The following is a 110,406-nucleotide window of genomic DNA, read 5'->3' as shown; positions in this document are numbered from 1 at the left end:
GATCGGACAGACCTGCATCGCGCAGCGGTTGCAGATCCTGCGGGCCAAAGCTGCCCGGCGCACGCGTCAGTGTCAGCGAAGCCTGGATGATGGCGCGCTCGCGGGCATTGGTGCCGGCGGTCTCGGGCTCGTCAAACAGCTGGGCCATCACATCGTTGCGCTTGGCCAGCTGCTCGAAGCGCTGAGCGTGCACCGATGCGCAGTACACGCAGCCGTTGGAGCGCGAGACGGCAGTGGCCGCCACTTCACGCTCGGCGCGGGAAAGGCCGCCGGGTGCATACATGATGGCGTTGAAGGCCTGGGAGCGCTCCAGCAGCACCTGGGGCTGACGCGCCAGCAGCAGATAGAAGTCCATGCTCTTGGCCTTGGGGTGGCTGACCTCCAGCACCTGCTGCTGCTCGGGCGTGGCGGTGTCGGGGTCCAGCACCTGCAGCCAGGCCTTCCAGTCCAGCGTCTCGCTGGTAAAGCCGTTGCGGCGCAGAGGCTCGCCGGGTGGTGGCAGATTGGCGGGGTGGACAAAGGGCGCGGCATCGGCAGGCTGGGGGGCCGGCGCTTCGGTCGCGCCGCCCAGCTCTCCCATGGCCTTCACACCCGCCAGCAGGCGGGCCTGATACGAGACAAAGCCGATCAGCTGGGCCAGCAGCACGGTGTCGTTGAGCGACAGGCCGGCGGCCGGAATGGCCAGCAGCGCGGCCTGATCGCTCTGGGCCGGGTTCAGGGCCAGCGTGCGCACAAAGTGCAGCATGGCGTCCAGGCGCGCATTGCCGGTCTGGGCACCGGGCTGATCGAGGATGGCGCGAAGCTCGGGCGTGATGGCTTGGCCCAAGGCCTCGGCGCGCGCACGGTATTCGGCTTCCAGCATGCTCACGCCGCTGACACGGGCCTGCTCGGCAGCCAGCACCAGGCGCTCGGCCTGGGTCAGATCGCTGTCCAGCTGATTGCCCAGCAGCAGGTCTTCGCAGGCCTGGGTGGCCAGAGCGACTTTTTCGCGCTCGTGGCGAGTGGTGAATGTGGGGCTGCCCTGTTCGAGGCCGGCCAGTCGGTCTATGGTGTCTGTCATGCGAAGTCTCTTGATTTAGGGTTGCAGCTGGCGGATGCGCGCAGCGCTGTCGGCTGCGGTCCATTCCGTGCCGTCCAGTTCGGGCTCGGCATAGGCCTTGAGCTTGTCGAAGTGCTGCTCGATATCGTCCAGATAGAACAGCGAGGCCAGGCCCTGGGCCAGCTTGCGCGCCCCGTCGCTGATGGCGGGAATATCGCCCGACACCGTGCCGTGCGAGAGCGCAGCGGGGTAGCAGAAGCAGTGAATCCGGTCGAGACCGGGAAGGTCGCCCTGGAACTCGAACAGCGGGCCCAGATCTGGCGATGCCGACAGCTCGGCATCCTCATCGCCGGTCTCGGGCGTGAAGCGGCTGTTCCACAGCTTTACATGGGCAGCGATGTCCGCAAATTCGGGACGCAGGCTCCAGTCGATGGCAAAGCCTGTGGAGACGATGAGAAAGTCCAGCACGAACACGCCGGCCGAGGTCTGCACCTGCAGCTTGTTGCCTGCTTTTTCCACGCTCTGCACAGCGCAGCCCAGGTTGAAGAAGGCGTTGTCATGGCGCGAGACACGCAGCGTGCTGCCGTGCGGCGGCGGCACTTGCTGGGCGTTGATGTAGTGGCGGATGCGCCATTTCCATGCATCGGGCAGCAGATACTGACCGTGGGTCAGACCGGGCACGCCCGAGCCCTTGGACTTGTTGATCAGCGGCAACTGCTGGCGGCGGATCAGCATGTCCACGCTGGCCGCGCCGTTTTCGAGAGCCGTCGCGGCGCTGTCCATGGCCGAAGCCCCGGCGCCGACCACGCCCACATGCTTGCCCGCCAGCGTGGCGTAGTCCATGGCGTCGGAGGAATGGGCCCAGAACTTCCTGTCCACGCCCCGCATGAAGGCGGGAACCGTGGCGCCGCCCAGGCCGTCGCGGCCTGTGGCCAGCACCAGGCGGCGGGTTTGCCAGGTGGCGGTCACGCCATTGGCCTTGACATCGACTTCCACCACGCCATCGGCCTGCGGGCGCACGGCAATGACTTCATGGCCGTTGCGCACATCGGCGTTGGTCACGCGGCGGTACCAGCGCAGATAGTCCATCCACTGCAGGCGCGGGATCTTGTCCAGCGCTGTCCAGGCATCCAGGCCGAACTGGGCGATGAACCAGGCGCGAAAGGACAGAGCTGCAACCCCCATGGCAGGGCCGGTCAGCTCCTTGGGCGAGCGCAGGGTTTCCATGCGCGCCGTGGTGGCCCATGGGCCTTCGAAGTCTGGCGCGGACTTGTCCAGCAGCACAGGCTTGATGCCGACCTGCTGCAGCGCCATGCTGAGCGCGAGACCGGCCTGGCCGGCGCCGATGACGAGCACGTCATGCACCGGCAGTCCCTTGCGCGTGGAGGGAGGAATCCAGGCCTTGGCAGGCCAGCCCAGAGTGACGAAGTCGTCACGCAGGCGCTCTTCCAGCACTGCAAGCCCCGTGGCGGCGCCTGCCGTAGAAGTTGAATAAGACATAGCTAAAACCCAAAAGCGCCTGAGGCTTGAGCCGCAGACGCATCAAACAAACACCGATAACTTAACACTGCTTGAACCGAAGCAGGACCAAGTGAGAGACACCGAGGAAGGGGCCCCCGCACCGAGGGTGTCGTTCCTCTCCCTTGGCGCGCAGCGCGTAGAGAGAGGGGGGGACGCGGCAGGGCCGCTCAGGGGGTGTTAGTCAATACTTATCTTGGCATCCTTGACCACCTTGGCCCATTTGATGCGATCTTCATGCACGGTCTTCTTGAACTGCTCGGGTGTCTCTTCGCGGATGGTGTTGCCCTGGGAGACAAAGCGCTCGCGCACCTCGGGCTGCTTGAGCACGTCGTTGACGGCCAGGTTGAGCTTTTTGACGATGACCGGGTCCGTGCCCTTGGGCGCGAAGATGCCGAACCAGATGGAGCTGTTGAAGCCCTTGGTGCCCGGCAGGCCGCTGGCGGCAATGGTGGGTACTTCCTTGACGGCTTCCACGGGCTTGGCCGTGGTCACGCCCAGCAGGCGCACCTTGCCGGCCTTGTAGTGGCTCAGAACGGTCTGCACCTGGTTCATGATGCAGCAGGTCTCGCCGCGCAGCACCGAGGTGATGGCTTCGGGGCCGCCCTTGTAGGGCACATGCACCATGTCCAGGCCCAGACGCGAGTTGAACTCGGCAAACGCCATATGGGTGCCTGCGCCATTGCCGGTCGAGGCGTAGTTGTACTTGCCGGGATGGGCCTTGACCTCGTCAACGAACTCCTTGAGGTTCTTGACGTTGATCACATTGGGATTGATGGTCAGCACATTGGCCACGTCCACCAGCGGTGCGACGGGCACAAAGTCGGCCTCCACGTCGAAGGGCAGTTTCTTGTACAGCGCGGCATTGCTACCGTGGGTGGCGGCGGTGCCGAAGTAGATGGTGTAGCCATCGGGCTTGGCGCGGGCCACGAACTCGCTGCCGATATTGCCGGCGGCGCCGCTCTTGTAGTCAATGATGACAGGCTGGCCCAGAATCTTGCCCAGCGGCTCCTGCGCCACACGGCCGATCACGTCCACACCCGAGCCTGCGTTGAAGCCCATGATCATGGTGATGGGCTGATGCGGATAGCTGGCGGCGCCGGGGTCGGCCGCCTGGCTGGACAGGGGAAGCAGGGCGGCGGCCGCCGTTGTGGCAACAAGACCGGAGATGAAACGGGGCAGCAAACGCATGATGGGACTTGTCCAGAGGAACCTTGAATGCTGTGAATTGTGTCCGTAATTTAATGATTTGCTTCTATATGCTTATGCAGCATTAAGCTTGTGGGGTTAATGCAAAAAAAGCCCAGATCTCTTGCGAGATATGGGCTGAAATCCGCTGGAAAGTGATGACTCGGAGGGCCAGCGGAGGGAGCGATCAGGGCTTAAAGCTTCAACAGGCTTTTAGCGGCGATAGGGGTTGTGGGGGTTGCGGTCATGGCGGTTGGGCACGCCGTCGCCATCCCTGTCCCAGCGGCTGGCGCGGTAGTCCCAGCGGTTGCCGTGCTGCACCCAGACGGGCTGGCGGTACACATAGCCGGGGCGGTTCTGCACCCAGTGGCCGGCGCGCCAGACATGGCGGTGGCCGCGCGGCTCCCAGTAACCAGGAGCCCAGACATAGCCACGGCGCGGAGCGGGCACGGCTTCATAGCGGACCGGGGGCGGTGCGTTGAACTGCACGTTCACATAGGCACCCTGGCTGGCACCCGCCCAGTAAGCGCTTTGGGCCTGTGCACTACCGGCAAAGCCCAGCAAGGCGAGTGCGCCTGCGGCAGCGACGGTGTGGATGGTGTTGCGGATTGTCAGCATATACGCCTCCTTCATGGGTAGCGGGCTGTCTGTGGGTCCAGGCATCCCTTGGGCTCCATGTTGGAAGGTCAGCGTCAACCGTGGGTTGCCGCTGTGCGAAGTCTTGCAATCTTGTGTGTCTGTTTGGTGAAGAATGTATAAAACAGCCGGCTGATGCAGATACAGCAAGCGCATTTAGCTACATATTTGGGAGTGAAGGTCTACCGGCGCAAGGCCGCAAAGGCGGGCAGCTCCCATTTGCGCATGCCCAGCACCAGGGTGTAGCCCTCGATCTTGTTGGGGCCCAGGCGCTGATCCTGCAGATGCTGCTGTGAAAAGTCCTGACCGATGCGCTGAATGCGCTCCACGAAGCTGGGCGCCAGGCTGGGGGCGATGGAGCCATGCACCAGCAGCATGGTCTCGTCCTCGCCGGCAAAAGTGCCGCCAAAATAGTCCAGCACGGCGTTCTCACGGAAGAAGTCCATCACCGGGCCGTTGGTCTGCCAGCGGAAGGTCTTGGCCAGGCGCAGCTTGTAGCGGTTGCCAGGACGCAGCTCGATGATGCCGATGCGGTCCAGCTGCGCCAGATAGCCTATGCCCTCGGGCTCGCTGATGCGGTAGGTGGCGACGATCTGCTCCAGCGTCCACTGGCTGAGCACGCAGATCGCCGTGAGCAGCAGCTTGCGGTCGGCAACCACGGCAATCTCCTGCTCGCGCGTGATCTGCTGCAGCAGCGGCCGGCTGTCGGCCACATTGCGCGCCAGATCGGCAAAGTCCAGGTGCAGGGCGCGGCAGATCTCGTCGATGCGCGACAGCGGCATGTCGCCCTTGGCCAGCATGCGCTTGACGCTGGATTCGGCCATGCCTATGGCCTGGGCCAGGTCGGCATAGGTCATCTGCGCGGCCTTGAGTTCTTTCTTGATGGCGGTGACGAGATCGGCAGTCGTGCTCATGGTATCGATTGGTAGTACTGGCAGTGCAGCGATATGGCGCAAGTTTAGAAGATTGATGCCGCTGCTTCGGCGGATTTCCATACTGCGCGGCATTCACACAAGGAAGCGCCATGCAACTGCATACCTCATCGATCACGACCGTGGAAATGACGAACCCCGAGACCTCGGGCACGCTGGAGCAGCGCTTTGCCTTGTTCGGGAGCATGGCCTTGCTGTTCACGCTGGCGCTGCTGATGCCTGGCATGGCTCAGCCCGAGCACTACCACGCCTTTGCCGACCGGCGCGGCTGGCTGGGCTTGCCGCATGCGGCCGATGTGTTGAGCAATCTGGGGTTTGTGCTGGCGGGACTGGCGGGCTGGGTCGCACTGGCCCGTGCCGACTACCAGAAGCTCAATGGCACGGCGCGTGCCCTGTGCGCCCTGTTCTTCACGGGCCTGCTGTGCTCGGGGGCAGGGTCTGCGTACTATCACTGGGCACCGCAGGATTCGAGCCTGGTCTGGGATCGGCTGGGCATGGGCCTGGCTTTCGCCGGCTTGCTGGGCCTGGCGGTACAGACGCGCATTGACGACATCAGCGCCCGCATCACTGCCGGAGTATTGCTGGTGGCCGCACCTGCCAGCGTGGCGGTCTGGGTGCAGACCAGCAATGTGCTGCCCTGGGTGCTGGTGCAAGGCGGCGGCATGCTGACTCTCCTGTGGCTGGCCTTTGTGGCGCCGCGTCGTCACGCGCTGCCCGTGGAGCTGGGCTGGGTGATCGGTCTGTACCTCGTTGCCAAGCTGCTGGAGCGGTCGGACGGCGATGTGTTCGATGTGACCACGCAGGCAGTCTCCGGCCACAGCCTCAAGCACTGGATGGCCGCGGCCGCCGCGTGGCCTGTGCTGCGTGCCTTGAAGCAGTGGCGTGAGTCGTAATATTCATAGCGGCGGGCGCATGTTCATCAAGCATCAGCGGCATAAAACCTACAAAAAGATCCGGGCAAGTTGGCACAATGCCTGCAGCGCCACAGGGAGAGATCCATGAATTCCACGCCGACCGTGCATACGGCCGCCGCTGCACCGCAGCATGCCCACCCCAACCAGTTCGCCCTGCTGGGCCAGCGCCGCTTTGCGCCGTTTTTCTGGACGCAGTTTGCCGGTGCGGGCAATGACAATCTCTTCAAGTTCGCCTTCACGGTGATGGTCACTTATCAGCTCAGCGTCTCCTGGCTGCCGCCTTCCATGGCCGGCCTGGTGATCGGTGCGCTGTTCACCCTGCCTTATCTGCTGTTTTCGGCCACTTCGGGTCAGCTGACCGACAAGTGGGACAAGACCCGCATGTTCCGTCTGGTCAAGAACCTCGAGATCGCCATCATGCTGATTGCGGCCTGGGGCTTTGTCCAGGCCAATGTGCCGGTGCTGCTGCTGTGCGTGTTCCTCATGGGGCTGCACTCCACGCTGTTCGGCCCCGTCAAGTTCGCCTATCTGCCCCAAGTGCTCAACGACCGCGAACTCACGGGCGGCAACGGCATGGTGGAGATGGGCACTTTTGTCGCCATCCTGCTCGGTCAGGTCGCTGGCGGCCTGCTGATCGCCGTGCCCGAGGTCGGTCATATGCAGGTCGCCATGGCCTGCGTGGCCGTCGCGGTCGTGGGCCGCATCTGCGCGCAGTTCATTCCTCACGCGCCCGCGACCGATCCGGGCCTGGTCATCAACTGGAACCCGTTCACCGAAACCTGGCGCAACCTCCAGCTGGCACGCCAGCAGCCCGTGGTGTTCCGCTCGCTGCTGGGCATCAGCTGGATGTGGTTCTTCGGCGCGGTGTTTCTCTCGCAGTTCCCCAGTTTTGCCAAGGAGGTGCTGCATGGCGACGAGCATGTGGCATCGCTGCTGCTGGTGATCTTCTCGGTGGGCATAGGTATCGGCTCGCTGCTGTGCGAAGTGTTCAGCCGTCGCCAGGTGGAGATCGGCCTGGTGCCGCTGGGCGCGATTGGCATGAGCGTGTTTGCGATTGATCTGTTCTTTGCCACGCGCGCGCTGCCGCCCTCCGAGCTGATGGGTGTGAGCGCCTTTTTTGGCGAGGCCAAACACTGGCGCGTGATGCTGGATCTGGGCCTGCTGGCGCTGTCGGCGGGCATCTACAGCGTGCCCATGTATGCGCTGATCCAGATGCGCAGCCAGCCCACGCACCGCGCGCGCATCATCGCGGCCAACAATATCCTCAACGCGCTGTTCATGATCGCCTCGGCCGTGCTGGCCGGTGCCTTGCTGGCCGCAGGTTGCAGCATTCCCCAGGTGTTTCTGATCACCGGCATTGCCAACGCCATCGTGGCGCTCTATGTGTTCCTGCTGGTGCCCGAATATCTGCTGCGCTTTGTGGCCTGGGTCATCACCCACTTTGTCTACCGCTTCAAGGTGCGTGGCGACGAGCATATTCCGCGCGATGGCGCGGCCGTGCTGGTCTGCAACCATGTGAGCTTTGTCGACGCCATCTTGCTCATGGCGGCCAGCCCACGCCCCATTCACTTCGTGATGGATCACCGCATCTTCCAGACGCCGGTGCTGGGCTGGCTGTTCAAGCTGGCCAAGGCGATCCCGATCGCGCCGCACAAGGAGGACCCGGCAACCTATGAAGCCGCGTTCGCGCGGGCCGCGGAGGTGCTGCGCGAGGGCGACCTGCTGGCCATCTTCCCCGAGGGCGGCATCACCTCTGACGGCCAGCTGCAGCCGTTCAAGGGCGGCATCATGAAGATTCTCGACCACGCGCGAGACGACGGCCTGCAGGTTCCCGTCATTCCCATGGCGCTGACCAATCTCTGGGGCTCCTACTTCAGCCGCATCGAGTCGCGCGGCGGCAGGAATGTGGCCATGGTCAAGCCGCTGCGCCGCGGCCTGTTCAATCGTGTGGGGCTGGAAGTGGGCGAGCCCGTGGCGGCTGCCTCTGTCACGCCGGCCCTGCTGCAGCAGAACGTGGCGGATTTGCTCCGGCGTTGAGGCTGGATGATCAGGGCAGGAGCCGGATATCACCCATGTAGGCCAGTCCTTCGCCATGGGTGTTGTCCGAGTCCGCCGAGACGGTGACGCCGATGATGGTGGGCATGGCCTGGGACTCGTCGCCAAAGGCTTGCAGATAGTCGGACATCAGATTGCGCTGTTCCGTTACCCACTGGCCTTTGTGCGTGCTGCCGCTTTGCAGCACGATATAGCGCATGCGATGCGTGAACGCATTGTGCAGAACCGAGCCCACGGGCTGCTTGTTGTCCCAGACATAGCACAGCGTCTCGGCCGGAATATCCTCTCCGGTGCTGATTCTGCCCAGGCGCAGCTTGGCCCGTTCACCAAAGCTCAGCTGCGATTTGTCAAAGTCGAATGATATGCAGAGCTTGAGCGCAGCATCGTCGCCGGCCCTGGTTTTGATGTCGGCCTTGTCGATCAGCTGATCCACGCGCCAGCGCCACTGCAGTTGCAGATCGGGCGAAGCAGTCAGGTGCAGCGTGTGAACCATATTGCCGTAGGCGTCCTGTGTGCTCACGCGCAACACATGCCCGCCATCCTGGTCCACCACATTGAATGCCGTCGGGTTCTTGTTGGGCAGGGTGGCAAAGTGCCAGGGCCCTCCCAGAGGGCCCTGCGGCATCTGCGAAAAAGCGGGAATGCTGCTGCCCTGCGCCAGTGCAGAGACTGCTAGCGTGGACATGGCCGTGGCGAGCGCTGCAGCAAGCCGGCTTTGCCGGCGTGAAGGTTTGTGCAGGGCGAAGGTCTGAGAGTGAAGCCGCATGGATTGCCTGATGATTTTTGAAAGTTGTGGGCGCGGGAGTGGGGGCAAGATGTGCAAGCTGCAACTGGTTTGAGCGCTGGCAGCGGGCGGGGAGTATCACTTTGCGATACTGCGAGACCTGCCGCTTGCTGATTTTGACAAAACACAGGGCCGAAGTTTCGGGCGCATGGATGATTCGTTCGTCGCCGCATGCAAATCGCGGCCCATTTCAACAACCACTGGGAGCCATTTGTGATCAACGTCCTGACCTTTATCCGTCCTCTTCGCAACAGCCTGTGCGCCCTGGGCGCGGCCTTTGCATTGCTGGGCGGCAGTGCGGTCCACGCCCAGAGCGAAGCCTCTCTGGTGTTGTCGGCCCTGCCTGTGGCATCGGTGGTTGCAGCGGCATCGGGTGGCGCTTCGGAGGAAGTCGTGGCAATACCCCTGTTTCTGTCGGCGGCAGGTGCATCCGTGATCGTTGAGGCCGTGGAAAGCAGTGCCACAGGCGTGACCTATGTGCTCAAGAATGTGGCCGACGGCACTTCGGCCGTGGTCAAGGTCTCTGGCCAGGCTGCAGGAGCCCTGTCGGTCGGCGTGGGCACGGTGGTGCAGACCAGCGCCACGGCGGCCGGCGTGATTCTGTCCACGGCAGGCAAGGTGCTGGCCTTCATCCCCAACGAAATCGGCAAGGCGCTGATGCACAACGAGCGTCTGTAATTCAAGAAACTGGAGGCTCGCATGATCAAGGACGCGACAAGCGTTGTACAAGCCATGGCGCCCGCTCGACGCGCCGGCATGCCCATCCCCGGCCCTGTGGCGCTGGCGCTGGGCGCTGCGTTGATTGCCTGGGCAGGCTCGGCAGAGGCTGGCCGCAGCTGTGAAAACCGTCCGCTGACCGCCGATGTGATGGCCAAGGGGCTGAATCTGGCCGCGCGCACCGCCAAGGCGCTGGATGCCGAGTTTCAGAAGAACGGTACCCAGGTCGTGCTGCTGGCTCGGCAAGGGCAGGACTTGAGCAAATACGATCTCAAGTACTCGCACTATGGCTGGGCCTACAGAACGCCCGCCGGCCCCTGGCGCGTGGCCCACAAGCTCAACGAGTGCGGCACTGCCTCCGGCCATATCTATCGCCAGGGCCTGGGCGAGTTCTTTCTTGACGATATGTGGCGTTACGAAGCCGCCATCCAGATCCCGACACCAGCGGTGCAGCAGGCCCTGCTCAAGTTCTTGAGCGCTCCCACGGTGCTGCGCCTGCAAAACGAGCCCTACAGCATGGTCAGCTATGTCTGGAGCAGCAAATACCAGCAGTCGAACCAATGGGCGACCGAGACGCTGGCAGCCGCCATGGAGCCGGCGGCGATTCAGAACCGCGCACAGGCTCAGGCCTGGTTGCAGTCCAAGGGCTATGAGCCCAGCGCGCTCATCATCCGGGCGTTCTCGCGACTGGGCGGGCGCATGACGGCTGCCAATATCGCGTTTGACGATCATCCGAATGAAAAGCGCTTTGCCAGCCGCATCGAGACGGTGACGGTGGACTCCGTGACCCAGTGGTTGCAGCGCACGCAACTGGCATCGGCCGTGCGTACCGTGCAGTGAGTTTGAGCCTTTTTGGCTTCAAGGCCTTGCTGAGTATGCGCATGGCGCTACGTTTTTGGAGTAATTGAAAATGAGCAAGTCTCTGCGTTTGCCCGAGAAATGGTTTCGCCGCGGCCTCTGGCTGGTGGCGCTGGTGTTTGCCTTCTTCCTGATCGGTCTGGGTGGGCTGGTGGTGGGCAATCTGCCGCAGCCTGATCGCTCGCTGGAGGTGGAGTCCTTTATTCCGCAGGCCGATGCACAACGTGTGCGGGCCGAAATCGACAAGGCCCAGAAGACGGCCGGCATGACCCAGAAGGCACTGGACAGGGCTCAGCTCAAGTTCGACGCCGAGCGTGCGCGCTACCAGTCGGCGCGCGACACCTTTGACAACTGGGTGGCGACCCGCCGTGCGACAGAGCGCCCCGAGCAGGACGCCGAGCTGGTCGCACGCAGCAAGGCGCTGGACGAGCTCAAGCAGGCTGAGGACAAGGCCCGCCAGGAGCGCGAGAAAGAGGCCCAGACCCATCTGGAGGCCAATCAGGCAGTCTCCAACGCCGAGGCGGAGATGAGCAATCTGCGCGAGCAGGCCTATCCTCAGTACGAAGCCGCCATGCGAGCCAGCGAGCTGCGCGTGTTTCTGTTCCGCCTGGCCATCACCTTGCCCCTGCTGGGCGTGGCGGGCTGGCTGTTCGCCAAGAAGCGCAAGAGCACCTGGTGGCCATTTGTCTGGGGTTTTATCTTTTTTGCGCTGTTCGCCTTCTTTGTCGAGCTGGTGCCTTATCTGCCCGACTACGGCGGCTATGTGCGCTATATCGTAGGCATTTTGGTGACGGTATTGCTGGGGCGCTATGCCATTCTGGCGCTCAACCGCTATCTGGAAAAACAGAAGCTGCAGGAGTCCTTGCCCGAAGAGCAGCGCCGTGAGGAGCTGAGCTATGACGTGGCGCTGGAGCGTCTGTCCAAGAATGTGTGCCCGGGCTGCGAGCGCCCAGTGGATCTCAAGAACACCGAGATCGACTTCTGCCCCCATTGCGGTATCGGTCTGTTCGACCATTGCGGCAGCTGCAATACCCGCAAGAGCGCGTTCTCACGCTTTTGTCATAGCTGCGGCACTGCGGCCGGCAAGATGCTGCCGCGTCCCGATGCGGCGGAGGCAGCACCGCTCGCCTCCGGGTCCGGCGAGCCCGGATGACCTTGGGCCGGGCTATCGGCGTGTCGCGCTCAGCAAAGCTGTGAACTGACGCGATCGCGCCCGGCGGCCTTGGCCTCATACAAAGCCTGGTCTGCCTGCTGCAGCAGCAGGTCCAGGCTTTGATGCGCTTGCAGGCTTGCGGTATGGACCAGGCCAATGCTGACCGTGGCACTCATCGTCTTGTCATTCATGGGCACGCGCAGCTCCCGGATGGCGCGGTTGATGCGCTTGGCGATCTCCTGCGCAGCGGTTGCGTCCACCTTGGGCAGGGCCACGGCGAATTCCTCGCCTCCCATACGGCCCACGATGTCCTGAGCGCGCAGCACCTGGCTCAGGGTCTGGCTGAAGCTGCGCAGCAATTGGTCGCCTCCCGCATGGCCGAAGCTGTCGTTGATCTGTTTGAAGTGGTCGAGATCCAGCATCAGAATGGCGAAGGGCTGGCCATCCTGGCGGCAACGCTCCAGTATTCTTTGCCCCTGCTTCATGAAGGCACCGCGTGCCAGCATATCGGTCAGAAAGTCGTGGTTGACGGCATGACTGAGCTTTTGCATCAGCTCGTTGCGAGCCATATGCGATCCGGCCACCGCCAGCGGGCCCAGCACCAGCATGCATAGCCCCACGCGAAATGACAGCGTTTCGAGAAAATGAGCGGGTGTGAATTCAAGCGTGCCAAGCGAAATGAAGATGATGCTGCTCAGGCAAAGTGCTGCCGTGATCAGCGTCAGACTGAAGATGCGATAGCTCAGCGCGCACCATATGAGAGCCGGCAGCGAGAACGCCAGCGAGCCGGGACCTTTGATCCAGTAGCTGATGGCCTCCAGCGCAATGACAGACAGCAAAGGCAGGACGCGGCGCATGGGGGAGGGCTCGGTCCAGTTCGGTGCAGGCTGCTTGCGTGTCGGCCAGGCCAGAACAATGGGTAAAAATGTCATGTAGTTCAGCCACTCGCTGCTCAACCACATGGAGAAAGCCTGCCAGTGCGGTGTTCCGAACACGGCAGTCACCACCGGCCCGCCCAGTATTGCTGCTGCCAGTGCGCCCATGCCGCTGCCGACAAAGAGCAGCAAGGCGGAAGACTGGCGTTGCATGAACAAGGTGGCGCGGCTTTGCCTGTGCATCAGCGCCCAGGCCATTCCGACGCCCGCCATATTGGCCATGCTCAGCAGGATCGCCACATCGAGCCGGCTGCCTGTCAGCAGATCCGCAGCGATATAGCCTGCCGAGACCGCCAGGATCGAGCCAGGACGCAGCCAGCCAGGCTTGTGCAGAAGCACCCCCAACAAGAGCGCGTTGGCTGGCCAGATCGCCGAGAAAAACCCCAAAGGACGTCCCAGGATACCGAGTAAGGCTGCCACGAACACCATGCATCCCAGGGCGAGCGCGACCGTCCATGCCTGGGTGGCGGTGGTCTGTAGCGAAGGCGTTTGCTTGGGTGAGGAAGCTTCGGTCATGGAGGGGGATGCCGCGAGCGTTTCGTGTCGTGCTGTTCAGTGGCTGTTGGTGGATTTCGATGCCAATCGCCAAAGATGCCGGTTGTTGTCGCCCAATGTGCTGATGTTTTAACAAAAACATACAGAAAATCGGCCTCTTACGCTGCATTGCAGTGGGCAATTGACGAAATTTTTCAATTGAAGGTTTCAATGGTGAAATCTGAAAGCAAAAAAGCCAGAGACTGGCTCTGGCTTTTTTGTGTTCTGCTGCAGCAGATGGAGTCGAAGGCTTAGACCCCGCGTGCGCGATCGGCCTTGAACTGGGTGCGAAACTGGGCAAAGCTGCCTGCGTCCAGCGCGTTGCGGATTTCCTGCATCAGGTTCAGGTAATAGTGCAGATTGTGGATGGTGGTGAGCATGGGGCCCAGCATCTCGCCGCAGCGGTCCAGATGGTGCAGATAGGCGCGGCTGAAGCCTTCGCGGCCGCCATCGTCCCAGCTCACGCCGCTCTTGCCCGCGCAGGCATGGCAGGTGCAGGTGGTGTCTATGGGCTGGTGATCCACCTTGTGACGAGCGTTGCGGATCTTCAGATCGCCGTAGCGCGTGAAGATGGTGCCGTTGCGTGCATTGCGGGTAGGCATCACGCAGTCAAACATGTCCACGCCATCGGCCACGCCTTGCACCAGGTCTTCGGGTGTGCCAACGCCCATCAGGTAGCGCGGCTTGTTGGCGGGCAGCAGATGCGGCGTGTGGGCCATGATCTCCAGCATTTCGTCCTTGGGCTCGCCCACGGAGACACCACCCACGGCATAGCCGGGGAAATCGATTTCCAGCAGACCCTGCAGCGATTCCTCGCGCAGATTGGTGTACATGCCGCCCTGCACGATGCCGAACAAGGCATTGGGGTTTTCCAGGCGCTGGAACTCCTCCTTGGAGCGCTTGGCCCAGCGACGGCTCATCTCCATGGACTTGCGCGCTTCGGCTTCGGTGGTCTTCTTGCCGTTGGTTTCGTAGGGCGTGCACTCGTCGAGCTGCATGACGATGTCCGAATTCAGAATCGTCTGGATCTGCATGCTGACCTCGGGCGACATGAACAGCTTGTCTCCGTTCACGGGGCTCTGGAAATGCACGCCTTCTTCGGTGATCTTGCGCATAGCACCCAGCGACCAGACCTGGAAGCCCCCCGAGTCGGTCAGTATGGGCTTGTCCCACTTCTCGAAGTCGTGCAGACCGCCGAAGGACTTCATGATGTCCAGGCCTGGACGCATCCACAGATGGAAGGTGTTGCCCAGGATGATCTGTGCGCCCATTTCTTCGAGGCTGCGCGGCATCACGCCCTTGACGGTGCCATAGGTGCCCACGGGCATGAAGATGGGGGTCTGGACCTTGCCGTGATTAAGCGTCAAGGTGCCACGGCGCGCGTGGCTGGTCGGGTCGGTCTTGAGAAGGTCAAACTGCAGCATAGCCTGCTATTTTCCCAGATGCCCGCAAGCACTGCTGCAATAGCCGGTGCTTGCCCCAGATTCGCAACCCGTCTTTGCAGCCTGGGCCTACACTGGTGCGCAAGACGAACAGGAGGTTGCCATGCTCAAGATCATGATTGCGGTGGATGGATCGGATGTCGCACTTGAGGCCGTACGCCACGGCATCAAGCTTTTGCAGAGCGGACTGGATGCTCACTTTGTGATAGCTCATGTGCAGAAGGAAGCCACGCTGCTGGAGCTTGCAACCACAGATTCAGATCTGATCGCCAACGCCAGCATCGAAGCCGGCATGGATCTGGTGGCACCTGCACAGGATCTTCTCAAGGAGGCCGGGGCCTCCTATGAAGTGGAGATCAGCCTGGGCGAAGAGGCCAATACCCTGATCGATATTGCCGAGAGCAATGAATGCGATCAGATCATCATCGGTGCCACGGGCCAGAGCGGCCTGGGCAGCATTCTGATCGGCTCGGTCTCACGCGAGGTGGCCAGGCACAGTCGGCTGCCGGTGACGATTGTGAAAATGCCCGAAGTGGCCGAGGCGGATGACAATTCCGCTGAAGATGCTGATTCCTGATTTGATAGCGCTATGTGATTGATCAATAAGCGCTGGAAGGAAGTTTGACTGGAGGTCAGGCCGCACGGCGCTGCTGGCCGGATTCACGTCTTTGCCAGCTGCTGCGGCTGCCTGCACGATGGGCTGCAAATTTGCCATGCGGCATGCTGGCCAGACGCATCAGCATCCAGCGGCAATAGCCTTGCACGCTCAGGCATTTGTTGATTTCTTCTTCGGGCAGCGGCCCGGAGACCACGACCAGCCGGTTTGCGCCTTCCCAGTCTCCTGCCATGCGCAGACGGCGTTGCGTGCCAATGGCCCAGGAGTGAATGCGGGTGGGGTGACCATGTTGGTGCACGCGGCCTGTGATTCGGTCAAACGCGATGGCGACCAGCTCGGTCTTGAGGCGATAGGGGCGCTCTCCCGTGATGGCGTTGGGCGCATCACGCATGTCGTAGAGATAGTAGAACCCGGACTTGAGCCGATATCGCAGATGCAGTAAATCCATGAACCATGCCCCCAAGCCTGTGTCACGCAGGACTGCGTGCAGGACATTTTCCATGAAATTGTCACAAAACGGTGTTTTTTCGGGCTCAGGCACTTTCTGGCGAGCTCAGCACCTGTCTGAGCTTGCCCAGTTGTTCATACAGATCGCTGGCGTTTTTGCTGCCCAGTGGAGTCAGCAACTGCTCAAGCCATAGCTCATGCGCGGCAGCCATGGCCTTGAACTGCTTTTTGCCCGAGCGGGTCAGGCGCACGATCATGGAGCGGCGGTCTTCCTCGTCAGCCACGCGTTCCACCCAGCCTTCGGCCACCAGTTGATCGGTCAGTCCGGTCACATTGCCGCCGGTCACCATCAGATATTCCGACAGGGTCTTCATGCGCAGACCTTTGGGAAAGCGGCTGAGTTGTGCCAGGTAGTCAAAACGAGGCAAGGTCGTGCCGAACTCTGTGCGTAGCTGGCTGCGAATGACTTGCTCGATCTGTGTGCTGCAGGTCAGCAGGCGAAGCCACAGGCGCACGGCCTGATGGTCGGAGTGGGACAGGCCAGCCTCGCGTCCCGGGGCTTCGGGCATGTCGATGGAGAAATCCGGATTGTGTTGGGCCATGGTTGGCATGGTGCGCAAACTAACGTGCTTTGGGTTCAGGGTTTGGCCGGATTCTAGTGAAAATTTCATGCATTAATAATTTAGATATAAAGTAATTTTTCAAAAGCCAGGAACGGATCACTGTCATGAAAATTGTCTGCATAGGTGGTGGCCCCGCCGGCTTGTACTTCGCTTTGCTGATGAAGCAGATGAGCCCTGAGCATGAGGTGACGGTGGTGGAGCGCAACAAGCCCTACGACACCTTTGGCTGGGGCGTGGTTTTCTCCGATGCCACCATGGACAATATGCGCGACTGGGACCCGGTGACAGCCGCGCAGATCGAGCAGGCTTTCAACCATTGGGACGATATCGAGTTGCTGTTCAAAGGGCGCAAGATTCGCTCCGGAGGACATGGTTTTGTGGGGATTGGCCGCAAGCATCTGCTCAATATCCTGCAAGCACGATGCGAACAGCTGGGTGTGAACCTGGTGTTCGAGACCGATGTGCAAAGCGACGAGGACTATCCGGATGCCGACCTTGTGATTGCCTGCGATGGTGTGAACTCGCGCATCCGCAGCAAGTACGCCGACATCTTCAAGCCCGATATCGTCACCCGCCCCAATCGCTATATCTGGCTGGGGACGAACAAGGTCTACGAGGCATTCACCTTTGATTTCGTGCGCACGCCACATGGCTGGTTTCAGGCGCATATCTACAAGTTCGACGACAAGACCTCGACCTTCATCGTGGAGACCACGGAGGAATGCTGGAAAGCCAGCGGTCTCGACACCGCCGATCAAGAGCAGTCCATTGCCTTCTGTGAAAAGTTGTTCGCGGACAATCTTCAGGGCGAGAAACTGATGACCAATGCCCGCCATCTGCGCGGTTCGGCCTGGATCAACTTTCAGCGCGTGGTCTGCGATCAGTGGTGGTTGAAAAACCGCAAGGGCAGCCATGTGGTGCTGATGGGCGATGCCGTGCATACGGCACATTTCGCCATTGGCTCAGGAACCAAGCTGGCGATCGAGGATGCGATCGAGCTGGCACGCCAGTTCAAGCAGCGGGGTGATGCGGCTGCGCATATTCCCGAGGTGCTGGCGGCCTATCAGGAAGCGCGTCGCGTTGAGACGCTGCGCATTCAGAATGCGGCCTGGAATGCGATGGAGTGGTTCGAGGTCTGCGGCCAGCGCTATTGCGACCAGCTGGAGCCCGAGCAGTTCATGTATTCCATGCTCACGCGCAGTCAGCGCATCAGCCATGAAAACCTGCGCCTGCGTGATGCGCAGTGGCTTGGTGGTTATGAGAAATGGCTGGCCGAAAGAAACGGTGTCGCGGTCGATGCCAAGGCGCCGCCGCCCATGTTCCTGCCCTATACCCTGCGCGGCATCACGCTGAAGAACCGTATCGTGGTCTCTCCCATGGCGCAGTACTCTGCGGTTGATGGCGTGCCTGGTGAGTTTCACCTCGTTCACCTGGGGGCGCGTGCGCTTGGTGGCGCCGGTCTGGTGTTTGCCGAGATGGCCTGTGTCAGCCCCGAGGGGCGCATCACGCCCGGCTGCCCAGGTACTTATAGCGCTGAGCAAAAGCAGGCCTGGAAACGCATCAGCGACTGGATTCACACCAACACCGATGCCAAGTTCGCCATGCAGATCGGCCATGCGGGTGCCAAGGCCTCGACGCGGCTGGCCTGGGAAGGTACGGATCTGCCGCTGGAGCAGGGCAACTGGCCCGTCATGGCAGCGTCGGAGCAGCAATATCTGCAGGGAGTGAGCCAGATCTCCAGGGCCATGACACGCGCCGACATGGATGAGGTGCTGCAGCAGTTTGTGCATGCTGCGCAAATGGCGGCCGACATAGGCGTGGACTGGCTGGAGCTGCACTGTGCGCACGGCTATCTGCTGTCGGGCTTTATCTCGCCGCTGACCAATCAGCGCAGCGATGAATATGGCGGCAGCCTGGAAAACCGCTTGCGCTACCCGCTGGAAGTGTTCAAGGCCATGCGCGCCGTTTGGCCGCAGGACAAGCCCATGTCCGTGCGTATCTCGGCTCATGACTGGGTGCCTGGCGGCATCACGCCCGAAGATGCGGTACAGATTGCCAAGGCCTTCAAGGCCGCAGGTGCCGATCTGATCGACTGCTCATCGGGGCAGGTCAGCAAGCTCGAAAAGCCGGTGTTCGGCCGCATGTATCAAACCCCGTTTGCAGACCGCATCCGACAAGAGGCCGGTATTGCGACCATGGCCGTGGGCGCGATCAGCGAGGCCGACCATGCCAACAGCATCATTGCTGCAGGACGTGCCGATCTGTGTGCGATTGCCAGACCGCATCTGGCCAATCCGGCCTGGACGCTGACCGAGGCCGCCAAGATAGGCTACACGCCTATCGTCTGGCCCAAACAATACTTCCAAGGCAAGCGCCAGATGGAAGCCCTGTTCGAGCGCGAAAAGGCCTTGAAATGAAGCGCCCCCTGAGTCGCTGCGCGCCTTCCCCCCACTCTCCACACGCTGCGCGCTATGGGAGGGGGCGACACCCGTGGCGTGGGGCGGCTCTTCCTTGGTGTCCGAGGGGCGGTTCGCGCCAGTTTCGTGAGCGATGGAGAACTCAATGACAGGCGATCGGAACGATCAACATCAACATGCGCTGGTGACGGGCGCGGGCCAAGGCATTGGCGAGGCGATTGCACGCCAGTTGCTGGCGCAGGGCGCTCGCGTCACGGTGCTGGGGCGTCGCGCTGAGCCGCTGCAAAAACTGGTGGAAGAACATCCCGGTCAATGCCGGATGGTGCTGGCCGATGTGGCGGATGAAGCACAGGTGAAAACGGCGTTTGAAAAGGCAGTGGCTGCGCAAGGTGCCATCAGTATCCTGATCAACAACGCAGGTCAGGCCGGCAGTGCACCGTTCATGAAGATGGATGCCGCGCATTGGCAGCAGATGCTGGCCGTCAACCTGAGTGGCACCATGCACTGCATCCAGCAAGTGCTGCCGGCCATGTCCGCTACGGGCTGGGGACGTATCGTCAATGTGGCCAGCACGGCTGGTTTGGTGGGCTATGCCTATGTCGCAGCCTATGTGGCGGCCAAGCATGGCGTGGTGGGCCTGACACGAGCCCTGGCGCTGGAGTACGCCAAGACCGGGATCACCGTCAACGCCGTCTGCCCCGGCTATACCGAAACAGAGATTGTCAAAACCAGCATTGACCGCGTCGTAGCCAAGACCGGTCGCACACCAGAGCAGGCAATGGCCGAGTTCGTCAAATCCAACCCCCAAGGCCGCCTGGTACAGCCGCACGAGGTGGCGGACGCCGTGCTGTGGCTATGTGGGCGAGGCGCATCAAGTATTACCGGGCAAGCCATAGCCGTCGCTGGTGGCGAAGTCATGTGAACCGGATTTTTGGAGACAGACATGAGCGAATATGCAATCGATCCAGCGCTGCAAGCTGGCAATCACAAGCAGCTGGCGGGCTATAGGGCCACGCATTTCCAGTGGCAGGTGCAGGCTGGCGTGGCAACCATCACTCTCAATCGTCCGGAGCGCAAGAATCCGCTGACGTTTGATTCCTACGCCGAACTGCGCGACCTGTTTCACCAGCTCAAGTGGGCGCAGGATGTAAAGGCCGTGGTGCTGGTCGGCGCGGGCGGCAACTTCTGCTCGGGCGGTGATGTGCACGAAATCATCGGTCCGCTGGTCGCGCTCAAGGCCCCCGAGCTTTTGATGTTCACCCGCATGACGGGTGAGCTGGTCAAGACCATGCGAGCCTGTCCGCAGCCCATCATTGCGGCAGTCGATGGCGTGTGCGCGGGGGCTGGGGCCATCATGGCCATGGCCTCGGACATGCGCCTTGGCACTGCGCGCAGCAAGACCGCGTTCCTGTTCAACCGCGTGGGGCTGGCGGGCTGCGATATGGGGGCCTGCGCCATGCTGCCGCGCATCATTGGTCAGGGCCGTGCGAGTGAGTTGCTCTATACGGGACGCAGCCTGGGCGGCGAGGAGGGTGAACGCTGGGGCTTCCTCAACCGTCTGTGTGAACCCGAGAGCTTGCTGGCCGATGCGCAGAAGCTGGCCGCCGATCTGGCCGCCGGGCCCAGCTTTGCCAACGGCATCACGAAGACCATGCTGCACCAGGAATGGGCCATGACGATTGAGCAGGCCATCGAAGCCGAAGCCCAGGCCCAGGCACTGTGCATGCTGACCGAGGATTTCTCGCGTGCCTATCACGCGTTTGTCGCCAAGCAAAAACCGGTATTTCAAGGAAACTGACATGGCAGACACCAGCTATCTGAAGTGGCCTTTTTTCGAGCCCCATCACGCACGTCTGACACAGTCGCTGGATGCCTGGGCAAGGCAGAACATTGCGCATGCGCATGGCCCCGATGTGGATGCCGAATGCCGCAAACTGGTCAAGGCCCTGGGCGAGGCCGGCTGGCTGCGTCATGCGGTTGCGGGTACGGCCTATGGCGGTGCGGGAGAGCAGATCGACACCAGAGCCATCTGCCTGATCCGGGAGACTCTGGCGCGTCATAGCGGGCTGGCCGACTTTGCGTTTGCCATGCAGGGTCTGGGCTCGGGGGCGATTTCTCTGGCGGGCAGCGAGGAGCAGAAAAAACGCTATCTGAGCCTGGTGGCCAGGGGCGATGCGATCTCAGCCTTTGCGCTGTCAGAGCCCGACGCCGGCTCGGACGTGGCGGCCATGGCCTGCGAGGCCAGGCTGGAAGGGGATCACTATGTCATCAACGGCGAGAAGACCTGGATTTCCAACGGGGGGATTGCCGACTTCTATGTCGTTTTTGTGCGTACAGGCGAGGCTGCGGGTTCGCGTGGTCTGTCGGCACTGATTGTGGAGGCCGGCACCCCGGGCTTTGAGATTGCCGAGCGCATCAACGTCATCGCGCCACACCCGCTGGCGCGTTTGAAGTTTTCGAACTGCCGCGTGCCTGCCGCCCAGCTCGTGGGCGCGGCCGGCGAGGGCTTCAAGGTGGCGATGCGCACGCTCGATGTGTTCCGCACCTCGGTGGCCGCCGCATCGTTGGGCTTTGCGCGTCGTGCCATGGATGAGGCATTGCAGCGCGCGACCAGCCGCAAGATGTTCGGTGGCGTGCTGGCTGATTTTCAGCTCACCCAGGCCAAACTGGCGCAGATGGCCACGCAGATCGACAGTGCGGCGCTGCTGACCTATCGCGCAGCCTGGTTGCGTGACCAGGGCGAGAACGTGACACGGGAGGCCGCCATGGCCAAGATGACGGCGACGGAAAATGCCCAGCAGGTGATCGATGCCGCCGTGCAGATCTGGGGCGGCCTGGGCGTGGTCAGCGAGCAGCCTGTGGAGCGCCTTTACCGGGAGATTCGCGCCCTGCGCATCTACGAAGGCGCGACCGAGGTGCAGCAGCTCATCATTGGGCGTGACCTTATCAAAAGTCATAGCTGATGGCGCTTTTGTATCAAGCGTTTGATCCTGTTTTTGCCTGAAAGATCGGAATCATGTCGTACACCGCGCATATCGATACCTTTGCTGCCGACAACCTGCCACCGCCCGAGCAGCAGCCCGAGTTCATTTTCGAGCTGCCCGAGCTGAGGTTCCCCGAGCGCCTGAACTGTGCCGTGGAGCTGCTGGATAGACATGTGAGCGAGGGGCGCGGCGACCGTTTGTGCATTCAGGCCGAAGGCCTGCGCTGGAGCTATGCGGATCTGCAGCTCAAGGCCAATCGCATCGCCAATGTGCTGACGCAGGAGCTGGGACTGCAGCCGGGCAACCGCGTGTTGCTGTGCGCACCCAACAATCCCATGATGGTGGCCTGCTGGTTTGGCGTCATCAAGGCCGGGGGCATTGCCGTGGCCGCCATGCCGCTGCTGCGGGCCAAGGAGCTGTCCACCATCATCGACATAGCGCAGATCAGCCATGCGCTGTGCGATGCGGCGCTGCGCATCGAGGTGCAGGGTGCGCAGGAAAAAACCAGCACGCTCAAGGCCGTGCGCTATTTCAACAGTGTGGAAGCCGATGCACTGGAGCGCCTGATGGAGCAGGTGGGCGATGACTTCCAGGCCGTGGAAACTGCAGCGACCGATACCTGCCTGCTGGGCTTCACCTCGGGCACCACGGGCGTGCCCAAGGCCACCATGCATTTTCATCGCGATGTGATGGCGGTCTGCGCCTGCTGGCCCGTGCATACGCTGCGTGCCAATGCCGACGATGTGTTCATAGGCAGTCCTCCGCTGGCATTCACTTTCGGGCTGGGTGGGCAGGTGCTGTTCCCTATGTCCATCGGGGCCAGCATGGCCTTGCTGGAGAAAGCCGGCCCCGTGCAATTGGTCGATGGTATTGAGCGATTTGGTGCCAGTGTGGTGTTCACGGCGCCCACGTCCTACCGTGTGATGGCTCAGCAGGGCGAACGCATCCGCCGCACCCGGCTGCGCAAATGCGTGTCGGCGGGCGAGGCCTTGACCGCCTCCACACGCGCGCTGTGGAAGGGGGCGACCGGTATTGAAATCATTGACGGCATCGGTTCTACCGAAATGCTGCACATCTTCATCTCGCACCGCGAAGAGGAGGCTCGTCCCGGTGCCACCGGCAAGGCCGTGCCCGGCTATCGTGCCAAGGTGGTGAATGATGCGGGGGTCGAGGTACCGCCCGGCACCGTGGGCAGGCTGGCCGTGCAGGGACCAACGGGATGCCGCTATCTCAACGACAGCCGTCAGACCAAGTATGTGAGCCGGGGCTGGAATCTGACGGGCGATGCCTATCTGATGGATGTCGACGGCTACTTCGTTTATCAGGCACGCACCGACGACATGATCATCTCGGCCGGATACAACATCGCTGCACCCGAAGTCGAAGAGGCCCTGATGCAGCACGGTTCTGTGGCTGAATGCGCGGTGATTGGCGTGGCCGACAGCGAGCGAGGCCAGATCGTCAAGGCTTTTGTGGTGCTGCGTGCCGGCCATATGGCCAGCGATGCCATGGTCATGGAGTTGCAGGATTTTGTGAAGAGCCGGGTCGCTCCCTACAAATATCCACGGGCCGTACAGTTCGTCGATCAACTGCCGCGCACGGCCACGGGCAAGTTGCAGCGCTTTCGCCTGCATCAAACCTGATTGCTATGTTTTTAAAAGCTGCATGCGCCTGATTGAAAAGCGCTGCAGGCAGATTTTGCTGAAGGAATTGTTTGGGTATGAATGAAGTGGCAATGGCTTCAAAACGCTTTGTGACGCAGGTGCCGATTCGTTTTGCGCACTGCGATCCGGCGGGCATCATCTTCTTTCCCCAATATCTGGTGCTGTTCAACGGGCTGGTCGAAGACTGGTTCAACCAGGCGCTGGGCCTGAGCTATGCGGACATGCTGCACAAGGACAAGATGGGCCTGCCCATCGTGCATCTGGAGTGCGACTTTCGTGCCATCACCCGCATGGGTGAAACCGTGAGTCTGGGCCTGTCGGTTGCCAAGCTGGGCAATCGTTCGCTGACGCTCGATGTGGATTGCACAGGTCCTGAGGGACAGCTGCGCGTGACGGCGCAGAAAGTGCTGGTCTTCACCAGTCTTCAAACCCATCAGGCCATCACTGCGCCGCAACATATCCGCCACGCAATCGAGCGTTGGCAAAGTTCATCCAATCCAACAGAAAACAGGAGTTGAACATGCAAGTACTGCTGCCTCCGGGCTGGCCCCGGCCCAAGGGATATGCGAATGGCGTGGCCGTCAGCGGCCGCCAGATCTATGTGGCCGGCATGATAGGCTGGGACGCCGAAGGCCGGTTTCATACTGACGATCTCGCGGCGCAGGCCAGACAGGCCCTGCACAATATCGTCGAGGTGCTGCAGGCCGGTGGAGCCAGGCCCGAACATATCGTGCGCATGACCTGGTATATCACCGACAAGAAGGAGTATCTGGCGCAGCAGGCCGAGATCGGCAAGGCCTATCGCGAGCTGATTGGTTCATTCAGCGTGGCCATGACGGCCGTGCAGGTGGCCGCCTTGATCGAGGACCGGGCCAAGGTGGAGATCGAGGTGACTGCAGTCGTGCCCGACTGATTGGCAATCTGGGCACGCATAGCCGCTGGGCCTTGGGCGCAGCGGTTTTTTTTACGGCTGCTGCTTTGCAGTTTTACCGCTGTGCAGCGCGGTTTGCATTGGGGCAGCGGAGGCTGAGCTATCCTCGCGCCCAAGGAGCTACCCTCCAGCCGTTGCAAGCCCGCTGTTTTGTGAGATGCCATGAAGCCGATATTTGACCCGTACCGACGCCATGTTCTTCAAGGCATGCGTGCCGCAGCATTGCTGACGGGGGGCGCCATGCTGCTAAGTGCCTGTGGTAAGAAGACACCCAAGGCCGCTGCCGTTCCTGCCGGGGCTACCGTATTGGCGCTTGGAGACTCCTTGACGCAAGGTGTTGGCGCCAATGCAGATGCCAGCTACCCCACCCTGCTGGCTGAGCGCACGGGTTGGAAGGTGGTGAATGCCGGTGTTTCGGGCGAGACCAGCAAACAGATTGCGGACCGTCTGCCGGGGCTGCTCGATGAGCACGGGCCATCGTTGGCGATTCTGTGCGCCGGTGGCAACGACTGGCTGCAGCGCAGGAGCGAGCAAGTTGTGCAAGGCGAGATCACGCGCATGCTGCAGCTGTGCAAAGCCAGGGTGACGCCCGTGCTGCTGGTGGCCGTGCCGGAGCTGAGCCTGAGTGCAGCGTTGACGGGGCGCATGAAGGATCACTCCATCTACCAAACCTTGGCCAAGGACAACCGGGTGGCATTGTTGGCCGATGCCTGGAGCGAGGTGCTGGGCAATAGTGCCTTGCGCGCCGATCAGGTACATGCCAATGCCGCAGGCTATGCGCGGTTTACCGAGTTGCTGGTGGCTCAGGCCCGGGCTTCTGGCTTTCTGGCGTAAATCACGGCTCGGCCCAGCGGCTGCGGACCAGGCCGGCTTCAGAAGTCCAGCAGGCTCAGGCCCACGCTGAGTACCGTGCGCTTGTTGTTGTAGTCGACCAGGCTGTCGCCATAGCCGCTGAACAGCTGAACATGCAGGCGCAGATTGCTCTTGCCGCCGTTCCAGCCTTCGCCCAGGGTGCGCAGCCACTCGATACGACCGGATCCCTTGCCCTGGCCCAGCGAGCCGCGTGCAGTCAGGCCCAGATAGTTCTGCTCGTTGACGTTCCAGCCCAGCTTGACTTCACCACGACCGATGTAGTCCTGGATATGGGGGTTGTCGTCCTCAAGCGCGCTCTCCTTCATGCGCTGCCAGGCTTTCAGATGCAGCTGCCAGCGGTTGCCCAGCTCGGCCCCGGTCATCAGATACCAGCGGTTCCAGCTGCGCGACAGCGGGTTGCTCTGGCCGTTCGACTGATGAGCTATGCCTATGCCCGAGTAGCGCCAGCGCCAGCCCAGCGGCAGCTGGGCGTCCGTCGGGTAGACATAGAACACCTCGGGCTCGTGGTCGGTGGTGCGGAAGGGCCGCGAGATATCGCCGTTGAACAGTTGCCAGTAGGACTGCTGGGTATAGCCGAACCACAGCGAATCCTTGCCTGTCGAAGTGGGGCCGGTCAGCAGGCCGGAAGCAATCTTGGTGCGGGCCGAGAGCTGCAGGCGCATCTCGTGCTTCTGGTATGGCTGCTCGGTCGTCAGGCCGCGGCTGGGCGAATAGGGTTGCTGATTGACCTCGTCGCCCACGACCACGGAAACGGACATGGGGCGGTAGCCGCGGAAGTTGAAGGTGCCGCAGTCCGTGCCGGGCTCCAGTTCGTAGTAGCGCGAGACCTCGGTGTAGCGAGGATCGCGACAGCCGCCGTTGGTAGGCGAGAGACCCAGGCCGCTGTCGGCGCCGGCTGTGCTCGCCGTCGCTGAGCTGGCTGGCGTGGCGTGGTTTGCCGAGGCAGGATCCGGTGCTGCTTGTGCGCTGGCCGCTGGGGAACTCCAGCTGGTAGCGGGTGGCGCAACAGCCGGGCTTTGCTTGACTGCCCAGGCGTCGAAACATGCCAGACGGTCGGTGTTGCTGGTGGTGGCTGCGCATTGCTGCCAGCTTTCGGGGGAGGGTAGTTCTGCGCTGTTGGCGGTAACTGGGTTCAAGCCGCCGACCAGCGCCAGGCCGATGCTCAGGGTCAGGGGATGCGGGGTGAAAAAGCGAATACTCATGGGATCAATCAATGCACAGGCCGGTTGCGGTTGGCAACACCCAGCCCTGCTCAGGGTTGGGCCTTGCGCATGATGAACGCACGTGGTGGAACATTTTCTCCCTCCTGGTAACTGCCGTGAATTTCTGTACCGCAGCTGCCCTTGACCACCTCGCCAAGCCAGGTGCCGGTGATGCGTGAGCCGTCTGCGCTTTCTTCAAGCGTGACCGTGCCCTCGTTCACATCGCCCACCATGGGATGGTTGCTGCCCAGGCGGCTGACGCTGCCTTTGACATTGCCTTGCCATTCGGGATGCGGGCCCAGCACCATGAGGGCGGTTTCCTCACTGCCGGCGACGGAACCCATCCATTCCCCTTGCAACTGCTTGTCGCTCATCTGCCAGTCTCGCGCGCAAGTGCTGACAGGCTTGGAGTCAAACTGCGCGCAAGCGTTGATGGATAAAGCGCTGGCAGCTATGAAAATCAAGGTTCTCAAGGTTCTCAAGGTTCTCAAGGTTCTCAAGGTTCTCAAGGTTCTCAAGGTTCTCAAGGTCATCTCGGCTCTTCAGTTGGCGGCGCCCGGCGCCGCCTGGTTCTTGCGCGCGGCAAATTCTTCGCGCAGCTTGCGCAGCTTCTCGCGCGGGTCTTCCTTGGCCGTGGCCGCATCGAGGCCCATCTCCTTGATGAAGCGGCTGGGTTGGCAGGCCACCATCTCACGGCCCTTTTTGCGGCGCTTGGTCCAGCTCACGGCCAGCGTGCGCTGGGCGCGGGTGATGCCCACATACATCAGGCGGCGCTCTTCCTGCAGCCGTGCTGCCGTTTCATCGCTGACCTGCTGCTGCTTGCCGTCGTCATCGTCCAGCTTGAATGGCAGCATGCCCTCGGTCACGCCGACCTGCATGACATGGGGCCATTCCAGACCCTTGGAAGCGTGGAGGGTGGAGAGCACGACCATGTCCTGCTCCTTCTCGCGTTCGCTGATGGTGGAGAGCAGGGCGATGTTCTGTGAGACCTCCAGCAGGCTCTTGACCTCGGTCTGGGTGCTGGTGCCTGCAGCATCTTCTATCTGGCCGCCAGCACGCTGGGCCATCCAGTCGCAGAACTCCAGCACATTGCTCCAGCGCGCGGCAGCGACAGACTCGCTGTCTTCGCTGTCATACAGATACTGTTCGTAGCCAATTTCCTTGAGCCAGTCGATCAGAAAGCCGCGCGAGGCCTCAAACCCCAGGGTGTGGCGGGCGCGGTATTCCAGGTCGTTGATATAGCGGCCGAATTCCAGCAGGCTCTCGAAGGCCTTGCGCGGCAGCGCCTCCTCCAGCATGGCATTGAACAGCGAGCCGAACATGCTGAGCTTGTGTGCGGCAGAGAACTCCCCGAGCTTGCCCAGCGTGGTGTGGCCTATGCCGCGCTTGGGCGTGCCTATGGAGCGCAGAAAAGCCGGGTCGTCGTCGTTGTTGATCCAGAGGCGGAACCAGGCGCACAGGTCCTTGATCTCGGCGCGGTCGAAAAAGCTGGTGCCGCCCGAAACCTTGTAGGGGATATTGGCCTTGCGCAGCGCCTTCTCGAAGGGCTTGGCCTGGTGGTTGGCGCGGTAAAGGATAGCGAAGTCCTTCCACGCGGGCTGCGGGTTCATATTGGCGCGCAGGCCCTGAATGCGGGCCACGGCGCGCTCGGCCTCATGCTCTTCGGTGTCGCAGTCGATGATGCGCACGGGTTCGCCCTCGCCGAGTTCCGAAAACAGTGTCTTGGGAAACAGCTTGGGGTTGGGGCCGATCACATTGTTGGCCGCTCGCAAAATGGCGCTGGTGGAGCGGTAGTTCTGCTCCAGCTTGATGACCTTGAGCTGCGGAAAGTCCACGGGCAGCTTCTTGAGGTTGTCCAGCGTGGCGCCGCGCCAGCCGTAGATCGACTGATCGTCGTCGCCCACCGCCGTGAAGTGAGCGCGCTCGCCCACCAGGAATTTGAGCAGCTCGTACTGCGTGGCATTGGTGTCCTGGTACTCGTCCACCAGCACATGGCCCAGCAGGCGTTGCCATTTCTCGCGCACCTCGGGGTGGCCGCGCAGCAGTCGCATGGGCATGCCGATCAGGTCGTCGAAGTCCACGCTCTGGTAGGCGGTCAGGCGCTCTTCATAGCGCTGCATGATGAGAGCGGTGCTGCGTTCGTTGTCGTCCTGCGCCATGGCCAGGGCCTTGCGGCTGTCCCAGCCCTGATTCTTCCAGCCGCTGATGGTCCACTGCCACTGGCGAGCTGTCGCCACATCGGTGGTGCCGCCCGCGCAGTCCTTGAGGATGCCGGTGACATCGTCGGTGTCCAGAATGCTGAACTGGGGCTTGAGACCGAGAATGTGGCCGTCCTCGCGCACCATGCGCACGCCCAGCGAGTGGAAAGTGCAGATCAGCACCTCCTTGGCCTGGCGGCCGATCAGACCGGCGGCGCGTTCGCGCATTTCGGCGGCGGCCTTGTTGGTAAAAGTGATAGCGGCAATGCGGCGCGGCGCCAGACCGGTTTCGATCAGACGGCCTATCTTGTGCGTAATCACACGGGTCTTGCCCGAGCCGGCGCCTGCCAGAACAAGGCATGGACCTTCGGTGTAATGCACGGCCTGGAGCTGAGCGAGGTTGAGACCAGCAGACATGAAGCAGAGTGACCCATCATCAAAAACAAGGACTGGGAGCATACCGCTTCGCTGTGAAGAGCCCTGATGACAGCGCTCACAACTGACAAAAATCAGGGACTCAGCGAGCGTTTCACCTACACGTGCGCTCTCCTGTTACTTGAATAATTGTTGTAATAAGGTGTTAGTTGTGTAGCGTGAAGATTGCATCGTGTCCGGCCTTGATCCCGACAGCGCCAGCGAATTTTCGATGGTTGAGGGATTCATTGTCTTTTCCTCAACCCTCAGGGTGTTGTGCATGGCGAGAACCATCGGTGAAGTGAGCTTGGCCGCAGAACTTTGGACGCCTGCCGTGCAGCAGCGCTTTGAAGCGCTGTTCGCCGTGGCCGCGCGCAAGTCGCTTTCCGGCTGGCGTCAGGTTCCGCGCCATGCGGCCGAAGTGCTGGTGATCGAAGGGCTGGAGAGCCTGCTGGCCAGGGCCGAGGCGAGAGCTCCTTGCGTGGTCTATCTTGGCGGCGAGCCGGCCATGCAGCCGCTGGGGCGTTCTTCCCAGGGCTGGGCAGTACATCTTGATGTGGACTTCACGCTGTCCGACCTGATCGACATGCTCGACCGTGCCGCGGTTTTCCTCATGGACTGGAGAGCCCGGCACAGGGCCGGTGAGCCCCTGTCGCTGCAGCGTGCCTTGCAAGAGCTTCAGTCGCAGGGAGTCGACTGTACGCATTGCTTTCAAATCAAATCCTGGGTCGCCTTGCCTGGCAGCGCCAACAGCGCGCAGAACATGCGTGCGCTGGCGCTGCTCGCGCGTGGGCCTATCGATGCCAGATCGCTGGCCGAGCACGCCGGCATTGAGATGTCGCAACTATCGACCCTGCTGTCCCTGCCTCAGATTCAGGCAGTCCTGCGCTGTAGTCTGCGCGGCTCCGGGGATCCCTCCGCTGCGCAGAAATCAATTGCCCAGAAGCAGCCAGCCGCTTCCGTGACGCGTCAATGGCTCAGTAAGCTGACGGGCTGGATTACCCGTGGAGGACGTACATGACATCTTTCATGCCCATGCAGCCCGGCCAGGGCCTGCTGCGGGTGAGTCTGCTGGGGCCCATGGGCGTGGGCAAGACCACGGCGCTGCGCAGCCTGTGCGGGGAATTCATGGCAGGCAGCGATGTGCGCAACCTGGACAAGGCGACGCACAGCAAGGAGTTCACCACGGTAGGGGCGGAGTTTGGCGAGATCGACCTGGGCTCTGGCGAGCGACTGCAGCTGGTAGGCAGCCCCGGTCAGGATCGATTCGATTTCGTGCGCCGCTGGGTGCTTTCTGCATCGGTGGGAGCGCTGCTGATGGTGGACGTCAACGATGCGGGCGCGGTGGACTACGCCTGCGAGATGCTGACGGGGATCGCAGAGCTGGACCAGGCACCTTTGATGGTCATTCTCAGTTGCCGTCCCGCCAGCGGAGCAAGGCTGGAGGCATTCAGCTCCGCCCTGGTCGCCAAAGGCCATGACCTCACCCCGCTTGTTGAGGCTGATCCACGTGATCGCCAGCAGATGCTGGATGCCCTGAGCGTGCTGGCATCGCTGCTGTCCTTGCAAAGTCAGACTCTATGAAGACCCATAACTCCCTCGTGATTCCGCCACATGCCGTGGAGGCAGGTCAGGAAATCCTGGCGCGCGTGGTTTCCCCGGTGGCGGGCGTCCACATCGCCTTGCTCTGTACCCCTGACGGTTTCGAGATTTCAGCGCTGCGCATTCGCAGCGATCTGCCGACCGAACGACTGTCGGCCATGGCAGGCTCGCTCATGGCCATGGCCAAGGCTGTGGCCAATGAGATCGGACACAGGGATTGCAAGCGCCTGACCTTCGAGACGGAGTCGGGCACGGTGGTCTTCCAGGCGGTGAACGGCTCCTTCACGGCCGTTCTCTGTCTGGTGGTGGATCAGAACGCCTTGTTGGGTCGCGCGCTCTGGGCGGCCGGTGAGGTTGCCACAGGGTACCTGCCCTCTTGATCACAGGTTCACTGGAGTTCTGAGTCTGAGTGGGTGCGCATCCGTCGCACGAGTTCCTTGTCTTGCTTTTCAAAAGGTGGATTTATGGCCTCTATCCAGGATTCTCTGAACGCTCTGATGACCGCAGACGGTGCTGTCTGTGGCGCTCTCGTGGACAGCGCAAGCGGCATGCTGATGGGCAGCGTCGGCGGCGGCGTGGACATGGAGCTGGCCGCGGCCGGCAACACAGAGGTCGTGCGTGCCAAGATCAAGACCATGCGCATGCTCAATCTCAACGACCAGATCGACGACATACTGATCACTCTGGGCAAGCAATATCACATCATCCGTCCCGTGGCCGCCAATGACGGCGTGTTCTTTTATCTGGTGCTGGACAAGGCTCGTGCCAACCTGGCGCTGGCGCGCCGCAAGACTGCAGATGTGGAAAAGGAACTCAAGCTCTGACGTGCTGTCCTTGTATCCGTCACAGCAGCCTGCCTTGCGCAGGCTTTGTTTTTGGGTAGGTCTGCACTGAAAAATTTTCATCGCAGGCCGTGAGGGGGTTGGGGTCGGGCGCTGTCACAATTTGTGCGTGTTGTCCGTTCTACTCATCACCTTTCCCTTCTTTGCCCTGGTGGCTTGCGGTTTTGCCGCCACATGGCGCGGCATCCTGCCCCAGGCGTCCATCCCCGGCCTCAATGCCTTTGTGCTGTACTTCGCACTGCCCTGCATGCTGTACCGCTTTGGCGCGCAGACACCGATTCATCAGCTGCTCGACATCAACGTCATCCTGGTCTATCTGCTCTGTGCGGCGCTGATGGTGGGCACGACCGTGCTGCTGACGCGCGCACGCCTGGGCTGGAACGATGCAGCATTCGGTGCACTGGTCGCTGCTTTCCCCAACACCGGCTTCATGGGCGTTCCCATGCTGGCGGCGCTGCTGGGCGCGCAGAGTGCGGGGCCGGTGATCGTGACCATGGCCATCGACATGGTCATCACCACCTCGGCCTGCATTGCGCTGTCGCGGCTCGATCTGGCGGGAGGGCAAGGAATCTGGCTGGCAGTGCGCAATTCGCTCAAGGGCATGGCGTCCAATCCCATGCCCTGGTCGATTCTGCTGGGCGGCCTGGCCTCTGCCATGGGTTGGGTATTGCCCGGCCCGGTGGACAAGACCGTGGCCATGCTGGCCGCAGCGGCTTCGCCGGTGGCCTTGTTCACCATAGGCGCCGTGTTGGCCCGCTCGCAGATGAACAGCCACGAACGCGTCGCCGTGCGCGACTATGTACCGATCGCGCTGGCCAAGCTTGTCGTCCATCCCTTGCTGGTCTGGGCCGTCGGACTGGCAGCGATCTCCCTGGGACTGGGGCTTCAGCACGAAACCCTGGTGGTGCTGGTGCTGCTGGCGGCCCTGCCGTCCGCCAGCAATGTGTCGCTGCTGACCGAGCGCTACGGCGCCCACAGCGGTCGCGTGGCGCGCATCATCCTGGTATCGACCAGCCTGGCCTTCCTCAGCTTCTCCGCCGCCGTGGCGCTGATGACCTGATCAAAAACAAGAGCGGCTTGCGCAAGACCAGCCTGCGCAAACCGCTTTTCATGCTTTTAACCCCCGTGCTTATGCAGATCCCTTGCGAAAGAGACAGCGAGCAAGGGCCGCCCCGCAGCGAGGCTGTCGTCCCCCTCCCGCGTAGCGAGAGAGGGGGAAGGCGCGTCAGCGCCTCAGGGGGAGTTGATCAATACTCCCAGAACATCCGCTGCAGTTCCTTGGTGTTGGCGCCCTTGGTCAGCGCCAGCATGGTCAGCAGGCGTGCTTTTTCGGGGCGCATGTCGTGGGCGACCACCCAGTCGTACTTGTCGTCGGGCTGCTCGGCATTGCGCAGCACAAAGCCGTAGGGCACGCGTGCCGAACGCACGATGAGCACGCCCTTGCCGCGTGCATCCTGCAGCGGCTTGACCATGCGGTCGGCCACCGAGCCATTGCCGGTGCCGGCATGGACGATGGCCTTGGCGCCGGCATCGACCAGGGCATTTACGGCCGTGGGCTGAACGCTGCCGTAGGCATAGACGATGTCCACCTGAGGCAGCTTGTCGATATTGTCGATATTGAACTCGGAGTTCATGGTGTGGCGCTTGACGGGCGCGCGGAACCAGTAGTTCTTGCCCTCGACCACCATGCCCAGCGGACCCCACTGGCTCTTGAAGGCACCAGTCTGGATGTTGATGTCCTTGTTCACATCGCGGGCGGTGTTGATCTCGTCATTCATGGTGACGAAGACGCCCTTGCCCCGGGCGTCCTTGGAGCCTGCCACGCTGACGGCATTGACCAGGTTCAGTGCGCCATCGGCGGACAGGGCCGTGCCCGGACGCATGCTGCCGACCACGGCAATGGGCTTGTCGGTGTGCACGGTCAGGCTCAGGAAGTAGGCCGTCTCGGCCAGCGTGTCCGTGCCGTGGGTGATGACGATGCCGTCCACATCGGACTGCTTGGCCAGTTGCGAGACGCGCTTGGCCAGGGTCAGCAGATTGTCGTTGGTGAAGCTCTCGGAAGCGATCTGGAACACCTGCTCGCCGCGCACATTGGCGATCTGGGCCAGCTCGGGCAGGCCGGCCAGCAACTTGTCCACAGGTACCTTGGCGGCCGTGTAGGTGGCGCTGTTGACGGTCGAGGCACCGGCACCCGCAATCGTGCCGCCCGTGGCCAGCACCACCACATTGGGCTTGGCTGTCTGCGCCTTGGCCGCCTGCGCGGCCGCAGGCGATGCATCCTGAGCCAGAGCTGCGCCGGGGACGGACAGAATGCCCAGAACGGCAATGGTGGCGGCCAGCAAGCTCTGGCGGAAGACTTGTTTTTGCATGAAGTAGTGCTCCGTGATTGAATGAAACGGCCTCTTGTGGAGCCGAGCCTCACACCATGCAATAGCCATGCCGGCTTGCCCATTCGCGCAAATCCCGATGGATTTGCCAAGCGCCTGCGGTTTATATAAATTGATAGCTGTCAGCGCTTATGGGTAAAGGGCTAAAGAGCTAAAAACCTTAAATTTCAGACGACTTTAGATGCTGAGCGGATCCACATCCACCAGCCAGCGCACCAGCGGCCTGTGCTCGGGCAGCGTGCGCAGCCAGTGCAGATACTGCTGCCAGGCATTGAGAAATCGCAGCAGGGCGCTGCGGTTGCCGGCTTCCAGCAGCATCTGGGCGCGCTCCACATTGGCCACGCGCTGCACCGCCATGGGTATGGGCGGGTAGATGAACACTTCGTCCAGATAAGGCAGCTTGGCCTCTCTGGCGACCTGGGTGGCGGCATTCAGAAAAGCCTGGGCAGCTTCCTGGGTGCGTGCATCGGCCCGGACTATGGCCTGAAAGGCATAGGGCGGCATGCCGGCATCCAGCCGTTCCTTGAGTTGCTGCCTGGCGAACGCCGGGTAGTCATGCTTGCGCAGTGCGGTGTAGACGGCGTTTTGCGGGTCGTGGCTCTGGATCCACATCTCTGGATGGCTGCCCTGTGCCTGCACATATTGCGCGTCGCGCCCGGCACGCCCGGCGGCCTGCATCAGCAGGCAGAACAGCCGCTCCGGGGCGCGATAGTCGCTGGAGTACAGCGCGCTGTCGGGTTGCACGGCCGCCACCAGCGTGATGCGCCGAAAGTCATGGCCCTTGGCCACCATCTGGGTGCCTACCAGCACATCCACATCGCCGGCATGCACCTGGGCCAGCTGCTGCTCCAGGCTGCCCTTGGCCTTGGTGGTGTCGGCGTCGATGCGCGCCACGCGGGCCGGATTGCCGTCGGGGCGCTGCACATTGCGCAGCAGCCGCTCCAGCTCTTCCTGCAATTGCTCCGTGCCTTTGCCAAGCGGCAGGATGTCGGGGTTGCCGCAGCTGGGGCAGGCAAACGGCACGCGCTGGGTAAAGCCGCAGTGGTGGCAGCGCAGCGTGCGGTCGCCCTTGTGAAAGACCTGGTGAGCGCTGCAATGGGGGCAGTCGCTCTTCCAGTTGCAGTCGGCGCAAAACAGCACGGGGGCAAAGCCGCGGCGGTTGAGCAGAATCAGGCTTTGCTCGCCACGTTTGACGCGCTCGGTGATGGCCTCGATCAGCGGAGGCGAGAACACGGCGCGTTTGGGCTGCTGGCCCATGTCCACCATTCTCACCCTGGGAAGGCTGGCCGCGCCTGAGCCGGCCGCGCCGATACGGCTGGGCATATGCAGGCGCAGGTAGCGGCCGACATCGGGTTCCGAGGCATGCCAGCTCTCCAGCGACGGTGTGGCGCTGCCCAGTATGACCTTGGCGCCGGTATCGCGCCCGCGCCAGATGGCCAGATCGCGTGCCGAATAGCGTGCGCCCTCCTGCTGCTTGTAGCTGGCGTCATGTTCCTCGTCGACTACGATCAGCGCCAGTTGCGGCACGCTGGCAAAAATAGCCATGCGCGTACCCAGCACGATGCGGGCGCGGCCCGTGTGAGCGGCCAGCCAGCTTTTGAGACGCTGCGGGTTGGTCATGCCGCTGTGCATGCTGACTACGGCGTCCTTGCCGTACTGAGGCACGAAGCGGGCGACAAATCGCTCTTCCAGCTGAGGCGTGAGGTTGATCTCGGGCACCATCACCAGGGCTTGAGCCTCCGGGTTGGCATCCAGCACGGCTTGCACTGCACGCAGATAAACCTCGGTCTTGCCGCTGCCAGTGCTGCCGTAGAGCAGGAACGGGCCGGGGTTTTGCTCAATTTGCTCGAAGACCGCCGATTGTTCGGCACTGAGGGTGAGCAAAGGCGTTGCGCTGCTGGCGTCCGGTGTGTGAGCCATCGTCTCGGTGCTCGCTTGTGCTGCTTCAGCGGCTTGTACCTTCTTGCGCTTGCCGGCTGGCGGCTTGGCTGTCTTGGGCGGAGCCAGCCGCCGTGCCAGCTGTTCGGGCGACATATCGCGCAACTGAGGCGGCAAGGCGGTGACGGCGATCTCGCCCAAGCTGCGCTGGTAATAGTGCGCGGCAAAAGCCACCAGCCGTCGCCAGGCCTGGTTCAGCGGTTCTATGCCCTGCAGCAGGCCGGCAATGCTGCGCAGTTCCACCCTGTCTGGAATGGCTTCGGGGGCGGCGGGCGTATCCCAGACCACACCCAGCAACTCTCTTTTTCCCAGAGGAACGCGCGCCAAGCTGCCGGGCTCCAGCCATGCATCGCTAACGTAGCTCAACAGATCACCTACGGCGCTGTGGGCAGGGGTCTGGACGGCAACGTAAACGATATGGGACATGGAGTTGGATCGGGGGAAGGCGCTGCAGAGGCCGCGGTTCCTCAGAGCTATAGCAGATTTTGAGGCCTGCAAAGGCTTTGCGTTCTGTGGATAACTTTGTGAGAAACAATGTGCGCGAAAGGCCTGAGCAAGTCCTGTTCGTGCTTGTAAGCTGGCAGGATGGCTGAGTGGTTGAATAATTAATTTATTTAAAACAAAGACTTATATGTATTTATGAGGCGATGAGGAGCTTGCTTTGGCAGAGTGTTGGCAGGGAGTCTGCCTCGCCATATCTGTGCATAAATCAGGCGGCGAGTCACTGTCAACCGAGAAGCTCCCTAAACCTAAATGCTTCCAAACCGCTGTGCAAAGTCCTTAACTTCTCAAAAAATAGCACTAGAGCCAGCAGCCATGAGGTATGCAGTTATCTTGAAGCATCCATATGTGGATAACTTCCGTCAATCGATGCCAAGGTGGATGAAAAAATAAAAAAGCGCCAGGCACTGCTGGCGCCGAATTTTTCAGGGTCTGAGATTTAGTGATTTGAAATCAATGATTTGCTGCCGCTTTGCTGCATCTCAGACCGGCAATTGTCGCTCAATAACCATTTGATTTTATCGGGTGATTGAGGCCCGTTGTTCTGCAACAAATGCCTGGGAAGGCACTTGTTGCAGGGGAGTCAGTCCTTTGTGCGCAGCAGGCGCGAGTGGCTGTGCACAGCTTCGACCAGCGCGGCCACATGTTCGGGCGGGGTGAACTGGCTGATGCCGTGACCCAGATTGAAGATGTGGGTGGGGCCGGTGGTGCTCTTGTCGGTATGAGGCTTGCCAAAGCTGTCCAGCACGGCACGCGCCTGGGCGGCGACCTGCTCGGGTGCGGCAAACAGCACATTCGGGTCGATATTGCCCTGCAGCGCCTTGCCGGTGCCGCCGACCTCGCCGCCCACAATGGCGCGCGCCTTGCCCAGATTGGCCGTCCAGTCCAGACCCAGCACTTCGCAGTCGATGTCCTTCATGTCGGGCAGCCAGATGCCGCCACCCTTGGTGAAGACGATGCGGGGCACGTCGCTGCCGTCCACGCCGGTGCGCTTGAGCTGAGCCAGCACGCGCTTGGTATAGGCGAGGCTGAATTCCTGGAAAGCACCGTCGGCCAGCACGCCGCCCCAGCTGTCAAAAATCATCACGGCCTGTGCGCCGGCATCGATCTGGGCGTTCAGGTATGCAGCCACGCTGTCGGCGTTGACTTCCAGGATGCGGTGCATCAGGTCGGGGCGCGAGTACATCAGCGACTTGACGGTGCGGTAGTCATCGCTGCCCTTGCCCTCGGTCATGTAGCAGGCCAGAGTCCAGGGGCTGCCCGAGAAGCCGATCAGCGGCACACGTCCATTGAGCACCTTGCGGATATTGGTGACGGCGTCAAACACATAGCGCAGCTTGTCCATGTCGGGCACGGCCAGCTCGGCCACGGCGGCCTCGTCGCGCACGACCTTGGCAAAGCGCGGCCCCTCGCCTTCGGCGAACGACAGGCCAAGGCCCATGGCGTCGGGCACGGTCAGAATGTCGCTGAACAGAATGGCTGCGTCCAGCGGGAAGCGATCCAGCGGCTGCAGGGTCACCTCGGTGGCGTAGTCCACATTGGTGGCCAGGCCCATGAAGCTGCCGGCCTTGGCGCGGGTGGCCTTGTACTCGGGCAGGTAGCGTCCCGCCTGGCGCATCAGCCACAGGGGCGTGTAGTCAGTAGCCTGGCGACGGCATGCGCGCAGGAAGGTGTCATTGGTCAGGGGGGCGAAACTCATATGCCGATTGTCGCCCACTCCGGCTTTCCCATTCACCACAATCCCGAGCGGCAATTCAGCTCTCTGTGCAGGTATAGCTGTTGCAAGGCCTTGTCACGAAAACGTCATCCAAATGTCGCGCAGGCTTCATCTGCGTTTTCCACAATGGCGCCACGCAGACACACCGTGTGGCACAGGCAGGCCGCCAACTGCGTCCAACACCGGAGGAAAGCAGACATGAGGCATCCCGAGATTCTTGATGCGCTGAATGGCCAGAGCATCGCGACGACACAGTCATCGGCTCCCTCGCTTTCCCATCGTCCCGCTAGTCCCGCACACGCTGCAGCGCCTGCTTTGCGCCTGCAGGTGCGCTGGGCCCGGCATCTGGACGAGGTTCGCCAGGCCCAGCGCCTACGTTACCAGATCTTTGCCGAAGAAATGGGCGCTGTGCTGCAGACGCCTGTGGCTGGCCACGATATCGATGTCTTTGACGATTTCTGCGAGCATCTGATGGTTTGCGATGAAGAGCAGAACAAGGTGATCGGCACCTACCGTCTGCTGACCCCTGCCCAGGCCCAGCGTGCCGGCGGTCTGTACAGCGATCAGGAATTCGATCTCTCGCCCATCAACGCCTGGCGGGCACAGATGGTCGAGCTGGGGCGCAGCTGCGTGCATGCGGAGCATCGCCAGGGCGGCGTGATTCTGGCGCTCTGGGGGGCGTTGGCCGAATTCATGCAGCGCAACCGGCTCGAGGCCATGGTGGGCTGCGCCAGCATTCCCATGCAGTACCCGGGCCTGGCCCATGGCGAAGGTCCGGCACGAATCTGGCAGCAACTGCGCCAGAGCCATCTGGCCGAGCACGAGCTGCAGGTGCGCCCCCGAGTAGCCCTGCCCGAGGAGTTGGCGCATATCAGCAATGTCTCGGCAGATGCGTTGAAGGTCGAGCCGCCAGCGCTGATCCAGGGCTATCTGCGTGCCGGTGCCAAGGTGCTGGGGGCGCCGGCCTGGGACAGCGACTTCAATACGGCCGATCTGCCCATCATGATGCGCATGCAGGATCTACCCTCTCGCTACCGTCGACTGTTCGGGCGCATGAAGGCCTGAGGCGAGAGCAGAAAGCAAAAAGCCTGTGGCCATGCCACAGGCTTTTTTGATGGCGGGACGGGTCATGCCGCGTGGCTGGGCTCATCTTCCAGGCCTTCGGCAAACAGGCCCAGCGCCGTAACCATCAGGCCCAGCATGAGGAAGGCATAGGCTGCAATGGACAGCACCAGACTCATGCTGTAGCCCCATTGCAGAACCGAGCAGGCCCAATCCCAGGACCCATAAAGCGCGCTGCACTGATTGCTGGCCGGCATGTGCACATACCAGGTGACGGCGATCCACATCAGGACCAGCATCACCACCGTGGTGCGAAGCTTGTGCGACGGCGTCTGGTCCATGTTCTTGAGCAAGACCAACGGTATGGCTCCGCCCCAGACAAACATCATCAGCCAACTGAAGGCAGGAGCCTGCGCCAGTGCCTGTTGCAACCAGTGCATCTTGGGCATGCTGTTGATGCTGGCCAGGATGTCCCAGGCAAAAGGCAGGGCCAGACCGGCGATTGCCAGACTGGCCAGCGCCAGTGCACGCAACAGGCAAAGACGTTTGTGAGACGGCTGGTGGATAAGGTTGGCATGCATGGCTTACCTCCTGTGCAGTTCAGGCAGTCCGCAGTGGTCAACGCGTGCAAGGCTGGCAAGGGCTGGAAACTGCGGTTGCGCCTGGCTTGTGGGCAGTTCCAGTCTAGAGCTTTTGCCTGGTTTGTGCCATAGGCACTATGCGCCTGCTTGAAGTCGCGCTCCACTCCAAGGCGAGGCCGATGTGCCCAGTCGTAAAGTTGATTGCGCCAGGTTCATTGAGCTTGCCGGGGCTGGCATCTGCTCACCCCTGGGGCTAAGCTTGGTCTGCTCGACTCAGGGCCATGACCCCGCAGCGCCGGGCAAAGGAGTTCTTATGCTGAGCCATTCTGCTGTGACGACGATGCTGCCGGTGATGGATATGGCGCGTGCTCGTGCTTTCTACGAAGAAAGCCTGGGTCTGCAGCCAGGAGAGCTGCGGCCCGATGGAAAGTTTGTCTACCTGGTTGGCGGCAGTGCGCTGGCCCTGTTTCCAAAGCCTGGCGGCACCAAGGCCGAGCACACGGCCATCAGCTTTCGGGTGCCCGATATCGTTGCCAGCATTCGGGAACTGAAAAGCCGGGGTGTGGTGTTTGAGGACTACGACTTCCCCGACTTCAAGACCGTCAACCATGTCTGCGTGCTGGGGTCCGAGAAAGCCGCCTGGTTCAAGGACACCGAGGGTAACTACCTCTGCCTGCACGAGGAAGTGGCGCCAGCCTGAATTGCGTCATGCTTTGCGCGCGGTAATGGCCTAGATCTGTTTGAGTGCGTCAAGCACCTCGCTTTTGGAGAGCAGCTCGCTCAGCACCACAGGCTGCTTGCCGGGCAGGTACAGCACGTAGACGGGGACGCCGCTGCGCCCCAGCGATTGCAGTGCCTGGGTGATGGCCGGGTCCTGGCGCGTCCAGTCGGCGCGCAGCAGCTGCACCTGGTGCTGCGCAAAGGCCGCAAGCACCTCGGCATTGCTGAGCGTGGTGCGCTTGTTGACCTGGCAGGTCACGCACCAAGCGGCCGTGAAGTCCACAAACACCGGCTGGCCCGAGGCATGGGCAGACTGAACCTTGTCTGCCGACCAGGGTTGCCAGAGTTCGCCGGCCTGTGTTTGAGCCTGGCCCGCAGGCTCGGCCTTGATCAGCGGCAGGGCGTAATAGGCCACGCCCGCGGCCAGCAGCAGGGCGAGAGCGCCGAGGCTGATGCGGCTCTTGCCGCGCAGGCCCAGGGCCCAAATCAGCGCGGCCAGCACCAGCAGCAGGGCCAGCAGGGCCGCAGCGGCATCCATGCCGCCCTGATGGCCCAGCACCCAGACCAGCCAGACCACGGTGGCAAACATGGGGAAAGCCATGGCGTGGCGGAAGGTCTGCATCCAGGGGCCGGGCCGCGGCAGCCAGCCCACGACGGCAGGCACGAAGCTGGCCAGCAGATAGGGCAGGGCCATGCCGACGCCGAGTGCGGCAAACACTGTCAGTGCCTGCGCCGCAGGCATATCGATGGCAAAGCCCAGCGAGGCCCCCATGAAGGGCGCCGTGCAGGGCGAGGCAATCGCCACGGCCAGCACGCCGGAGAGAAAGGAGTCCAGCACCGGGTTGCGCGCCTGGGCGCTGGCAATGCTGCTGGGCAGCAGGCTGCCGAACTCGAACAGTCCGGCCAGATTCAGCCCCAGCACGGTGAACAGCGCCGCCAGCAGCGACACGACCACGGGCGACTGCAGCTGGAAGCCCCAGCCCAGCTGCTGGCCGGCCGCGCGCAGGCCCAGCAGCAGTGCGCCGAGTGCCACAAAGGACAGCACCACGCCGGCGGTATAGGCCAGCCCGCCCAGCCTCTGGGCTTGGCGGTTCTGGCCATGGCCCGCAAAGCCCAGCACCTTGATGGCCAGTACGGGAAACACACAGGGCATGAGATTGAGGATCAGGCCGCCGATCAGGCCGCCCAGCAGGGCCGCCCAGAGGCTGCCTGCACTGGCCGTATTGCCTGCCGGTACGGGCTGTGAAGCGGTCTTGTTGGCCTCCAGCGCCGCTGCCAGGGCCGGCGATACGCCAGCCAGTGCGGGGGCGCTCCATCGGCCCTGCACGGCCAGTTCGCTGCGCCAGCCAGCGCTTTCGCCGCGCTCCAGCGCGGCAGCGCGCTCAGCAGGCGGCAGGGCCAGCACCACGGCCAGTTGCGCCGCGGTTTCGCCGCGCATATCGGACAGCGGCATGTTCTCTCCCACCCAGACCTCTCCGTCCCAGTGCTGCTTCCAGTCCTTGCCTGACTCTGCGGCATGTTTGAAGGTGTCGGCGTTCTCGGGATAGAACTCCAGTGTTTTGCCCTTGAGGCTGGCCGGCAGTCCGGGTATGCGCAGCGTCACTCGGTCGTCGGGCAGGTTCGTGCCTTCGGCCTTGCCGGACTCGACAAGGGCCTGGCCGCCCTGGCTCAGCGCCTGGGGCTGGCCGGCCTGTGCCTGCACAAAGGCCTGGCTGTGAGGGGCGCTGCTGCCCTGAACGGGGATCTGCAACTGGAAGTTGCCGGACTCGGGAATGCATTCCACGCGGCAGACCAGCCATTCGGCGGCCAGGCCCAGATCCACTACGCCTGAGGCCGGTGCCTTGAAGTCGGCAGCGACCTTGATGGGCACCGGCAGCAGCACCGTGTCCTCATAGCCATAGTTGACCAGGGGGCCCACGCGCAGCGCATGAGGCAGCGGCCAGGCGATGGGGCCGGCCTCCAGGCCCGGAGGCAGTTGCCACTGCAGCACGGTGGGTAGGCCCGAATCGCCAGCATTTTTCCAATAGGTATGCCATTCGGGCTGGTGGGTGATCTTCAACCCCAGCCAGAAGACCTGACCGGCGGTGATGCCCTCGGGGGCCTGGGCCACCAGCTCGGCCTGCACGCGCGGCGTCTGCACGGTGGCGGCACCCGAAGCCGCATTCTTCAGCAGGATCTGCGCGCCAGCGCCGGTGGCAAAAGCACAGGCCCAGACGGCCAGCGCCAGCATCAGCCAGAGTGAAAGGCGCTGCGAGAGGCGGCGGGGTCCGGTGGTCAGGGAAAGGGCTTGAGAAGACATGGCGGACGGTGGGAGTCTGTAGCGGTGTTTTTGGTTCCCTGCACGGGGGCGGCCGATTGGCAAAACCAATGCTTGCATAGGCGCATGGTATTGGACAGAAGGCGCGGGCGGACTCCATCATGGTTCGGCCTGCAAGGCTCAAACAGCCCGCAGCCGGAGCCGGTCGCAGGAGTCCGTTGCCGGGCAATTACAGGAGACAAGCATTATGGTGAATACTTCACGCCGCCGCTTTCTTGCCACCTCGGCTGCCTGTGCTGCCACCGCGCTGCCCTGGCATGCGGCCGCTGCGCCCGGCTATCCGGACAAGCCGGTACGAGTCATCGTGCCGTTTCCGGCCGGTGGCACCACCGACGTCGTGGCCCGGCTGACCATGCAGAAGTTGGGTGAACTTGCGGGCCAGTCCTTCGTGGTCGACAACAAGAGTGGCGCCAACGGCGTCATAGGCTCCGAGCTGGCGGCCCGCGCAGCACCCGACGGCTATACCTTGCTGATGAACACGGCGGGAGCGCAGACCCTGAGCCCAGTGCTCTACAAGACCGGCTACGAGGCGCTGGCCAGCTTCGAGCCCATCAGCCATCTGTGCGATGTGGGCTTTGTGGTGATTGCGCGCAAGGACCTGCCCGTCAACAGCATGCAGGAGCTGACGGCCATGGCCAAGCAGGGCAAGCCGCTGAGCGCCTCCTCGGGCAGCAGCATGATTTCGCTGATCACCGAGCAGTTCAAGAAAGTGATCGAGGCACCGGGCATCGTGAATGCCCAGTACAAGGGCACGGGCCCGCAGATGCAGGCCGTGGTGGCGGGCGAGGTGGACTTCTCGTTCGACTCCTTCACCTCGGTGGAGATGATTCGCGCTGGCAAGGTCAAGGCCCTGGCCGTGCTGCTGCCCCAGCGTGTACCGGCCTTTGCGCAGCTGCCCACGCTGCGCGAGCTGGGCATAGCGGGCATGGATTTCAATTCCTGGTCGGGGCTGCTGGCTCCCAAGGGTACGCCTCAGGACATCGTGGGCTATCTGGCCCAGCAGATGGACAAGATCATGCAGATGCCTGATGTGCTGGCCAGGCTTGCCGGCTACAACTACATGCCGCGGCGCAGCACGCCCCAGGAGTTCGGTCGGCTCATTGCCGCCGACCATGAGCGCTGGAAGCGCATCGTCAAGGAAACAGGCATCACCCTGGGCTAGCTTCGCGCGAAGCAGATCCGGCCTCCGCGGCCAGGTTGGCGACGGAGCTGGGCGGCTGCCCGCCCACCTCGGCCGGGATGGCGATGCGCTTGCAAGGCTCGGCACTGGCCATCAGCGCATCGCTGTCCACGGGGGCCTGTGCTTGGAGTTCCTCTGCCGTCTGGGCCTGCGCCTTCGTCCTTGCGGGCTGTGCCGGGGCCTGGGCTGCAGCCGGCAGCATATGCGCCTGGCGCCAGTGGCCCCAGCGGTAATAGGCCAGCATCATCAGCATGGAGCAGACGGAGCTGATGGGAAAGCTCCACCAGATGGCATCCACGCCCATCACGGGTTGCAGCCAGCGCGCCACGGGCACGCGTATGCCCCACATGGCAATTGCCAGGATGAGCACCGGCGCCATGACAGCACCCGTCGAACGCACCACGCCGGCCAGCACAAAGGTCACGCCGAAGAAGAGGAAGGAGCCTATGGCAATGTGGTTGAGATGGCGGGCCACTTCCAGCGAGGGGCTGCCGCCGGGCAGAAACCAGCCCAGCACATGGCGGTCCAGCAGCACGATGAGGACGATCAGGCTGCCCGTCATCAAGAGGTTGCCCAGCATGCCTGCATTGGCCGTGGCGCTGACACGCTGCCAGAGGCCCGCCCCCACGTTCTGCGCCGCCATGGACGAACAGGCCGCGCCTATGGCCATGGCCGGCATCTGCACATAGGTCCACAGTTGCAGCGCTGCGCTATAGGCGGATGCCGTCTGCACGCCATGCTCGTTGACCATGGAAATCATGGCGATCATGGCCAGCGAGATCATCACGATCTGCACGCCCATGGGCAGGCCCTTGACCACCAGAGTGCGCACAATCGTCAGATCGGGCTTGAACAGTCCCAGCTGCCGGCGACCTATCCACAAGGGATGGCGGCGCAGGCGCAGCCATCCCAGCAGGGCAAAAAAGCTCACGGCATTGGCAATCAGCGTGGCCACGGCCGAGCCCTGGATACCCATGCGCGGCACGGGGCCCCAGCCAAAGATCAGCAGCGGGTTGAGGGCCATGTCCAGCGCCACGACGACGAGCAGAAACCAGAACGGCGTTCGGGTGTCTCCCGCGCCGCGCAGGGCCGCCGTCACAAAGCTGAACATGAACAGCAGCGGAATGGCCAGAAAGATGACTTTGAGATAAGCCTCGGCCAGCGGCAGCGCTGCTTCGGGTGTGCTCATCCACAGCATGAGATGGCGCGACAGCGGCCAGCCCAGCAGGGCAATCAGCAGCGAGACAACACCAAAAAACGTCGCGCTGGTGCCAAGCACACGTTTGGCTTGCGCGATGTTTTTCGACCCCATGCTCTGGGCAATCAGGATATTGGTCGCCATGCTGATGCCGAACACCGCGCCGATCAGCGCAAACATCACGTTGTTGGCATTGGCGGTGGCCGTCAGCGCGGCCTCGCCCAGGTGGCCGCCGACCCAGATGGCATTGACCGAGCCGTTGAGCGACTGCAGCACATTGCCGGCCAGGATCGGCAGGGCAAAGACCAGCAAGGTGCTGGCAATCGGGCCCTGGGTCAGGTCGCGTGTCTGGGGCTTGGAGTTGGCGGTGCGCGCACTCTGGCGTGGGGCGCTGGCGGAGGCTTCAGGCATCGGCCCATTGTGGGGCATGTCGGCCGGTAGCGGTTGACGGGCGGTGGGCCCGGAATCCGGGGCAGGAGGTGGTTTCGGAGCGCTGGCGCAGCTACGATGATGGCCATGAGCAATACCCCGACCACTCTCGCAAGCGCGCTTCCCCGCTGGCCGTCACGCTTCTGGGCCCAGGCCTCGGCCCATGACTTTGCCCTGGCCCAGAGCAATGGTCTGGCCGCCGATACCGTGGCCGTGCTGCCCGTGGCGGCAGTGGAGCAGCATGGGCCGCATCTGCCGCTGTCGGTGGATGCCAGCCTGATAGAGGGCGTCATCGATGCCGCTCTGGCGCAACTGCCCGCTGAGCTGCCGGTGCTGTTTCTGCCGCCGCAGAACATCGGTTTTTCGGTCGAGCATACGCACTATGCGGGCACCTTGAGCCTGCAGCCGGCCACGCTGATTGCACTGTGGACGGAGCTGGGCGCCTGCGTGGCGCGCGCCGGCATCAGAAAGCTGCTGCTGCTCAACGGTCATGGTGGCCAGGTCAGCGTGATGGACATCGTTGCGCGCGAGCTGCGCATCCGGCATGGCCTGCTGGTCTACAGCGCCAGCTGGTTCGGGCTGGTGGACGATGCGGCCAACCAGCAGTTCTGCGCGCATGAGCATCGCTTCGGCATTCACGGCGGCGAAGTGGAGACCTCGATGCTGCTGCACCTGGCGCCCGAGACCGTGCATATGGAGCGTGCGCAGAACTTCGCTTCCAGCTCTGAGCAGCGGGCCGGCAAATACCACTTCATCGGCAATGGCCGCAGCGCCAAGCTGGGCTGGGCCATCGAGGACTACAACCCGGCCGGAGCCGTGGGCAACTCCGCCGCCGCGACGGCCGAGCGTGGCGCGGCCATGGTGCGTTCATCGGCTCAGGGCCTGGTCAGGTTGCTGGGCGAAATTCATGACCTTCCCCTGAGCACGGTGGGAAATCAACCACAGCCGCTTTGAATTCAGGAGCTTTTTACGCAAGAACAGCCTGCATTTGCAGGCTGTTTTGTATTGAAAATCAATGCTATCAATCGCTATAAGCTACTGAAAGCATAGCTATCAGTATCACTGTTTCGGAATCTTGGCCGTGGTGATGACATCGCCCCAGCGCTTGATTTCCGACTGCAGCAGCTTGGCGGTCTGCTCGGGGGTGCTGGCCTGGGCCTGCACATTCAGTTCGCGCAGCTTCTTGGCGACCTCGGGGTTGTTGACGGCGGCGTTGATTTCCTTGTTCAGACCCGCGATCACGGGGGCTGGTGTCTTGGAGGGCGCAGCCAGCGCATTCCAGGACGAGGCCACAAAGCCCTTGACGCCGGATTCCTGGGCCGTGGGCACATTGGGCAGCAGTGGCGAGCGCTTCTCGCCCGTCACCGCGAGCAGGTTCACGGCCTTGGAATTGATCTGGCCCATGATGGGCGTGAGAATTTCCACGGCCGCATCGATCTGCTTGCCGCGCAGCGCCGTCACCACGGCGGGCGTGCCGTTGAAGGGCACGATCTGCGCATCGATGCCGGCCGTGGTCTTGAACAGCTCGGCCGCCAGGTGCTGGGTGCTGCCCACATTGATGCTGCCCAGATTCAGCTTGCCGGGATTGGCCTTGGCATAGCTCACCAGCTCGCCCAGGTTCTTGAAGGGCGACTTGGCATCGGTGATGACGCCAATGTCAAAGTAGCCCAGCGTGGAGATGGGCGTCAGGTCCTTGACCATGTCGAAGGGCAGACTGTTGAACAGATTCACCGTGACGGCGCTGCCGTTGGACATGAGAAACAGCGTATGTCCGTCGGGCGCAGCCTTGGCCACGGTGTCGGCCGCCACGATACCGCCCGCGCTGGGCTTGTTGTCTATGACCACGGGCTGGCCGAGCTGGGTGGACAGCTGCTGCGCCACCACACGGGCCGTCACATCGGCCACGCCGCCGGCACCAAAGGGTACGACGATGCGGATGGGGCGGTTGGACAGGCCTTCGGCCTGGGCGGTGGTGGCTAATCCGCTCAGCAGGGCAGCCCCCGCTGCGGCACTGATCAGGGATTGGGTAAAACTGCGGCGTTTCATGCTTGTCCTTCTGTCTGAAACTTTTTATCCAGAGAGTGTGCCGCCGAAAGATGCCCGGAGGCAGCCGCAAAGCGTTCTGTCTGCTATGCCGCGCAGGTATGGCTAGTTACCGCTTGCTTGCAGGGCAGTCAGCCCCCAGTGATGCATGACCTCGCGCAATATCAGCAGGGCCGCCGCATGTTCAGCGGTCTGCGGCAGCTGCGGGTCGGCATGGCCGGGCTGCTGGGCCTGGCGTGCCAGCAACTCGAACATATTCTCGATCGCCTCGCGCGAGGCCTGTATGGCTTGCGGGTCGGCGGTGGCACTGTGTATCAATTGCCGCAGCAGCGGGTCTGCCGTTTTCAGCATGCTGGCACCTGCAGGCAGCCAGCGTCCGGCCGGCATGACGGTATCCTCCACATCGGCAATCGCGTTTTCCAGCATCAGCGCATTGGGCATGCGCTGGGCAAAGGCCTTGACCAGGGTGGCAATGCCGATGGGCAGGCGGTGCTGCTGTGCGCCTATGTCAAGTGTCAGCGCCGTATCGCCAAGACTGAGAAAGATGGAGTCCATTGCGGCTTTGTAGCACTTTGCGTTGGCTGGCTCCTGGCCTGAAGGGGATCAGGCGCTGGTGATCCAGCTTCTGTATTCGGCGCTATCGAGATGGTTGAGCGTGTTGAAGCTTTGCAGCATCAAGCGCTTGGGGCTGATGCTGAATTCGGTTACTGCAATATTGCGCAGCCGCATATTGAGGGCGATGGTCACCTCGGGCGCGGTGCCAAGCACCTGGCCCACGGCAGTGGAGATGGGGCCGCCGCTGCTGACCAGCAGCACGTTCTGGCCGCTGTGCTGGTGGCGTATCTCCTCGAGCACCTGGTGCACGCCGTCCGCAAAGCCGTTCCAGTCGGGCATGCCCTGCGGGCTGATGGTGCCTCCCATCCATTGCGCCAGTGCGTCGCACAGCAGACGGAAATGATGGCGGTACAGCTCGGGCGTATCGGGCCTTGGCAGGGGGGCCGGGTGGATGGCGCGCAGCAGGGCTTCGCTGTCGTACTCGTTGAGTCCGGACCGGCTTTGTGCCTCAAGGCCTGAAGCGCTGCCAAGGCCCTGGACTATCCCGGCCAGCGTCTGTTGATGGCGCTTGAGCGTGCCTGCATAGACGGCGTCGAACTTCAGACCTCGCTCACGCCAGTATTCACCCAGACGCACCGCCTGTTCCTGGCCGCGTGGGCTGAGCTGGTCGTAATCATCCGCGCCAAACGAGGCCTGGCCATGGCGCACAAGGTAGAGGTTTCCCATGGCGCGGATGTTGGGCCTTGCCCGCTTGCGGCGCTGTCATGCCTGCGACCTGCTGGCGCTTGGGTGACAGCACAAGGGCGGGCATTTCCGCAACCGTCGTCAGGATTGGCGCACGGACAGGGTGTGCTGCTCGGTTAAGATAGTTGAGAGCGATTCTCAAAAACATAAAAAATACGCTCCGCTTTCGGTACTGGTTCACGGATCTCTTGCACTTGGCTGGCAGGAGGCTTGTCGGTTTCGAGGTGGAGCGTGTTTTTTTATGCCTGTTCACCATCTGGAGCCCTCCATGTTTCGACGACCCCTGTTTGCACTGGCCGCCGTTGCCAGCCTGTGCGCCCCTGCGCTGTCCGCCCACGCCGAGGACATCACGCTCTATACCACCCGTGAACCGGCTCTGATCCAGCCCTTGCTGGCTGCCTTCACGGCGCAGACCAAGATCGGCGTGAAGACGGTCTTCGTCAAGGACGGCCTGCTGGAGCGCGTCAAGGCTGAAGGCCAGCGCTCGCCTGCCGACGTGCTGATGACGGTGGATATCGGCAATCTGCTGGATCTGGTGGACGGTGGCGTGACCCAGCCAGTCAAGTCCAGCACTCTGGAAGCCGCCATTCCTGCTCAGTTGCGTGCCGCAGACAACCAGTGGTTTGCGCTGTCCATGCGGGCCCGCGTGCTGTATGCCGAAAAGGACATGAAGATCGGCGCCTTCCGCTATGAAGACCTGGCCAAGCCCCAGTTCAAGGGCAAGGTCTGCAGCCGTGCCGGCCAGCACCCCTACAACACGGCGCTGATCGCCGCCATGATCGCCCATGACGGCGAAGCCAAGACCGAGCAGTGGCTCAAGGGCGTCAAGGCCAATCTGGCGCGCAAGGCCACCGGGGGCGACCGCGACGTGGCGCGTGACATTCTGGGCGGCATCTGCGATGTGGGCCTGGCCAACACCTATTACGTGGGCCATATGAAGGCGGCCAAGGAAGGTACGGACGCACGCAAGTGGGGCGATGCCATCAAGGTCGTCAAGCCTACTTTCAACGATCCCAAGAGCGGCACGCATATCAATATCAGCGGCGCCTCGGTGGCCAAGCACGCGCCCAACCGCGATCAGGCCGTGAAGTTGCTGGAGTTCCTGGTCTCCGAACCGGCTCAGAATATGTACGCCCAGGCCAACTACGAGCACCCTGTGCGCAAGGGCGTGGCGCTGGACCCCGTGGTGGCCCAGAGCATTGGCGAGATCAAGATCGATCCGCTGCCGCTGACAGAGATTGCCAAGCACCGCAAGGCTGCCAGCGTGCTGGTCGACAAGGTGGGATTTGACAAGTAAACACCCCTGAGCGGCTTTGCCTGGGCGGCCTCGCCGCTTCCCCTCTCTCTACGCGCTGCGCGCTAGGGGAGGGGACGACAGCCTCGCTGCGGGGCGGCCCTTGCTTGCTGTCCCTTGCTTAGGAGCATGCTTGTTTTAGCATTGCGCTCCTGTTTGAGCCCCTTTGCTGGGGCATGTCTGTTTCTGGGCGTTGGTCTTGCCGTGATCGTTTTGTCTTGATGTTTTCTTATCTTCGTTCAGGGCTCAGACCCGTCGGGCCGGTGTGGCAGGGCGCAAGCTGGTTGATTGCGCTGGGGGTGTTTGCGCCCATTGCCTCGCTGGCCTGGCTGGCGCTGGGGGCGGACTGGGCGCACTGGCAGGATCTGCTGCGCTATGTGCTGCCCGATGCCGCTGCCAATACGGCCTGGCTGCTGGGCGGGGTGGGCCTGGTGGTGCTGGTGGTGGGCACGGGCTGTGCCTGGCTGGTGACGGCCTGTGATTTTCCGGGGCGGCGCTGGCTGCACTGGGCGCTGCTGCTGCCGCTGGCCATGCCGGCCTATATCGTGGCCTTTGCCTATCTGGACCTGCTTCACCCCATAGGCCCGGTGCAAGGCGCGCTGCGCTGGTTGCTGGGTTACGACAGCCCGCGCCAGTGGCGCCTGCCCGATCTACGGTCCATGGGCGGTGCGATCTTTGTGCTGGGCTTCACGCTCTACCCCTATGTGTACATGACGGCGCGCTCCATGTTCATGACCCAGCCGGCGCATCTTATGGAGGCTGCACGCTCGCTGGGTGAGACCCGCTGGGGTGCTTTTTGGCGCGTGGCCCTGCCCATGGCGCGACCGGCGCTGGTCGTGGGTCTGAGCCTGGCTCTGCTGGAGACACTCAACGATATCGGGGCGTCCGAGTTTCTGGGGGTGCACACACTCACGGTGTCGATCTACACCACCTGGGTCACGCGTTCCGATCTGGCTGGTGCCGCGCAGATTGCCTGCTCCATGCTGCTGGCCGTGGTGGCCCTGGTCTGGCTGGAGCGTCAGGGCCGCAGTCGTCAGCGCTTTGGCTCGGCCCAGCGCATGCGGGCCATAGCGCCGCACCGCCTGCCCGCAGGCAGGGCCTGGCTGGCCACGCTGGCCTGCAGTCTGCCGGTGCTGATCGGCTTTGCTGCGCCAGCTGCCTATCTGGCCTGGGAAAGCGGCAAGCGTCTGGTGCAGGGCTCGGGCGTGTCCGAGGGCTTGGTCTCCAGTCTGCTCAACACGCTGGGACTGGCGCTGGGCGTGACCGTGATCGCGGTGGCCGCGGGTCTTGTTGTGGCCTGGGCCACGCGCACCGGCATCAGCACGCGATCGCCGTCACGCTGGCCAGCGCAGTTGGCGGCGCTGGGCTACGCCGTGCCGGGCACGGTGCTGGCCATCGGTCTGTTGACGCCGGCGTTGGCGTTCGACGCCGGGCTGGCCCAGCTGTTCGGTATGGACGGCCTGCCGCTGATGGGGCAGGGCATTGTGCTGGTGGCTGCCTGCGTGATTCGCTTCCTGGTCATGCCTGTGGGCGGTATCGAGGCCGGGCTGGTGCGTATTCCGCCGACGCTGGAGCAGGCCTCGCGCCTGCTGGGCGAAAGCCGCCTGGGCACGCTGCGCCGCGTGCATCTGCCGCTGCTGCGGCCCGCCATGGCCACCAGTGCCATGCTGGTGTTTGTCGACGCCATGAAGGAGCTGCCCGCCACCTTGCTGCTGCGCCCGGCCGATTTCGATACCCTGGCCACCTGGCTCTATGCCGAAGCCGCGCGCGGCACCTATGAGGAGGGCGCGATCGCCGCGCTGTGCATTGTGATCGCGGGGCTGGTTCCCGTCATGCTGCTGGCGCGTGCCCAGCTGTCGGGTAGTCAGCGATGAATATGCATGAAAATCGGCTCAAGCGCTTATGGGTATTGCGCAAGCAGCTATTGAATATGAATAGGATGAACAGGACTTGTGCAAACAAGAATGCAGCAACGGACGGCCTCCCGAGGCAGTCGTCTTGCCTGAACCCGTTTTGCATAAGTCGTGATGAAGTGACTGCATGACCGCCTCTCTACAAATTGCGCAGCTGCAACTGGGCTATGACACTCCCAAGGGCTTGCACACCGTGCTGCAGGGCTTTGATCTGCAGGTGCCTGCAGGTCATATCGCCAGCCTGCTGGGTCCCTCGGGCTGCGGCAAGACCTCCGTGCTGCGAGCGATTGCGGGTTTTGAGCCGGTGCGCGCGGGTAGCATTCATCTGGGCGAGGTATTGCTCTCCGGCCCCGGCACGCATCTGCCTCCCGAGCAGCGTCATGTGGGCATGATGTTTCAGGAGTACGGGCTGTTCCCGCATTTGACGGCCGTGCAGAACGTGGGCTTCGGCCTGCGCCGTATGGGCAAGCCAGAGCGCGACAAGCGTGTGCAGGAGCTGCTTGCCGTGGTGGGGCTGGCGAATTCAGGTAGCAAGTTCCCGCACGAGCTGTCCGGCGGTCAGCAGCAGCGTGTGGCGTTGGCGCGGGCCCTGGCGCCGTCCCCGGCCTTGCTGCTGCTCGATGAGCCATTTTCCAATCTCGATGCCGCCACGCGCGAGCGCCTGACGCTGGAGGTCCGCGACATTCTGCGGGCCACCGGGCAGACGGCGATTCTGGTCACGCACAACGCGCAGGAGGCCGAAACCATGGCCGACCAGATCTGCAGGATGACGCCAGTTCAGCTCTGAGCCGGCCCTGAGGTTTAAAGCAGGACGCGGCCTGAGGTGACGGTCACGGTGTGGCCGCCTACCCAGAGCTTGCCGTTGGCTGCGGTCTGGACATGAACCTGTCCGTCACGGCCCACGCATACGCCTTGCGCGGCGATATAGGGAGTCTGCAGCAGACCCTCGCCCGTCAGCCATTGGGCCAGCGCTGCATTCAGGCTGCCGGTGACAGGGTCTTCGCTCGCGGTATCGCCGATCAGGGCGCGCACTTCCAGACGTGGTTGCGCTGAGGTCACTTTTTCTTGAGCTGCTTCTTCCGCCTGCTTGGCAAAAGCGCGGGCCTCGCGGCTGGAGCGGCCAATCAGCGGGGCATCCTCTGCCACCTCATAAATGGCCGCCAGACCGGCTTTGGCACCCAGCTTTTTGAGTGCGCCAAAGTCTGGCTCCACACTCAGAACCGTATCGGGGTGGTCCAGCAGCATTCCCAGCCAGGGCGAGCCGTTGTAGAGGCTGCGTGCCATCAGCAACTGCTCACGCTGCAGGCCCAGAGCCTGCAGCACGGGTGCCAGTTCCTCTTCGGAAATCTCCTGAGAGTCGAGTGAGGGGGCTTCGAAAAAAAGAGCGCCTTGCGCATCGCAGCCAATGGCGACCAGGCCTTTTCTACATTCCTGCAGTACCTGCTCGGGGTTGCGTGGCTGGCCGCCCTGGGCCAGCCAGGCATGGCAGCTGCCCAGCGTGGGGTGGCCGGCAAAAGCCAGTTCGCCCGCGGGCGTGAAGATACGCAGCTGGTAGTCGGCGCCCGCAGCCAGCCCCTCGGGCGTGGGCTGCAGCACAAAGGTGGTTTCCGACAGATTGGTCCAGCGCGCAAAGGCCTGCATCTGCGCATCGCTCAAGCCATCGGCGTTCAGCACCACGGCCACGGGGTTGCCGAGCAGCGCGGTGGGCGTGAACACGTCCACAGTCATATAGGGACGGGAGATAGGGCTGTTATGTGCGGAGACAGACATGGGCAGCGATTGTCGGCAAAAAGAAAAACCGGCGCAGGGCCGGTTGATGAGGCATTGCACATGCCATGGGGTATCAGAGACAGCGAGGAAGCGCCGCCGCGCACCGAGGCTGTCGTCCCCCTCCGGCGCAAAGCGCCAGAGAGGGGGAGGCGGCAAAGCCGCTCAGGGGGGGCTTCAGATCACAAGCTGGCCTTGATGGCCTCGGCCAGGGACTTGATGCCGACGTTGATCTGCTCGGCAGACACCGTCACATACGACAGGCGCAGCGTGTTGTTCTGTGCATCGCCGGCGTAGAAGGGCGCGCCGGGCACGAAAGCCATATTGCGCTCCACGGTCTTGGCCAGCAGGGCCTGGGCGTCCATGCCCGCAGGCAGCTTGACCCAGAGGAACATGCCGCCCACGGGACGTGTCCACTTCACGTCGAGGCCGGCCATTTCGCGCTCCAGGGCCATCAGCATCACATCGCGCTGGGCCTTGTACATGGCGCGGATGGTGGGCACATGGCGATCCAGGAAACCGTCCTTGATGACTTCGGCCACCACGCGCTGGTTGAAACTGGGGGTGTGCAGGTCGGCAGCCTGCTTGGCCTGGGTCAGCTTGCCGTACACGGACTTGGGCGCGACGATGAAGCCGATGCGCAGGCCGGGGGCCAGCACCTTGGAGAACGAGCCCATGTAGATCACACCCTCGGGGTTGCGTGCAGCCAGGGGCAGAGGGGGCTCCTGTTCGTACCAGAGGTCGCCGTAGGGGTTGTCCTCGATCAGGGGAATGTCCAGCTCCCTGGCCTTGTCGACCAGAGCCTGGCGGCGCGCATCACTCATGGTGCGGCCAGTGGGGTTCTGGAAGTTGGGCAGCACATAGGCCAGTCGGGCCTTGTCGGCGCCGCTGCCGATCTGCTTGGCAAAGTCCTCGATCAGCATGCCTTCGTCGTCACTGTCCACGCCCACGGCCACGGGCTCCATGGGGGTGAAGGCCTGCAGGGCGCCCAGGTAGGTGGGCTTTTCGACCAGCAGACGGCTGCCCTTGTCCAGGAACACCTTGCCGATCAGGTCCAGTGCCTGCTGGCTGCCGGTGGTGATCAGGATCTGCTCGGGATCGACGCTCCAGGGCAGGAAGTCGGCAATCGCCTGGCGCAGCGGGGCAAAGCCCTCGGTGGTCGAGTACTGCAGGGCCGCGGCGCCGTCACGCTGCATCACGGTCTGGCAGGCTTCGGTGAACGCGTCCAGGGGGAAGGCCTTGGGGGAAGGCAGGCCGCCAGCCATGCTGATGATGCCGGGGCGGTCGGTCAGCTTGAGGATCTCGCGGATGGCGGAGGAATTCATCTTGGCAGCACGTTCTGCCAGCGTCCAGGTTGTCATAAAACAGTACTCGATCTCTACGTTTCCAGCCCGGGCAGGGCTGGCCGGTGTGCATTCTCACGCCGTTGTCGGGCATGTGCCGGCCCGAGCTTGGGGCTCGGGATGCAATCGTTGCGGCGCACAAGGCGCTGCAACCATGCACCAGCAGGTGGGCTTATTGTGTCGCGACCGGTTTGCCTGTGTGGGCTGGCGGGCAATTGCGACAGTGTGGTCTGCAGCCGGTGAGGCCGCAGGCCGTGACCATAGCCCTGTGTGGAGGGCGGCCAAGAGAGGTTGATGGACTCAATATACGCGTGAGACCATTACAGTACCTATACAGACAGTCTCACAATCATGGCTTCTGTATCGGTATCCGCTTCAATACAGTTCGCAGTCCATCATCATGTCCATCTCCCTGTCCCGCCAGGCGGCCCTGACCCTGACCCAGCAACTGGCCGAGCGTCTGGCCGAACGCATACGCACCAGGCTGCTGCCCGCAGGCGCGCGCCTGCCTTCGGTGCGCGAATGTGCGCGCCAGCAGGGCGTGAGTCCGTACACGGTGGTGGCCGCCTACGACCTGCTGCAGGCCCAGGGGCTGGTCGAGGCCAGGCCGCAACGCGGCTTCTTTGTACGCGATATTGTGCAAAATCCGCTTCAAACGCAGGAAAGTCAAGCGCAGATAGCTATCAATGAGGGAGCGGTCAATACCCCGGTAGGCATCCCGCCAGGCACGCGCATCAACGCCACCATGCTGATTCGCGGCATGTTCGTGGAGAGCGTGGCCGGAAAGCCCCAGCCTGGTGCCGGTGTGCTGCCTGCCGAATGGCTGGATGCCGGCTTTCTGGTGGCGGCCATGCGCAAGGTCACCAGCGGGCAGGCGCTGCGCGAATCGCTGGTGCGCTATGGCGAGCCCATGGGTGACAGCCGGCTGCGCGAAGCGCTGGCGCGGCGCCTGCAGCGCATAGGCATCGCGGCGGGGACTGGCCAGATCATCACTACCCTGGGGGCGACCCAGGCGCTGGACATCGTGAGCCGAGCCCTGCTGCAGCCCGGCGATCCGGTGATGGTGGAGGAGCCGGGCTGGGCCGTGGAATATGCACGCCTGGCCGCCATGGGCATGCGCGTGCTGCCCGTGCCGCGCGGGCCCGAGGGGCCGGACATGGCGGTGATGCAGCGCTATTGCGAGACCATGGCCCCCAAGCTCTATGTGAGTGTCAGCGTGCTGCACAACCCCACGGGCTACAGCCTGAGCGCGGCCAGCGCCCATGAGGTGCTGCAGATGGCGCAGCGATACGGCTTCTATGTGGTGGAGGACGATAGCTACTGCCATATCGCTGCCGATCACGCACCGCGCGTGACGGTGCTGGACCGCTTGCAGCGCAGCATCTACATCAGCGGCTTTGCCAAGGTGCTGGTGCCCAACTGGCGCCTGGGCTATCTGGCCGCGCCGCCCGATCTGGTCGAGAGACTGCTGGACACCAAGCTGCTGTCCACCCTGTCCACGCCGACCCCCATGGAGCAGGCCCTGGCCCTGTGCATGGAGCAAGGCCAGCTGCGCCGCCATGCCGAGCGGCTGCGCCAGCATCTGGCCCAGGCGCGCACGCGCAGCGTGGCTCTGGCCCAGGCGGCTGGCTGTCGGTTTGTGGCCGAGCCTGCTGGCATGTTCGGCTGGGTGGATACCGACGTGGATACCGAGGTGCTGACCCAGTTGCTGCTGGACCAGGGCTACATGATTGCCCCTGGCGCCATGTTCCATGCCAGCCGGGGCTCCAGCACCTGCATGCGCATCAACTTCGCGACCACACAGGATGCCGCCTTCTGGCGCGTCTTCGAGCGCGTCGTGGCCCAGATGCGGGCCCAGGCACAGAAGTTGTAGAACGTGTTGACGATCTCCTCGCGCCGCGACAGAGGGTTTGCGGGATGGGATGCAAGGCGCGATACCGCAGCAATAGCCGTGCTATTGCGAGGATTCGCAACGCCGCAGACCGCCCGCAAACCCTCTGTCCCGCAGGGTTGGGGCGAAATCGGGCGATTTCTGCGCGCTGACTCTTGCTTGCACCCCGGTGCAAGCGGCGAGCCAACGCTTTGAACTCATCCCGATTGCGCTCCAACGCGACTGCGTAGAGATCGTCAACACGTTCTTAACCCAGCTGGACGGGACCCTGATGGATATGGCAGCCTGTGCGCTGCAGCAGCTCGCCAAAGGCGTCGGACATCGGATGGTCGAACTCCACGGGCCGCTGCCTGCCTATGGCATTGCCCTGCACCACGCCGCGGACCAACCGGCTGACCATCTGTGTGTCATAGCTGGCTGTGCTGGGGCATCAAAGCCATAGACGCGGGCAAAGCCATGGTTCATGGGGATGTCGGCAGGCGCTGCGGTCAGGTGGCGGGCCACCGCTTAGCGGCCCGCGCCCAGAGCATCTCGTGCCGGGTTGCCCGTGTTGCTTGGAGTTTCCGCGTCGAGCCTAGCTGGCTGCGTGATAGATGCGTGCGCGGCCGGTCTGCGATGCGCCGCGCAGACTGCTTTCATAGGTGCTGTCTTCGGCAGCAGGCACCAGGGCCTTGGTGCGGCGCTGGTTGAGCACGGAAAGCCTTGCCAACTGGTCACGGACCAGGGAAATTTCGCGGTCCAGATTCTGTGCGCGCTCGCGCAGTGCAGGCGTCCAGTCGTCTGCCGAGAAGCGTTTGACGAGCTGGGAGAACGCCACCATGGCGTCACGCAGGCGGGTGCTGGACTGTTCCAGCGCGGATGCGTCCGGTGACTGCAGCGATGCCGAAACGGTCTGAATCACCGCATCCAGCGAATCGAGCATTTCCTGCAAGGTCATCGGGTCAGCCTTTGTTCGGGAGTTCAGGCACGGGCGCTTCAGCCGCGAGCGTGAACCAGGAATTCTTCGGTATTGGCCAGCAGCTTGTCTGCCACGGCCTCGGCGTTGACGCGGAAGCTGCCATTGGCAATGGCTTCGCGCATGGCCTTGACGCGGTCGGCATCAAAGTCGGTATTGGTGCGGTTTTGGCTGTCCAGGGCGCGGGCCGAGGACGAAAAGGACACGGGCACGCCGGCGGCGCGCTCGGACAAGCCTTTGGTCGATTCTTCGGTGGCAACCGTGGTGGCGGATTTCGGGGCCTGCTTGGCGGCTGCAGCGGTCTGCTGCAGGTCCGGCTTATTGCCTATCTTCATGCTGGTTCTCCAATCGCCCTGTATCGGCGTAGGGCGCTGTAGCCTTGCTTTCGACAAGGGCGCGTAAAACTTGAGGAATATTTGGCATGGTTGATAAAGTGAGTATGCACTCTCTCGTCATTGAACCAGAACCACGCCACTGGCATTGACCGTTCCTGTAACAAGGCGGCCATTATCCATGCGAACCCGTACCTGCTGCCCTTCTCCGGCTGCAGTCATTGCCTTGCCTGAGCCGGCAACGCTGAAGCCGCCGCCGTTGACCATCACCTGGACGGGCGATCCCGCCGTGAACAAGGCAGGTGGACGTACCATGTTCTGGCGCAGAGCCTGCCCCGACGTCAGCGGTCGCGCCGCGACCATGCCGATGAAATCCTGTGCATTGGCGAAGACGGGGGCGCTGTCCTCGGCCCAGTCCACTTCGGCGGGGGCTGCGTCCTCGGCGCTCAGCGTCTTGCCGGCCGGAATATTGCCCTGGGCCACCCAGGCCGGGCCATAGGCCCGCACGGTGATGGGCAGGAACACGTTCCAGGGCACGCTGCCCTGCACGCAGCGCAGGCCCAGCCGGGTGCGACCCCAGAGGCGACTGCCCGCAGGCAGATAGGGCTCGACCTTGGCGCAGGCTGCCAGGCGCAGGCGCGAGTCCAGCTGGCCCATCTGAACTTCCATGCGCAAAGCCATGCCATTGCCGGCCTGCGCAGTCTCGGTTGATGGCTGGTGCAGAGCCGCATCGACAAAGCGCTGTCCGATCTGGCTGAGCTGCGCCGCGCCGTCCTGGGCCTGTGCGCCAGCCGTCAGCAGCAGCGCAGCGAGACCCCATGCTGCAGCCAGGCCTTGAGAGGGGCGAAGGCACAGAAACAGGGAAAAGCGGCCAGACATGCATCAATCCTTTGAAGTATCCGCAGTCACAGGGCTGCAGACGATGCTGGCAAATATAGGCGTGACATGGCTTGCGCAATGGCTTGAAGAGCCAGCGCAATACCGCTTTCTTCGCGCTTTAGTTTGCGCTGCCGATTTTCATAATCCTCGCATGCCGCAGTCCGTGGGCTCCGGCATCCCCGAATTCTGAAAGCGAGGCCGCAATGCTGAACAAAATGACCGAACGACTGGACTTCCAAAGCGAGGCGCTGCTCTTGCGCGCCGAGCGCCAGCGCGCCATTGCCAGCAATATTGCCAATGCCGACACCCCTGGCTATGTGGCGCGCGACTTCAATTTCCGCGAAGCCTTGATGGCCGCGACCAGCGGGCCCAAGCCCTTGACCCAGGCCAGCGTCACGACGGCAGGCCATATCCCGCTGCAGGCGCAGATGTCGGACGAGGCGCTCAAGGCCAAGCTCGGCTATTCGGTCAATTCCCAGCCCAGCCTGGACAACAACACCGTGGATCTGGATCGCGAGCGCGCCAATTTCGTCGACAACTCCGTGCGCTACGAAGCCACGCTGCGCTTCATCAACGGCCAGGCCAAGACCATGCTCAGCGCCATTCAAGGCCAGTAAGCCCAGGAGCTAAACCATGTCCATGTTTTCCATCTTCAATATCTCGGGCAGTGCGGTCAGCGCCCAGTCCCAGCGCCTGAACGTGGTGGCCTCCAATCTGGCCAACGTCGATGCCGTGGCCGGCCCCGATGGCAGCGTCTACAAGGCGCGCCAGGTCGTGTTTCAGACCGTGCCCATGGGCAACGACGGCAGCGCGGGCGTCAAGGTCAATGCCATCAGTGAGGACAACACGCCCGGCCGCCGCATCCACGACCCCAGCAATCCGCTGGCCGATGGCGAGGGCTATGTCACCCATTCCAACGTGAGCGCCGTGGACGAGATGGTCAACATGATCTCGGCCTCGCGCTCCTATCAGAACAACGTGGAAGTCATGAACACGGCCAAGACGCTGCTGCTCAAGACTCTGCAAATGGGCCAGTAAGCCCGGGAACACACACATGATCTACGGCGCAAGCAGCGTGGACGGCACCACGACCAACACCACCAGCAATACCAAGAATGCGGTGACCAACCCCAACGAGGCGCAGGACCGTTTCCTCAAGCTGCTGGTGGCCCAGCTCAACAACCAGGACCCCATGAATCCCATGGACAACGCGGAAATGACCTCGCAGATGGCGCAGATCAACACCGTGACCGGTATTCAGCAGCTGAACCAGACCATGGCCTCCATGTCCAGCCAGTTCACGGCCATGCAGGTGCTGCAGGGCACTTCCATGATCGGTCGTACGGTGCTGACCGAGGGCAACACCCTGGGCGTGGCGGCCGATGGCACGCATACCGCTGCCTTCGATCTGGAAAACCAGGCGGCCAGCGTCAAGATCCAGATCACCACGGCCAGCGGCGAGCTGGTGGACACCATCGACCTGGGTGCCGGCGCTGCCGGACGGAACTACTTCACCTGGGATGGCAAGGACAAATACAGCGGCGATGCCTCGCAACTGCGCTACAGCGTGGTCGCCACCAATGGCACGACCGCAGTGGCATCCACCCCGCTGGCGCCGCATGCCGTGATTGCCACCAGCTCGGCCAATGGCTCTTTGTCGCTGGAGCTCGATAACGGCGACAGCGTGGCTTATTCCGGCGTCAAGGCCGTTTACTGATTGAGGAACACATCATGGGTTTTCAACAAGGTCTCTCCGGCTTGAACGCCGCCAGCAAGAATCTGGACGTCATCGGCCACAACATCGCCAACTCCAACACCACGGGCTTCAAGGCCTCGCGCGCTGACTTTGCCGAGATGGTCGCCAGCGCCATCGGCTCGGCCAGCGGCCAGAGCAGCGGCATCGGCGTCAACGTGGCCTCCGTGTCCCAGCAGTTCAGGCAGGGCTCCATCACTTCGACGGGCAACAACCTTGACATCGCCATCAACGGCAACGGCTTTTTCGTCGTCAAGCAAAGCGACGGCAGCATCGCCTACACGCGCGCCGGCAACTTCGGCCTGGACAAGGAGGGCAACCTCAAGACCGTGGACAACGACAATGTCATGGGCTATGTGGTGGACCCTTCGACCGGCAAGATCCAGTCGGGTGCCACGCCTGTGCCGATGAGCTTTCCCACAGGGCAGCCGATTCCCGCCAAGCAGACGTCCAAGGTGAATGTGGAGCTGAATCTGGATGCACGCGCCACGGCGGCCGCCGGCGACGCGACAGCCACGCCCCCTGTCGCTGCCACGCCTCGTGCCACCTATGGCACCTCGCTGAATGTGTATGACACCCAGGGCACGGCGATCCCGGTCAATCTGTATTTCGAGAAAGACGCCACAGGCAACACCTGGAATGTCTTCAACTCGCTCGATGCCACGGCCACGCCCATTGGTACGGCAGTGTTCGACGCGAGCGGCAAGCTCACCAGCGTCACCCCCAATGCACCGACCACAGGTTCGGGTACCACGCTGAATCTGAGCGTCAGCGGCGGCACGGCCAATCCCAACGGCCTGCAGCCCTTCAATGTCGCGTTCGATTTCGGCGGTCTGACCCAGTTCGGCACCAAGTTTGCCGTCAGCAGCCTCAAGCAGGACGGCTATACCTCGGGCGCACTGACGGGCATCAATGTGGGCCGCGACGGCTCCATCGTGGCTTCCTACTCCAACGGTGTCACGCGCACCGAAGGCCAGATCGCTCTGGCGGCATTCACCAATACCCAGGGTCTGGGCTCCATCGGCAACAACAAATGGGTTGCCACCTCCGACTCCGGCCCTGCGCTCAATGGTTCGGCCCAGACCGGCACCTTCGGCTCGCTGCAGTCGGGCGCGCTGGAAGAGTCCAACGTGGACCTGACGGCCGAGCTGGTCAACATGATGACGGCGCAGCGCTCCTACCAAGCCAACGCCCAGACCATCAAGACGCAGGATCAGGTGTTCTCCACACTCGTGAACCTGCGATAACAGATAAGCCCCTGCGGCGCTTTGCGCCGGGGCTGCAAAGGCGATTGATTTGACGGAAGGAAGGTCAGCATGGACAAAATTATTTATACGTCGATGACTGGGGCCAATGCGGCAGCCCAGCGTCAGGCCGTGCTGGCTCACAACCTGGCCAATGCGGGCACCAACGGCTTCAGGGCCGAGATGTCCACCTTCCGTTCGGTACCGCTGCAGGGTTCGGGGGCCGGCACCCGCGTGTTTGCGCTGGAGGCCACCTCCGGCTATCAAGACACTCCCGGCCCGGCCCAGCGCACCGGCCGTGCGCTGGACGCCATGGCCATGGGCCGCGCCTGGTTTGCCGTGCAGGGCCTGGATGGCCAGGAAGCCTATACGCGCAACGGCGTGTTCGAGATCTCGCCCGAAGGGCAACTGGTCAACAGCAACGGCCAGGCCGTGCTCTCCGACGGCGGCGCGCCCATCGACATACCGCCAGAGTCCACGATCTCCCTGGGTTCGGACGGCACGCTGACTGCCAAGATGGGCAACCAGCTACCCGTGGCCGTGGGGCGCGTCAAGCTGGTCACGCCGCCCGTCGATGAGCCGCTGGTGCGCGGCGATGACGGCTTTTTCCGCGCGGCGCAGGGCGATGCGCTGCCCAATGATGAAACAGCGCGCCTGCTGTCGGGCTCGATCGAGGGATCGAATGTGAACTCCGTCGAAACCATGGTCGGCATGATCGCGGCCTCGCGCCAGTTCGAGCAGCAGATGAAGCTGCTGCAGACCGCTGAAACCAATGATAAATCCGCCAGCCAGCTGCTGAGCTTGAACGGCTGATAGCCAAAGGAATACGTCATGATCAATTCGCTGTTCATTGCCAAGACCGGCATGGAAGCCCAGCAGACGCAGCTGGACGTGATTTCGCACAATCTGGCCAACGTCTCCACCACCGGCTACAAGCGCGCGAATGCGGTCTTCGAGGATCTGATCTATCAGAACCTGCGCCAGTCGGGTTCGCAGACCACCGAGCAGAATCAGCTGCCGACTGGCCTGCACCTGGGCCTGGGCGTGCGCACCGTGGCCACCAGCCGCAACTTTCTGCAGGGCAGCCTGCAGCAATCGAGCAATGCGCTGGATGTGGCCATCAACGGCAACGGCTTCTTCGAAGTCAACATGCCCGACGGCACGATTGCCTATACCCGCGACGGTTCGTTCGAGGTCGATGCCCAGGGCCAGCTGGTGACCTCCAGCGGCCTGCCCGTGGCCAACGGCATCACCATCCCGCAGGGGGCTACCAAGGTGTCGATCAGCCATGACGGCGTGGTCAGCGTCACCATGCCCGGCCAGGCTGCGCCGCAGCAGGTGGGCAATATCGCGATGAGCCAGTTCATCAATGCCGCAGGCCTGGAGCCCCGCGGCCAGAACCTCTACGTCGAGACCGCTTCGTCGGGCCAGCCCCAGCAGGGCACGCCCGGTACCAACGGTCTGGGCACGATTCAGCAGGGTTATCTGGAAGCCTCGAACGTGAACGTGGTCCAGGAGCTGGTGACCATGATCCAGACGCAGCGCGCCTACGAAATGAATTCCAAGGCGATCCAGACCTCCGACCAGATGCTGGCCAAGCTGGCACAGCTCTGATTGATCACCATGTATTGAGGAGCAGCTTACGCTTGATGCCTATGGTTTTCAGATCAATTCATTACTGAATTCCATTAGGAGTAAGCGCTGAAAGCTCTGATTTCAATAGCGTGCCTCGCGCACGCAAGGGCACAAGGGGCGAAGCGCCTGACTGCCAAGGACTTGCCGCCATGTTCAAAGCCATTGTTTCCCATTGCCCGCCGCTCTGCGCCCTCGCCGGGGCCCTGCTGGTGTCGGGCTGCGTCACGCTCAATCCGCCGCCGCCCGTGGACATGCCATCCACCGCACCTCCCGTGCTGCAGCCGCGCGAGCAGACGGCCCAGGCGCCCACTGGCAGCCTGTTCAACGCCAGCCGCTACCGCCCCATGTTCGAGGATCAGCGCGCCCGCATGGTGGGCGACTCGGTGACGGTGCAGATCGTCGAGCGCGTTTCGGCCAGCCAGAGCACGGACTCCAAGGTCGGGCGAGCCAACGAGCTGAGCACGGGCATCACCTCGCTGCCGCTGCTCAGGGGCGGCGCCGAGAAGACGGTGGCCGATGCGCTCACCCTGGGGGCCGAGAGCAAGAACGACTTCAAGGGCTCTGGGGCCACCAGCAGCAACAATACCTTCACGGGCTCGATTGCCACCACCGTGGTCGATGTGCTGCCCAACGGTCATCTGGTGATTGCCGGCGAGAAGCAGATCGGCGTCAATCACAACGTCGATGTGCTGCGTTTCACGGGCACGGTGGACCCGCGCTCGCTGCGTCCGGGCAGCACCGTGGCATCGACCCAGGTGGCCAATCTGCGCGTCGAATCGCGCAGCCGTGGCCAGGCAGGTGAAGCCCAGTCAATTGGCTGGTTGTCCCGGTTCTTTTTGAACGTTATGCCGTTCTGATTCTTCCGAGAATGGGCAGTATGAAAGTACTGTCCACGCTCCTGTCACTGCGCCCTGCGCACACCGCCTTGCTGGTGGTCGCAGCCCTCGGCGCCAGCGGGCTCACCCTGCCTGCGCATGCCACACGCATCAAGGAGGTTGCCGCCATCCAGGGCGTGCGCAGCAACCAGTTGACAGGCTACGGTCTGGTGGTCGGCCTCGACGGCACGGGCGACCAGACCACGCAGATGCCCTACACCAAGCAGGCGCTGGCCAATTACCTGGAGCAGATGGGCATCGCCCTGCCGGCCACGGGCAATGCGGCCCAGCTGCAGCTCAAGAATGTGGCGGCGGTGATCATCACGGCCGAGCTTCCGGCCTTTGCACAGCCCGGTCAGGCCATAGACATCAATGTCTCCTCCATGGGCAATGCCAAGTCGCTCAAGGGCGGCACGCTGGTGGCGACACCGCTGCGCGGCGCGGACGGCGAGATCTATGCCCTGGCCCAGGGCAATGTGGTGGTCGGCGGTGCCGGGGCTGCGGCCGGCGGCTCCAAGGTGCAGGTCAATCACCTGAACGCGGGCCGCGTGCCGCAGGGCGCGCAGGTCGAGCGTGCAGTGCCCACTCCCGTCAACCAGGGCAACACGATCACGCTGGGCCTGAATCAGACCGACTTCCAGACCGCCGACAAGATGGTTCGCGCCATCAACCAGCGCATGGGAGCGGGTACGGCCATGGCATTGGACGGCCGCACGGTGCAGGTCAATGCACCCATTGACCCGGGCTCGCGCGTGCGCATGATCGCCGAGATTCAGGAGATGCCCATCGAGACCTCCAAGCCGGCGGCCAAGGTGGTCATCAATGCCCGCACCGGCTCCATCGTGCTCAATCAGGCGGTGACCCTGGGCCCCTGCGCGATTGCGCACGGCAACCTGTCCATCACCATCAGCACCACGCCGGTCATCAGTCAGCCCGCACCGTTCTCTCAAGGGCAGACCGTGGTGGCGCAGAAGTCCGATATCCAGGTCAAGCAGGAGCCCGGCAAGGTCATCAACATGCCCAATTCGCCCCAGCTCACTGATGTGGTGCGGGCGCTGAATTCACTGGGCGCCACGCCCCAGGATCTGCTGGCCATCCTGCAGGCCATCAAGGCCGCGGGCGCCATGGACGCCGAGCTGGAGGTGATATGAGCACGTCATTGCCCCATTCTTCATCCCTGGCGGCCAGCAATGCTCTGGCTGTCGATGCACGTTCGCTCAATGCTCTCAAGACGGCTGCCGGCGAGAACAGCCCGCAGGCTGCACGCGAGACGGCCAAGCAGCTCGAGTCGCTGTTCATGCGCGAGATGATCAAGAGCATGCGCGAGGCGACCATGAAGTCCGGTCTGCTCGACAGCGCGCAGGGCAATCTCAGCACCGATCTGCTGGATCAGCAGCTCTCGGTGGCCATGGCGGGACAGCCTGGCGGTCTCACCGATGCCATCAGCAAGCAGCTGGCGCGCAGCATGGGGGTCGACGCCGCCGAGGACGCCGAAATTGCCGTGCCTTCCACACTGAGCCTGAGCCGCAACGCCTGGCGCAATGTGGGCAGCAACGGCGCCTGGAGCGGCAGCCGCAGCCAGGCTGCGCAATCGATCAACGCCTATGCACCGGCTCCCAAGGGGCGAGACAACTTCGTGACGGCGCACACCGGCGCGGCCCAGCGTGTGGCTAGCGAGAGCGGCATCCCGGCCCACTACATGATCGGCCAGGCCGGACACGAGACGGGCTGGGGCAGGAGCGAGATCCGCAACAAGGACGGCAGCAACTCGTTCAACCTGTTCGGCATCAAGGCCGGTGGCAGCTGGACGGGCAAGGTCGCCGAAGTCACGACCACCGAATACATCAATGGCGCGCCCAAGAAGGTGACGGCCAAGTTCCGCGCCTATGACTCCTACGAGGAGTCCTTCCGCGACTACGCACGCCTGATCGGCAGCAACCCGCGCTACGAAAAAGCCATGGCCCAGACCGGCTCTGCCCAGGCCTATGCCAGCGAGCTGCAAAAGGCCGGCTACGCCACCGATCCGGCCTATGCGCAAAAGCTCAGTCGCGCCATCCAGAGCGTGGCCCAGGTCAGCGTCGCCAACGCCGGCAACAACAGCGCCAATGTCGCAAGCCGTCTGGGCGTCAGCGCCCGTGCCGCCCAGATCAACAAGATCACCGAGAACCAGTCATGAGTCTTCTGAACGTGGGCGCGCGCGCCCTGATGGCCAACCAGATCGCCCTGCAAACCACGGGGCACAACATCGCCAACGTCAACACCGCCGGCTATTCGCGCCAGAGCGTGGCCTTCCAGACCTCGGCGGGCCAGAACATCGGCAATGGCTATATCGGCAATGGCGCCGATGTGGCGACCATCTTGCGCAACTTCAGCGAGCTGCTCAACCGTCAGGCCACGGCGGCCACCGCCGCCAGTGCCGCAGACTCCGCGCGCTCGAACTCGCTCAACCAGCTGCAGGAAGTGTTCTCCGGCGGAACCAACGGCCTGGGCGCGGCCATCAACGACATGATGAATGCGTTTGCCGATGTCAGCAGCGCTCCTACCGACTCTTCTGCACGCCAGGTGGTGCTGACGCGCATGAGCGAACTGGCTGCGCGCTTTCGCTCGGCTTCGGCCCAGCTCGACGAGATGGACTACAGCACGCGCCAGCAGATGAGCAATGACGTGAATGTGGTCAACAGTCTGTCCCAACAGGTGGCGGCGCTCAACGGCCAGATCAGCAGCGCCATTGCCACGGGCCACACGCCCAATGACCTGCTCGATCAGCGCGACCAGCTGGTGCGTGACATCAACAAATACGTGCAGACCTCGCAGGTCGACGCCGGCGATGGCTCCATCAGCCTGTTCGTGGGCGGCAGCCAGCCGCTGGTGCTGGGGCAGAGCGCGGCCAAGCTCAGCCTGCAGGAGTCCACGCAGTACCCCGGCAGCGGCAAGATGAGCCTGTATTTCCAGCAGCAGGGCGGGCAGCCCGTGGAGCTGACTCCGGCCATGGCCGGCGGCGGCGAGATTGCCGGTCTGCTGCAGTTCCAGAACAACGACCTGAGCGAGGGGCGCAACCTGCTGGGGCGCATGGTGATCTCGATCGGCGATACGCTCAATACGCAGAACCAGCTGGGCCTGACCTTGTCGGGTCAGAAAGGCGGGGCGCTGTTCAATATTCCGATGACGACCACGGGCTCCACCACGGGTGCTCAATGGGTACAGCCCGATACGCCCACGGTCACGGTCAAGGACTCGAGCGCGCTCAAGGCTTCGGATTACAAGATCGTTTTCGGCAACGATGCGCCCAAGGGCAAGGTGGTGCGCCTGTCGGATGGCCAGACCACGGCCTTCAACGATCTGACGGATCTGCGCGGCATGACGATCGACGGTCTGCAGTTCGATCTCAAGAACGATGGCCAGGCCGGCCAGTCCGTGCTGTTCAGTCCTGTGGCATCGGCGGCGCACGATATTCAGACCATGGTGCATTCCGGCAACGATCTGGCGGTGGCCAATCCGGTGTCGGCCAAGATCAACTCGCTGGGCGATGCGGCCGTCCGCATGTCCAGCCTGAAGGTGGAAAAAGGCTTCGATGCCTCTACCTTTCCTGCGGGCACCACCCTGTCTTTCGCTCCCGATGGGGCGGGCGGCATGACCTATACCATCACGCCTGCCCCCAGCGGCGTGGCCGCGACAGGCGCTTATATCTCCGGGCAGGCCATCGAGCTGGCTCCGGGGCTCAAGGTGACCCTCACCGGCACGCCTGCGGTGGATGGTGCCACCAGCGATACCGTGAGCTTCGGCCCCAACAGCTTCTACAGCTCGGATACGGGCAATGCCAGCTCCTTCCTGTCGCTTCGCGACGCCGTGATCTTCGATGGCGCGACCACGCTCAGCGACGGTTTTTCCACCGCCATGGCGCAGATCGGCACGCGCACGCAAAGCGCGGCCTATGCAGCCAAGCTGTCCGACTCGATTGCCAAGAATCTGGAGGGCGATCGCACCGCCGTATCCGGCGTCAATCTGGATGAAGAAGCCGCCAAGCTGCTGCAGTACCAGCAGTCCTACCAGGCCTCGGCCAAGATGCTGCAGGTGGCTCAGGGCATTTTTGACAGCGTGATCCAGGCCGTTGGCCGTTAACCCCCTACAGCCGGAGAACAGGCATGAGCATCAACCGCATTGGCACGGCCAATATGTATGACAGCACCATCAACAACCTGGGCTCGCGTCAGAGCAGCCTGGTGGACCTGATGGAGAAGACCACGGCGGGCAAGCGCGTGCTGCGCGCCAGCGACGACCCCGTGGCGGCGGCCCAGGCCGAGCGCGCACGCACCCGCATCACCCGCTCTGAAAATGACCAGCGTGTGCTCGGTGCCCAGCGCGATGTGATTGCCCAGGGCGAGTCCGAGCTGGGCAAGGCTCATGGTGCTTTGCAGGATTTTCGTGATCTGGTGGTGCAGGCCGGCAACGGTTCGTATGACCAGGTGGCACGCGATGCGCTGGTCCAGCAGATGCAAAGCCTGCGCGATCAGATTCTCGGCTATGCCAATGCCAAGGACTCCAACGGCTTGCCGATTTTCCGCGGGCTGGGCAGTCCCGATACGCCGCTGCAAAGCACGCCTCCGGGCTCGAGCAGCCAGCTCAACCCCGGCCAGAGCACTGGCAGCGACAACGGCCTGCCCATCTCTCTGGATGGTCATGCGGCCTGGTTGAACGTGCCCACCGGCAACGGAGTGTTTGTGGTGAATGGCGCTGCCTCCAATTCCGGCAAGGCCTGGGCGGATGTGGGATCGGTCACCGACCCGAGCAAGGTCACCGGCGATAGCTACACCCTGGTATTCACCAAGGATCCGACTACCGGTGAGGTCAGCTACGAGATCAACTCCAGCTCGGCCACGGCGACCAATCCCGTGGTTCCGTCCACGCCCTACAAGGAAGGGCAGGCGATTACCGTCGGTGGTCAGCAGATCAGCATCAAGGGTACTCCGGCCGACGGCGACAGCTTCACCATGTCTCCAAGCACACGTACCGATATTTTCAGCGTGCTGGATCAGGCCATTGCCACGGTCAAGGGCGGCACGGGGGGATCGACCGCATTGCAGCAGGGTCTTGGGCGCGCCTTGAGCGAACTGGATTCGGGCATGAACAGGGTGCAGGCCATGCGCAGCTATGCCGGCGACCAGCTCAAACGTGCAGACGGCCTGGAGTCCGATATGAAGGATCAGGCATTGACGCAGGAAGGAGCCCGTTCACGTGCCGAAGATATCGATATGATCACGGCGCTGTCGCAAGTGGATACGCAGAAGGTGGGCTTGCAGGCCGCCCTGCAGTCCTATGCACAGATGCAGAAGCTTTCGCTGTTCAACTACATCGGCTGATTCCAGCGGGCTCTGTCCGTCTTGATGTCTCGTCGTCTACCTGTCCAAATCCTCCATGACCCAGTCTGCCCTCAGCTCTTTGACTCTTGGTTATCGGCCGCTCTGGGGACGTACGCGACGCCTGGCAGGGATTCAGCTCTATGTCCACGAAGACTCGGGCTCCTCTGCCGACATGGCGCATTTCCTGCGCACGGTGGACGAGATCTGGAGCCGTCAGGCCCCGCCGCTCTTGATATCGCCGCAGTCCCGCCAGGTTCTGTGCAATCTTCTTGAACATGCACCTCAGAGCAGTCCCTGGATAGAGGTGCGCGGCGACTGGCTGCAGCAGGATGAAGGTATCTACGAGCTGGTGCAGAAGGCCAAGGCACGCGGGCTGATGCTGGTCTGGGGCGGGTCGCTGGCCGATGTGCCCGATGCCGATGCTGCACGCTGCTTTGCCAGCAGCCTGCTGAGCCTGCCGCCAGAAGGTGCCGCTGGATTGCCCAATGCCGTGCGTTCCAGCCAGCCGGCAAAAGATGCGGACAAGGAGACTGCCTCGGGCTTTTTTGCCAGCCCGCCGCTCAATTTGCTCGACGGTCAGATGTACCAGAGCCTGCAGAGCCTGGAGCTGGCGCGCTCCTGTCTCGACGAGCATGAGGCGGCCGCCGTGGCCGGCTGGCCCGTGGCAGACACCATGCAGGCCTTTCGGCTGCAACAGCCCCAGCCCTCGCGCGATGCGCTCTTCAGGCTCATGAAGGCCATCGACAAGGAACAGTCCCTGGATGTGATGGAGGAGATCCTGGGCTCGGACCCGGTGCTGGCCTATCGCTTTTTGCTCTATACCAACTCGGCTGCACTGGGCCTGCGTCGCGGCGTGGACTCGCTGCGCCGCGGGCTGGTGATGCTGGGGCTGGGCACGCTGGAGCGCTGGCTGGCCGACCAGCTGCCCCATGCCTGTACCGAACAGGACCTGGTGCCGCTGCGCACGCAGGTCGTGCTGCGCGCCAGGCTGGCCGAGCAGCTGATCGAGGCCGGAGTGAGCCTGGACCTGCAGCGTGAGATGTACTTGTGCAGCCTGTTCTCGCAGCTGGATTTGCTGCTGCATGAGCCGGTGGCCACCATCTTGCGACGCACGCCGCTGAACGAGCGCATTTTCGATGCCATCGTCACGCGCTCCGGTCCTTATGCGGCCGTGCTGCAGATGAGCCAGGCTCTGGAGAGCCGGGACCCGGCGCCCATCCGGCAGCTGCGCGAGCAGGAGGAGTGGGAGGCCGAAGACCTCAACCGGATGCTGCTGCGCATGCTCAGCGAACTCAAGCTGGGCATGCCGCAAGCCCAGGCCTGAGTGTCTGGGTGAAAATTCGCTAAAAACAGGCTCTACCTCTTGATAGGAAAGCGCAGGAAGCTATCAAATTGATGGATGCGTTGTGCGGCAGAGTCGTGCATAAGCAGGGCTTGGCTGCCGCTTATCCGCGCATTGCCTGGGCGCCGGATTCGGACAATTGGGATATCCAATCCGTCCGTGCGCCATGTCCGAATCCCAAGACAAAAACCTGCCCGCCACCGAACGCAAGCTGCAGAAGACGCGTGAAGACGGCCAGGGTGCGCGCTCGCGCGATCTGTCGCATCTGGCCATTCTGGGGACGGGCGCATTGCTAATGCTGATGGGCACGCAGCCCATGATCAATCATCTGCGCGAGGCCATGGCCCGGCAGCTGGTGTTCAACGCGGCGGCGGCCAAGACTCCTGCGCTGATGCTGGAGCGCTTTCAGTCCATGCTGGTACTGGGTCTGGGCATTGCCGTGATCTTTGCCCTGGTGACCACCACGGCCTCGGTGCTGTCCGGCGTGGCTGCCGGTGGCTGGATCTTCAGCTTCAAGCCCATTCAGCCGCGCTTTGGCAAACTCAACCCCTTGTCGGGTCTCAAGAATCTGTTTTCCAAGCAGCAGCTGACCACGGTGGTCAAGATGGTGTTCATGACCATCGTGCTGGGCTTTGTAGCCTGGAAGTACATGAGTGCCAATATTGCCGAGATTGCGTCGGTTTCGGCCCAGCCATCGCCCATGGCGCTTACCATGGTCGGCTCCTGGTTGACCACGGGCATCACCTTGCTGCTGATCGTGGTGCTGCTGGTTGCCCTGATCGATGTGCCGCTGCAGGACTTTCTCTTCAAGTCACGGCTCAAGATGAGTCATGAGGAGGTCAAGCAGGAGCACAAGGAGTCCGAAGGCAATCCGCAGCTCAAGGGCAAGATCCGCCAGAAACAGCGCGAGATTGCCGACCGGGCCAGCGTCTCGGCCGTGCCGAAAGCCGACTTTGTGGTCACCAATCCCACCCACTATGCCGTGGCGCTGCGCTATGACGACGCCTCCATGGCCGCTCCCCAGGTCATTGCCAAGGGCACGGATCTGGTGGCACTCAAGATTCGCGAAATCGCGGGCGCGCACCAGATACCGGTGCTGGAGTCGCCCATGCTGGCGCGTGCACTCTATGCGCATGCCGATCTGGATCAGGCCATTCCTGCCGCGCTCTACACCGCGGTGGCCCAGGTGCTGGCCTATGTCTATCGTCTCAAGGCTGCACTGAGCGGCCAGGGTCCCATGCCCGATGCCCTGGGCGAGCCCCCCGTGCCCGTGGAGCTGGATCCGCACCGTGGCCGCACCCAGCCTGCGGCGGTCGATGCTGCTGCGCAGCAAGAAGGTAATCTGTGATGTCGTCGAATCCTCTGCAACTGTTCCAGAAGTGGTCTGGCTCCAATGCCGGCGCCCTGCAAGGGATCACTGCTCCCATTCTGGTGGTGGCCATTCTGGGTCTGATGGTGTTGCCTGTGCCTCCATGGCTGCTGGACACCTTCTTCACCCTCAACATTGCCGTGGCGCTGATGGTGATGATGGTGGCGGCCTACATGATCAAGCCGCTGGACTTCGCGGCATTCCCTTCGGTGCTGCTGCTGACCACGCTGATGCGTCTGTCGCTCAACGTGGCATCGACGCGCGTGGTGCTGATGGAGGGCCACACCGGCCCCGGCGCCGCGGGTGCGGTGATCGAGGCCTTCGGCCACTTCCTGATCGGCGGCAACTTCGCCGTGGGTCTGATCGTGTTCAGCATTCTGGTGGTCATCAACTTCGTGGTGATTACCAAGGGTGCCGAGCGCATTGCCGAAGTCTCGGCTCGCTTCACGCTGGACGCAATGCCCGGCAAGCAGATGGCCGTGGACGCCGATCTGAACGCCGGCCTGATCGACGAGAAGGAAGCCAAGCGCCGGCGTGCCGAAGTGGGCGAGGAAGCCAACTTCTTCGGCTCCATGGACGGTGCCAGCAAGTTTGTGCGTGGCGACGCGATTGCCGGCATTTTGATTCTGGTGATCAACGTCATCGGCGGCCTGATCATCGGCATGGCCCAGCACGGCCTGTCCGCGGGTCAGGCGGCCGACAGCTACATCCTGCTGGCCGTGGGTGACGCGCTGGTGGCGCAGATTCCAGGCCTGCTGATCTCCGTGGCATCGGCCATGGTGATCTCGCGCGTGGGCAAGGAATCCGATATGGGTCGCCAGATCGTGCAGCAGCTGTTCATGTCGCCCAAGGTGCTGGGTATCACTGCCGGCGTGATGATCTTGCTGGGTCTGATTCCCGGCATGCCGCATCTGGTGTTCATCAGCATGGGCGCCTTGCTGGGCTGGGGTGCCTGGATGCTGGACAAGAGGGAAAAAGCCCGTCTGGCCGCCCAAAGCAGTGCCCCGGCGCCCCAGCAGCAGGCTGCGCAAAATGATGGCGAAGCGACCTGGGACGATCTGCAGCCTGTGGACTTGCTGGGTCTGGAGCTGGGCTATCGCCTGATCGCGCTGGTGGACAAGAGCCGCCAGGGCGACCTGCTGACGCGTATCAAGGGCGTGCGCCGCAAGTTCGCGCAGGAAGTCGGCTTTCTGCCGCCGGCCGTGCATGTGCGCGACAACCTGGAACTCAAGCCCAGCGCCTATCGTATGACGCTGCGCGGCGTCATGGTGGGCGAGGGCGAAGCCTTCCCAGGCATGTTCCTGGCCATCAACCCCGGCGGCATCACCACGCCGCTGATCGGCACGGCCACGACCGATCCGGCCTTTGGTCTGCCCGCGCACTGGATCGACGAGCGGCAAAAGGAAGCGGCACAAATGGCCGGTTTTACCGTCGTTGATTCGGAAACCGTGATGGCGACGCATTTGTCACACTTGATGCAAGTGCACGCGGCCAAGCTGTTGTCTCGTACCGAGACACAGCAGCTCGTTGACCATGTGGCCAAGCTGGCCCCCAAACTCATCGAAGAAGTCATCCCGAAAATGGTGCCCATCACAACGTTCCAGAAAGTGCTCCAGCTGCTGCTGGAGGACTCTGTGCACATTCGTGATATCCGCACCATCATCGAGACGCTGGCCGAAAACGCCACGCAGACGGCAGACCCGGTGGAGCTGGCGCGTCGCGTGCGCATTGCACTGTCGCCTGCCATCGTGCAGCAGATCTACGGTCCGACCCGCGAGCTCAATGTGATTGCCATCGAGCCCGGCCTGGAGCGTCTGCTGGTGCAGGCACTGTCGAACCCCAATGCGCCATCGCTGGACCCCGGCGTGGCTGAAATCCTCACACAAAAAGCGGTCGATGTGGCCAACCAACAGGAAGAGCTGGGCCTGCCCGCCTGCCTGCTGGTGCCGGACGCGATCCGCAACTCTCTTGCCAAGCTGCTGCGCCGTGTGGCGCCGCGTCTGCAGGTGCTCGCGCACAGCGAGATTCCCGAGACGCACACCATCCGCATCGGCCCGATTCTTAAAGGTGCATCCGCATGAATATCAAACGCTTTTACGCCCCGACCGCCCGCGAGGCCCTGGCCAAGGCGCGCATGGTTTTTGGCGACGGCACCCTGATTCTCTCCAACCGCCAGACGCCGGACGGAGTGGAAGTCATGGCCACGGCCGAAGAGACACTGCAGGACATGGATGCCGGCATGCAGGCCGGTTCGCCCCTGCAAAAGGCGCTGGAGCGCCGCGCCAGCGACGAAGGCATGAGCAGCCTGCGCAAAGAGCATTCGCCTCTGGCTCCCGCTGCAGCCAGGCGCAGCCAGGGCGGTGAAACCATGAGTACGCTGGAGCATGTGCAGGCGCGCCAGACGGCCAAGGAAGAGCAGGCCCGCGAGATGCAGGTCCAGGCCAAGCCCGTCAAGGCCATCAATGAACTGGCCCGGCATTCCGTGCAGGACGATGTGGAACAGCTGTCCATGAGCACGCTGACCTTCCAGGACTATGTGCGTGAACGCATGCTGCGCCGTCGCCATGAGTCGTCGCTGGACAGCAGCGAAGCTCTGCCCACTTTTGCCCAGCGCGTGCAGGAGCGCAATAACGAGCGCCCCGCCATGGCAGCCAAGTCCCAGGCGGCCAGCGCCGCGGTGTCTCGCCACAATCCTCTGCGCCCCGAGAAGATTCAGCTCAAGGAAAGCGCCAGGCCCGCAGCCGTCGCTGCCCCTCAGAACTTCATGCAGGAGATGCAGTCCATGAAGGATCTGATCGAGGAGCGCTTCAATACGCTGACCTGGCTGGGCCAGACGCGTCAGAACCCGATCCAGTCCAGCCTGATGCACAAGCTCATCCGCGCCGGATACTCGCCCGCGCTTGCACGTGCGCTGATCGAGAAGCTGCCGGAGACGCTCTCCGCAGGCGACGCCGTGCGCTGGCTGATGCAGGTGCTGGAGCGCAATCTGCGCACCGATGCTGCCCAGCCCGCCATCTACGAGCAGGGCGGGGTGTTTGCCCTGGTCGGCGCGACCGGCGTGGGCAAGACCACGACCACGGCCAAGCTGGCGGCGCTGTGCGCGGCCAAGCACGGTCCCGCATCCGTGGGCCTGATCACGCTGGATACCTACCGTATCGGCGGTCATGACCAGCTGCGCACCTATGCCCGCATGTTGGGCATGGTGGCCCATCAGGCCCATGACAAGGCTGCGCTGCAGGACCTGCTTGGCCTGCTGCAAAGCAAGAAGATGGTGCTGATCGACACGACCGGCGTGGCCCCGCGTGATCCGCGCAAGGACGAGATCATGGATGTGTTGGCCATTGAGGGCGTTCAGCAGTTGCTGGCCGTCAATGCGGCTGCACAGGGCGATGCACAGGACGATGTCATGCAGGCCTTCAAGGCGCGTGGCTCGCAACACGCCATCCTCACCAAGGTCGATGAAGCCGTGAAGGTCGGTCCCTCGGTGGATACGCTGATTCGTCATCAGATCCAGCTATGCGGCGTGACCAATGGTCAGCGCGTGCCCGAAGACTTCGAGCGCGCCAATGCGCAGTTGCTGGTCTCGGCCTCCATGCGCTCGGCTGCCAAGTCGGCGTTTGATCCCCAGTCGCTGGATCTGGACTTCTTCTTTACCCCTTCGTCCGCCAGCGGCGCAGAGGCCGCCCATGCTTGAGCGTCGCTCGCCTCTGCATCAGGGCATGGCTCTGCATATGAGCGATGCCAGCACCGCCGGCTTGCGCGTGCTGGCCGTGCTGCACAGTGCATCAGGTGCGGTTGCCGAGCAGGCCGTGCTGTGGCCGCTGTGCGCCCAGCTGCAGCGCCTGGGCCAGAAGGTGCTGGTGCTTGATGGCAGCCAGGCCGAATCCTTTCACACGCCAGGTCTGGCCCAGTTGCTGGCGCAGCATGCCTGGCAGGCCCAGGCGGGACTGCGCGCAAGCGTCGGCGACGCCCAGTCAGTGGCCAGCCTGCCGGCGCGGCAGGGTCTCAAGCAGCTCAAGGCATCCGCCGACGAGATGGGGCTGGACATGCTGACGGCCCTGCAAGCCTATGTGCGCGGCTACACCACCGTGATCATCTATGCGAGCAGCGAAACCTTGACGCCGATGCTGCAAGGTCAGGGCCTGCAGCCGCTGCTGGTCGTGCCGCCCGATTCCGAGCACCTGATCGAAAGCTACCGCCAGCTCAAGCATCTGGCCGTGTTTGCCGGCGTTGAATGCACGATTGCAGCGCTGGAAGCGCCGCTGACAGCAGACGGCCCACAGAAATACGACTGGAGCCGCAAGCAGAGCAGCTCGCAGACGGCCCAGCAAAACGCTCAGACACGCTTGCAGCGTCTGAATGCGCTGCTACAGTGTTCGCAGCGCCACCTGGGCGATGCCCCGGTGCTCATGCGCCTGCGCTGGCGCCAGGCCAGCGATCTGCATCAGCTCACGCTGCACATGCTCAAGACGGCCTGCATCTTGCCCATGCATGCCCAGCCCACGGCGGCTGCCGCACCTGAATCCCTTGTCTGGAGCCATTGACTGCCATGTACACCGCCAAAGGCCAACTCGACCGCGACGCGCTGATTCGTCAGCATGTGCCGCTTGTGCGTCGGATTGCCTTGCACATGATCGCCAAACTGCCACCGAACGTCGAGCTGGATGATTTGATCCAGGTCGGCATGATCGGTCTGGCCGAAGCGCTGTCGCGCTTCGAGAGCGAGCAAGGCGTGCAATTCGACACCTTCGCCAGCCAGCGCATCCGTGGCGCCATGCTGGACGAACTGCGCGAAGGCGACTGGATGAGCCGCAGTTCGCGCAAAAGCCAGAAGGAAATAGAGCAGGCGCTCAACCGCCTGGAACAGCGCCTGGGCCGGCCCCCGCTGGAGTCGGAAATCGCGGCCGAGCTGGGCATGGCCCTGGACGACTATCAGTCCCTGCTGGGCAAGGTACGCGGCACGCAGCTGGTCTATCTCGAGGACATCGGCGGCGGTGACGGCGACGATGGCGACGACTATCTGGAGCGGCATGTGGCCGACTCGGGTGCCGATCCCTTTGCCCTGCTGCGCGACCAGCGCATGCGCTCCGCGTTGGTAGAGGCTATCAAGGCCCTGCCGGAGCGTGAGCAATATGTGATGGGCATGTACTATGAGCACGATATGAACCTCAAGGAAATCGCCGCCGTGCTTGGCGTGACCGAATCGCGGGTCTGCCAGCTGCACAGCCAGGCCATCGCCCGCCTGCGCACCAAGATGCGCTCGCATTGATCACTGAAACGGCTCGCCGGGAGCGGGCCGTTCACCACAACAGAAGCCGCCGCGCTGGCAGATTGCATCTGCCCACGCGGCGGCTTTGCTTTTGTGCTGCAGCCTGGCTGGGTTCTGGTGCTTCGCTATCGATAGTTTGTGATGTTCTACGGCATTTGGTTCATGGATGTCTTTATCGATCACCTGTCGTCGCTGCAAGCAAAAAGCCCTGTTGCATCTCTGCAGCAGGGCTTTGGCTTGAGTGGCTTTGCAATCAGTGCATCACATGCGGCTGACCGTCGAACATATGCTCGAAACTTGCCAACCAGGGCTCGGCCAGCACGCGAATCTGGGCATCGTTGCGCAAGATGCGCTGCATGATGCGCGCCTTTTCCTTGCGCAGTTCGGGCGCCAGCTTTTCGTCACGCGAGCGAAAGCGCAGTTGCTCGATCAGCACGGCACAAGTGCCCTCATAGCGCGCAACACCATCCCAGTCCTTGGCCTGGGCGGCCTGCAGCATCTTGGCGCTGCTTTCCTCTATGGCGCGGTAGAAGTCGATCAATGTGTGCTCCATTTTTTAAGCAGCAGCGGGTGCTGGTGCATTGGTTATTTCATTCCAGCCCTGTGCCACCGTGCTCACAAGGCCTGCGACTTCATCGACCATGCTTGCATCGTTGCGGGCATTGGCCAAGGTCAACCGGGTGGTGCAGTACTCATAGAGCGAGGCCAGGTTGCCAGCCAGCTCGCCCCCTTTTTCGCGGTCCAGCGCGCCCAGCAGGCCTTCCTGCAGAATGCGCACCGCCTTGCCGATATGGCGCACTTTCTCATTGATATCGCCGCGCTCGATCGCACCGCGTGCTGCATTGATGGACGCAAGCAGGCCATCAAACAGCATCTTGATCAACTGCTGAGGCGATGCGCTGTCCACCATGGATTGCACACCCACCTGACGGTAAGCCGACATTGCGCGCGCATTGGCTGGGGAAAACATCACAAAACTCCTTTATTGCAGTTTCTCAAATTACTGTTTTGCTTATCGGCCGACTCAGGGGGCAATTAAGTCCTTTCTGCAGGCTTCAATAGCTTAGCTGCTGGACTTGTTCCATGCGGCTACTTGCTGGGCGACATAGGTATCCAGGGCTTTCAGGCTGGCCATCTGCGTATCCAGACGTGAATACTGCGCGCGCACGCGCGCTTCATAGGCCGTCACACGTGCGCTCTGGCGTTCCTGATCGGCCGTATTGCGCTTGAGCGCATTCTTGAGCGTCTCGTCCTTGGTCGAGAAGGTGCCGCCAGTGGCCAGCAGACCGCTTGTGAAATCCTTCATGCGCACTGCCAGGCCGTCCTGGCTGGCATCGGCAACGTCTGCGGTGAAGAACTTGGACATGCTCTCCGGGTCCTTGAGGGTCTTGTCCAGCTTGGTGTCGTCAATCTTGAGCGTACCGTCTGCCTGAAAGGCAATGCCCATCTGAGACAGGCTGTTGAACTCACCACCTTCTCCCCCTGGACCGGAGAGCAAGCGACGCAGCGCAGACTGCAGATTGATGGCGGTTGAATCGCCTTGCAAGGTGCCAGCCGTCTTGCTGTCCTTGTCATAGGCGGTCATGGTCTTCAGGGCGCTGCTGAGTGCGTTATAGGACTCCACCAGATTTTTCAGCGCTGTTTTGGCCGTCGCTGTGTCATTGGCAATGGTGATGCGCACCGGAGCAGCATCTTTCGCTGACTTTTGCGCTACTGTCAGCGTCACACCCGCCGCCACCTCTTCAAACACATTGGTGTGCGAGGCCATGTCGATGCCGTTGATCTTGGCCAGAGTGTCCTGCGCCTCAACGGAACGTTTCATGGTCCCGTCGGTGCCGTTGTAAGCAAATTGCTGCAGCCCGGCGCCTTCGGCCTCCACCGAGAAGGCCGAGTTCACGCCTGTGGTCTTGGATTGCAGCACCAGGCGTTCGCCCGTGTGGTCCTTGAGCACGGTGGCGCTGACATCGCCCTTGGCGGCATTGATCTTGGCAGCAATCTTAGCCAGAGAGTCATCTTCTGCAGCGATTTCCACGCTGAAGCTCACATTCTTGCCGTCCTTGGTATTGGGTGTCAGTCCATTGGCACCATAGGTCCCCATGGAAATGGTCAGCTTGCCTGGTCCTAGAGTGGTGCCGCTGGCCACCAGGCCGGAGCCAATGGTCTGGCCTGCCGCCATCTGCGACACTTCAACGTCATAAGTGGCTTGCACGGCGCTGGATGTTGCCGTACCTGTCACTTGGGCAGAGTTGGAAGAGGTCAGCGTATTGCCCAGCCAGGTCGCAGGCTTGGTCAGCTTGTCGATCTGGTCCTGCAGATTGGAGATTTGTGACTTGAGCTGGCTAAAGGCCGAGATCTGGGTATTGATGCCGGTGGCCTTGGTCTGCAGCGCGGCGATGGGCTTTGACTCCAGAGCCACCAGTTGCGAAACAATGGTTTCGACTTCCAGGCCGCTGCCAATACCGATTGAGCTGATTGCCATACAAAACTCCCTCTGCGCAGAACAGCAGGTATGTGGTACGCCTGGTCTGCGTCATTGAACAAACGGCGCCTTTGCGCCGTCTTTATGGACAGTACTACGCATTGTGTTTCGGCAACCCGAAACAGAACTTGAGTACGAAATGCCAGATGCCGTTATCAGCCTTGCAGCAGCTTGAGCACTTGCTGTGGCAGCTGGTTGGCCTGTGCGACCATGGCCGTGCCGGCCTGCTGCAGAATCTGTGTCCGGCTCAGGTTGGCGGTTTCGGTTGCGAAGTCGGCATCCATGATGCGGCTGCGAGAGGCAGAGAGATTTTCCGAGTTGACGCTTAGATTTTCCACTGTGGTTTCAAAACGGCTTTGCACTGCGCCCAGCGTGGCTCGTGCGCCATTGACCGCCTTCAAGGCCGCGTCCATCGCCAGGATGGCGTTATCTGCGTATTCCGCATCCAGCACATTGAGGTCAGAGAAGCCACTCTTTCCTGACTCTGCGCCCGCGAATCCGCGTGTTCCGCCAATATGTTGAGGACTGGACTCGTTGGTGGTGCCAACCGACAGGCCGGTTGCCGCTGCGATGGCGGCGGCATCCGTGGCAGGAGTGGTTTGGGGATTGGGAAGACCAATCGCCACGTCACCGGAGGCGGAAGTCAGCGACAGCGCGCCATTCACGATCGATGCCTGCACCTTTGGAGTGGTACTGGCGGAATTGATCTGGCTCACGAGGTCATTGATGCGGTTGCTTGCGCTTTCCTGTGCGGGCAAGTTCAATTTCACACCATTGATCTGCACGCTTGCTGGAGGCATGCCGCCCGAGGTGACATTCTTTGCTGCATTAACACTCAGTGTCGCATTGCCCAGAGTCGGGCCTGCAGACAGCGATGGCGTGACCACGGCACTGGCGGTCGTGTTGTTGACGATCTCAATCTTGCCGTTGACCACACTCACGGATACCGCGTTGGCGCCCAGACCATTGGGGGCGGCTGTGTTTAGTGCCGTCTGAATGCTGGTCGCCAAAGTATCTTTGGCTGTAGCGATTTGAGCGGCTGTTGCTGGAGGCGCAGCGACGGCGGCAACTGCAGGCACGTTGACTGCTGTACCGCCATTGATGGTGAGCGTGAAGGCGTCGTAGGAGCCGTCGGTGGCGGGCTCGTTCAGGTGCCAGCTGGTTTTTGCTGGGACTGTCACGGCCGTGTTGCTGCCGGAGATGCTCGATCCGGTCAGCTTCGAGGGAACTGCCACGCTGTCCCAGGTGCCCAGCGCATCCACATTGGCATTCACAATCGAGGAAATATCGATGGTCTGACCTTGATTGGCGCCGACTTGAAAGGCCATATTGGTAAACGAGCCATCGAGCAGATTGGTGCCGTTAAAGCTGGTTTGTTGGGCGACTCGGGTCACTTCGGCTTTGAGCTGCTGTACTTCCACATCCAGAGCTGCACGGTCTTCCGCCGAGTTGGTGGCATTACGAGCCTGCACAGCCAGTTCGCGAATGCGTTGCAGATTGCTGCCCAGAGAGCCCAACGCGCCTTCAGCGGTCTGTGCCAGGGAAATGCCATCATTGGCATTGCGCATGGCAACCGTGAGGCCGCGCACCTGGGTGGTCATGCGCTCGGAAATGGCCAGACCGGCTGCATCATCCTTGGCGCTGTTGATGCGCAAGCCCGAGGACAGGCGCTGCATGGAGGTAGCCAGCTGGCTTTGGGATGAGCTCAGATTGCGTTGCGCATTGAGCGACTGGATATTGGTATTGATGATGGCTGCCATGGCGTGTGCTCCTGTTTCAAGCCAGTAAACCGGCGACGTACTAGCCGTTTTCACGACCAGCGACGGCGCTGGCCCACGTGACCGGAAACACGGACGAAGTCTGGTATTCCGGGTACGAGGATTGTTGGAGCAAGCCATGCAGGACATAAGACCGATAAGAGGCCTAAAGTCCTGCCATTTTTACAATTGACGGTTACATATAGGGTGCTGCAGGACAACAAAAAGACCTCCCGAGGGAGGCCTGGAATGGCGCTGACTGCACCGGCGCATGGCTGGCGCAGCTGCTTGACGCAATTAACGCAGCAGGGACAGCACGCCCTGGGGCAGCTGGTTGGCCTGGGCCACCATCGCCGTGCCGGCTTGCTGCAGAATCTGCGAGCGGCTCAGATTGGCGGTTTCTGCAGCGAAGTCTGCATCGGTAATGCGGGACTTGGAGGCCGACAGGTTCTCGCTGTTCACGCTCAGGTTGGAGACCACCGATTCAAAGCGGTTCTGGATGGCACCCAGGTCGGCGCGTGCGGAGTTCACTGCCTTGAGAGCGGCGTCCATGGCCAGGATGGTGTCATCCGCACCTTCGGCGGTAGCCACAGAGATATCCTTGAAGCCTGTCTGGGCGGTGCCGGCGACCACTTTCGTTGTACCTGCAGTCAAACCTGTTCCGGTATTAGCAGCGGTACCACCGATAACAATGTCGGCATCAGACTTCAGTACTAGGCGATTGTTTTCAATCGATGCCTTTACTGAGCCATCTTTAAATTCCGTGTTGATTGCAGTGGCAAGCTGATTTGCACGATCAGCATCGCTATATGCGGCGTCAACAGTGATGTTTTTTCCATTAACTGTCAGTGCACCTGAAGCAATAGCACCGTAATTGTTTCCGGCGCCAACCGTCACATTTGTGACAGGAAGCTTGGCATCATTTGTTGTGCTGATCGTATAAGAATTTAAGGACGCGTTGTTGAAAGTCACGCCTGTTGCCGTAGCAGTCACTTGCAGACCGGAGAAACCTGCTGCATCAATTGCTGTTTTGACATTGGTTGCAAATGCAGCCTGAACCTGAGCTGCTGTGCGGCTTGCCTGAGGATCGAGGCCTTTGACCTCAAGCTCTTTGCCGCCGAAATTCAAAGTAAAGCCATCAATTGCACCAGCGAGTTCGCCTGCAGTGTATGTGGGTGCTCCGAATGTGATGGAACCAGTTGTTCCTGGTGTTGCAGTACCTCCCATGGACGCAGCGGAAACGACCGATGCAGGCTTGTCGGCACTAGTCCATGAACCCAGTTGGCTAATCTGTGAGTTCTGGATGCTATCGATATTAATGCGCTGGCCCTGGTTGGCGCCAACTTGGAAAGCCTGGGATGTGAAGGAGCCATCCAGCAGCTTGGTGCCGTTGAACGAGGTGTCGGTGGCAACGCGGTCGATTTCGCTCTTGAGCTGATCCACTTCCTTTTGCAGGGCCGCACGGTCTTCGGTGGAGTTGGTGGCATTGCGCGATTGCACCGCCAGTTCACGGATACGCTGCAGGTTGCCGCCGATGGTGCTCAGTGCTCCTTCAGCCGTCTGGGCCAGCGAAACGCCGTCATTGGCGTTGCGCTGTGCCTGGTTCAGGCCGCGAACCTGGGCGCTCATGCGCTCGGCAATGGCCAGGCCGGCTGCATCGTCCTTGGCGCTATTGATGCGCAGACCCGAGGACAAGCGCTGCATGGAGGTCGACAGCGAAGATTGCGAAGCGCCCAGATTGCGCTGTGCGTTGAGCGACTGGATATTGGTGTTGATGGTCATTGCCATGATGCGAACTCCTTGATGCAATCAAAACGTCGCCGCCACAGTGACCTGAATATTCAGGGTGGGCGGCGGCGGCAGCCCAATCCAGCACCCCAGCCTGCAGTTCCTTATGTTTTGCTGCTGTGGCTCGCTGGTGACAGGGCTTTGTTTCCCTGTTGAAGCTGTTATCGGAGCCATTCCGCAAAAACTTTAGAGAGTTCTGCAAATATTTTTCGGGATGTAACAAATGCAGGGGCTTTGCTTTGCTTGCATGCCGCCGGAGCCTTCACGTCGCTGCTTGGCTCGGAATTACCCTACATAACGACGGCTAGCTGCCGATCTAGCTTCCAAACGCCCAGCTTTTTGCACCTATGGCGGGGCTTCTGCAACTTCACAATCGGCACCATGCTTGTTCTCATCGGTTATATCGTCGCCTTCGGCTGCATCTTCGGCATGTATGTGCTGCACGGCGGCAGCGTGGGCGTTCTTGTCAAGGCGCTGCCGTTCGAGATGGTGACCATTGGCGGTGGCGCCCTGGGCGCTTTCATCGTCAGCAACCAGCCCAAGGTGCTCAAGGCCACGGCCAAGGCGATCCCTTCGGCGCTCAAGCCCTCGCGCTATAACAAGGCGCGCTATATGGAGGTGATGGCGCTTCTGTACGAGCTGCTGCAGAAGGCGCGCAAGGAAGGCCTGATGTCGATTGAGTCCGATGTGGAAGATCCGCAGTCCTCGACGGTGTTTCAGAACTATCCGCAGCTGATGGCCGACCACCATGTCGTCGAGTTCCTGACCGACTACCTGCGCATGATGGTCTCGGGCAATCTCAACTCGCACGAGATCGAGGCGCTGATGGATAGCGAAATCGAAGCCCATCATGCCGAGGCCCACGCGCCGGTAATGGCACTGAATCGTCTGGCGGGCGCTTTGCCTGCCTTCGGCATTATTGCGGCCGTGCTGGGTGTGGTGAATACCATGGCTTTCGTGGGGCAGCCACCGGCAGTGCTGGGCGGCATGATTGCCTCGGCCCTGGTGGGTACCTTCCTCGGGATCTTGCTGGCCTATGCGCTGGTGGAGCCCATGGCGGCCCTGCTGGAGCAGCGTGCCCAGGATGCGGCCAAGGAGTTCGAGTGCATCAAGGCGACGCTTTTGGCCAGCATGCAGGGCTACAACCCGGGCACGGCCATCGAGTTCGGCCGCAAGGTGCTGTTCTCCACCGAGCGTCCAGGCTTTCTGGAGCTGGAGTCGCACGTCAAGGGTAAGAAGTGATGAGTGCCCGCTTTCGCCAGGATCTAGTGATGGAGTGCAGCCATGGCTGACAAGAAGCTGCAGCCCATCATCATCAAGCGCGTCAAGAAGACCGCCCATGCCCACCATGGCGGCGCCTGGAAGATTGCCTATGCCGACTTCGTGACGGCGATGATGGCCTTCTTTTTGCTGATGTGGCTGCTGGGCTCGACCGCTCAGGGCGAGCTGCAGGGGATTGCCGCGTATTTCAATTCGCCGCTGAAGGTGGCCATGTCGGGCGGCAGCGGCGCGGGCAACAGCTCCAGCATCGTGCCGGGTGGCGGCAACGACCTCTCCAAGGTGCACGGCCAGGTGCGCCGCTCCGAGTCCGAAGACAATGCCAACCGCCGCTCCAGCCAGGCCATGGGCCGGGCCGATGAGTCCGCACGCGACGCACAGCGCCTGCATGCGCTCAAGGCCAAGGTGGACAGCATGATTGCCAATAATGCGCGCCTGAACGAGTTCCGCTCGCAGATTCGCACGGAGATCACGCATGACGGCCTGATGATTCAGATCGTCGACGACCAGAACCGCCCCATGTTCGATAGCGGCAGTGCCGTGGTCAAGCCCTATATGCGCGACATCCTGCGCGAGATAGGTGCGGCCATGGGCAATGCGGAAAATCGCATAAGTCTCTCGGGCCACACCGATGCTGCGCCTTATGGCAATGCCGATCGCGGCTATAGCAACTGGGAGCTGTCGGCCGACCGCGCCAACGCCTCGCGCCGCGAGCTGGTGGCAGCCGGCATGCCGCTGGACAAGCTGGCACGCGTAGTGGGCATGTCCAGCAGCGACCTGCTGCTGCCCGAGGAGCCGCGTGCCGCGCAGAATCGCCGCATCACGATTACCGTGCTGACCAAGGAGGCCGAGCGCCGTGTGCTGGGCAATGACAAGGAGCGCAGCACGGAGCAGGTGACCAGTGCCGAGGAGGCTGCCAGCACGATCAACCAACCCAAGGCCCGGCGCGCAGTACTTAGCGCTGCCGACAAGCAGTCTCTGGATGCCAAGGAAGAGTTTGTTGTAACAAACCCTGAAGTTGCCACGGAGACTGTCGAAAAGCCTGACAATGCACGTCCAATGCCGGGAGGTTGACAAATTGTTACCATCACGGCTGAAAACTTGTTCCCACGCACCTATTCCGACCGAAAGGGCCTCTCGTGGCTAATGCCCTGCGATTTTTGATTGTTGACGACTTCTCCACCATGCGCCGCATCGTGCGCAATCTGCTCAAGGAGAGTGGCTTTGCCGATGCCGATGAAGCCGAAGATGGTGTGGTTGCCATCACCAAGCTGCGTGCTAGCAAGTTCGACTTCGTGGTGACCGACATCAACATGCCGAACATGAACGGCTTTCAGCTGCTGACCGAGATCAAGCAGGATGAAAAGCTCAAGCATCTGCCGGTGCTGATGGTGACCGCCGAAGCCCGCAAGGAAGATATCGTGGCTGCCGCCCAGGGCGGCGCGGCCGGCTATATCGTCAAGCCCTTCACCAAGGCCACGCTGGAAGAGAAGGTCAATCTCATCATCAAGAAACTCGATCTCTGAGCCATGAGCAGCGACCAGGCTTCCGCCAACGTCCACTACAAGATTGGCGTGCTCACGCGCCAGTTGCATAACTCGCTCAATGAGCTGGGTTATGCGGATCGTTTGCGCGGCAGTGCGGGGGAGCTTCCCGATGCGCAAAGCCGTCTGTCTTATATCGCCCGTCTGACGGGCGAGGCTGCCAACAAGGTGCTGGGCCAGGTCGAGGTGACGCAGAACCGCCAGGATGCTCTGGCCGAGCGTACCCGTGCCATGCGTGCAGAACTCATCAAGGATCCGGTGGCCGCGGTGGCCAAGGGGCGCGTGATGAACTATCTGCAGGAGGTGGAAGAGGGCACGGAGCAGACCAACAGCCATCTGACCGAGATCATGATGGCGCAGGACTTCCACGATCTCACGGGCCAGGTAATTGCTCGTGTGGTGGCGCTGGCGGCCGATCTGGAGTCGCAGCTGCTGGAGCTGCTGATCCAGACTTCGCCGGATGCTGCGCAGGCACCGGCCCTGGCGCCTGTGGAAGCCGCGCAGCCCAAGCTGGCCGGCCCGGTGGTGGATCCCGAAAACACGGCAGACGTGGTGACCTCGCAGTCCCAGGTGGATGATCTGCTGGCCAGTCTTGGCTTCTGACCTTCTGAAAACATAGCTGCCTGTGTTTTGCAGATAGGCGTTTGAGCCCGAAAAGCCCGATCTTTGAATGGATCGGGCTTTTTTTATTGGGCGCTGCCAGGCGGGCAGGGTGGGCGGAGCGCAAAAAGCCCGCATGTCATCACAACATGCGGGCAAGCCTTGGAGGGCAATCTGCCTTTTGAGCGGTGTGCGGCGTTGCGCCGATCACACCTGCATATTCATCACATCGGAATAGGCCTGCACCAGGCGGTTGCGCACATGCAGCGTGGCCTGAAAGCCGATCTGCGATTTCTGCATGGCCACCATGGTCTGCTCCAGGCTGACGGCGGGGTTTTCCAGCTGCACTTCGCGCTGCAGCTGGCCGGAATGGTTTTGAGCGGCGCTCACCGATTGCAGTGCATTTTGCAGGGCCTGACCAAAGCCGCCGGCCACGGGCGCAGTGCCGGCGCTGCCGACCTTGGTGAGCTGGTTGCCCAGCTGGGCGGGGTTGATTGCTGGGATCTTCAGGTCCATATATTTATCCAACTGGCTTGGTGAGTTGGAGGTGATCGTAGGTTTTTCGCGTGATCGCAGACGGGCAATAAGTGGGTGAATCGGCTCGCTTATCGGGGGAACGCCGCCGGCCCGAGTCCGAATAATCCACTGGACGCTAGACCTCGTGTGGGGTCTGACACCATGGAATCAAGATGTCTGCTGTAGCTGAAGTACCTGTCCCCAATGCCGTGCCCGGTGCCACGTATGCGCCCCGCCCTGCGCTTGCGCAGCGCTGGAATGCGCTCGACCGTGGCCAACGTCTTCGCTGGGGCGCGCTGGCGGCCTTGGTCGCAGTGGGCCTGGTGGCGGCTGCGGTGTTCTATCGCCAGCCTGATTACAAGCTGCTGTTCTCCAACGTCAGCGACAAGGATGGCGGTGCCATCGTGGCGCAGCTGACGCAGATGAACGTGCCCTACAAGTACAGCGAGGGCGGCGGCGCCATCCTCATCCCCGCAGACCGTGTGCACGATGTGCGCCTGAAGCTGGCCACGCAAGGCCTGCCCAAGGGCTCGGTGACGGGCTTCGAGCTGATGGAGAACAGCAAGTTCGGCATCACCCAGTTTCAGGAACGGCTCAACTTCCAGCGCGGCCTGGAAGGCGAGCTGACCCGCTCCATCCTGGCGCTCAATGCCGTGCAGAGTGCCCGCGTGCATCTGGCCCTGCCCAATCAGAACGGATTTTTCCGCGAGCAGCAAAAGCCTTCGGCTTCCGTGCTGCTGAGCCTGCATCCGGGTCGCATGCTGGACCGTGCCCAGATCGCGGGCATCGTGCATCTGGTGGCATCCAGCGTGCCCGAGATGGAGCCTGCTGCCGTCAGCGTGGTGGACGACACCGGCAAGCTGCTTTCGCAGTCGCCTGACGGCAATGCCGGCGGCGTGGACATGCAGCAGTTCCTCTACACCCAGCAGGTGGAGCAGCAATATGTGCGCCGCATTCTGGACATTCTGGAGCCAGTGGTCGGCAAGAACAATGTGAAGGCCCAGGTTTCGGCCGAGCTGGACTTCAGCCAGACCGAATCGACTTCCGAACAGCATCGTCCCAACCAGTCTGCAGACGGCGGTGCCGTGCGCAGCCAGCAGGTGATGGAGACCAATGGCGAGAAGACGGCCACTCCACCTACCGGCGTGCCTGGCGCGACCAGCAACCAGCCACCTCAGAACTCCACCGCGCCCATCAACGGTGCCAATCCTGCGCCGCAGGCTGCTGGTGCAGGCCAGGGCAATAGCCAGGGCAACAAGCGCGAGTCCATCACCAATTACGAAGTGGACAAGACCGTCAGGGTCACACGCGGCAGCACCGGCACCGTCAAGCGCCTGACGGCTGCGGTGGTGGTCAATGCACCGCTGGCTGCTGCGGCCGGCACCGATGCGGCGACAGCGGCAACGGCAGCCGCAGTCAGCTCCGGCCTGCGCCCACTGACAGCCCAGCAGCAGGAGCAACTGCTCACGCTGGTGCGTGAAACCGTGGGCTATAGCGCCGACCGCGGCGACTCGGTGAATCTGGTCAGCGCTCCCTTCATGGACAGCGGTGCGGCACCGGCCGAGCTGCCGATGTGGAAAGACCCCGAAATTCAGGCCATGGCCAAGAGCCTGGGCGTGCCGATTGCACTGGCGCTGTTTGGAGCCCTGGTGCTGCTGGGCCTGGTGCGCCCCTTGCTCAAGGGACGCCATACCGGCCCTGGCGCTCAGCTCAATGCCATTGAAGCCGAGGCGCTGGATCGCCCCGCTCTGCCGGCCCCTGCGAAGGAGCTGTCTCCGACCAAGGAGCAGGAGCGACTGGATCAGGCCCGTCATCTGGCCAAGCAGAACCCGATCGCGGTGGCGAACATCGTGAAGACATGGATTAACGGCGAGGGGTGACGAAGTCACCCCCTGAGGCGCGTTGCGCCTTCCCCCTCCCTCTTTGGGAGGGGGACGATGCCCTCGCTGCGGGGCGGCGGGGCCACCTAGGCCCTTGCTCGGCATCCCCGGCATGGGACGGTTGAATAACTAGTAGAGAGTTTTGAATATGGACGATAGAGGTCTGAACGACGCTGCCATCTTGCTGGTCTCCCTCGGTGAGGAAGAAGCGGCCGAGGTGTTCAAGCACCTCACGCCCAAGGAAGTGCAGAAGCTGGGCGAGACGATTGCCCGCATGCGTGGCGTGACGCGGGAAAAGGTGGATTTCGTGATCGACCGCTTCACCAGCGATGCTGCGTCGCAGAGTCTGCTGGTTGACGATGCCAGCGACTATGTGCGCTCGGTGCTCAAGCGTGCCCTGGGCGATGACAAGGCGGCGTTGCTGATCGACCGCATCATGCAGGGCGGCGACATCTCGGGCATTGAAAGCCTGAAGTGGATGGATCCGCTGTCTGTGGCCGAGCTGCTGCGCGGTGAGCATCCGCAGATCGTGGCGGCGATTCTGGTGCACCTGGAGTATGAGCAGGCTGCGGCCGTGCTGATGCAGTTTCCCGACCGGGCACGCAGCGAGGTCATGCTGCGCGTGGCCACGCTGGAAGGCATTCAGCCCACGGCGCTCAAGGACTTGAACGAAGTGCTGTTCAAGGTGCTGGCGGGTGGCGACAAGGTGCGCAAGACCTCGCTGGGCGGCGTCAAGACAGCGGCCGAAATGCTCAACCAGATGGGCGGCAATGCCGATGTGGCGGTGCTCGATACCATCCGCAACTATGACCCCGAGCTGGCGCAGAAGATCATGGACAAGATGTTCGTCTTCGACGACCTGGTCAAGCTCGACGACCGCTCGGTGCAGCTGGTGCTGCGCGAGGTGGTGTCCGAGACGCTGATCGTGGCGCTCAAGGGCGGCTCCATGGAAGTGCGCGACAAGATCCTGGCCAATATGTCCATGCGTGCGGCCGAGTCGCTGCGCGAGGACCTGGAAGGCCGTGGCCCCATGCGTCTGTCCGAAGTGGAAGCCCAGCAGAAGGAAATCCTCAAGGTCGTGCGTCGTCTGGTCGAGGAAGGCCAGGTAACCATCGGCAGCGGTCCGGAGGACAGCTATGTCTAAGGGCCAGCCTCCGCGCTCGCACTCGCGCTTTATCCCGCAGGAAGAGATCGACGACAGCACCGTGGTGCAATGGCGCTTCGGCGCGGTGGATGCACAGGATCGCGGCGTCTTCGCGCCCGCACAGCAAGCGGCCTTCATACCGGCGGGAGTAGAGCATTTCAACGGCTTTTCCCCCTCGATTGCCCATCAACCGCAGGCGCAGCCAGAGGTGCAGGCTGTGGAGCCCGTGGAGCCAGCCGCCCCGGCTTTCGACGAGGAGCAGTTGCAGCAGATGCTGGAGCAGGCACGAGCCGAGGGTCATGCACAGGGCCTGGCCGAAGGCCGCACACAGACGCAGCAGCAATGGCAGCAGCATCTGGACGACCATATTAACGGCGCGGGCCGCGAGAGTGCGCAGCGCGTCGATGGCGTGTTGCAGGGCCTGGAAGACAACTTCAAGCAGCTGCAGTCGGGCATGGCCCAGGAGCTGCTGAACCTGGCCTGCGACATCGCACGTCAGGTGGTGCGCCAGGAGCTGCGCAGCCAGCCCCAGGCCTTGCTGCCTGTGATTCGCGAGGCGCTGGACATGCTGGTCGACGAGAGCCGCCCGGTGACCGTTCGTCTGAACCCCGCGGACTTTGAACTGCTTGACGAAGCCCTGCGTGCCGAGCATGGCGCGCACAGCCGTATTCAGTGGCTGGGCGATGCCTCGATTGCCCCCGGCGATGTCAAGGTGGAGTCGGGCGGTGCCGAGATCGACGGAGGTCTGGACAAGCGCTGGCGCCGTGCGGTGGCTGCTCTGGGTCTGGTCTCCACCTGGTATGACGGAGACAAGGCATGAACCCCTGGCAGCAGTTCATGAGCCAGGCGCGCGCACGTTACGCCGAGCCAGTGCCGCTGGAATGCCAGGGCCGTCTGACCCGGTTGACCGGCATGGTGCTGGAGGCTTCGGGGCTGCGCGTGCCCGTGGGGGCGCAATGCCATATTCATCAGCATGGGCAGGAGCCTGTGCTGGCCGAGGTGGTCGGCTTTGCCGGCGAGCGCGCCTTTCTGATGCCTGCGGGCGATATTCAGGGTTTGTCCAGCGGCGCCATGGTGACGCCGGCAGCCCCCTTTGTTCCCGTGCCCCAGCTGGGCGTGATGGAGACCGAGAAAGTCAGCCAGACCGTGGGCGTGCTGCGCCTGCCCATGGGCGACGGCTTGCTGGGGCGGGTGGTGGATTCGCAAGGCATTCCGCTGGATCATGCGGGCGAGCTGGGCAGCGTGGTGTCCGAGGTGCTGGATCGCAACCCCATCAATGCCATGGACCGGGACCCCGTGCGCGAGTCGCTGGATACCGGTGTCAAGGCGCTGAACGCGCTGCTGACCGTGGGTCGCGGCCAGCGTCTGGGCCTGTTTGCCGGCTCGGGTGTGGGCAAGTCCGTGCTGCTGGGCATGATGGCGCGCTACACCCAGGCCGATGTGATCGTGGTGGGGCTGATCGGCGAGCGTGGCCGCGAGGTCAAGGAGTTCGTCGAGGACATTTTGGGCGCCCAGGACCGCAGCCGTGCCGTGGTCGTGGCCGCTCCCGCCGATGCGCCGCCGCTGCTGCGCATGCAGGGCGCCAGCTACGCCACGGCAATCGCCGAGCATTTCCGCGACAAGGGCAAGCATGTGCTGCTGCTCATGGATTCCTTGACCCGCTATGCCATGGCCCAGCGTGAAATCGCCCTGGCCATCGGCGAGCCGCCTGCGACCAAGGGCTATCCGCCGTCCTGCTTTGCCAAGCTGCCTGCGCTGGTGGAGCGCAGCGGCAACGGCCTGCACGGCGTGGGCTCGATCACGGCCTTCTACACCGTGCTGTCCGAAGGTGACGATCAGCAGGATCCAATTGCCGATGCGGCCCGCGCCATTCTCGACGGCCACGTCGTGCTCTCGCGGGCGCTGGCCGAGACCGGACATTACCCGGCCATTGATATCGAGCAGTCGGCGTCTCGCGTCATGCACAACGTGGTCTCGCGCGAGCATTTCGAGCTGGCGCGTCGCTTTCGCGCCGTCTATTCGCGCTATCAGAAGGGGCGCGATCTGGTGCAGGTCGGCGCCTATGTCCCAGGCTCCGATCCGCAACTGGACGAGGCGATTGCGCTGCAGCCTGCCATGACCGGGTTTCTGCAGCAAAGCATGTTTGAAAGCTCCAGCATGGAGCAAAGCCTGGCCGGCATGGCGCAAGCCATGCAGCGGGGCTGAGCATCAACGGGTTAGCCAGAGGGAGAGTCGCAGATGTCGTCCTTGAATGCCTTGAACGTCGCCATTGAAGCCGCAGAGCGCAAGCGTGACGCGGCCCGCACCACCATGCAGGAGCGCCAGCGTGCTCAGCAGGCGGCGCAGGCCCAGATGGATCAGCTGCAGGGCTATGTCCTGGAGATGCAGGCGCGCTGGGGGGCCCAGGAAGGGCTGGCCGTGCAGCCCGAGGTCATGCATCACCAGTATCAGTTCATGGAGCGCCTGCAGCACGCCATCGGTTTGCAGACCCGTGTGGTGGCGGACCAGGACATTCGGCTGGAGACCGCACGTCAGGCCCTGCTGGCGGCAGAGTTGCGCGTGACCAGCCTGCAGAAGGTGGTGCAGGCCCGCCGCCGTGATGTGGCACTGGCCCAGATGCGGCGCGAGCAAAAAGATACCGACGAGCGCGCCACCATGGCATTTTTTCGACGCAGCTTCGGCCTGCAACTTCAGGAGGCCTGAGCATGGCAGAAACCAGAATTGATGGCCCGCGCAGCGGCGAATCGCGCACCGGCAAGGCCATGGCGCAGTCCATGAGCTCGGCCAAAAGCGCTACGGCTGCGGCAGGCGAGCCCGGCCAGGGCTTTTCATCGCTGCTGGCTTCGCTGGACGGATTCGTGACTGCAGGCCTGCCGCAGGCGGCGCAGCAGCCTGCCGAGACATCGGATGTGAAACTGGCGCCCGGTGAGCAGGATGCGCTGCTGATCGCTCAAGGCCATGCGCCGTGGATGAGCCTGGTCGGGCAGACCGCCCAGCTGGACGGGCAGGGCGATGCCGATCTGCGCCAGGGCGTGGCCACCGACTTTCTTTCAGGCAGAGGCCATGCCGCGCAACTGGCCCATCGCCAGGCTTTGCAGCCCGGGTCCGGGAAGGCGCATGCCGCATTCATGGGTAAGGATTTTCAATCAAATCAAGCCCAAACGTATACGACGCAAACGCAAGCAGCTATTAATTCTGATGCGGCTGTCTTGCAGCCGCAGCAGGACGCAGTCGCGCAGGGGCAGGACAGCGGGCACAGCGCGCTGGCTTCGGTGACTGAAGATGTGCCTGCTGCGCGCGTCGAGCCTGCTGTGCACAAGGCGCAGGCATTGCTGCAGCAGGGCATTAGCCTGCAGGGCATGACGGCTGTGCAGCCCCAGGCCCTGGAAGGTCTCAAGGATTTGCTGCGTGCGGCCCGCTCGCCCCAGCAGGATGAAGCTGCGCCACAGGGCAAGACGGCGGCAGTGCAGGGTGGGGCCGACCTGCAGGCCGTAGCGGCTGCCGTCGGGGCAGCCATGGGAGCAGCGAGCGCGGGCATGCAGGGCGGCGGTCAGAACAGCTCCGACTTCGGCCAGAGCCTGGCGGGGCAGGATGCCGCACCTACAGAGCGTGAGCAGGAAGTGTCCGAGCAGGTGGCCTTCTGGGTGCATCAGAAAACGCAGAATGCCGCGCTGTCGATCCAGCATGAGGGCAAGGCTATCCAGGTCCAGGTGCAGCTGAACGGCCAGGAGGCTCAGGTGCGCTTTGCCGCAGGCGATGAGCAGGCACGCCAGCTGCTGGCCGACGGTCAGGCCCAGCTGCGCGAGCTTTTGCAGGCCCAGGGGCTGAATCTGAGCGGCGTCAGCGTGGATGCGGGCAGTGCCGGCGCCCGGTCCGGGGGGGACAGCCAGGGCGAGGATGCCCAGCGCGGCCAGGCCAGGGTGGCCCGGGTCTCGGTCAATGCTGCCGAGCTGCCCATGAGTGCGGCCAGCGCAGGCAATGGCGCGCGGCCAGTGCAGTCCGGCGTGGACCTTTTCGTGTAAATGATCGGTGCCGGCTCACGGAAACGGTGAGCTGGACATGGTGCGAAACCCGGAATGAAGCCGGGTTTCGCGCTTTTATTCGGGCAATGGTAGGAAGGGCGGGCGGCGAATAATTCAGGCGTGGATCTTCCGTGTCGCGGCAATGGCTGCGGGGTGGATGCAGTCCCCCACTCTTGAGGAATACCCGCCGTGTCAGCCAATCCCAATGCCGCCCCTGTTGCACCTGCTCCTGCCAAAAGCAAGAAGCTGATCGTCATCGTGGCCATCGTTGCCGTGCTGGCCATCGTGGCTGCCGCAGCCTATGTGCTGATGATGCAGCGCCAGCACAGCAGCGCCGATGGCGAAGAAGAAGTCAGCGCCAAAGCCACAGTGCCCACTTTCTTGCCACTGGACAATATGGTGGCCAATCTGGCTGACCCCGGCGGCGATCGCTTTGTGCAACTGGGCATCACGCTGGAGCTGGCCGATGAGAAGACGGCTTCCACTGTCAAGCAATACCTGCCCAGCATCCGCAACGGCATTCTGATGCTGGTGTCCCAGCGCACGGCCGACGAGCTGCTGGCGCGCGAGGGCAAGGAAAAACTGGCCGCCGACATTCTCACCGAGGTCTCCGCGCCGCTGGGCTTTGGCCCGGGCGCCAAGAAGCGCTCGCGCGACGATGAGGACGCCGACGAAGACAGCCCGCGTGCCAATCGCAAGGGGCCTGTGCGTCGTGTGCTGTTCTCCAGCTTCATCATTCAGTAAGCAGGGGGGAGTGCATGAGCGATTCTTTTCTCTCCCAGGAAGAGGTTGATGCTCTTCTTGAAGGCGTTACCGGCGAAAGCCAGCGCTCCGAGGTGGTGGAGGTCGATCTCGGCCAGGTCCGCAGCTACGACATCTCCAGCCAGGAACGCATCGTGCGTGGGCGCATGCCCACCATGGAAATTGTCAACGAGCGCTTTGCCCGCAACTTCCGCATCGGCCTGTTCAACTTCATCCGCCGCAGCCCCGAGGTTTCCGTCGGCACGGTGACGGTGCAGCGCTACAGCGCTTTCCTGCGCGAGCTGGCCGTTCCCACCAATTTCAACATCATGGCCATTCGCCCACTGCGCGGCAATGGTCTGATCGTCTGCGATCCCTCGCTGGTGTTCGGCGTGATCGACACGCTGTACGGCGGCACGGGCCGTCTGCAGACCCGCATCGAGGGGCGCGACTTCTCGACCACCGAGCAGCGCGTGATCAATCGCATGGTCAATGTGATCTGCGAGGAATACAAAAAAGCCTGGCACGGCATCTATCCGCTGGAGCTGGCCTATCAGCGCTCGGAAATGCAGCCGCAGTTCGCCAACATCGCCACGCCCAGCGAAATCGTGGTCTCCACGGCTTTTCAGCTGGAGATCGGCGATATCTCGGGCTCCATCCACATCTGCATGCCTTATGCGACGCTGGAGCCGATTCGCGATGTGCTGTATTCGTCGACTCAGGGCGATGCCATCGAGGTGGATCGCCGCTGGGTCAAGGTGCTGACGCGGGAGATTCAGGCCGCCGAGGTCACGCTGGTGGCCGAGCTGGCCCGCGCCGATGCCACGGTGGAGCAGCTGCTGGCCATGCGCCCGGGTGACTTTATCGAGCTCGACCGCGAGCCGCTGATTCGCGCCTCCATCGGTGGGGTGCCGGTTTTCGAGTGCCAGTACGGCACGCACAACGACAAATATGCAATCCGCGTGGAACGCAGCCTGCGCGGCGGCGAGACCAGCTGGATGGGAGAGAAGCATGGCAATTGACGACAACAACAAGCCCGCGGGTGACGATCCGTTCTCCGGCTGGGCCGAGGCGCTGGAAGAGCAGCGTCAGCATGACCAGGCCGTCGAAGGCCCCGATCTGTCCGACCAGGGCGGGCCGCTGGCGGGCGACGCCGCACGCAGCTATGGCGATGTGCCGGTGCACGATATCAACATGGTGCTGGACATTCCGGTTCAGCTGTCCGTGGAGCTGGGCCGTACCAAAGTGCCCATCAAATACATTCTGCAACTGGCCCAGGGCTCGGTGGTGGAGCTCGATGCTCTGGCCGGCGAACCCATGGACGTGCTGGTCAACGGCTACCTGATCGCCCAGGGCGAGGTGGTGGTGGTCAATGACAAGTTCGGTATCCGCCTGACGGACGTGGTGACACCGTCCGAGCGTCTGCGCCGGGTCAGCCGTGGTTGATAACGCGGCAAACTCTGCGGCAGCGGCCCCTTCCATGTGGCCCACGCTGCTGCTGGTCGTCCTGTTTGTGGCGGTCATGGCAGCGTTGCCCTGGCTGGTGCGTCGTCTGCAGCAAAAAAACCTCCTGCCCCGTGGCATGGGGATGGCCCGTGGTGTCGCCTCAGTTCCGGCGCAGGTGCTGGGCACGCTGGCCATTGGCCCGCAGCAGCGGGTGGTGACCGTGCAACTGGGTGAAGGGGAGCAGGCCGTGCGCCTGGTGCTTGGTGTGACGGCGCAGCAGATCCAATGTTTGCATGTGCTGCAAGACCCGTCCGCATCTTTGCAATCCGCCCGTGCAGCCCATTCACCTGCCGTCTCATCGTTCACCGACTCGCTGATGCGCGCGCAGGCCGACGAAGCGGCCCGGAATTCTGGAAATGTCTAAATTCGTCTCTCGTGCTGCTGCCGCTGTCCTGCTGGCCATTCCCCTGATGGCCGCAGCCCAGGGCGCACCCGCCAGTCTGCCGCTGCTGGTAGGCCAGGGCGCGGGCGGCACCAGTTATTCGGTGCCCATCCAGACACTGCTGTTTTTCACGGCGCTGTCGTTCCTGCCCGCCATCTTGCTGTTGATGACGGGCTTTACCCGCATCGTCATCGTGCTGAGCCTGCTGCGCCAGGCGCTGGGCACGCAGTCCGCGCCGCCCAATCAGGTGGTGATCGGTCTGTCGCTGTTTCTCACCATGTTTGTGATGGGGCCGACGCTGGACAAGGTCTATCAGGACGCCTATCTGCCCTATACGCAAAACAGCATCAGCTTCGAGCAAGCCATGGAAAAGGCCGAAGCCCCCATGCGCGGCTTCATGCTCAAGCAGACGCGCCAGTCGGACTTTGCGCTGTTCAAGCGCCTGGCCAAGCTGGATGCGAATGTCACGGCAGAAACAGCACCTCTGCGTGTGCTGGTGCCGGCCTTTGTGACCAGCGAGCTGAAAACGGCTTTTCAGATCGGCTTCATGATCTTCATTCCGTTTCTGGTCATCGACATGGTGGTGTCTTCCATCCTCATGTCGCTGGGCATGATGATGCTTTCGCCCGTGCTGGTGGCCCTGCCTTTCAAGCTCATGCTGTTTGTGCTGGCCGATGGCTGGAACCTGATCATCGGCTCTCTGGCGGCGAGCTTTGCGACATGAGATACCCCCTGAGGCGCTTGCCTAGGCGGCCCCGCGCCTTCCCCCAAGGGGACGACACCTTCGGTACGGGGTGGTCCTTCCTTGGTGTCTCGTACATTGAGCCGCGGCGGTTGCAAGCGTATTGGATTCATTGAATTTTTAAGAGAACGTCATGACCTCTCAGTTTGTTCTGACCTTTGGCCGCGAGGCGCTGACCCTGCTGCTCATGATTTCCATGCCTGTGCTGGGCGTGGTCATGGGCGTGGGTCTGCTGGTGAGCGTCTTTCAGGCCGTGACCCAGGTGCATGAGGCCACGCTGGCTTTTGTGCCCAAGCTCATCGCCGCCGTGCTGGTGTTTGCCGTGGCCGGGCCGTGGATGCTGTCCACGCTGGTGGATTTCATTCGTCGCACCATAGAGAGCATTCCAGGTTCGGTGGGATGATTTCCTTTAGCGAAGCGCAGATTGCCGCCTGGCTCTCGCCACTGATCTGGCCGTTTGTGCGCGTGCTGGCGCTGTTCACCACGGCGCCTGTGTTTTCTCAGAAAGCCATTCCCATGCGGCTCAAGGTGGGGCTGGCTTTTCTGGTTGCGCTTTGCGCGCAGCCGGTGCTGGGCGAGCAGACGGTGGTCAGCATTGCCTCGGCCCAGGCACTGGGCACTCTGGTGCAGCAGGTGGTGATCGGTCTGTCCGTTGGCTTTGCCGTGCGTCTGGTGATGGCGGCCATCGAGGTCGCAGGTGAAGTGATAGGCCTTCAGATGGGCCTGAACTTCGCGTCTTTCTTCGATCCGACCAGCAATGCCCAGCTCAGTGCCGTGGCGCGCTTCATGGTGCAGATCGCCACCTTGCTGTTCATCGTCATCAACGGTCATCTGCTGGTGCTAATGGCGGTTCTCAAGAGCTTTGAGGCATTTCCCGTCGATGGCAACTTTCTGCAGGCCATCTCCCAGATGCGGATCCACGAGATGGGCAGCGCCGTCTTTGCCAGCGCTTTCTGGATTGCCCTGCCCATGATTGCCATGCTGCTCTTCGTCAACCTGGTGCTGGGCATCATCTCCCGTGTCGCGCCACAGATGAATATCTATGCCGTGGGCTTTCCTGTCACCTTGACTGTGGGGCTGCTGGGCCTGACGGCGACTCTGCCTTTGCTGGAGCAGCCTCTGGTGGCCTTGCTCCAAAAGGGGATGGCAGTCTTCGGGGTTTAGTGTGGGAAACTATCTTTTTAATAGCATTATGCGCTTTATGGCAAAGGGATAGGACCGCTTTGGCCTCAAGCGAAAAAACTGACTCGATGCGGGCGCGCAAGCCAGTGATGGCCATCCAGCGGATGGTCCGCCGCGCGGCTCAGGGTGTATCTATCAGTCCGTTCTTGATGGCATAGGCGGTCAGCTCCGCGTTGCTGCCCATGCCCAGCTTCTCCAGCACCCGTGCCCGGTACACGCTCACCGTCTTGGGGCTGAGCATCAGCTCCTGCGCAATATCGGTCTGGCGCTGACCGCTGGCAATCTTCAGCAGCGTCTGCATTTCGCGCTCGGACAAGGTTTCATGCGGCACGGGGGCGGTAGGCTGGGCCAGGCTGTCGGCCAGCATCTGAGCCACTTCGGCAGTCAGGTATTTGCGTCCGCTGTGGACGGTGCGCACGGCGTCGATCAGCAGCACCGGATCCCCCGCCTTGTTGGCATAGCCGGCCGCGCCAGCCTTGATGCTGCGCAAGGCGTACTGGTCTTCGGGGTACATGGAGACCATGATGACGCGGATCTGCGGATGCGTTTCGCGCACGCTGGCGAGCACTTCCAGGCCGCTGCGGCCCGGCATATTGATGTCCAGCAGCAGCACATCGCAAGCTGCGTCGCGCAGTTGCTCACGCAGTTCGGCATAGCTGCCGGCTTCTGCGGTGACGCTGATGTCCGTCGCCTCCGCCAGGGTGTCGCGTATGCCCCGGCGCAAAATGGCATGGTCGTCGCACAGCACCACGTGAATCAAGGTCGCTCTCCCAGGAAGTCAGATGGCAGACCGGACAAGCGCGTGGTTGGATGGCTCATGCCTGGGTCTCTGCCAGAGGAATGGTGAGAATGATAGAGGTTCCTCGGCCGGGGTGGCTGCTCACATCCAGCCAACCTTGAATTGTTCGTGCGCGCTCACTTAGTCCTCTAAGACCGAAAGACTGAGGCTTTTTGCGATCATCCTGGCTCAGACCTACCCCGTTATCTGTTACTTCCAGTGTCAAAAAACCCTCGTGGTCGGACAAATCCAGCGTCACCTGGCTGGCCTGTGCGTATTTGCTGATATTGGTCAAGGATTCCTGTGCCGTACGGTAGACCACCACCTGCTGCGCGGGTGCTATTTCCATATGCTCACGGCTGGTGTGCAACCGGGCGGGTATGCCTGTGCGACGCTCGAAGTCCTGGGCCAGCCATTGCACGGCGGCCACCAGTCCCTGATCTAGCACGGGCGGGCGCAGGTTCTGCATGATGCGCTGGCTGGCGCCCAGGGCGTGTTCCAGCATCTCCAGTGCCGATCTGGCATGCTCGCGCTGCTTGCCCTCGGGGCTGTTGCGGATCAGCCAGGCCAGATCAAACTTGACGGCAGTGAGCGAGCCGCCTATGTCGTCGTGAATCTCGCGCGAGATATTGGCGCGCTCCTGCTCGATGCTGGTATGCAGATGTTCGGTCAGCTCGGCCAGGCGCTTTTCAGACTCGGCCAGCTGCAGTGCGGCGCGGCGGCGGGCTCGCCTCGCCTCATGGACCTCCATGGCGCGCTTGATGACATGGGGCAGGCCGTTGATCTGGTCCTTGAGCAGATAGTCGCTGATGCCCAGCCGCATGATGTCCACGGCGGCGGATTCGCCGATGGCGCCCGACAACAGCACAAAAGGAGGGGCATCGGCACGGGTTCGCACCAGGTCCCAGACGTCGAGAGCTGTGAAGCCGGGCAGATGATAGTCCGCCAGAATCAGGTCGAAATCCTGTGCCTCAAGGGCGTCGCGTACCTCCTGCAGACTGTCCACGGTCGTGAGCGTGCAGGGCAGCTGCCCGCGCTTTAGGCTCAGGCGTGCCAGAGCCTGATCTGCGACAGAGTCTTCAATATGAAGGATTTTCAAGGTCTGATTCCGGAATTGCATATCGCCAAGGACGCTATCATTGGATACATTTTGGAACATCGAGGGTAGTCGTCAAGTGTGGCCATGTGGCCATGTGGTCACGGGGCAGGCTGCCGGGCGGTTCATTTCGTGGAGCATGGCGGCGTGGCTGTCATGATGGTTTTACGCAGTTGGAGTAACAATGCAGACGATGCAAAACCCTTCGGGTGTGCCTGCAGTTGCCGTGCCGGTGATGGTGGCTGCGGAGCTGCAGGATGCCTTGCTGGTCACACTGCGTGATCTGCAGCGTCTTGAAGGGCTGCTGGACCATGCCACGCACAATCTGCTGGAGCGCTTCGAGCAAGTCAACGGGCAATTGTCGCAGCCGGCCTTGCCCGATTCGGCTGCGCTGGCTACAGCACGTGAGTCGTTGCGGCTGGCCGTGACCGAGCTCCAGTTTCACGATATGTCGTCTCAGCTGATTGCCCATATGGCACATACCTTGCAAGCCTGCGCTTTCAGGCTCGGGGCTGCCGCCATGGGTAGGGATGAGGATGAGGCGGAGTCCGCCATCAGTCTGCCAAACCTGCCCGAAAAGCCCAATCCCGTCACGCAAAGCGAGATGGATGCAGGCTCTGTGGAGCTGTTTTGAACTTCTACCCTGTTTTCCGTTGCCCGTCTGTTGGAGCTGTACATGCGATCGATTCTGGCTGTTGATGATTCCCCCTCGATGCGAAAGATGGTGTCTTTCACGTTGAGCAGTGCTGGTTTTAAGGTGGTGGAAGCCGTCGACGGTGTGGATGCGCTGGAAAAAGCACAGGCGCAAAACATCGATCTGGTGCTGGCCGACCAGAACATGCCGCGCCTGGACGGCATCGGTCTCACGCGCAAGCTCCGTGAAAACCCGAAGTTCAAGGGCACGCCCATCTTGATACTGACCACGGAATCCAGCGACCTGATGAAGCAGGCGGGCCGGGCCGCAGGTGCCACGGGCTGGCTGGTCAAGCCCTTCGATCCCAATCGATTGATCGAAGTTATTCAAAAAGTGCTGCGTTAAGCCGATAACAACGAATCACAGCAGGAAACACCATGGCGGATACACACCAGGATGGCGCAGGTTCGGGCGCAGACTTCGACCTTAGCCAGTTCTATCAAATCTTTTTCGAGGAAGCCAGCGAGAACCTCGACCAGATGGAGCAGATGCTGCTCAGCCTGGACCTTTCGGCCGCCAACGATGAAGAGCTCAACGGTATTTTCCGCTGCGCTCACTCCATCAAGGGCGGTGCGGCGACCTTCGGCTTCTCGGATGTGACCGAGCTCACGCACCGCATGGAATCCCTGCTGGACCGCCTGCGTCGCCATGAAATCACGCCCATCCCCGAGATGGTCGATGTGCTGCTGGAGTCGGCGGACGCCAGCCGCAGCCTGCTGGCACGTCACCAGTCTGGTGATGAGGGCGAACCGGTTTCCACTGCGGAACTGGTGGTGCGCATCGAAGCTCTGGCCCAGGGCTTGACCGAGATTCCCCAGGTCAACCGCAGTGCCGCGGCTGCCGAGCCTGTGCAGCCAGCTGCCGTTGTTGCCGCGGTAGTGGCGGATACGCCCGCTCAAGCTCCGGCCCCTGCGGCAGCCCAGATGGCAGAGCCAGGCCCTGTGATCGGCACCGAGCCTCCCGAGGGGGCGCGCGAGCTGATGATCGAGATCGGCCCGCTGTCCAGGCTGGAGCTGGGCGATGCCATCAAGGAGCTGTTCCGGGATATTCCGGGTCTGGGCACGATTCAGGATCAGGTCGGCACTAAGGCCGATCACCGCCTGTTCAAGGTCAGAACGGTGTCCACCGATGACGAGCTGCGCGATCTGTTTGTCTTCCATGTCTCCAAGGAGCAGGTGCAGATCAGCGATGCCGCCCAACCGCAGAACGCAACCGAGCCCGTGGTCGAGCAGTTGGAAGCCGTGGTGGATGAAGAAGCCGCCATGCCGCCCCACAATCTGCCGGCCGAAGAAGCCTACGGTTTCTTTGCGGGTGCTCCAGGCAGCCCCGAGGCTCAGCAAAATCAGGAGCATGCCGTGATTGGCGGCGCTGGGGGCACGGTGCAGAAGGCCACACCCAAGGCTGCCGCTGCGCATATGGAGTCCACCAGCATCCGCGTGGATGTGAAGAAGGTGGACCAACTCATCAATCTGGTGGGCGAGCTGGTCATCACCCAGGCCATGCTGGCGCAGAACAGCCAGGGGCTGGACCCGACGACCTATCAGCAGCTGCTGGCCGGCCTGGCCGATCTGGATCGCAACACGCGCGACCTGCAAGAGTCCGTGATGTCGATCCGCATGATTCCCATGTCCACGGTTTTCAGCCGCTTCCCGCGCATGCTGCGCGACCTGGCGGGCAAGCTGGGCAAGAAGATCGATCTGGTCACGCTGGGCGAAGCCACCGAGCTGGACAAGGGCCTGGTCGAGAAGATTACCGATCCGCTGACCCATCTGGTGCGCAACAGCGTGGACCACGGCATCGAGATGCCCGAGGACCGCATCGCTGCGGGCAAGTCCGAGCATGGCACGCTGACGCTGGCGGCATCCCATCAGGGCGGCTCCATCGTCATCGAGGTGCGCGACGACGGCAAGGGCATGAATCGCGAGAGGATTCTGAACAAGGCGCGCGAGCGCGGCATGGATGTCTCCGACAGCATGCCCGACAGCGATGTCTGGCAACTGATCTTTGCGCCCGGCTTCTCCACGGCCGATGTGGTCACCGATGTCTCGGGCCGTGGCGTGGGCATGGACGTGGTCAAGCGAAACATCACCTCGCTGGGTGGCACGGTGGAGATCGAGTCCGTTGCCGGCGTGGGCATGAAGGTGGCCGTGCGCCTGCCGCTGACGCTGGCCATCATGGACGGCATGTCCGTCGGGGTGGGCGAAGAGGTCTATATCCTGCCGCTGTCCTCGGTGGTCGAGTCCTTCCAGGTCAAGGCCGACGATGTCAACACCGTGGCCAATGGCACGCAGCTGGTCAAGGTGCGCGACGAATACATGCCGGTGATCGCGCTGGAGCGAACCTTCCAGGTGCCGCGCGCCGATGAAAGCCAGACCAGCAACATCATGGTGGTGGTCGAGGCCGAAGGCAGCCGCGTGGCGCTGCTGGTCGACGAGCTGCTGGGCCAGCACCAGGTGGTGGTGAAGAACCTGGAAAGCAATTACCGCAAGGTGCCCAATGTCTCGGGCGCCACCATTCTGGGCGACGGATCCGTTGCGCTGATTCTGGATACGGGCGCTCTGGTGCGCCGTACCCGCCATTGAGGCCGCTGGCCTGAGCCGTCGCCGACCCGAACAACGCAGAGAGAGCTGACATGAACATCATCAACAAGACTGCCGAAGGCGTGGCCACCGGTGCCCGCGAGTATCTGACCTTCCGCCTGGGCGAGGAGGAATACGGCATCGATATCCTCAAGGTGCAGGAAATCCGTGGCTACGAGCAGCCCACGCGTATTGCCAATGCGCCCGAGTTCATCAAGGGGGTGGTCAATCTGCGCGGCACCATTGTGCCCATCGTGGACATGCGCCTGCGCTTCAACTGCTCCGAGGTGGAGTACAACGCCTTCACCGTGGTCATCATCCTGAACCTGCGCAATCGCGTGGTCGGCATTGTGGTGGACTCGGTCAGCGATGTGATGGAGCTGCCCGCCGATGCCGTGCGTCCCGCACCCGATATCGAAAGCGCCATCGACAGCGGCTGCATTCTGGGTCTGGGTTCTGTGGGCGAGCGCATGCTGATCCTGCTGGACATCGAGAAGCTCATGGGCAATGTCGACATGGGCCTGGTGGCCTCCGAAGCCTGAGTGCGCCAGAGGTCCGTGTGCTGAACCTGGGACGTAGCGCTTCATTCGCAGCCTCTCCTGCCAGGCTTGAGCAGGACGATGAGGCGCTGCCGGGCGGCATGTCCGGACCGCTGGCGCAGGGGCGCGAGTTCGTCTGGTCCAACCGCGACTTTGCCCGTGTGCAGGCCCTGATCTACAAGCGTGCCGGCATCAGCCTGCATGACGGCAAGCATGCCATGGTCTACAGCCGTCTGTCGCGCCGCCTGCGCGAGACCGGGCATGAGAGCTTTGTCAGCTATCTGGACTGGCTGGAGAGCATCAATGACGGGCCCGAATGGCAGGAGTTCGTCAATGCTCTCACCACGAATCTGACCTCGTTCTTCCGCGAGCAGCATCACTTCGACATCCTGGCCCAGCATCTACGCAGCCACAAACCCGGCGGCAATGGCTGGAAGGTATGGTGCAGCGCGGCCTCCACGGGAGAGGAGCCTTATTCCATCCTGATGACGGCCGTGGAGAGTCTGGGCAGCTCGGCCAGCTTTCAGCTCATGGCCAGCGATATCGACTCGCGCGTGCTGGATACCGCCTCTCGCGGCATCTACCGGGCAGAGAACCTCAAGGGCGTGAGCACCGAGCGGCTGCACCGCTTTTTCCTGCGCGGGCGCTCGGCCAACTCGGGTATGGTGCGGGTCAAGCCGGAACTGCGCCGCATGGTGGACTTTCTCAACGTCAACCTGATCGCCGGAGATTGGCCGTTCCGGGAGAGCTTCGACATCGTCTTCTGCCGCAACGTGATGATTTATTTCGACGCACCGACCCAGCGTCGCGTGCTGGAGCGCATTCATCAGGTGATGCGTCCGGGCGGGCTGCTGTTTGTCGGTCATGCCGAGAACTTCAGCGATTCGCGCGATCTGTTCGCGCTCAAGGGCAAGACCGTCTATGAGCGCCAATGACGCTGAAGGGCAGGGCTGCAAGTCATGAGGAATCTGAGCTCTCCGCTGGATCTGCCAGGTGCTGGCGCTGCCAGACCCCTGCGCGGCAACAGCTTCGTGCCCCAGGGCTATCCTGATCCGGCCATGCCGGCGCCGGTCTCATCGCTGGAGCAGCTCAAGCGCCAGCCGCGCCAGCCGGGCGAGGCCTCGTTCTTCTACTACGACCCGCACTTCCAGCTCAATTCGGCCAAGGTGTTGCCGGGCGAGTACTTTGTCTCGCGCGACGAGATGGCCATCGTCACCGTGCTGGGTTCCTGCATCGCGGCCTGTCTCTGGGATCGATTCATGCGCATTGGCGGCATGAACCACTTCATGCTGCCCGATGGCGACAGCAGCGATGTCTCGGGGCGCTATGGTTCGTACGCCATGGAGCTGCTGATCAACGAGATGCTCAAGCTGGGCGCACGGCGCGAATCCATGCAGGCCAAGATTTTTGGTGGCGCCCAGGTCATGGCCAATTTCACGACCATGAATGTGGGCGAGCGCAACACCAGTTTTGTGACAGAGTATCTGCAAACCGAGCGCATTCCCATCGTCTCCGAGGACGTGCTGGATATCTATCCGCGCAAGGTGGTGTTTTTTCCATCCACGGGCAAGGCCATGGTCAAGCGCCTGGCACACGCCCATCCCGAGGCATTGGTGCAGCAGGAAATCAGTCGCGGCAGCGCGGCTGCGGTGGCACGCAATACGGCGGGCGGCTCGGTGGATCTGTTTTGAGGAAGGTTGAGCGTTGTTAAAGCCAAAAATCCGGGTGATCGTGGTGGACGACTCTGCGTTGGTGCGCAGTCTTCTGGCCGAGATCATCAATCGCCAGCATGACATGGAGTGCATCGGCTCGGCCAATGACCCGTTGATCGCACGCGAAATGATCCGCGATCTGAACCCCGACGTCATCACGCTGGATGTGGAAATGCCCCGCATGGACGGCATTGATTTCCTCGGGCGGCTCATGCGCCTGCGTCCCATGCCGGTGGTGATGATCTCCACGCTGACCGAGCGCGGTGCCGAAGTCACCATGCGCGCCCTGGAGCTGGGTGCCATCGATTTTGTGGCCAAGCCCCGCGTCGGCGTGGCCAACGGCCTGCAGGAGCTGGCCAGCCAGATCGTGGACAAGATCCGCGTGGCTGCCGTGGCCCAGGTGCATCGCCTGCCGGTGGTGCCGCACGGCGTGGCAGCGGCAGCGAGTACGGGTGCCAAGCCCGCAGCGCCCCGTGCGCCGGCGGCACCCAGCCTGCTGGGGCGCATCTCGACCGAAAAGATCATCGCCATCGGCGCTTCCACCGGTGGCACGGAGGCGATCCGTGAGGTGCTCACGCATCTGCCGGCCGACTGCCCGGCCATCGTCATCACCCAGCACATGCCGCCGGGCTTCACCACCAGTTTTGCGGCTCGGCTCAACAGCCTGTGCCAGATGACGGTCAAGGAAGCCACGCACGGCGAGCGTTTGCTGCCCGGCCATGCCTATATCGCTCCCGGCGGCAAGCATTTCTCCATCACGCGCAGCGGTGCCAACTATGTGGCCGTGGTCGATGATGCGCCGCCCGTCAACCGTCACAAGCCCTCGGTGGAAGTGCTGTTCAAGTCGGTTGCCGCCAGCGCCGGGCGCAATGCCTACGGCATCATGCTCACCGGCATGGGGGCCGATGGCGCCACCGCCATGCGCGAGATGCGCGATGCCGGCAGCTACAACCTGGTGCAGGACGAGAGCACCTGCATCGTCTTCGGCATGCCCCGCGAAGCCATTGCCCATGGTGCGGCCGACGAGGTGCTGCCTCTGCCGCAGATCGCCCATGCCCTGCTGACCAAGTTGCGCGGCGGCTCGGACCAGGTACATCACCGCATATAAGGTTGCATAAAAAGAGAGCGTCTTGCGCTTGTAAGATAATGATTTCAGGCTTCTATAGCTTTGAAATCAAGACCTGACAGTCGCAAGGCGCTCTCTTATTTGACGGCCTGATTATTCAGACAGCAAGGTCCAGCGCTCCAGCGCCTCCATCAGTGCTTCATCGATCTCCGCGTCGCGCTGGTGCATGGCGACGGCCTTGGCGTTGTCGCTGGCAAACAGGCTGCCGTCGGCCAGCGCTTGCTGAATCTGCTTTTGCTCGGTCTCCAGTGCGGCAATCGTGGCCGGCAGGGCTTCCAGCTCGCGCTGATCCTTGTAGCTGAGCTTCTTCTTGGGGCTGGCCGCAGCGTCGGTGCGGCTTGCGACGGGCTTGGGCTCCTCCTTGGGGGCGGACTTGGCCTGTGCGGCTTCGGCCATGGCCTTGCTGCGGCGCGATTGCTCCATCCAGTCCGTCACGCCACCTTCGTATTCACGCCAGTGGCCGGGACCTTCCCAGGCAATCGTGCTGGTGACCACGTTGTCGAGGAAGGTGCGGTCGTGGCTGACCAGAAAGACCGTGCCGTCATAGCTTTGCAGCAGGTCTTCCAGCATGTCCAGGGTTTCGATGTCCAGATCGTTGGTCGGCTCGTCCAGCACCAAAACATTGGCCGGCCGCGCAAACAAACGGGCCAGCAGCAAGCGGTTGCGCTCGCCGCCTGACAGCGATCGGACCGGGGAATGCGCACGCGCCGGAGAGAACAGAAAGTCCGCCAGATAGCTCTTGACGTGCTTTTTCTGGTTGCCGATCTCGATCCACTCGCTGCCGGGGCTGATGAAGTCCTCCAGCGTGGCATCCAGATTCACCTGATGACGCATCTGGTCAAAGTAGGCCACTTGCAGATTGCCGCCCAGGCGCACTTGGCCGCTGTCCGGAGCCAGCTCGCCCAGAATCATCTTCAGCAGCGTTGTCTTGCCTGCGCCGTTGGGGCCCAGCAAGCCGACCTTGTCGCCACGCAAAATGGTGCCGCTGAACCTTTCAACGATCTTCTTTTCGCCAAAGGACTTGCTGACATCGGTCAGCTCGGCCACGATCTTGCCCTGATAGCCGTCGCCCTTGCCGGATGCGATATCCATGTTCACGCTGCCCAGCACATCACGGCGCTGGGCACGGCTGGCACGCAATTCCTGCAGACGGCTGATGCGGCTCTGGCTGCGGGTGCGACGGGCTTCCACGCCCTTGCGAATCCACACTTCCTCCTGAGCCAGCAGCTTGTCCGCCTTGGCGTTGATGACGGCTTCCTGGCTGAGCTGCTCTTCCTTTTGCAACACATACTGGGAGAAATTGCCCGGGTAGGTGCGCAAAACGCCCCGATCCAGCTCCACGATGCGGGTGGCGATGCGGTCCAGAAAGCTGCGGTCGTGGGTGATCGTGATCACGCTGCCCTTGAAGGCAATCAGCAGCTCTTCCAGCCACTCGATGGAGTCCAGATCCAGGTGGTTGGTCGGCTCGTCGAGCAACAGGACATCGGGGCGGGCCACCAGAGCCTGGGCCAGCGCCACGCGCTTGCGGGTGCCGCCGGACAGGCTGCCTACCAGAGCATTCGGGTCCAGATGCAGGCGCTGCAATGTTTCCTCTACGCGCTGCTCCCAGTTCCAGGCGTCATAAGCCTCGATCTGTGTCTGCAACTCGTCCAGATCCTCGCCCTCGCCGCCAGCCAGGTAGCGCTCACGAATCGCAATCACGGCGGCAATGCCGTCAGATGCCGACTCGAAGATGGTGTGCGCAGGGTTCAGGTCGGGCTCCTGCGCCACATAGGTAATGCGGACCCCGTTCTGCACCTGGAGCTGGCCGTCATCGGCCTTTGCCAGGCCGCCCAGAATCTTGAGCAGTGAAGACTTGCCGGCGCCGTTGCGGCCGATCAGGCCGACGCGCTCGCCGGTCTCCAGGGAAAAATTTGCGTGGTCCAGCAGGGCCACGTGCCCAAACGCCAATTGAGCGTCTAACAAAGTAATCAGTGCCATCGTGCCAGCATTATCGTTGGCCTCCATAGAGACAGCGGCCGTAAGGCCGCTGTCTCTATCTCTGTCTATGGACACAGCCCATGCAAAGACCACGCTGACAGATGAATCTTTTGTGTCAGAAGCGGCCTGGCTAGGGTTTCACCTATGCTATAGTTCGATCCATCGCGGCAAACGACTGCCTCGCAAAACTTCAAAAGTTCTTGTGCAGCGCCTCGGAAGTTGTGATACACTGC

The 110,406-nt window shown here is 62.5% G+C and carries 106 protein-coding genes (1 of these 106 only partly in view); 69 read left to right on the top strand and 37 right to left on the bottom strand.

Translation table 11 applies throughout. From position 1 onward, the window contains the following. The 5 genes from Cth01_RS20170 to Cth01_RS20150 form a co-directional block, all read right to left on the bottom strand. Positions 1 to 1,060 carry the 5' portion of a CMD domain-containing protein gene (locus tag Cth01_RS20170; RefSeq protein ID WP_072248278.1) on the bottom strand. The gene continues 95 nt to the left of window position 1, outside the view, so only the first 1,060 of its 1,155 coding nucleotides appear in the window; the start codon lies at positions 1,058 to 1,060; its stop codon lies beyond the left edge, outside the window. Between the two features lie 15 nt (positions 1,061 to 1,075). Beyond that, entirely contained in the window at positions 1,076 to 2,539 is a 1,464-nt protein-coding gene (locus Cth01_RS20165; RefSeq protein ID WP_034377971.1) for an NAD(P)-binding domain-containing protein, read from the bottom strand. Positions 2,540 to 2,737: 198 nt separating this feature from the next. Beyond that, the gene (locus Cth01_RS20160; RefSeq protein WP_045840198.1) at positions 2,738 to 3,748 is read right to left on the bottom strand and encodes a Bug family tripartite tricarboxylate transporter substrate binding protein; all 1,011 of its coding nucleotides are present in this window, start codon (positions 3,746 to 3,748) and stop codon (positions 2,738 to 2,740) included. Between the two features lie 210 nt (positions 3,749 to 3,958). After that, positions 3,959 to 4,363: a YXWGXW repeat-containing protein gene (locus Cth01_RS20155; protein WP_003059306.1), complete on the bottom strand. Its 405-nt coding sequence runs from the start codon at positions 4,361 to 4,363 to the stop codon at positions 3,959 to 3,961. Positions 4,364 to 4,563: 200 nt separating this feature from the next. Further along, positions 4,564 to 5,295: a helix-turn-helix domain-containing protein gene (locus tag Cth01_RS20150; protein ID WP_003065639.1), complete on the bottom strand. Its 732-nt coding sequence runs from the start codon at positions 5,293 to 5,295 to the stop codon at positions 4,564 to 4,566. Positions 5,296 to 5,405: 110 nt separating this feature from the next. On the opposite strand from Cth01_RS20150, the gene Cth01_RS20145 reads away from it, so the two are divergent. Together Cth01_RS20145 and Cth01_RS20140 are read left to right on the top strand one after the other, a co-directional pair. Then, a complete protein-coding gene (locus Cth01_RS20145) occupies positions 5,406 to 6,206 on the top strand; it encodes a hypothetical protein (protein WP_045840197.1) in 801 nt (266 codons plus the stop codon). Positions 6,207 to 6,311: 105 nt separating this feature from the next. Next, complete coding sequence (locus Cth01_RS20140; RefSeq protein ID WP_034352993.1) at positions 6,312 to 8,264, top strand: MFS transporter; 1,953 nt, start codon at positions 6,312 to 6,314, stop codon at positions 8,262 to 8,264. A gap of 10 nt (positions 8,265 to 8,274) precedes the next feature. On the opposite strand, the gene Cth01_RS20135 is transcribed toward Cth01_RS20140, so the two are convergent. Next, a complete protein-coding gene (locus Cth01_RS20135; protein ID WP_174447121.1) occupies positions 8,275 to 8,967 on the bottom strand; it encodes a DUF3047 domain-containing protein in 693 nt (230 codons plus the stop codon). A gap of 270 nt (positions 8,968 to 9,237) precedes the next feature. On the opposite strand from Cth01_RS20135, the gene Cth01_RS20130 reads away from it, so the two are divergent. The 3 genes from Cth01_RS20130 to Cth01_RS20120 all read left to right on the top strand — a co-directional run bounded on the left by Cth01_RS20130 (position 9,238) and on the right by Cth01_RS20120 (position 11,794). After that, positions 9,238 to 9,744, top strand: coding sequence for a hypothetical protein (locus Cth01_RS20130; protein ID WP_045840195.1), 507 nt, complete (start codon positions 9,238 to 9,240; stop codon positions 9,742 to 9,744). Positions 9,745 to 9,765: 21 nt separating this feature from the next. Then, complete coding sequence (locus tag Cth01_RS20125) at positions 9,766 to 10,623, top strand: DUF2145 domain-containing protein (RefSeq protein ID WP_045840194.1); 858 nt, start codon at positions 9,766 to 9,768, stop codon at positions 10,621 to 10,623. Positions 10,624 to 10,693: 70 nt separating this feature from the next. Beyond that, a complete protein-coding gene (locus Cth01_RS20120) occupies positions 10,694 to 11,794 on the top strand; it encodes a zinc ribbon domain-containing protein (protein WP_045840193.1) in 1,101 nt (366 codons plus the stop codon). 29 nt (positions 11,795 to 11,823) lie between these two features. Here the strand turns inward: Cth01_RS20120 and Cth01_RS20115 are convergent, their stop codons facing one another. Both Cth01_RS20115 and tgt read right to left on the bottom strand, forming a co-directional pair. Beyond that, positions 11,824 to 13,245, bottom strand: a complete 1,422-nt coding sequence (locus Cth01_RS20115; RefSeq protein ID WP_045840192.1) for a GGDEF domain-containing protein — start codon at positions 13,243 to 13,245, stop codon at positions 11,824 to 11,826. 269 nt (positions 13,246 to 13,514) lie between these two features. Continuing rightward, entirely contained in the window at positions 13,515 to 14,687 is a 1,173-nt protein-coding gene (gene tgt, locus Cth01_RS20110; protein ID WP_034353010.1) for a tRNA guanosine(34) transglycosylase Tgt, read from the bottom strand. A gap of 121 nt (positions 14,688 to 14,808) precedes the next feature. Between tgt and Cth01_RS20105 the strand changes: the two genes are divergently transcribed. Further along, positions 14,809 to 15,282 (top strand): universal stress protein, encoded by a 474-nt coding sequence (locus Cth01_RS20105; protein ID WP_012836812.1) that lies wholly within the window; start codon positions 14,809 to 14,811, stop codon positions 15,280 to 15,282. 55 nt (positions 15,283 to 15,337) lie between these two features. Here Cth01_RS20105 and Cth01_RS20100 read toward each other — a convergent pair whose 3' ends face one another. Both Cth01_RS20100 and Cth01_RS20095 read right to left on the bottom strand, forming a co-directional pair. Then, positions 15,338 to 15,760, bottom strand: coding sequence for a hypothetical protein (locus Cth01_RS20100; protein ID WP_045840208.1), 423 nt, complete (start codon positions 15,758 to 15,760; stop codon positions 15,338 to 15,340). A 94-nt stretch (positions 15,761 to 15,854) separates the two neighbouring features. Further along, positions 15,855 to 16,379 carry a MarR family winged helix-turn-helix transcriptional regulator gene (locus Cth01_RS20095; RefSeq protein ID WP_012836814.1) on the bottom strand — a complete coding sequence of 175 codons (525 nt, stop codon included), beginning with the start codon at positions 16,377 to 16,379 and terminating at the stop codon, positions 15,855 to 15,857. A gap of 116 nt (positions 16,380 to 16,495) precedes the next feature. Here Cth01_RS20095 and Cth01_RS20090 point away from each other — a divergent pair, with 116 nt between their 5' ends. The 8 genes from Cth01_RS20090 to Cth01_RS20055 all read left to right on the top strand — a co-directional run bounded on the left by Cth01_RS20090 (position 16,496) and on the right by Cth01_RS20055 (position 25,221). After that, the gene (locus Cth01_RS20090) at positions 16,496 to 18,808 is read left to right on the top strand and encodes a bifunctional salicylyl-CoA 5-hydroxylase/oxidoreductase (protein ID WP_045840191.1); all 2,313 of its coding nucleotides are present in this window, start codon (positions 16,496 to 16,498) and stop codon (positions 18,806 to 18,808) included. 145 nt (positions 18,809 to 18,953) lie between these two features. Beyond that, positions 18,954 to 19,730 (top strand): SDR family NAD(P)-dependent oxidoreductase, encoded by a 777-nt coding sequence (locus Cth01_RS20085; RefSeq protein WP_034353017.1) that lies wholly within the window; start codon positions 18,954 to 18,956, stop codon positions 19,728 to 19,730. 21 nt (positions 19,731 to 19,751) lie between these two features. Next, positions 19,752 to 20,606, top strand: a complete 855-nt coding sequence (locus Cth01_RS20080; protein WP_034353019.1) for an enoyl-CoA hydratase family protein — start codon at positions 19,752 to 19,754, stop codon at positions 20,604 to 20,606. A gap of 1 nt (position 20,607) precedes the next feature. Then, positions 20,608 to 21,771 (top strand): acyl-CoA dehydrogenase family protein, encoded by a 1,164-nt coding sequence (locus Cth01_RS20075; protein WP_045840190.1) that lies wholly within the window; start codon positions 20,608 to 20,610, stop codon positions 21,769 to 21,771. Between the two features lie 53 nt (positions 21,772 to 21,824). Continuing rightward, on the top strand, positions 21,825 to 23,435 hold the full coding sequence (locus Cth01_RS20070) for a benzoate-CoA ligase family protein (protein ID WP_045840189.1): 1,611 nt from the start codon (positions 21,825 to 21,827) through the stop codon (positions 23,433 to 23,435). Positions 23,436 to 23,512: 77 nt separating this feature from the next. Next, entirely contained in the window at positions 23,513 to 23,974 is a 462-nt protein-coding gene (locus tag Cth01_RS20065; RefSeq protein ID WP_080747105.1) for an acyl-CoA thioesterase, read from the top strand. 2 nt (positions 23,975 to 23,976) lie between these two features. After that, positions 23,977 to 24,369, top strand: coding sequence for a RidA family protein (locus Cth01_RS20060; RefSeq protein WP_012836821.1), 393 nt, complete (start codon positions 23,977 to 23,979; stop codon positions 24,367 to 24,369). Positions 24,370 to 24,549: 180 nt separating this feature from the next. Further along, positions 24,550 to 25,221, top strand: coding sequence for a GDSL-type esterase/lipase family protein (locus tag Cth01_RS20055; RefSeq protein WP_045840188.1), 672 nt, complete (start codon positions 24,550 to 24,552; stop codon positions 25,219 to 25,221). A 38-nt stretch (positions 25,222 to 25,259) separates the two neighbouring features. Here the strand turns inward: Cth01_RS20055 and Cth01_RS20050 are convergent, their stop codons facing one another. From Cth01_RS20050 to Cth01_RS20040, 3 genes are all read right to left on the bottom strand, one after another. Further along, on the bottom strand, positions 25,260 to 26,462 hold the full coding sequence (locus tag Cth01_RS20050) for a phospholipase A (RefSeq protein ID WP_034405262.1): 1,203 nt from the start codon (positions 26,460 to 26,462) through the stop codon (positions 25,260 to 25,262). Positions 26,463 to 26,512: 50 nt separating this feature from the next. Next, positions 26,513 to 26,836, bottom strand: a complete 324-nt coding sequence (locus Cth01_RS20045; RefSeq protein WP_233425236.1) for a hypothetical protein — start codon at positions 26,834 to 26,836, stop codon at positions 26,513 to 26,515. Positions 26,837 to 27,004: 168 nt separating this feature from the next. Beyond that, positions 27,005 to 29,077 (bottom strand): ATP-dependent helicase, encoded by a 2,073-nt coding sequence (locus Cth01_RS20040; RefSeq protein ID WP_045840186.1) that lies wholly within the window; start codon positions 29,075 to 29,077, stop codon positions 27,005 to 27,007. A gap of 229 nt (positions 29,078 to 29,306) precedes the next feature. Here Cth01_RS20040 and Cth01_RS20035 point away from each other — a divergent pair, with 229 nt between their 5' ends. The 5 genes from Cth01_RS20035 to Cth01_RS20015 all read left to right on the top strand — a co-directional run bounded on the left by Cth01_RS20035 (position 29,307) and on the right by Cth01_RS20015 (position 32,578). After that, positions 29,307 to 30,095, top strand: a complete 789-nt coding sequence (locus tag Cth01_RS20035; protein WP_174447122.1) for a hypothetical protein — start codon at positions 29,307 to 29,309, stop codon at positions 30,093 to 30,095. Continuing rightward, positions 30,092 to 30,658, top strand: a complete 567-nt coding sequence (locus tag Cth01_RS20030; protein WP_034353045.1) for a GTP-binding protein — start codon at positions 30,092 to 30,094, stop codon at positions 30,656 to 30,658. The genes Cth01_RS20035 and Cth01_RS20030 overlap by 4 nt, the downstream gene beginning before the upstream one ends. Continuing rightward, complete coding sequence (locus tag Cth01_RS20025) at positions 30,655 to 31,056, top strand: roadblock/LC7 domain-containing protein (protein ID WP_045840184.1); 402 nt, start codon at positions 30,655 to 30,657, stop codon at positions 31,054 to 31,056. Before Cth01_RS20030 ends, Cth01_RS20025 begins: the two co-directional genes overlap by 4 nt. 84 nt (positions 31,057 to 31,140) lie before the next feature. Further along, positions 31,141 to 31,500, top strand: a complete 360-nt coding sequence (locus tag Cth01_RS20020) for a hypothetical protein (protein ID WP_003065585.1) — start codon at positions 31,141 to 31,143, stop codon at positions 31,498 to 31,500. 127 nt (positions 31,501 to 31,627) lie between these two features. After that, positions 31,628 to 32,578 (top strand): AEC family transporter, encoded by a 951-nt coding sequence (locus Cth01_RS20015; RefSeq protein ID WP_034378058.1) that lies wholly within the window; start codon positions 31,628 to 31,630, stop codon positions 32,576 to 32,578. 187 nt (positions 32,579 to 32,765) lie between these two features. On the opposite strand, the gene Cth01_RS20010 is transcribed toward Cth01_RS20015, so the two are convergent. The 3 genes from Cth01_RS20010 to hemE all read right to left on the bottom strand — a co-directional run bounded on the left by Cth01_RS20010 (position 32,766) and on the right by hemE (position 38,043). Continuing rightward, on the bottom strand, positions 32,766 to 33,887 hold the full coding sequence (locus tag Cth01_RS20010; protein ID WP_045840183.1) for an asparaginase: 1,122 nt from the start codon (positions 33,885 to 33,887) through the stop codon (positions 32,766 to 32,768). A gap of 195 nt (positions 33,888 to 34,082) precedes the next feature. Beyond that, positions 34,083 to 36,269, bottom strand: coding sequence for a replication restart helicase PriA (priA, locus tag Cth01_RS20005; RefSeq protein WP_045840182.1), 2,187 nt, complete (start codon positions 36,267 to 36,269; stop codon positions 34,083 to 34,085). A 658-nt stretch (positions 36,270 to 36,927) separates the two neighbouring features. Then, positions 36,928 to 38,043 (bottom strand): uroporphyrinogen decarboxylase, encoded by a 1,116-nt coding sequence (gene hemE / locus Cth01_RS20000; protein ID WP_045840207.1) that lies wholly within the window; start codon positions 38,041 to 38,043, stop codon positions 36,928 to 36,930. Between the two features lie 216 nt (positions 38,044 to 38,259). On the opposite strand from hemE, the gene Cth01_RS19995 reads away from it, so the two are divergent. After that, positions 38,260 to 39,126, top strand: coding sequence for a GNAT family N-acetyltransferase (locus Cth01_RS19995; RefSeq protein WP_045840181.1), 867 nt, complete (start codon positions 38,260 to 38,262; stop codon positions 39,124 to 39,126). 62 nt (positions 39,127 to 39,188) lie between these two features. Here the strand turns inward: Cth01_RS19995 and Cth01_RS19990 are convergent, their stop codons facing one another. Further along, on the bottom strand, positions 39,189 to 39,704 hold the full coding sequence (locus Cth01_RS19990; protein ID WP_034405273.1) for a hypothetical protein: 516 nt from the start codon (positions 39,702 to 39,704) through the stop codon (positions 39,189 to 39,191). A gap of 313 nt (positions 39,705 to 40,017) precedes the next feature. Between Cth01_RS19990 and Cth01_RS19985 the strand changes: the two genes are divergently transcribed. Continuing rightward, positions 40,018 to 40,404 (top strand): VOC family protein, encoded by a 387-nt coding sequence (locus Cth01_RS19985; protein WP_045840180.1) that lies wholly within the window; start codon positions 40,018 to 40,020, stop codon positions 40,402 to 40,404. A 30-nt stretch (positions 40,405 to 40,434) separates the two neighbouring features. On the opposite strand, the gene Cth01_RS19980 is transcribed toward Cth01_RS19985, so the two are convergent. After that, on the bottom strand, positions 40,435 to 42,723 hold the full coding sequence (locus Cth01_RS19980) for a protein-disulfide reductase DsbD family protein (protein WP_045840179.1): 2,289 nt from the start codon (positions 42,721 to 42,723) through the stop codon (positions 40,435 to 40,437). Positions 42,724 to 42,928: 205 nt separating this feature from the next. Between Cth01_RS19980 and Cth01_RS19975 the strand changes: the two genes are divergently transcribed. After that, a complete protein-coding gene (locus tag Cth01_RS19975) occupies positions 42,929 to 43,903 on the top strand; it encodes a Bug family tripartite tricarboxylate transporter substrate binding protein (RefSeq protein ID WP_039050725.1) in 975 nt (324 codons plus the stop codon). On the opposite strand, the gene Cth01_RS19970 is transcribed toward Cth01_RS19975, so the two are convergent. Next, positions 43,890 to 45,530 carry an MATE family efflux transporter gene (locus tag Cth01_RS19970; RefSeq protein ID WP_045840206.1) on the bottom strand — a complete coding sequence of 547 codons (1,641 nt, stop codon included), beginning with the start codon at positions 45,528 to 45,530 and terminating at the stop codon, positions 43,890 to 43,892. The two genes, Cth01_RS19975 and Cth01_RS19970, sit on opposite strands and share 14 nt — an antisense overlap. A 96-nt stretch (positions 45,531 to 45,626) precedes the next feature. Here Cth01_RS19970 and Cth01_RS19965 point away from each other — a divergent pair, with 96 nt between their 5' ends. Continuing rightward, positions 45,627 to 46,502 carry a creatininase family protein gene (locus Cth01_RS19965; protein ID WP_045840178.1) on the top strand — a complete coding sequence of 292 codons (876 nt, stop codon included), beginning with the start codon at positions 45,627 to 45,629 and terminating at the stop codon, positions 46,500 to 46,502. Positions 46,503 to 46,607: 105 nt separating this feature from the next. Here the strand turns inward: Cth01_RS19965 and Cth01_RS19960 are convergent, their stop codons facing one another. The 3 genes from Cth01_RS19960 to Cth01_RS19950 form a co-directional block, all read right to left on the bottom strand. Further along, positions 46,608 to 47,594, bottom strand: a complete 987-nt coding sequence (locus tag Cth01_RS19960) for a Bug family tripartite tricarboxylate transporter substrate binding protein (protein WP_045840177.1) — start codon at positions 47,592 to 47,594, stop codon at positions 46,608 to 46,610. Between the two features lie 102 nt (positions 47,595 to 47,696). Further along, entirely contained in the window at positions 47,697 to 48,146 is a 450-nt protein-coding gene (locus Cth01_RS19955) for a hypothetical protein (protein WP_045840176.1), read from the bottom strand. 48 nt (positions 48,147 to 48,194) lie between these two features. Then, a complete protein-coding gene (locus Cth01_RS19950; RefSeq protein WP_045840175.1) occupies positions 48,195 to 48,872 on the bottom strand; it encodes a histidine phosphatase family protein in 678 nt (225 codons plus the stop codon). 286 nt (positions 48,873 to 49,158) lie between these two features. Here Cth01_RS19950 and Cth01_RS19945 point away from each other — a divergent pair, with 286 nt between their 5' ends. The 3 genes from Cth01_RS19945 (at position 49,159) to Cth01_RS19935 (ending at position 52,884) form a co-directional block, all read left to right on the top strand. After that, positions 49,159 to 50,187 carry an extracellular solute-binding protein gene (locus tag Cth01_RS19945; protein ID WP_034353197.1) on the top strand — a complete coding sequence of 343 codons (1,029 nt, stop codon included), beginning with the start codon at positions 49,159 to 49,161 and terminating at the stop codon, positions 50,185 to 50,187. Positions 50,188 to 50,405: 218 nt separating this feature from the next. Further along, positions 50,406 to 52,058 (top strand): ABC transporter permease, encoded by a 1,653-nt coding sequence (locus tag Cth01_RS19940; protein WP_045840174.1) that lies wholly within the window; start codon positions 50,406 to 50,408, stop codon positions 52,056 to 52,058. Positions 52,059 to 52,224: 166 nt separating this feature from the next. Beyond that, the gene (locus Cth01_RS19935; RefSeq protein WP_034353083.1) at positions 52,225 to 52,884 is read left to right on the top strand and encodes an ABC transporter ATP-binding protein; all 660 of its coding nucleotides are present in this window, start codon (positions 52,225 to 52,227) and stop codon (positions 52,882 to 52,884) included. 14 nt (positions 52,885 to 52,898) lie between these two features. Here the strand turns inward: Cth01_RS19935 and Cth01_RS19930 are convergent, their stop codons facing one another. Further along, the gene (locus tag Cth01_RS19930) at positions 52,899 to 53,825 is read right to left on the bottom strand and encodes a PhzF family phenazine biosynthesis protein (RefSeq protein ID WP_082085689.1); all 927 of its coding nucleotides are present in this window, start codon (positions 53,823 to 53,825) and stop codon (positions 52,899 to 52,901) included. Between the two features lie 221 nt (positions 53,826 to 54,046). Next, positions 54,047 to 55,225 (bottom strand): aminotransferase-like domain-containing protein, encoded by a 1,179-nt coding sequence (locus Cth01_RS19925; protein ID WP_045840172.1) that lies wholly within the window; start codon positions 55,223 to 55,225, stop codon positions 54,047 to 54,049. Between the two features lie 382 nt (positions 55,226 to 55,607). On the opposite strand from Cth01_RS19925, the gene Cth01_RS19920 reads away from it, so the two are divergent. Next, a complete protein-coding gene (locus Cth01_RS19920) occupies positions 55,608 to 57,080 on the top strand; it encodes an aminotransferase-like domain-containing protein (RefSeq protein WP_045840171.1) in 1,473 nt (490 codons plus the stop codon). 265 nt (positions 57,081 to 57,345) lie between these two features. On the opposite strand, the gene Cth01_RS24040 is transcribed toward Cth01_RS19920, so the two are convergent. The 4 genes from Cth01_RS24040 to flgA all read right to left on the bottom strand — a co-directional run bounded on the left by Cth01_RS24040 (position 57,346) and on the right by flgA (position 59,264). After that, positions 57,346 to 57,498, bottom strand: coding sequence for a hypothetical protein (locus tag Cth01_RS24040; RefSeq protein WP_169749771.1), 153 nt, complete (start codon positions 57,496 to 57,498; stop codon positions 57,346 to 57,348). 174 nt (positions 57,499 to 57,672) lie between these two features. Then, the gene (locus Cth01_RS19915) at positions 57,673 to 58,035 is read right to left on the bottom strand and encodes a hypothetical protein (protein ID WP_003065537.1); all 363 of its coding nucleotides are present in this window, start codon (positions 58,033 to 58,035) and stop codon (positions 57,673 to 57,675) included. Positions 58,036 to 58,073: 38 nt separating this feature from the next. Beyond that, positions 58,074 to 58,388 (bottom strand): flagellar biosynthesis anti-sigma factor FlgM, encoded by a 315-nt coding sequence (gene flgM, locus Cth01_RS19910; protein ID WP_034378013.1) that lies wholly within the window; start codon positions 58,386 to 58,388, stop codon positions 58,074 to 58,076. A gap of 117 nt (positions 58,389 to 58,505) precedes the next feature. Further along, positions 58,506 to 59,264, bottom strand: coding sequence for a flagellar basal body P-ring formation chaperone FlgA (gene flgA, locus Cth01_RS19905; RefSeq protein WP_045840170.1), 759 nt, complete (start codon positions 59,262 to 59,264; stop codon positions 58,506 to 58,508). Here flgA and Cth01_RS19900 point away from each other — a divergent pair. The 18 genes from Cth01_RS19900 (at position 59,263) to Cth01_RS19815 (ending at position 78,108) form a co-directional block, all read left to right on the top strand. Next, entirely contained in the window at positions 59,263 to 59,454 is a 192-nt protein-coding gene (locus Cth01_RS19900) for a hypothetical protein (protein ID WP_131324637.1), read from the top strand. The genes flgA and Cth01_RS19900 overlap by 2 nt on opposite strands. A gap of 13 nt (positions 59,455 to 59,467) precedes the next feature. Further along, positions 59,468 to 59,881: a flagellar basal body rod protein FlgB gene (gene flgB / locus Cth01_RS19895; RefSeq protein ID WP_003065531.1), complete on the top strand. Its 414-nt coding sequence runs from the start codon at positions 59,468 to 59,470 to the stop codon at positions 59,879 to 59,881. A 16-nt stretch (positions 59,882 to 59,897) separates the two neighbouring features. Beyond that, positions 59,898 to 60,302, top strand: coding sequence for a flagellar basal body rod protein FlgC (gene flgC, locus Cth01_RS19890; protein WP_003059205.1), 405 nt, complete (start codon positions 59,898 to 59,900; stop codon positions 60,300 to 60,302). Between the two features lie 16 nt (positions 60,303 to 60,318). Then, entirely contained in the window at positions 60,319 to 60,981 is a 663-nt protein-coding gene (locus Cth01_RS19885) for a flagellar hook assembly protein FlgD (RefSeq protein ID WP_003065530.1), read from the top strand. Positions 60,982 to 60,995: 14 nt separating this feature from the next. Continuing rightward, the gene (gene flgE, locus Cth01_RS19880; protein ID WP_034353100.1) at positions 60,996 to 62,264 is read left to right on the top strand and encodes a flagellar hook protein FlgE; all 1,269 of its coding nucleotides are present in this window, start codon (positions 60,996 to 60,998) and stop codon (positions 62,262 to 62,264) included. Between the two features lie 69 nt (positions 62,265 to 62,333). Continuing rightward, on the top strand, positions 62,334 to 63,074 hold the full coding sequence (locus tag Cth01_RS19875; protein WP_003077982.1) for a flagellar basal body rod protein FlgF: 741 nt from the start codon (positions 62,334 to 62,336) through the stop codon (positions 63,072 to 63,074). A gap of 18 nt (positions 63,075 to 63,092) precedes the next feature. After that, on the top strand, positions 63,093 to 63,875 hold the full coding sequence (flgG, locus tag Cth01_RS19870; RefSeq protein WP_003065524.1) for a flagellar basal-body rod protein FlgG: 783 nt from the start codon (positions 63,093 to 63,095) through the stop codon (positions 63,873 to 63,875). A 170-nt stretch (positions 63,876 to 64,045) separates the two neighbouring features. Next, the gene (locus Cth01_RS19865; protein ID WP_003065522.1) at positions 64,046 to 64,753 is read left to right on the top strand and encodes a flagellar basal body L-ring protein FlgH; all 708 of its coding nucleotides are present in this window, start codon (positions 64,046 to 64,048) and stop codon (positions 64,751 to 64,753) included. A 20-nt stretch (positions 64,754 to 64,773) separates the two neighbouring features. Continuing rightward, positions 64,774 to 65,922, top strand: coding sequence for a flagellar basal body P-ring protein FlgI (locus tag Cth01_RS19860; protein ID WP_003065520.1), 1,149 nt, complete (start codon positions 64,774 to 64,776; stop codon positions 65,920 to 65,922). Continuing rightward, complete coding sequence (gene flgJ / locus Cth01_RS19855) at positions 65,919 to 66,947, top strand: flagellar assembly peptidoglycan hydrolase FlgJ (protein WP_012836851.1); 1,029 nt, start codon at positions 65,919 to 65,921, stop codon at positions 66,945 to 66,947. Before Cth01_RS19860 ends, flgJ begins: the two co-directional genes overlap by 4 nt. Beyond that, complete coding sequence (flgK, locus tag Cth01_RS19850; RefSeq protein WP_034405312.1) at positions 66,944 to 68,890, top strand: flagellar hook-associated protein FlgK; 1,947 nt, start codon at positions 66,944 to 66,946, stop codon at positions 68,888 to 68,890. Before flgJ ends, flgK begins: the two co-directional genes overlap by 4 nt. A gap of 23 nt (positions 68,891 to 68,913) precedes the next feature. Further along, positions 68,914 to 70,128, top strand: a complete 1,215-nt coding sequence (gene flgL / locus Cth01_RS19845) for a flagellar hook-associated protein FlgL (protein WP_034353107.1) — start codon at positions 68,914 to 68,916, stop codon at positions 70,126 to 70,128. Between the two features lie 55 nt (positions 70,129 to 70,183). Next, entirely contained in the window at positions 70,184 to 71,452 is a 1,269-nt protein-coding gene (locus Cth01_RS19840) for an HDOD domain-containing protein (protein WP_045840169.1), read from the top strand. A gap of 184 nt (positions 71,453 to 71,636) precedes the next feature. Continuing rightward, positions 71,637 to 72,818 carry a flagellar biosynthesis protein FlhB gene (flhB, locus tag Cth01_RS19835; RefSeq protein ID WP_012836855.1) on the top strand — a complete coding sequence of 394 codons (1,182 nt, stop codon included), beginning with the start codon at positions 71,637 to 71,639 and terminating at the stop codon, positions 72,816 to 72,818. After that, positions 72,818 to 74,920, top strand: coding sequence for a flagellar biosynthesis protein FlhA (flhA, locus tag Cth01_RS19830; RefSeq protein WP_045840168.1), 2,103 nt, complete (start codon positions 72,818 to 72,820; stop codon positions 74,918 to 74,920). The genes flhB and flhA overlap by 1 nt, the downstream gene beginning before the upstream one ends. Further along, positions 74,917 to 76,533, top strand: a complete 1,617-nt coding sequence (gene flhF / locus Cth01_RS19825) for a flagellar biosynthesis GTPase FlhF (RefSeq protein ID WP_045840167.1) — start codon at positions 74,917 to 74,919, stop codon at positions 76,531 to 76,533. Before flhA ends, flhF begins: the two co-directional genes overlap by 4 nt. Next, positions 76,526 to 77,383: a hypothetical protein gene (locus Cth01_RS19820; RefSeq protein ID WP_045840166.1), complete on the top strand. Its 858-nt coding sequence runs from the start codon at positions 76,526 to 76,528 to the stop codon at positions 77,381 to 77,383. The genes flhF and Cth01_RS19820 overlap by 8 nt, the downstream gene beginning before the upstream one ends. Positions 77,384 to 77,388: 5 nt before the next feature. Next, complete coding sequence (locus tag Cth01_RS19815; RefSeq protein WP_003059180.1) at positions 77,389 to 78,108, top strand: RNA polymerase sigma factor FliA; 720 nt, start codon at positions 77,389 to 77,391, stop codon at positions 78,106 to 78,108. A 253-nt stretch (positions 78,109 to 78,361) separates the two neighbouring features. Here the strand turns inward: Cth01_RS19815 and Cth01_RS19810 are convergent, their stop codons facing one another. The 5 genes from Cth01_RS19810 to Cth01_RS19790 form a co-directional block, all read right to left on the bottom strand. Then, positions 78,362 to 78,661 carry a flagellar protein FliT gene (locus Cth01_RS19810; RefSeq protein ID WP_003059178.1) on the bottom strand — a complete coding sequence of 100 codons (300 nt, stop codon included), beginning with the start codon at positions 78,659 to 78,661 and terminating at the stop codon, positions 78,362 to 78,364. A 3-nt stretch (positions 78,662 to 78,664) separates the two neighbouring features. Then, entirely contained in the window at positions 78,665 to 79,078 is a 414-nt protein-coding gene (gene fliS, locus Cth01_RS19805; protein WP_012836860.1) for a flagellar export chaperone FliS, read from the bottom strand. 93 nt (positions 79,079 to 79,171) lie between these two features. Then, positions 79,172 to 80,587 (bottom strand): flagellar filament capping protein FliD, encoded by a 1,416-nt coding sequence (gene fliD / locus Cth01_RS19800; RefSeq protein WP_045840165.1) that lies wholly within the window; start codon positions 80,585 to 80,587, stop codon positions 79,172 to 79,174. Between the two features lie 155 nt (positions 80,588 to 80,742). Continuing rightward, on the bottom strand, positions 80,743 to 82,347 hold the full coding sequence (locus tag Cth01_RS19795) for a flagellin N-terminal helical domain-containing protein (protein WP_045840164.1): 1,605 nt from the start codon (positions 82,345 to 82,347) through the stop codon (positions 80,743 to 80,745). Positions 82,348 to 82,641: 294 nt separating this feature from the next. After that, positions 82,642 to 84,132, bottom strand: a complete 1,491-nt coding sequence (locus Cth01_RS19790) for a flagellin N-terminal helical domain-containing protein (protein ID WP_045840163.1) — start codon at positions 84,130 to 84,132, stop codon at positions 82,642 to 82,644. A 381-nt stretch (positions 84,133 to 84,513) separates the two neighbouring features. Here Cth01_RS19790 and motA point away from each other — a divergent pair, with 381 nt between their 5' ends. The 4 genes from motA to Cth01_RS19770 all read left to right on the top strand — a co-directional run bounded on the left by motA (position 84,514) and on the right by Cth01_RS19770 (position 87,557). After that, positions 84,514 to 85,374: a flagellar motor stator protein MotA gene (gene motA, locus Cth01_RS19785; RefSeq protein WP_003059167.1), complete on the top strand. Its 861-nt coding sequence runs from the start codon at positions 84,514 to 84,516 to the stop codon at positions 85,372 to 85,374. A gap of 42 nt (positions 85,375 to 85,416) precedes the next feature. Further along, complete coding sequence (gene motB, locus Cth01_RS19780) at positions 85,417 to 86,484, top strand: flagellar motor protein MotB (RefSeq protein WP_034378032.1); 1,068 nt, start codon at positions 85,417 to 85,419, stop codon at positions 86,482 to 86,484. Positions 86,485 to 86,549: 65 nt separating this feature from the next. After that, positions 86,550 to 86,936, top strand: a complete 387-nt coding sequence (gene cheY / locus Cth01_RS19775; protein ID WP_003059161.1) for a chemotaxis response regulator CheY — start codon at positions 86,550 to 86,552, stop codon at positions 86,934 to 86,936. A 3-nt stretch (positions 86,937 to 86,939) separates the two neighbouring features. Then, positions 86,940 to 87,557: a protein phosphatase CheZ gene (locus Cth01_RS19770; protein WP_012836866.1), complete on the top strand. Its 618-nt coding sequence runs from the start codon at positions 86,940 to 86,942 to the stop codon at positions 87,555 to 87,557. 204 nt (positions 87,558 to 87,761) lie between these two features. Here Cth01_RS19770 and fliE read toward each other — a convergent pair whose 3' ends face one another. Continuing rightward, the gene (gene fliE, locus Cth01_RS19765; RefSeq protein ID WP_003065477.1) at positions 87,762 to 88,070 is read right to left on the bottom strand and encodes a flagellar hook-basal body complex protein FliE; all 309 of its coding nucleotides are present in this window, start codon (positions 88,068 to 88,070) and stop codon (positions 87,762 to 87,764) included. 173 nt (positions 88,071 to 88,243) lie between these two features. On the opposite strand from fliE, the gene fliF reads away from it, so the two are divergent. From fliF to fliR, 13 genes are all read left to right on the top strand, one after another. Then, positions 88,244 to 89,950: a flagellar basal-body MS-ring/collar protein FliF gene (gene fliF / locus Cth01_RS19760; protein WP_045840162.1), complete on the top strand. Its 1,707-nt coding sequence runs from the start codon at positions 88,244 to 88,246 to the stop codon at positions 89,948 to 89,950. Between the two features lie 148 nt (positions 89,951 to 90,098). Next, positions 90,099 to 91,094, top strand: a complete 996-nt coding sequence (gene fliG, locus Cth01_RS19755) for a flagellar motor switch protein FliG (protein ID WP_003059149.1) — start codon at positions 90,099 to 90,101, stop codon at positions 91,092 to 91,094. Further along, positions 91,087 to 91,914 (top strand): FliH/SctL family protein, encoded by an 828-nt coding sequence (locus Cth01_RS19750; protein WP_034405340.1) that lies wholly within the window; start codon positions 91,087 to 91,089, stop codon positions 91,912 to 91,914. Before fliG ends, Cth01_RS19750 begins: the two co-directional genes overlap by 8 nt. Beyond that, a complete protein-coding gene (gene fliI, locus Cth01_RS19745; protein WP_045840161.1) occupies positions 91,911 to 93,299 on the top strand; it encodes a flagellar protein export ATPase FliI in 1,389 nt (462 codons plus the stop codon). The genes Cth01_RS19750 and fliI overlap by 4 nt, the downstream gene beginning before the upstream one ends. A gap of 33 nt (positions 93,300 to 93,332) precedes the next feature. After that, entirely contained in the window at positions 93,333 to 93,797 is a 465-nt protein-coding gene (fliJ, locus tag Cth01_RS19740; protein WP_034353137.1) for a flagellar export protein FliJ, read from the top strand. A 2-nt stretch (positions 93,798 to 93,799) separates the two neighbouring features. Continuing rightward, positions 93,800 to 95,116 carry a flagellar hook-length control protein FliK gene (locus tag Cth01_RS19735; RefSeq protein ID WP_045840160.1) on the top strand — a complete coding sequence of 439 codons (1,317 nt, stop codon included), beginning with the start codon at positions 93,800 to 93,802 and terminating at the stop codon, positions 95,114 to 95,116. 189 nt (positions 95,117 to 95,305) lie between these two features. Further along, the gene (locus Cth01_RS19730) at positions 95,306 to 95,860 is read left to right on the top strand and encodes a flagellar basal body-associated FliL family protein (RefSeq protein ID WP_034353146.1); all 555 of its coding nucleotides are present in this window, start codon (positions 95,306 to 95,308) and stop codon (positions 95,858 to 95,860) included. Positions 95,861 to 95,874: 14 nt separating this feature from the next. After that, positions 95,875 to 96,879, top strand: a complete 1,005-nt coding sequence (fliM, locus tag Cth01_RS19725; protein WP_003065459.1) for a flagellar motor switch protein FliM — start codon at positions 95,875 to 95,877, stop codon at positions 96,877 to 96,879. Further along, the gene (fliN, locus tag Cth01_RS19720) at positions 96,869 to 97,303 is read left to right on the top strand and encodes a flagellar motor switch protein FliN (protein WP_003059131.1); all 435 of its coding nucleotides are present in this window, start codon (positions 96,869 to 96,871) and stop codon (positions 97,301 to 97,303) included. The genes fliM and fliN overlap by 11 nt, the downstream gene beginning before the upstream one ends. 34 nt (positions 97,304 to 97,337) lie before the next feature. Further along, complete coding sequence (locus tag Cth01_RS19715) at positions 97,338 to 97,727, top strand: flagellar biosynthetic protein FliO (protein ID WP_012836872.1); 390 nt, start codon at positions 97,338 to 97,340, stop codon at positions 97,725 to 97,727. Then, entirely contained in the window at positions 97,720 to 98,469 is a 750-nt protein-coding gene (gene fliP, locus Cth01_RS19710; RefSeq protein ID WP_045840159.1) for a flagellar type III secretion system pore protein FliP, read from the top strand. The genes Cth01_RS19715 and fliP overlap by 8 nt, the downstream gene beginning before the upstream one ends. Before the next feature lie 151 nt (positions 98,470 to 98,620). Further along, positions 98,621 to 98,890, top strand: coding sequence for a flagellar biosynthesis protein FliQ (fliQ, locus tag Cth01_RS19705; RefSeq protein WP_003059126.1), 270 nt, complete (start codon positions 98,621 to 98,623; stop codon positions 98,888 to 98,890). Further along, on the top strand, positions 98,887 to 99,651 hold the full coding sequence (fliR, locus tag Cth01_RS19700) for a flagellar biosynthetic protein FliR (protein ID WP_003065453.1): 765 nt from the start codon (positions 98,887 to 98,889) through the stop codon (positions 99,649 to 99,651). Before fliQ ends, fliR begins: the two co-directional genes overlap by 4 nt. Before the next feature lie 139 nt (positions 99,652 to 99,790). Here the strand turns inward: fliR and Cth01_RS19695 are convergent, their stop codons facing one another. Further along, positions 99,791 to 100,429, bottom strand: coding sequence for a response regulator (locus Cth01_RS19695; protein WP_034378043.1), 639 nt, complete (start codon positions 100,427 to 100,429; stop codon positions 99,791 to 99,793). 55 nt (positions 100,430 to 100,484) lie between these two features. Continuing rightward, positions 100,485 to 101,606, bottom strand: a complete 1,122-nt coding sequence (locus Cth01_RS19690) for a hybrid sensor histidine kinase/response regulator (protein WP_034378044.1) — start codon at positions 101,604 to 101,606, stop codon at positions 100,485 to 100,487. A 121-nt stretch (positions 101,607 to 101,727) separates the two neighbouring features. On the opposite strand from Cth01_RS19690, the gene Cth01_RS19685 reads away from it, so the two are divergent. The 7 genes from Cth01_RS19685 to Cth01_RS19655 are packed head-to-tail and all read left to right on the top strand — an operon-like array spanning position 101,728 to position 108,175. Further along, entirely contained in the window at positions 101,728 to 102,177 is a 450-nt protein-coding gene (locus tag Cth01_RS19685; protein ID WP_003065446.1) for a hypothetical protein, read from the top strand. Positions 102,178 to 102,219: 42 nt separating this feature from the next. Beyond that, positions 102,220 to 102,582 (top strand): response regulator, encoded by a 363-nt coding sequence (locus Cth01_RS19680; RefSeq protein WP_003059121.1) that lies wholly within the window; start codon positions 102,220 to 102,222, stop codon positions 102,580 to 102,582. A 32-nt stretch (positions 102,583 to 102,614) separates the two neighbouring features. After that, positions 102,615 to 104,819, top strand: a complete 2,205-nt coding sequence (locus Cth01_RS19675; protein ID WP_045840158.1) for a chemotaxis protein CheW — start codon at positions 102,615 to 102,617, stop codon at positions 104,817 to 104,819. Between the two features lie 50 nt (positions 104,820 to 104,869). Continuing rightward, entirely contained in the window at positions 104,870 to 105,358 is a 489-nt protein-coding gene (locus Cth01_RS19670; RefSeq protein ID WP_003077929.1) for a chemotaxis protein CheW, read from the top strand. 17 nt (positions 105,359 to 105,375) lie between these two features. Then, positions 105,376 to 106,290, top strand: coding sequence for a CheR family methyltransferase (locus tag Cth01_RS19665; RefSeq protein ID WP_045840157.1), 915 nt, complete (start codon positions 105,376 to 105,378; stop codon positions 106,288 to 106,290). 24 nt (positions 106,291 to 106,314) lie between these two features. Beyond that, the gene (gene cheD / locus Cth01_RS19660; protein WP_034393764.1) at positions 106,315 to 107,046 is read left to right on the top strand and encodes a chemoreceptor glutamine deamidase CheD; all 732 of its coding nucleotides are present in this window, start codon (positions 106,315 to 106,317) and stop codon (positions 107,044 to 107,046) included. Positions 107,047 to 107,059: 13 nt separating this feature from the next. Beyond that, a complete protein-coding gene (locus Cth01_RS19655) occupies positions 107,060 to 108,175 on the top strand; it encodes a protein-glutamate methylesterase/protein-glutamine glutaminase (protein WP_202967609.1) in 1,116 nt (371 codons plus the stop codon). A gap of 111 nt (positions 108,176 to 108,286) precedes the next feature. On the opposite strand, the gene Cth01_RS19650 is transcribed toward Cth01_RS19655, so the two are convergent. Beyond that, on the bottom strand, positions 108,287 to 110,173 hold the full coding sequence (locus Cth01_RS19650; protein WP_034393787.1) for an ATP-binding cassette domain-containing protein: 1,887 nt from the start codon (positions 110,171 to 110,173) through the stop codon (positions 108,287 to 108,289). Positions 110,174 to 110,406: the final 233 nt, after the last annotated feature.

Source organism: Comamonas thiooxydans, assembly GCF_000964545.1.
Classification (GTDB): domain Bacteria; phylum Pseudomonadota; class Gammaproteobacteria; order Burkholderiales; family Burkholderiaceae_C; genus Comamonas; species Comamonas thiooxydans.
This window is presented reverse-complemented; position numbering and strand designations above follow the sequence as displayed.

What these genes read in the sequence shown, in the direction of transcription:
- motA (WP_003059167.1), top strand. Translation starts at nt 84,514, where the DNA reads ATGCTTGTTCTCATCGGTTATATCGTCGCCTTCGGCTGCATCTTCGGC.
- fliF (WP_045840162.1), top strand. Translation starts at nt 88,244, where the DNA reads ATGTCTGCTGTAGCTGAAGTACCTGTCCCCAATGCCGTGCCCGGTGCC.
- Cth01_RS20080 (WP_034353019.1), top strand. Translation starts at nt 19,752, where the DNA reads ATGAGCGAATATGCAATCGATCCAGCGCTGCAAGCTGGCAATCACAAG.
- Cth01_RS19955 (WP_045840176.1), bottom strand. Translation starts at nt 48,146, where the DNA reads ATGGACTCCATCTTTCTCAGTCTTGGCGATACGGCGCTGACACTTGAC.
- Cth01_RS20025 (WP_045840184.1), top strand. Translation starts at nt 30,655, where the DNA reads ATGAAGACCCATAACTCCCTCGTGATTCCGCCACATGCCGTGGAGGCA.
- flgJ (WP_012836851.1), top strand. Translation starts at nt 65,919, where the DNA reads ATGAGCACGTCATTGCCCCATTCTTCATCCCTGGCGGCCAGCAATGCT.
- flgE (WP_034353100.1), top strand. Translation starts at nt 60,996, where the DNA reads ATGGGTTTTCAACAAGGTCTCTCCGGCTTGAACGCCGCCAGCAAGAAT.
- Cth01_RS19815 (WP_003059180.1), top strand. Translation starts at nt 77,389, where the DNA reads ATGTACACCGCCAAAGGCCAACTCGACCGCGACGCGCTGATTCGTCAG.
- Cth01_RS19795 (WP_045840164.1), bottom strand. Translation starts at nt 82,347, where the DNA reads ATGGCAGCCATCATCAATACCAATATCCAGTCGCTCAATGCGCAACGC.
- Cth01_RS19950 (WP_045840175.1), bottom strand. Translation starts at nt 48,872, where the DNA reads ATGGGAAACCTCTACCTTGTGCGCCATGGCCAGGCCTCGTTTGGCGCG.
- Cth01_RS19670 (WP_003077929.1), top strand. Translation starts at nt 104,870, where the DNA reads ATGAACATCATCAACAAGACTGCCGAAGGCGTGGCCACCGGTGCCCGC.
- Cth01_RS20160 (WP_045840198.1), bottom strand. Translation starts at nt 3,748, where the DNA reads ATGCGTTTGCTGCCCCGTTTCATCTCCGGTCTTGTTGCCACAACGGCG.
- flgM (WP_034378013.1), bottom strand. Translation starts at nt 58,388, where the DNA reads ATGAAGATAGGCAATAAGCCGGACCTGCAGCAGACCGCTGCAGCCGCC.
- Cth01_RS19990 (WP_034405273.1), bottom strand. Translation starts at nt 39,704, where the DNA reads ATGCATGCCAACCTTATCCACCAGCCGTCTCACAAACGTCTTTGCCTG.
- Cth01_RS20140 (WP_034352993.1), top strand. Translation starts at nt 6,312, where the DNA reads ATGAATTCCACGCCGACCGTGCATACGGCCGCCGCTGCACCGCAGCAT.
- Cth01_RS19840 (WP_045840169.1), top strand. Translation starts at nt 70,184, where the DNA reads ATGACCCAGTCTGCCCTCAGCTCTTTGACTCTTGGTTATCGGCCGCTC.
- Cth01_RS19885 (WP_003065530.1), top strand. Translation starts at nt 60,319, where the DNA reads ATGATCTACGGCGCAAGCAGCGTGGACGGCACCACGACCAACACCACC.
- Cth01_RS20030 (WP_034353045.1), top strand. Translation starts at nt 30,092, where the DNA reads ATGACATCTTTCATGCCCATGCAGCCCGGCCAGGGCCTGCTGCGGGTG.
- Cth01_RS19930 (WP_082085689.1), bottom strand. Translation starts at nt 53,825, where the DNA reads ATGACTGTGGACGTGTTCACGCCCACCGCGCTGCTCGGCAACCCCGTG.
- Cth01_RS19685 (WP_003065446.1), top strand. Translation starts at nt 101,728, where the DNA reads ATGCAGACGATGCAAAACCCTTCGGGTGTGCCTGCAGTTGCCGTGCCG.
- Cth01_RS20105 (WP_012836812.1), top strand. Translation starts at nt 14,809, where the DNA reads ATGCTCAAGATCATGATTGCGGTGGATGGATCGGATGTCGCACTTGAG.
- Cth01_RS19965 (WP_045840178.1), top strand. Translation starts at nt 45,627, where the DNA reads ATGATGGCCATGAGCAATACCCCGACCACTCTCGCAAGCGCGCTTCCC.
- Cth01_RS19715 (WP_012836872.1), top strand. Translation starts at nt 97,338, where the DNA reads ATGTGGCCCACGCTGCTGCTGGTCGTCCTGTTTGTGGCGGTCATGGCA.
- fliN (WP_003059131.1), top strand. Translation starts at nt 96,869, where the DNA reads ATGGCAATTGACGACAACAACAAGCCCGCGGGTGACGATCCGTTCTCC.
- Cth01_RS20145 (WP_045840197.1), top strand. Translation starts at nt 5,406, where the DNA reads ATGCAACTGCATACCTCATCGATCACGACCGTGGAAATGACGAACCCC.
- fliS (WP_012836860.1), bottom strand. Translation starts at nt 79,078, where the DNA reads ATGTTTTCCCCAGCCAATGCGCGCGCAATGTCGGCTTACCGTCAGGTG.
- Cth01_RS19900 (WP_131324637.1), top strand. Translation starts at nt 59,263, where the DNA reads ATGCATCAATCCTTTGAAGTATCCGCAGTCACAGGGCTGCAGACGATG.
- Cth01_RS20075 (WP_045840190.1), top strand. Translation starts at nt 20,608, where the DNA reads ATGGCAGACACCAGCTATCTGAAGTGGCCTTTTTTCGAGCCCCATCAC.
- Cth01_RS20070 (WP_045840189.1), top strand. Translation starts at nt 21,825, where the DNA reads ATGTCGTACACCGCGCATATCGATACCTTTGCTGCCGACAACCTGCCA.
- Cth01_RS19985 (WP_045840180.1), top strand. Translation starts at nt 40,018, where the DNA reads ATGCTGAGCCATTCTGCTGTGACGACGATGCTGCCGGTGATGGATATG.
- Cth01_RS19865 (WP_003065522.1), top strand. Translation starts at nt 64,046, where the DNA reads ATGTTCAAAGCCATTGTTTCCCATTGCCCGCCGCTCTGCGCCCTCGCC.
- flhB (WP_012836855.1), top strand. Translation starts at nt 71,637, where the DNA reads ATGTCCGAATCCCAAGACAAAAACCTGCCCGCCACCGAACGCAAGCTG.
- Cth01_RS20130 (WP_045840195.1), top strand. Translation starts at nt 9,238, where the DNA reads ATGCAAATCGCGGCCCATTTCAACAACCACTGGGAGCCATTTGTGATC.
- fliR (WP_003065453.1), top strand. Translation starts at nt 98,887, where the DNA reads ATGATTTCCTTTAGCGAAGCGCAGATTGCCGCCTGGCTCTCGCCACTG.
- Cth01_RS19770 (WP_012836866.1), top strand. Translation starts at nt 86,940, where the DNA reads ATGAGCAGCGACCAGGCTTCCGCCAACGTCCACTACAAGATTGGCGTG.
- hemE (WP_045840207.1), bottom strand. Translation starts at nt 38,043, where the DNA reads ATGAGTTTCGCCCCCCTGACCAATGACACCTTCCTGCGCGCATGCCGT.
- Cth01_RS19940 (WP_045840174.1), top strand. Translation starts at nt 50,406, where the DNA reads ATGTTTTCTTATCTTCGTTCAGGGCTCAGACCCGTCGGGCCGGTGTGG.
- Cth01_RS19920 (WP_045840171.1), top strand. Translation starts at nt 55,608, where the DNA reads ATGTCCATCTCCCTGTCCCGCCAGGCGGCCCTGACCCTGACCCAGCAA.
- Cth01_RS20055 (WP_045840188.1), top strand. Translation starts at nt 24,550, where the DNA reads ATGAAGCCGATATTTGACCCGTACCGACGCCATGTTCTTCAAGGCATG.
- Cth01_RS20050 (WP_034405262.1), bottom strand. Translation starts at nt 26,462, where the DNA reads ATGAGTATTCGCTTTTTCACCCCGCATCCCCTGACCCTGAGCATCGGC.
- Cth01_RS19995 (WP_045840181.1), top strand. Translation starts at nt 38,260, where the DNA reads ATGAGGCATCCCGAGATTCTTGATGCGCTGAATGGCCAGAGCATCGCG.
- Cth01_RS19650 (WP_034393787.1), bottom strand. Translation starts at nt 110,173, where the DNA reads ATGGCACTGATTACTTTGTTAGACGCTCAATTGGCGTTTGGGCACGTG.
- Cth01_RS19970 (WP_045840206.1), bottom strand. Translation starts at nt 45,530, where the DNA reads ATGCCTGAAGCCTCCGCCAGCGCCCCACGCCAGAGTGCGCGCACCGCC.
- Cth01_RS19975 (WP_039050725.1), top strand. Translation starts at nt 42,929, where the DNA reads ATGGTGAATACTTCACGCCGCCGCTTTCTTGCCACCTCGGCTGCCTGT.
- tgt (WP_034353010.1), bottom strand. Translation starts at nt 14,687, where the DNA reads ATGCTGCAGTTTGACCTTCTCAAGACCGACCCGACCAGCCACGCGCGC.
- Cth01_RS20155 (WP_003059306.1), bottom strand. Translation starts at nt 4,363, where the DNA reads ATGCTGACAATCCGCAACACCATCCACACCGTCGCTGCCGCAGGCGCA.
- Cth01_RS19875 (WP_003077982.1), top strand. Translation starts at nt 62,334, where the DNA reads ATGGACAAAATTATTTATACGTCGATGACTGGGGCCAATGCGGCAGCC.
- Cth01_RS19690 (WP_034378044.1), bottom strand. Translation starts at nt 101,606, where the DNA reads ATGTTCCAAAATGTATCCAATGATAGCGTCCTTGGCGATATGCAATTC.
- Cth01_RS19960 (WP_045840177.1), bottom strand. Translation starts at nt 47,594, where the DNA reads ATGAAACGCCGCAGTTTTACCCAATCCCTGATCAGTGCCGCAGCGGGG.
- Cth01_RS19675 (WP_045840158.1), top strand. Translation starts at nt 102,615, where the DNA reads ATGGCGGATACACACCAGGATGGCGCAGGTTCGGGCGCAGACTTCGAC.
- fliM (WP_003065459.1), top strand. Translation starts at nt 95,875, where the DNA reads ATGAGCGATTCTTTTCTCTCCCAGGAAGAGGTTGATGCTCTTCTTGAA.
- Cth01_RS20085 (WP_034353017.1), top strand. Translation starts at nt 18,954, where the DNA reads ATGACAGGCGATCGGAACGATCAACATCAACATGCGCTGGTGACGGGC.
- Cth01_RS19980 (WP_045840179.1), bottom strand. Translation starts at nt 42,723, where the DNA reads ATGTCTTCTCAAGCCCTTTCCCTGACCACCGGACCCCGCCGCCTCTCG.
- Cth01_RS19860 (WP_003065520.1), top strand. Translation starts at nt 64,774, where the DNA reads ATGAAAGTACTGTCCACGCTCCTGTCACTGCGCCCTGCGCACACCGCC.
- Cth01_RS20040 (WP_045840186.1), bottom strand. Translation starts at nt 29,077, where the DNA reads ATGTCTGCTGGTCTCAACCTCGCTCAGCTCCAGGCCGTGCATTACACC.
- Cth01_RS20120 (WP_045840193.1), top strand. Translation starts at nt 10,694, where the DNA reads ATGAGCAAGTCTCTGCGTTTGCCCGAGAAATGGTTTCGCCGCGGCCTC.
- Cth01_RS20115 (WP_045840192.1), bottom strand. Translation starts at nt 13,245, where the DNA reads ATGACCGAAGCTTCCTCACCCAAGCAAACGCCTTCGCTACAGACCACC.
- Cth01_RS20095 (WP_012836814.1), bottom strand. Translation starts at nt 16,379, where the DNA reads ATGCCAACCATGGCCCAACACAATCCGGATTTCTCCATCGACATGCCC.
- Cth01_RS20035 (WP_174447122.1), top strand. Translation starts at nt 29,307, where the DNA reads ATGGTTGAGGGATTCATTGTCTTTTCCTCAACCCTCAGGGTGTTGTGC.
- Cth01_RS19945 (WP_034353197.1), top strand. Translation starts at nt 49,159, where the DNA reads ATGTTTCGACGACCCCTGTTTGCACTGGCCGCCGTTGCCAGCCTGTGC.
- fliD (WP_045840165.1), bottom strand. Translation starts at nt 80,587, where the DNA reads ATGGCAATCAGCTCAATCGGTATTGGCAGCGGCCTGGAAGTCGAAACC.
- Cth01_RS19680 (WP_003059121.1), top strand. Translation starts at nt 102,220, where the DNA reads ATGCGATCGATTCTGGCTGTTGATGATTCCCCCTCGATGCGAAAGATG.
- flgB (WP_003065531.1), top strand. Translation starts at nt 59,468, where the DNA reads ATGCTGAACAAAATGACCGAACGACTGGACTTCCAAAGCGAGGCGCTG.
- fliG (WP_003059149.1), top strand. Translation starts at nt 90,099, where the DNA reads ATGGACGATAGAGGTCTGAACGACGCTGCCATCTTGCTGGTCTCCCTC.
- Cth01_RS19750 (WP_034405340.1), top strand. Translation starts at nt 91,087, where the DNA reads ATGTCTAAGGGCCAGCCTCCGCGCTCGCACTCGCGCTTTATCCCGCAG.
- fliP (WP_045840159.1), top strand. Translation starts at nt 97,720, where the DNA reads ATGTCTAAATTCGTCTCTCGTGCTGCTGCCGCTGTCCTGCTGGCCATT.
- Cth01_RS19820 (WP_045840166.1), top strand. Translation starts at nt 76,526, where the DNA reads ATGCTTGAGCGTCGCTCGCCTCTGCATCAGGGCATGGCTCTGCATATG.
- flhF (WP_045840167.1), top strand. Translation starts at nt 74,917, where the DNA reads ATGAATATCAAACGCTTTTACGCCCCGACCGCCCGCGAGGCCCTGGCC.
- Cth01_RS19735 (WP_045840160.1), top strand. Translation starts at nt 93,800, where the DNA reads ATGGCAGAAACCAGAATTGATGGCCCGCGCAGCGGCGAATCGCGCACC.
- flhA (WP_045840168.1), top strand. Translation starts at nt 72,818, where the DNA reads ATGTCGTCGAATCCTCTGCAACTGTTCCAGAAGTGGTCTGGCTCCAAT.
- priA (WP_045840182.1), bottom strand. Translation starts at nt 36,269, where the DNA reads ATGTCCCATATCGTTTACGTTGCCGTCCAGACCCCTGCCCACAGCGCC.
- fliE (WP_003065477.1), bottom strand. Translation starts at nt 88,070, where the DNA reads ATGGACCTGAAGATCCCAGCAATCAACCCCGCCCAGCTGGGCAACCAG.
- flgG (WP_003065524.1), top strand. Translation starts at nt 63,093, where the DNA reads ATGATCAATTCGCTGTTCATTGCCAAGACCGGCATGGAAGCCCAGCAG.
- flgA (WP_045840170.1), bottom strand. Translation starts at nt 59,264, where the DNA reads ATGTCTGGCCGCTTTTCCCTGTTTCTGTGCCTTCGCCCCTCTCAAGGC.
- Cth01_RS20010 (WP_045840183.1), bottom strand. Translation starts at nt 33,887, where the DNA reads ATGCAAAAACAAGTCTTCCGCCAGAGCTTGCTGGCCGCCACCATTGCC.
- motB (WP_034378032.1), top strand. Translation starts at nt 85,417, where the DNA reads ATGGCTGACAAGAAGCTGCAGCCCATCATCATCAAGCGCGTCAAGAAG.
- fliQ (WP_003059126.1), top strand. Translation starts at nt 98,621, where the DNA reads ATGACCTCTCAGTTTGTTCTGACCTTTGGCCGCGAGGCGCTGACCCTG.
- Cth01_RS20090 (WP_045840191.1), top strand. Translation starts at nt 16,496, where the DNA reads ATGAAAATTGTCTGCATAGGTGGTGGCCCCGCCGGCTTGTACTTCGCT.
- Cth01_RS20060 (WP_012836821.1), top strand. Translation starts at nt 23,977, where the DNA reads ATGCAAGTACTGCTGCCTCCGGGCTGGCCCCGGCCCAAGGGATATGCG.
- Cth01_RS20135 (WP_174447121.1), bottom strand. Translation starts at nt 8,967, where the DNA reads ATGTCCACGCTAGCAGTCTCTGCACTGGCGCAGGGCAGCAGCATTCCC.
- Cth01_RS20065 (WP_080747105.1), top strand. Translation starts at nt 23,513, where the DNA reads ATGAATGAAGTGGCAATGGCTTCAAAACGCTTTGTGACGCAGGTGCCG.
- flgC (WP_003059205.1), top strand. Translation starts at nt 59,898, where the DNA reads ATGTCCATGTTTTCCATCTTCAATATCTCGGGCAGTGCGGTCAGCGCC.
- Cth01_RS20020 (WP_003065585.1), top strand. Translation starts at nt 31,141, where the DNA reads ATGGCCTCTATCCAGGATTCTCTGAACGCTCTGATGACCGCAGACGGT.
- Cth01_RS20150 (WP_003065639.1), bottom strand. Translation starts at nt 5,295, where the DNA reads ATGAGCACGACTGCCGATCTCGTCACCGCCATCAAGAAAGAACTCAAG.
- Cth01_RS19915 (WP_003065537.1), bottom strand. Translation starts at nt 58,035, where the DNA reads ATGACCTTGCAGGAAATGCTCGATTCGCTGGATGCGGTGATTCAGACC.
- flgL (WP_034353107.1), top strand. Translation starts at nt 68,914, where the DNA reads ATGAGCATCAACCGCATTGGCACGGCCAATATGTATGACAGCACCATC.
- Cth01_RS20125 (WP_045840194.1), top strand. Translation starts at nt 9,766, where the DNA reads ATGATCAAGGACGCGACAAGCGTTGTACAAGCCATGGCGCCCGCTCGA.
- Cth01_RS19925 (WP_045840172.1), bottom strand. Translation starts at nt 55,225, where the DNA reads ATGACAACCTGGACGCTGGCAGAACGTGCTGCCAAGATGAATTCCTCC.
- Cth01_RS19810 (WP_003059178.1), bottom strand. Translation starts at nt 78,661, where the DNA reads ATGGAGCACACATTGATCGACTTCTACCGCGCCATAGAGGAAAGCAGC.
- Cth01_RS19935 (WP_034353083.1), top strand. Translation starts at nt 52,225, where the DNA reads ATGACCGCCTCTCTACAAATTGCGCAGCTGCAACTGGGCTATGACACT.
- Cth01_RS20165 (WP_034377971.1), bottom strand. Translation starts at nt 2,539, where the DNA reads ATGTCTTATTCAACTTCTACGGCAGGCGCCGCCACGGGGCTTGCAGTG.
- fliI (WP_045840161.1), top strand. Translation starts at nt 91,911, where the DNA reads ATGAACCCCTGGCAGCAGTTCATGAGCCAGGCGCGCGCACGTTACGCC.
- fliJ (WP_034353137.1), top strand. Translation starts at nt 93,333, where the DNA reads ATGTCGTCCTTGAATGCCTTGAACGTCGCCATTGAAGCCGCAGAGCGC.
- Cth01_RS20045 (WP_233425236.1), bottom strand. Translation starts at nt 26,836, where the DNA reads ATGAGCGACAAGCAGTTGCAAGGGGAATGGATGGGTTCCGTCGCCGGC.
- Cth01_RS24040 (WP_169749771.1), bottom strand. Translation starts at nt 57,498, where the DNA reads ATGGTCAGCCGGTTGGTCCGCGGCGTGGTGCAGGGCAATGCCATAGGC.
- flgK (WP_034405312.1), top strand. Translation starts at nt 66,944, where the DNA reads ATGAGTCTTCTGAACGTGGGCGCGCGCGCCCTGATGGCCAACCAGATC.
- Cth01_RS19790 (WP_045840163.1), bottom strand. Translation starts at nt 84,132, where the DNA reads ATGGCAATGACCATCAACACCAATATCCAGTCGCTCAACGCACAGCGC.
- cheD (WP_034393764.1), top strand. Translation starts at nt 106,315, where the DNA reads ATGAGGAATCTGAGCTCTCCGCTGGATCTGCCAGGTGCTGGCGCTGCC.